The sequence below is a fragment of the Phytohabitans kaempferiae genome, from assembly GCF_042433955.1.
Taxonomy (GTDB): domain Bacteria; phylum Actinomycetota; class Actinomycetes; order Mycobacteriales; family Micromonosporaceae; genus Phytohabitans; species Phytohabitans kaempferiae.
Genome location: NZ_JBHLUH010000042.1, coordinates 1 through 115343 on the forward strand (window position 1 = coordinate 1; position 115343 = coordinate 115343).

Here is a 115343-nt window from a genome sequence, read left to right on the forward strand (position 1 = left end):
ACCCCGAGACGACGATCACCTCAAACCATGACGCGGATCATGACCAAGCACTACTAGCCGGCGACGGCGCGGGTGCTCTGGTGGCTGGCTTGTGGCCATGTTCCTCCACTGTGGATAGACGCGGGTCTCCCGCTGTTTCTGGGCATGGCGGTTCGCCTCCCTTCTGGGGTCGACACTCTCAGCGGTAGCCCGTGCACCGAGGGGTGCGGACTGCCGCCGAGCGGGCGGGATTTCGGTTTGGGGTGGTTGCCCGGCGTGGTTCAGGTGCCGGGCGGTTGGAGGTGGGCGAGCCGGACGCTGCCGGACGCCCCGAGGGGCGCCCAAACCGGTCCGGCGGGATGTTGGATATCGCCGCCGGCTGTGGCGACGGCGAGTGCGCCGGAGGTGACCGCCGGGTGCGCGGCTAGCCGCGCCCGCAGCGATGCCTCACGCCCGGGTGTGTCGAGCCAGAACAGGACCGTGTGGTTCAGGCCGGTGGCCCGGTGCAGCGCGGCGTACCCGTCGAGCTTGGCCGCCACCTGGTGTGCCTTCTCGGTGGAGCGGTCGTATTCCAGCCAGAACGAGCACGTGTGCCCGTCCTCGGTCCATACGCCGTGCCCATCGGGCCGGACGAGTTCGCCGGTGACGGTGCGGCAGGTGCGCTCGGACCACCACACGCCGAGCCGTGCGCCCGCGCTGTGGCGGGCGTGCGCGGCGAGGTCCACGAAGAATCCGTTGGTGCCGAGCCGGTGGGCGAGGTCGGGCCAGGAGGCAAGGCGGTTGATCCGTCTGCGGATCACCGCCGGTTTCGGTTCCGGTTCGCCTGCGCGGGCGGCGATCCAGGCCGCGCCGATCAGGTCGAGGGTCCAGCGCCACTGTTGGGAGCCGGGCCGGACGCCGTCGCGGAAGCGGGCCAGGATGCCGCGCCTGTTGAGCAGGACGAGCCGGTTGCGTGCGGTGTGCACGTGGTCGAAGCCGAGGGCTGCGACCTGTTCGGTGGTGAACACCTGATGCTCGTTGAGTAGTTCCAGGAGCCACCGGTCGCGGGGCATGAGTCGGCGCAGCTCGGTGGCTACGTCGATGCCGCCCCGGGGTTGGCGTGGTAGCGCCGAGATACGCGGCTGTGCCGCCTGTGGTGTTGGTCCCATAGGATCAGTCCCCCCTGTCCCGGGTCGGCCGCACATGGGCGTTGACGTGCGCTGTTGGGTGGCCGGCGCATGGAGGTTCACTCGGCGTTTCCCGCACGGGGGAGGCTCCGGGTAACCCTCCGAGGGAGCCTCCGGGTCGATCCGACTCGTGTTTGTCCACATCGGACAGGTTGGTTGGGTGGGACAGGTCGGCCGCGCCGAGGTCTGTCAGGGCTGACAGGTTGGCCCAGCCGGGGCCTGACAGACCTGACCGGTGTGTCAGGTCCGTCAGGGGCAGGCCGGTTGGGTCTGCCGGGCCGGTGAGGTTCAGAGCAGTCATGATCGTCTCCGTATTGGATTGACCGGCGGTATGGCCGGCAGGGTTGGTGGTGGGATCTCGGTTCGGGTCGGTTCGGTGGGTGGGCGGGGGTCGACGTGGACGGCGATGCCGACCGCTGCGCCGCGGGCGATGGCGGCGTGTAGGTCGTCCAGGTGGTGCCGGTCGGGGTCGAGCAGGTCCAGGCCGCGGACCACGACGACGCCGAGGAGTCCGGTGTACTGGATCAGTTCGCTCCAGCCGTCCGGCAGTGGAAGGGCGCCGTCGTAGAGGATGGTGCCGTCGGAGGTGGCGACGGTGATGCGTTGCCCGGTGGCGAAGGTGACGTGCAGCCTGCCGGGCACCACCGGCAGCGGGGTGTCCGGTTCGGTCAGCGGGGTGAACCCCGAGCCGAGCAGCCCGGACAGGATCACGTCGGTCAGATCCTCTCCGCCACCCGCGACGTTGCGGGCGGACACGCGGGGGGCGACGACCACCACCGATGGTGGGTCGCCTTCCCGCAGCCAGGCCATCGCCGGAACGATGAGCTGACCAATCGGTGTGGGCGTGGTGAGCACGAGCACCATCCCGGACGCGGAGCAGCCGGGGTGGGCCAGGCGCGGCACCACCGGTCCCATGCCTTGGTCGTAGATGGCGACCAGCACGGTGGCCGGGGTGTCGGTGTCGAGTTGGCCGCTCTGGCGGCACACGGCACAGCGGTACTGGCGGCCGTACTTCTCGGCCAGCAGGCTAACGGTGCCGCCTTCGCCGCCGAACAGGTCGACGACTTCCGGCGCGACGATGAAGTGCGATAGGCGAAGCATGGCTAAATTCCTTTACGGGATGCGGGGTTGCGGTGGGTTGGTGCCGGTGGCACCGGTACCGGCGTCGCCGGTGACGCGGCGGGGATGTCCTGGCCGCCAGTTGGGTTCTGCATGGCTTTCTCCGTTGGGTCATCAGTTGGTCCAGTGGGGTGCTCGGTTGGGTCCGTTGGGTGGCCGGTTGGGTTGACGTGCTCATTGCTGGCCTCCGTTCGGTCGCTCCTCGGGTTGCTGGTTGGGTGGGTTGGCCGGGCGGGTTGGCCGGCCGTGTGGTGTGGGGCGTTCGGGCCGACCTGCCGGGCCTGCGCTATGGCGTGGCGCTCGTCGGCGGGTAGGCCCCGGTCGCGGGCCGCCGCGCGCAGTTGTTCGGCGCGGCCGGGCCACGGTGGTGGGGCGGGGCGGGTGTTGAGGCTGAACGGTTCGCCGTCGCGTCCGTTGATGACGAGGCGGCAGACGATGCCGTACGCGTCGCGGCGGGTCAGGTCTTCCGGCTCGAAGTACGGCGCCACGTGGTGGGCCAGGTCCCGCGCGTCGCGCGGGGAGAGGGAGAAGAACACCTTGTTGCGGGCGTTGGCGTCGATCGCCGCCGCCATCTTCGGACTGAGCTGCCCGAGGTGCTGATGCGCGAGGACGAGCGACAGCCGTAGTGCCCGCGCTTGCGCCAGGGCGTCATCGACGCCGACGGGCAGGTGCAGGAACGTTTGGGCTTCGTCCAGGATCAGGCTGGCGTCGAGGCGGTCCGCCGGGTGCTGGTCGGCCCGCCCGGACGCGGCGTGCAGCAATGCCGCCAGCAGCATCGAGCCGGTCAGCCGGACCGTGTCGTCCCCGAGCGTCGGCGGCAGGCGGACGAGCAGTACCCCACCGTCGAGGATGTCGGAGAGCCGGAAGGTGGACACGCCGGTGCCGAACAGCTGCGCGGCGAACCGCCGCGATAGCACGGCCCGCAGCTTGGACAGCAGCGGGCCGATCTGCACGGACGCTTGCGCCGGCGTGAGCGTGTCGTACCAGGCCCAGAACGCGACCAGCCCGGCCGAGGCGACCGGGCCGAGCGTGCGCCGGATGGTACCGACCAGCCGCCGCCGGTGGCCGGCGTCCGCGAGCAGGGTGGGCAGATCCGCGAGGGTTGCCCCGGGCTGGTGGGCGAGGGTGAGTACGGCGTGGCGGGCCAGATCGTCGGTGCGTGGCCCCCAGTACTGCGCCCACACCTTAGCCATCACCCCGACGAGCTGATCGGCCACGGACTCCGGATCGGTGCCGAGGTCAAATAGGTCCAGCGCGGCCGGCGCCGCCTTCTCGTCCGGGTCGATCAGGACGAGCCGGCTACCCACCGAGGCGGGAAGCCGGTCGAGGAGGTCGCGGGTCAGGTCGCCTTTCGGGTCGAACACTGCCACCCCGCGCCCGGCCCGCACGTCGGCGATGGCGAGGTTGATCAGCAGGGTGGACTTGCCGGTGCCGGTCGGCCCCGGCACATGCAGGTGGTGGCGGGCGTCTTCGGGGGACAGTCCGATCAGTACCGGCTCACCCAGGGGCGCTACACCGAGCGCCTTGACCGCCTGCCGGCGTGGCGAGCCGGGCGGCACCAGCCGCAATCTAGCCGACTGGCGCCGCAACGACTCGGGGGGCGCCGCAACGCCCCCCGATTTCTTCGTCCTTTTGCTCGGTTGTCGATTGGTCATGCTGCCTCCAGTGGCGGTTCGTCGTCTTCGTCTTGGTCGTCGTCTCGGTCGTCGTCGCGCTCTCGGTTGCCGTCGTCGCCGACGGCGGCCGGGTCGGCTGGCGTGGTCCAGCCGGTGCGGGTCCAACCTGTCCCGCGCCGGGTCGGTGGTTCCGGGTCGGCCCGGCTGACGCCACCCGGCCACGGCCGGTGCAACGCGGTGACCTCGAACCCGTACCGGGCCGGGTCGGCGGGCAGATGCGCGAACACCGCCAACTCGGCCGTGCTCAACAGCAGCCACTCGCCCTGATGGGCGCGCCGCTGGTCGAGCAGCGTTGCGGCGAACGGCATGCGGACCGAGAACAGGTGACGGGCCGCCGTGCGGAACCCGTACCCGATGGAGCGGGCCGCCGCGCGGGCGAACCCGCCACCGGGGCGGGCCGCGCCGACCCGAACCGTGGCGATCACGTGCGGGCCGTTCGCCAGCTTCTCGGCCGCCTCCCGCATCGCCTTGGACTCCACCGGGTCCGCCCGCCGCGACTGGTCGCCGCCGTGGCGCAAGCCGTTGGCACGGCTGTGGGTGCGGGACGGGCGGCCGGTGCTGACCAGTTCAGTGATCATGTCGAGCAGCAGCCGCACCGCACCGAGCAGGACGGCCGTCACCCCGTCCAGGACGACCACGGTGGGCCTCGTGCGCCGCTTGGCCGGGTAGCGGGAGGCGCGGTCCAGCGCGGTCATCCGCGCGCCTGGCGCGGGGCGGACCAGGACTTGCAGCAGCGCCGGGCCGTCCGGCTTGCCGAGCGCGTCAAACACCGCCTGGAGCCGGTCACCGCCGAACGCACCCCGGGCCGACGTGCCGGTCAACCTGACCTCGTCCACCAGATACCCGGTGTCCGAGCGGTCGGCGTGCAGCCTTACCCCGGCCACCGGCCAGCCGCCGTCACCGTCGCGGTTGTCGTGGTTGGGTGTGGTGAGGGTGGGCGGGTCGGTGCGGTCCAGGACCGCGCCGGGCCACACCCGCACCACCTCGTCCGTGACCGCCGCGAGCGGCACCCAGGCGGGCAGCCACAACCCGGCCGTCAACCGGCCCTCGTGCTGGTAGACCTCGAACGCCAGGGGTGGCTTGGCCGGACGCCACCACCCTTTGCGGGTCAACCTGGCCAGCCCGGCCAGCAGCCGCCAGCCGTCCTCGGCGTGCCCCGGGTCGACCAGCCGGGGCGGGAGGACCCGCACCCAGTAGCCACCCGCGACGGCGCGCCGCCACGCCGCCCGGTGCGCCACCCGCATGGCGAGCGCGAGCGCCAAGACCAGGACGGCAGCCGCGAGCAGCCACGGCCAGCCGGTCACCGCCTGATGCCACAGCCGGGCCGGCAGCCCGGTGGCCCAGGAGCCGACGTCGCCGACCCCGCACACTGCGCGGGCAGCCGGGGACGGCTCCGTGTCGCCCGGCTGCTGCGGGCAGCCGGGGTCTTGCAGGACCGGCAGCCATCCTGCCGGCACGATCGGAAACGAGATGGGGATGTTCATAGACCTCCAGGAACAGACGCGGCCCGCCCACGGTGGGCGGGCCGCACGCGGTCGCGTATGGACGCAGTCGAGCTGAGCAGGGAAAACCTCCGAGTGAACGTGGACGGACAGCAAAACGGCACCGCCGCACCGCTACCGGGCGAACAGGTGCCTCTAATTACTAGAAGGGGAACCCTCCCCCCGGAAACTTTCCAAGATCAACAAGTTTGATCGAGAAAATCTTGGGCCGGTTCATCGAGGCTGGTCAGCCGGGTGCGGGCGGCAGGCTTGGCGCTGTTCGGCGTAGTCTCGGTGACCAGGTCGGCCGGCGCAGGGAGTTGTGCGGGCCGCCGGCATGGGTGGCGAGCGATGTTCAGGGCTCGCGGCTGGGGCGCCCGCCGGAAACCCGGTAGCCCCGAAGCCGCGTATCTCGTACGCTTGTTCGGTTCCGGCGTAGTCCGCAGCATGCCGGAACCGAACCCCGGGTCAGCGTCGACCCGACCTTCGTCCACCGCCCACTCCGGCGGTCCGGCGTGTCCCGCAACAGCCCACCAGGTGTGCCGCTGGGAAGGACACGACCCCCGTGCCCAACACGCCCAAACCCTCAGGCTTGCCGGACACGTGGTCCAGCAAGGACAAACACCCACGCGACAAAACGCCGCTGGGCATCATCAACCGGGCGGCGATGGCCCAGCTCACGCTGACCGTGCCCAGCACCCTCGTAGACCCGAGTACACCGGCCGTCGCGCTACCGATGATCGACCTGCGCGCCCGCCTGCTACGCGGCAACGTCGACCGGGAAACCAAGGACCGGGTGTGGCGACACATCGGCGCACTGGCCCGCGAGCACAAGAAAGACTGGAACCTGTTCGCGCTCGGCATGGCCTACCCCGGCATGCGGCGCCGCGCGTGGAAATGGACCGAGGGCCTGACGTTCAAGCAGACCGAACAGTTCCACTACACCTTCGCGATCGAGTTCATCGCCGCCATGCACCGGCTCAAGCTCGACCACCCCAACGTGGTCCGCCGGTTCATCGGCGCCGCCTACGACCACGCCACCGGCCGCAAACGCCAGCCCGAACCAGAGCCGGACATAGTCGATGTCGCCACGCTGTCCGAAAAGGACTGGCAGGACGCAGACCGCCGCCGCCAGAAGGATCCCGTCAGCGTGCTGGACCGGCTGGTCGAGCAGACCCGCGCCGCTCGCGACGGGCACCGGCTCACCGACCTGCACGCGACGCTGATCGACCGCACCTACCTACGCCACGAGAAGCTACGCGATGTCGCTGAGCACCTGGACATGAACGAGTCCAACGCGTCCAAACACCGCCGCCGCGCCGAAATCCTCATCGCCCGTCTACTGCACCGGGAAGACCTCATCACCGCCGCCACCGAGCAGACCCCGGCCGACCTCGACCCGGACTCAGGTTCGTGAGCCGGGCACGGATGGGTCAGCGTCGGCGATCTCGCCCGGTATCCGCAGCGGCTCCGGGTCCAGCGCCACCATGTTCCTGCCCTGCCAATGCCGGCGCATGCGCAACCCGAGCACCGCGGCGTCGTAGAAGCCCTCGATCGCCTGCCGGGTTTCCGGGCCGTCGTCGTAGATCTCCATACAGTGATCGTGCATGTCGTCCGGGCACACCAAGATCAGACCGGTGAACGGCTCGAACGGGAACACCACGCTGTAAATGTCCGCGTGCACCCACATGACCATCCCGCCCCGGCCGGTCACCTGCCCCAAAAACGACGGCGGGCTGAGCATCACATGGGTCCGGATATCCTGCACAGCCTGCTGCGCCTCGAACGCCTCCACCGCCGACGACAACCGCACCTGAACCGCCACACTGGCCACGAAGTCATTGCCGGCACCATGCCGGCCCAGCGGGTTGTGCGCGAGCTCCCGCGCCAGACGCTCAGCCAACGCCACCCGCCGCCGCTCGTCCGGATGCCTCCAGTCCTGCTCACGCGCCACCCCCACAGCGTGGCACCAAACACCCCGAAGACGCGACCCACCCCGAGCAATGCGGCTCCCGGTGTCGGGGGTCGCCGAGCGGCGAGGTGCGGGAACGTCGCGAGCGAGCTGCGCGACCTGCCGCGTGCCCGAGGTGCCGCTGCGCCCTGAAGGACGGAAACGACGCGACCGCCTGGCTCTGTTCTGGTTCAGGGCAAAGCTAGGAACGCCCCGCAGCCGACCGTTCGCCCGTCATCGCTAGCACCCACCGAGATTAGGACGCATCGCCTACGACACGCTCGTATTTGAGTTCGCGGTTTGCGAACGCCGCTCTCGTACCCTCAAGGACATCAATTGAATGAGACCCGATGATTTGGCGCTCAAGCGAGCCCGAGTCATAGCCGAATCGCCGGCCGTCGAAGGCCGCCAGGATGAGCTGGTCCGCATCTCCAACGACAGCAAGATTTGGGTTGTGAGTGACGACGATGACCTGACGCCGACCTATCGCATCGCGGAGGGCAGGTATGAGCAGCTCGCGAACAGTCTGATTGTCAAGATTCTCCTCCGGTTGATCGAGCAGGAGTGGTCGATCGCTTTTGTCCACTAACAGATAGAACATGAGGAGAACGAGGCCCCGCTGGCCCGGTGACAATTCCGAGAGTTCCTTCCCTGCCGACCGAATTACGTACGTACTTTCCAGCCAGCTGAGTCCAAAGATGGCCAACAGGAGTTGGGACGCTGAGTGCCCGCCTTTAAGCACCGTGGACAGTTGCCGCGGATCACCTTTTTCGCTTCCTCGCTCCCGGGCAAGTCGGTTTCGCACATGCTGAAGGGCGTCGAACAGGTCACTGGCCGAATCAAGGGGCACGTCAGCAAGAAGGACGTCCCCCTTACTGTCGTCCAACACCTCGGACAGATCAGTCAGTTTTCTCCGGTTCACCAGATTACGCCAAGTGGAGGCAAATGGTCGGGCGTTCAGTTCGACGTCAAATTCAAGATCGACCCTCCTAGTCAACTCGCTTGAGGCTACGAAGTCCGTTGCACTTGCGTAGGCGCTCCTCTTGATGTCGAGAATTTCCATAGCTGCGGTGTGAGCGCTAAGAAAGCCTTGGTGCAGGTCGTTCTCCGCCTGACTCTGCTCGGTCGGGATAGCATCGCGCTCGCGCAGCAGGGCCTTTACCCCTTGGATTGTCGCCGGGTTCGCTGGGTCGCCATCCAGGTGCTCCAGCTGGGCCTCTAGATCTTGGATTTGGCGAAGGATCGCCTCCGCGCCTTGAAGCTCAACAGCCAACGTGGCCTTGAGCTCCTCCACCACTTCCTCGGCTTGCGCAATCCGGTGAATGATCCCATGCTCAGGATTCTCTAACGATTCACGAAGGAGCAATAAGTCAGTCGTGTTTTGTGTACGCCAGTCCGTCAACGCGGACTGTGCAAGTTCGATCTTCAGAATCGGGGAGCTAACTCCAAGCAGCGAGGCTAGGCTCTTTCCTGCGGCTTCAGCCTTCGATATTGCGGACTGGACGTCGGTATCGGCTCGGTTAACTCGCCCAGCAGCCTCAGTCAGTTGCTTGATTGACTCGTACTTCTGTCGACGCTCCGTTTTCAGGTCGGCGAGCCGCTGTTCGGCTTCCCTAAGCTTCGCTTGCGTGCCAGTCCCGTCATCGCGCTCACGAGCCTCTAGTTCCTGGCGCTGTTGATCGACTTGTCCTGTCAGCTGGCCGCGCTCCCGCTCAAGGTCCTTCAATCGGCCGTCGAGCGCCAACCTCCCGAGTTCAACCTGCCGGTCCTCTAGATGCGTGATGCGCCGTGCTGCATCACCAATCTGGGTCCTGGCTTCCTGGAGTCGCTGGTTTACTCCCCGTGAGCGGGCTTCGACCATCTGGCGAAGGGACGTCGAGTTGGCGCGCTCGCCGAGTGGAACGTGTCCAAACACCACTCGTTCGATCTCAGTCTCGAATTCCTCCTTCTTCTTGCTTTGCGGATCCGCTAGGCATACCCGCTCTATTAGAGACTGGGGCAGATAGTCCACGCGAATCGGAAGCTCGATATCGAAGGGTGCATCGAGGACGACCGTCCTCTCGGATTTGTCGGCCCATACAAGCCGGGCCTCATAGCTCCCGGCTTCGCCGTTCTTCCTGCGGAATCGATCGACGGTCAGGAAGGAATAGTCGTCATATCTGTCGCTGTTCGCCGTCGCTCCGATTATGTCAAGCAGAGCAGATTTCCCCTGTCCCTTGTTTCCAAGGATCACGACATATCCCGGATTAATGTCAACAGAGCAGGAGAACAGTGGCTCCGAAAGCTTCGCTGTTGACACTGGGTGAATCTCGACGCGATCGATGATTGCCGAAGGCTGCGTGGCTCTGCGGACGAGCACGCGAGGCCGCACTTCCGTGCTAACACGGTAGTCGTACTCCTGAATGGCATGCTGAAGTCCGCGAAAGGTTGGATCTGCATTTATCCACGTGAGGACATTTCCAAGCCTGTCTTTCTCCTGTGACTCCATCCACGTATGTGCGTCGCTGCAATCCAACAACCTCGGATTGACCCCAGCATCAACCAGAGCCTTTCGCGATTTCTCAAAGTCTTCTCGGTCCAAGGCTGCGGTGAATACCATGTGAGCCGAGTTCAGCAGTGACTTCTTAGTGGCGATCGACTGGTCGTTCCATTTAAGTGCAGCCCACTCAGTCTTGCCAACCGCTAGTAACACGTGATCCCGCAGTATGCTGTTCTCGTAGACAGCCTTTCGCGCTTCGTCGTACGGGACACAGGCGTTGTTGAACCCCTCGCGGAGGTCGGAGCCGTAGCGATGCTGTTGGTCCTTTGGGACTTGAGCCTTGATCTCTGCGCCGAGCGCGGTCAGCGATTCACGGCTTATTACCTGCGCCCAGCTTTTGTAGGGATCGTCGCTGAGTAGTTGATAGCGTGGCCTCAGCGTGGACAGCAGTTGACGATCGATTACTTCCGGCTTTAGTAGGGGATCACAGATAAAGTGCAAGTTGATGCGTCGAAGCTTGCCGTCCGTACCACCAAAGTTCTCGGTGCGTACCTCAATCACAGGGAATATTTCGAGAAGATTTGGAAACGAGCCGCGTTCGAACTCGTGCCGAACCTTCTGATAGCCGTCCAGAAACCAGTAGTCGTTTATTCCGATCACGGCGATCTCTGGCGGCAGCGACCGCAGCTCGCTCAGGAATCGATCCCAGGGATCGCTGCCGGTATAGTTCTGGTGTACCGATTCCGGCGTATGAACATGGAGATCCCATTTACGCCACTCGGCACCCCTCGTGTACTCCATTGGATCTCCCTTGCGCTCATCGCCAGACCCACCGCGCCTCGCATAGCGGCCGGGTAAAGTAGCTGCCTCCGGTAGTCCGATGCCGCACACTACTACGCCATCGGGTAACCACAAGCCTCCTACCGGGACAGTGTCATGGACTCGATTGATTGCGACGACGACTGGTCCTACTTCGATCGTTGACCAAACGGCCCAGGCTCAACGTCAGTTAGGCAACGAGCGCTACCGCATCCGTCACGCGATTCTGTGATCTTGGCCAGCGGGCGCTTGCCCATTGCCCGCTTCCAGGCCTGTTGCGCAACAGTGACAGTGCCAAGGTCAAGCGGCGTGGAGGAAGGAATCGGTTTTGCGGCGATGAGGAGGCAAGAGCCAGCCGTCGATTGGTCAGCGGTTACCCCCAGCCGCTCAACGCGAACGGCTGGGCGTCGCAGAACGCCCGCACGCACGCGACCGTGTACCGGTAGGTGTTCGACGGCAGTAGATTGACGGGCGTCCAGGCGATCTTGGCACACCTGTGTGGTTCGGCGTCGACCGGCTCACCATGCCGGGTCGGCTCGTACGCGACGGTGAAGACCAGCCCGACGCGGGCGAGCCCGGCTATGTTGCGATTGTGCACGGTGGCGACCAAACGCGGGCTCGCCGGGACTCAGGTGCACGCCGCCCTCTTCGCCGGCGCGCCTCACTGTCGAGGTACCAGCCGCGCGCTACGGTCAGCCGGTCGTCCGTCTGATCGGGAGTACACGCGTGGCGGGTCAGCCCAGGGAGATCGAGGTCAAGTACCGCGTCTTTGACTTGGCGGCGTTGGAGGCCGCGCTGCGCGTGCGCGGAGCGGTGCTGTCACGACCGGTGCATCAGGATGATCAGGCGTACGCCCAACAGGGCTGGCGGTACGGCATGAGCAAACTTGGTGTGGCCTTCGCGCGACTGCGCACCCAGGACAGCCGTCATCTGTTCACGCTTAAGCGGCCGGTCGACAACGAGATGGCGTGCCTGGAGTTCGAGACCGAGGTAGCCGACCGGGAGCAGATGCACGAGGCGATCCAGCAGATGGGGTTTTACCCGACCGTCCGGATCGTGAAGACGCGCCGCACCGCTCACCTCGGAGATCTGGCGCTGTGCGTCGATGAGGTGGAACACGCCGGCACGTTCTTCGAGGTCGAGAAGGTCATCGGGCCAGGGCAGCCGGGCCGTGCGGTCCAAGCCGACCTGCACACCTTCGCGGGCTCGCTCGGCGTCGAGTTGGAGCGGACGACCGACACCTACGACTCGTTGGTGCGGGCGGCACTCAGCACGGCTTAGAACAGCGTCAGAACGTCGTCGGCCAAGTCGCAGGTCGGCAGTCGCTTGACAGCGTCGAGGCCGAGCCCGAGCGTCACCGCGGCGTGGTCGGTCAGGCGTTGCTCGCGTGTCTCGTGCAGGTAGGCGCAGCCGTTGATCCGCCCGGCCAGGGCCGCGCCGACGTGGAAGTAGTCGTAGCGGTAGCCGTCGCCGGTCCGGCCGATCCAGCTGTACGCCTGCTCGCCGGGCGAGCATCTTTCGTACGCGTCGACCAACCCGTGCCGTTCGAACGCTTCCAGTAGCCCGAACTCGAACGGCAGGAAGCCCGGATGTAGTGGCTGGTGTGTGCGGGCGATGACGTTGTAGTCCCCGCCGACCACGAGACGGTCGCGCAGTTCGACAGGTAGCTCGCCCAATGCGCTGAGCAGCGACTGGACGAACGCCTGCTTCTTTTCGGTCTTGTCCGTGCTGCGATCGCGGGAGGGCACGTAGACACCGAGCATCGCGATGGCCGGCGTGGTGTCGAGCACGGCTGCCGCCACGCGGCCCGGGATCGAGACGCCCGCGAACGCCGACAGGTCCGCCACGAGCGGCACACGGCTCACCAGGGCAGTGCCGCGGTCGCCGTTGCCGTCCGGCGTGTGCACCACGACGAACCCGGCCTGCCTGAAACGGTCAAGGAGATAGGCGGTGCCTGCGCCGGCGCTGGTTTCGGTCAGAACGAAGACGTCCTCGTTCCGGGTTGAAAGCCAGCCCAGGAGTTCCCCAGCGCGCTCGCGTGCGGCGGCCCCGATGTTCACCGTCAAGATCGATAACATGCGCGCCTTCCCAAGCGATCTACGTTGCGTCTGTGTCAAGGCGATCGAGGATAGCGGCCACGACCTGTTCCGGGGTCATTCCCGTGCAGTCGATGACCTCCTGTGTCCAACCGCGACCGCGTAGGAAGTCACGTGCCTCGCCGTAGAGCATCAATTCGCGCTCGGGTGACCCGGCCCGTTCCAGGCGTGACAGCTTCCGCCGTGTCTCAAGACGGCCGCGAATCACCCGCGGATCGTCTTCGAGGTAGAACGTGATGGTGGGTGCCAGCACATAGGCGTTGTAGCCCCAAATCTCATCGAGCGCCAGCCCGTCGATCCGTTGCAGCACGAGGGAGGACTGCACGTACCGGTCGCTGATGACGTGACATCCCGCGTCAAGTCGCGGCTTGATCTCGTTTTCGATGTGGGCATAGCGGTCAGCGGCGATGGCCAAGGCCAAGGCGCGACCGGTCAGCACCGCTTCGGACGAGCGCAGCAGCCGACCCAGCGGGGTGTCGGACGGCTCCGTGGTCTGGTGCACCGGCGTGTCGTGCCGTTCCCGGAGCCGGGCGGCCAGGAGTGTCGTGGCGGTGGTCTTGCCGACCCCGTTCGGCCCCTCGATCGCCACGAATGTGCCACTCATGCCATCCGCTGACCGATCTGAAGAAGTGGCAGCTCGCCGGGCACCGGACACTGCTCGTCGTCCACCTCCCCGATGCGTCCACCGCGTGAGATGACCGCGGCCGGACAGCCCTTGCCGCACTGGCTGTTCATGCCACACCCACTGCATTTGGTGTTCGCGCCAACGGTGTAGCGGCCATGGAAGTCGTAGGCGTCCAGCGCTGGCCCCACCTCGTCTTCCAAGATGTTGCCCACGAGGAACTCCGCATCGTTGTACTGCGACTGCGGCGTGCGGGATGCGAACACGATGTACGGGCAGACCGCCAACGCGCCGTCTGCGAAGACGTAGATGAGCTTTCCGATATCGCAGCCCGCCAGGGGCTTGTCGTCGTTCGGGAAACGGATATGTACCAGATCCAGGCCGCGCTCGCGGAACCGCTCGGTGACGGCGTGGACGGCACGCATCTTCTCGTTGTCTGCCGCGAGCCGCCCTTGACTCTTCACGCCGCGTCCGAACGCACTGAGCGGATTCATCAGCACGTACTCGGCACCGACCTCGACGGCGAACTCGCATAGCGCTCCGAACTCCTCGACCCGCGTGAGCGTGTTCGGCGTGGACAGCAGCCCTTGCAGCAGGCCAGCGTCCGCGAACTTGCGGGTCGTGGCGACGGTCGTGGCGAACGAGGACTGGCTACCCCGGAACCTGCCGTGGCTTTCCGGACGGAAGCCATCGAAGCTGACGTTGATGTGGACGTCGCCGAGCTGCTTGAGCTGGGCGATCTGCTCGTCGGTGGTCTGGGTAGCGTTCGTGCAGATGCCCAGAGGCATGCCCATGCCGGCGATCACCGTGCAGATCTCCATGATCGCTGGATGTACGAACGGCTCACCGCCCGTCAGCGTCAGCCGCTCCACCCGGGCTCGACGAAGCCGGGGCAGGACGCGCTCCACAATGTCGTCGAGGCGCATGTGCTCGCCCCAGTCGCCGGATGATACAAAGCAGTGGGCGCAGTGCAGGTTGCACCGCTCGGTGATCTGGATCAGTGCCTTGCGACCGTCGCCGCCGACCGATGTGCGGAAGTAGCAGGAGCTGGCGTGGGTGTCGATGATGAGTGACCGCTTCATGGTGATCTCCCTGGTGCCTTGTGAGCCCGGTCCTGACGGCATGGCTCGCTGGCCAAATTCCTGCGACTCACACGACGGCTGCCCCCATGGTGTCCGGCCACCGCCCTACGCGGTGTCGCTATTTGGACTGTTCCGGTAGCGCTCCTCGGCGCCGCTTTGACCACCGAGACGTCGCCCTCCTGTGCCATCGGCCGAAAGGGCGGGAGGCTGGCCGTGCCTGCCGGTCGCCCCGCAGCACGTCGGGCTCGACCTGGCGATGCGGTGCACGCTCGTCAGGCATGTCACGGCGACCCACGTGCCTGTGGAGCCAGGCGGGCGCGGCGCAGGTCGGGTGAGTGAAAGCCGGGTCGGCACCGCCTGCGACGCGCCCGCCGGATCACCCGGCGGCACGGAGCCCTCATCGCGTGCGACCGAGGAATCTGCGGATGATCGAAGGTCCGCCGCCGCCCGTGGGGTGGCTCCTGCCAGGGAGTGCGGGCACGGGCGGCGGCAGACCGGCTTCGTGCGTCAGCCGGTCGGCTGGGGGCCAGGTGACGGGCTGCGGTGGGTCAGGCCGGCGAAGAAGGCCTGATACACGTGGACCAGATCGTCGGCGAGTTCCTCGCACCGCATCTGGTCGATTGGGATTTGGTTCCGGTCGGCGTAGGCGGCGATCCGCTGCGCCGCCACGGTGACGACCGCCTTGGCGGCGTCGGAGTTGATCGGGAGCATCACGCGGTCGCCTCCTGCCTCGCCGTGCCGACGGTCCGGCTGCCGCCGGACAGGTCGTCGGCCGCCTCCTGCATGAGCTCGACGGACCGGACCGGCTCCAGGGCGGTTTCCTTGAGCTTGTCGAAGATTTCCACGTAACGGTCGGCGTCGGTGGCCTCTACTGCCAGGCGGCCGGTGAGGTGGTCGACCAGGGCGACCGGCGGGTACGGCCGTGGCGGCTTGCAGATGGTGAATGGTCCGTCGAGGCCGGGGTGCCAGCCGGTGCGGTCGGGCAGGACCCGGATGTCCACGTGCGGCCGTTCCACGGTGCGGGTCAGGAACTCCAGCTGCTGCTGCAACACGGCCCGACCACCAACCGACCGGTGCAGCACCTGCTCCTCCAGCAGGATGGTCAACCGGGTGCGGGGCTGGTCGTCCAGCTGCTGCTGCCGGCCGATCAGCCGGGCGACGATCTGGTCGGCCCGCCGGCCATCCGCCACGGTGTGGCGGACGATGGCCTCGGCGTAGTCGCGGGTCTGCACCACGTCCGGGATGAGGAGTGGGGCGTAGATGCACAGTTCCTCGGCCTTGGCCTGCAGCCACCATGGATCGATCGGCAGCAACCCCTTCCCGTTCGTGGGCAGGAGGCTGTCGTAGCGGCTGGCGGTCGGCTGCCAATGATTGATCTGCCACGCCGAGTGGGACAGCTCGATCAGCTGCGACCGCTTGAGTTCGTCGTAGACGCCGTACACGTCGAGCAGGGCGATGACGTGGTCGCGGCGGAACGGCCACTCCGCCCGCTCATACCTCGCCAGCGTGGAGAACTCGACGCCCAGGTGGGCGGCGATGTACTTCAGCGTCAGCCCACGATCCTCCCGCAGGCGACGCATCTGCTCGCCCAGGTACTGGGCGCGGATGGTCTGGATGAACTGTTCCCGTTTGGCCGGCACGATCGTGCCCCTCCCTTTGTCAACTCTTCGAATCGATGGATAGGTCGTTGGCAAGACGGCCGGTCAACGCCGCCGACTCGCTCCGCGTGGTGGCGGCTTCCCAGAGCTGGTCGAACATGCCCGCGTACGCCTCGGCCGCCAGACCTTCGTGGATGGCCACCCCGCGAAACTGCCCGGTGCAGGCCACCTGCGGCGGATACGGCTTGGGCAGCTCAAACACGGCGAACCAACCGTCGGTCCAGGGCACATAGCCCGCCTCGGCCGGCAGCACTCGAACCTGGATGCGACTGCTACATTCCAGCTTGGCCAAGTGTTCAAGCTGCCCCGGGAGCGTGCTGGTAGGGCCGCCGACCGGCCGGTGGAGCACCGACTCGGCGAGTACCGCGCGGACGCTGGTCACTCGGCCGTTGTCCAGGGCCTGCTGCCGGTCCCGATAGACGCGTATCCACCAGCCCACCTGCTCATCGGAGATCGGCGCGCGTTCGCGGCGGACAACCGCCTCCGCGTACGCCGACGTCCGAAGTAGAGGCGGCACGACCGTAGGTCCGTAGCACCGGATCTGCTTCGCCGTCGATTCCAGCCACAGAAAGTCCAACATGGACACATCGAGGTCCGGGCCGGCGAAGTCGTCCTGCCACCGCGGCAGCCGGAACACCTGACGTGCCAACCCCAGCAGGTGATCACGCTCAACCCGGTCGTAGACCCCGTACACGTCAAGTAGCGCGGCCACCTTGTCGAACGCGAACACCTGCCGCCCATGCTCATGACTGGCGAGCTCGGCGAACCCCACACCGAGGACGTTGGCGACATACTTCAGCGTCAGCCCACGATCCTCCCGCAGCTCACGCAACCGGCCACCGAGCCACCGCGACCGCAACGATGGGGCGGACGTTTCGGTTCTGGCTCGCACCGCACTCCTCCTCCGACCGCCATCCGGTTGGCTGCCTACGGCAACCACAGGGATCAGCGTGCCGGCGATGCGGTTGCCCCTGCCAGGACGATTGCTCGCCCGTTCCTCGCCGTTGTCTCGACGCAGAAACGGCTATTCACGGTCTGTCTGGCAAGATTCGCGGCATGCGGATTCTGGTACTCGGCGGCACGTGGTTCGTCGGTCGGACGCTCGTGGAAGCCATCACCGACGCAGGTCACCGGGTCACCTTGTTCAACCGTGGCCGTACCGCCGCACGCCTCCCCGACGAGGCCGAGGCCGTCCATGGTGACCGGGAAAGCGTCGAGGATCTGCGGCGACTGGCCAACCTCGGGCCATGGGATGCCGTCATCGACGTCGCGGGCGTCGTCCCAGCTGCCGTCCGGGACGCGGCGAAGGTCCTTGCGCCGGTCACCGGCCGCTATGTGTTCGTCTCGACCGTCAGCGTCTATCGAGACTGGCCACGCGAAGCGGTAGCAGAGGAATCACCGCTGCATCAAGGCGATCCGGACACCCGGCCGCCCGCCTGGAAGTGGGGCACAGGCGTCTACGGTCCGCTGAAGGCCGGCGCCGAGATCGCCGTCCACCGCGAGCTCGGTGATGAGCGCACCACGATCCTCCGGCCCGGCGTGATCCTCGGCCCCTACGAGTACAGCGGGCGGCTGACATGGTGGCTAACCAGGGCCGCCCGTGGCGGCCGCATCCTCGCACCCGGCGAACCCGACCGCTTCATCCGGCCCATCGACGCGCGGGACCTGGCCGCCTTCACCCTGCATCTGATCGTCAGCGGTGTCTCCGGCGCGTTCAACGTCGCGGGCCCCGCCGGCCGGGACACCTTCGGCGCCATGCTCGACGCCTGCCTCGCCGCGACCGGCGCCACCGGCGCAGCGGTCTGGGTCGACGACGACTGGCTGACGGCGAACGGCGTCAAGCAGTGGACCGAGCTTCCGCTGTGGCGCACCGCGACCGGGACGTGGGCGATAGACACGACCAGAGCCGAGGCCGAGGGCTTGATCTGCCGACCGATCCGGGCGACCGTGCGGGACACGTGGGCCTGGATGCACTCCGGCGACATACCGGTGGAGCATGAGCGCCAAGCCACCCACGGCATCGCACCCGACCGCGAGGCGGCGTTGCTGACTGCCTGGGACCTGGCGGGTCACGAACCGGCCGGCAACGCCTGACGAACCGACCAGGCCAGCGAACACGCGTTGAAGTCATCGATCGCCGAGCTGACCTCATGAGCAACCGCAGACCCGCGATACCGCGACCGGTCCACCGTCGCGCGCAACATCACCAACCGCTGGGCCAGCCGGGCAGTACGCCGCTCCTTATCCAGCCGCAGCGCCGGCGCCAACGCCTCTGCGGCACCGTCAAGATTGTCCTGAAGGGCATGCGCCGTGGCCAGATCCATCCACGCCCCATAGTGGACAGCCCAACGCTTCTGCTCAGCCGAAGTCTGCCCGTACAACCGCAACGCCTCTCCCGCAGCATGCGCGGCGCTCCGGCCATCGCCAAGGGTGATATTGACCGCGCCGGCGCACAACGCGAACCGCGGCCGACCGAACGCGAACTCCCCACCAACCTCATCAGTCATCTCGTCGCCACGCTCACCCCGGTCCGCCGTCTCCATCGCCAACCGAAGCGCCTGCCGAGCGTCCCCCGCGGCACCGAGCATCGCGTACGCCCTCGCACCAATCGCGTGCAGCCGCACGGCGGCAGGCCCGTGGGCGAACGTCAGGCCGGAGTTGACGTACCGCAGCCCTTCGCCCGGACGGCCAGACCAGAACGCGATTGTGGCCTGCACACCGCGGGCATAGGCCCGCAAGGCTGGGTGATCGATCAGATCACCGTACGTCCATGCCGCCCGCCCATGATCCTCGGCAGCGTCCCGGTGCCCCAGGTCGAACGCGGTCGTAGCCGCCAGGCCACACACTTGCCCAGCCACCAGATACAGCTCAGAGAGCTGGCTTGGGCGACGGGTGTGGCTGAGCAACTCGTACGCCAGGTCCCGCGTGCGCATCAGCTGAGACAGCAACCCCAGCGGCGGAGTCGAAGCATAGGCGTGCGCCAACCGCCGCACCTCGGCGTGCAACTGCTCCAGCGTCGCAGGCGCGACCGCCCCGGCCGCCGCCATCGCCGCGTGGTCGCGGGACGCCTCTCCACTTCGGACGACGAACTCGCCGACCGTCGCCGGCGCGACTGGCGCTTCCGACTCCGGATCGGCCGACACGGGACGGACAGGGCCGAGCAGCACCTCGATCGGACGGCCAAAGACATGCTCCGCGACGCGGCAGGCAACGCCCCGTGGGATGCGGACCTCGCCCGACAGCCAGCGGTCGAGTTGCCGCAGTGAGAGGCTCCAGCCGCCCACGATGCCGAGGTCGCGAGCGGCGCGAGTCAGCTCGCGGGCGGCGTCCTCCCGACTCCACCGCCGCCGACGCAACTCCGCCTCCAACACCGTCGGCACACGATCCACCCGCACAGTCATGATCCACCTCGTGACCTACGTCTATGGATCTACACGATAGGGCGCTTCCGCTGGCGTGGCAGCCGGCCGACGCGGAAACGTCAGCCGAACGTCAAGTCCCTAGCTGCCTGGGGGGACAATTCCGCGGCACGGACCGCGTCCACCGTTGCCGCCGCTGTTGTATCGCCTACGTCAGGCGGCCCGCCGGGATGGCCGCGTGGACCGCACGGACACGACCAGAGCCGCAACCGCCACAGCGGCTGTGACACACCCACGGTGGTCTTAACAACCGCCTCGCCGGCGTGTCGTGTCGGCATGCGGCCCCTGGATCGTGAGAGGCTCATAGTTCTGCCGTCGCTCTCCGAAGCCGCTCGCTTGGATTCGCGAGGTCGCCCTCGCAGCCCCGTCCGCAGGGCAGGCATGGTCTGCATCGGCAGAGTCCAAGACCAAGTACGGTGGCGGCCGATGTCGCGCGGCCGACACGCTGCTGTGCCCCTCACATGACCACGCGCATCGCACGGACGGCCACGGCCGTCACGGAGCGGAGTCCAATGATTATCAACGAGGTTACCCTCCAAGGGTTCCGGTGCTTCGGGCCGACCACCACGACGGTTGGGCTTGACGGCGGACTGACGGTCTTCATCGGGGACAACGGTTCAGGCAAGACAGCCCTGATGCTGGCCCTACTGCGGGTTCTTGGACCCGGGCGACAGTCCATCGTCCGACAGGACTTCCACGTGTCCCCGAACGAAGTGGACGCGCCGAGCAAGCGCACCCTAAGCATCGAGTTGAGGTTGGTGTTCCCCGAGTTGACGGAGGAGGGCACCGACCTCACAGCCGTGCCTGAGTTCTTCAACCAGATGACGGTCGATGACGACGGCGCACCGGTCTGCCGGCTGCGGCTTGAGGCGACCTGGGTGAACGATGGTACCGATGAGGGAGTGATCGATCAGCAGCACTATGTGGTGCTACCGCCAGATCCCGGGTCCGGCGAGGCCGAGAAGCTGCTGCGGTTCGGCGCCGAGGACCGTGCCCATCTGCGCATGGTCTACGTACCCGCGGTGCGGGACGGTACCTCACACATGACGGACTTTCTGCGCGGCCGGCTCTGGCGGGCGATGAGGTGGAGCGACAACCTCCGCGAGACCCTGAAAACAACCGGCGCAAAGCTGAACGACGTCTTCCTGGCCGAACCGGGCGTGGCCCGCGTCTCGGCCCGGACCGCCGAGCGATGGAGCGGCCTGTACGGCGGCGGCACCGACAGCACGCCGGTGCTCGCTCCGGTAGACGTCCGTATCGGCGAATTCGTCCGCGGAGTGCAGATGAAGTTCCGCCCCGACGAGTCCGGCGGCGACCGGCCTCTTAGCGAGCTGAGCGACGGGCAGCGATCGCTATTCCACATCTCCATGACCGCAGCTGCACTGGACGTCGAATCGGGCATCACCGACTTGGACGAAACCTGGGACACCGACAAGCTGATGAGGCCTGTGCTGACGGTGGTGGCGGTCGAGGAGCCGGAGAACAATCTCTCCCCGTTCTACCTGTCGCGAATCATCCGCCAGCTTCAGGACATCGCGGGCCGGAACGGCGTCCAGGCTATCATCTCCAGCCACTCGCCGAGCATTCTCGCCAGGATCGACCCGAGCCAGGTCCGGCACTTCCGCGTAGACGGCGGCCGCGAGGCCCAGGTTCGAAACATAGAGCTGCCGGCAGACCCCGACGACGCCGCCAAGTATGTGCGCGAAGCGGTGCGGACCTACCCCGAGCTCTACTTCGCCAGCTTCGTGATCCTCGGCGAAGGAAGCTCCGAGGAGGTCGTCATCCCCCGGATCGCGGAGGCCATGGGAGTCGAGATCGACCGGTCGTTCTTGGCGGTCGTCCCGCTCGGAGGTCGACACGTCAACCACCTCTGGCGCCTCCTGACCGGGCTGGGCATCCCACACGCCACCCTTCTGGACCTCGACAGGGGCCGTGACGGCGGAGGATGGGGTCGCATCCGAAACGCCTGCCGCCAACTGCTTGCGACCGGAACCACAGCCAAGGACCTATTCGGAGACGACGCCCTCGGGCACGACGCCCAGGCCCTCGTGGCGGGCCTGGGCGTGGACCCAGCCGACGCCGAGAGCCACCTACGCGAGTGGCTCGACCGACTCCGCCGGCATGGGGTCTACTTCTGCGAACCACTCGACCTCGACATGGCCATGCTGCGAGCCCTGCGGGAGCACTACACCCACCTCCCATCCGGGAGGATCGGCCCGCAGAACCGCGGGGACGCCGCCGCGGCAGTCCTCGGCAGCGAAGGCGACGCCAGCTCGTACCCCGACGCCGAGTGGGCCGCCGACTTCACCTGGTACCGGTACCTTTTCCTCGGCCGGGGCAAGCCGAACACACATGTCCACGCGCTGGCCCGCGCGACCGATGGCCAGCTCGCCACGAACGCGCCCGAGGTCCTGCAATCTCTTGTCCGCCACGTCGCCGAGCGGGTACTTCCACCAGCACCAAAATCAGCGAAGGCTGGAACCGCCGAGTCCACGGGCGCAGACGCGGGTGCCTGATGCGAAGAACCCCAATGCACGAGTGGCTCCCGTCGGGAGTGGACGAACTCGAGCAGGCGGCCTGGGCCGCCGTGCGTGCCAGCCATAGCGCGTGCGTCATCGCCGGTCCGGGCGCCGGCAAGACCGAACTGCTTGCGCAACGGGCCACCTTCTTGCTTGAGACCGGCCAGTGCCCTTCCCCCTCCAGAATCCTGGCGATCTCCTTCAAACGCGACGCCGCCGAGAACCTACAAGCTCGGGTCGAGAAGCGATGCCCGCCGCACCTGAGCCGCAGGTTCACCTCCGTCACCTTCGACGCATTCACCAAGAGCATCGTCGACCGGTTCGCGCCCACGCTGCCTGCACGGTGGCGGCTACCGAACGGATACGGCGATATCGCCGTCATCACCAAGGCGGACGTCAAAGGGTTCCTCAGCCGTCACACCAACTCGGCAAAATGGGGCCGAGCAATCGCCACGATAGACCCGGCGACCTTCGAGAGCACGGTGCTCGGCCAATGGCGCCTGCCGGTTGAGAAGTCCATCAGCCAGAGCGTCGATGAGTTCGCCGCCGATTGGTGGTGGTTTGATCAACTCCGCAACCGCGCCCCGGAGCCGGCCAACCTGTCCTTCACCATGCTCAACCGACTCGCCGAGCTGATCCTGCGCCACAACCCGCTCCTCCTTCGAGCGCTCAGGCACACCTACCCCTACGTCTTCATCGACGAATGCCAGGACACGAGCTTCGCTCAGTATGACTTCCTGCTTTCCGTCTTCGGCACCGACGGTGTCTGTGTCACGGCCGTCGGCGACGACAAGCAGCGGATCATGGGGTGGGCCGGGGCCGTGCCCGACGTCTTCGCGATGCTGGGGAAGGACTTCGGCGCCGGGCGCACCCAGCTTTTGTGCAACTACAGATCGAGCCCCGAACTCGTTCGGATCCAGCACGTGCTGGCTCAAGCGCTCGACTCCTCGGTCGAGGCCGTTCAATCCCACCAGATCGCCGCCATCGACGTTCGAGACGCGGCCCGTATCTGGTACATCGACTCGATGCAGAACGAGGCCCAGTACATTGCCGAACACGTGAGCGAGGACATGATCCGACGGACACTACGCCCCAGGGACTACGGACTGCTTGTCCGGCAGAGGGCCGAGGACTTCGAGCCGTTGCTTGCGAACGAGTTCGCCAAAGTGGGTCTTCGGGTCCGCAACGAGGCCCAACGCATCGGACGCACGACCCTACAGGACCTCGTCGTCGAACCACTGGTGGGGCTCTATCTCGGCCTGCTTCGGCTGGCAACCCGGAAGCGCGATCGCGACACGTGGGTCGCCGTCGCCGAGACCATGCGGCACCTACGGGGTGACTACCCCGACGCGGACACCCCGAGCCCGGCCCTTGGCAGGCAGGTGGCTGCGTTCGTAAGGGATCTGCGCACGCACCTGTCCAGCACGCCGGTCGGCGCGAGGGCTTGCGAGATCTTGCTAACGAAGATAGATGAGTTCGTCGACCTCCGGTCTGTCGCCAGAGCGTTTCCGATGTACCGCAGCGGTGACGCGCTGGCGATCGCACGAGAGGCGATGCGGCTCCACCTGGCAAAGTCTGCGAATTCGTGTCAGGCGTGGGCCGAAGCGCTCGACGCGTTCGAGGGGACCCATTGCGTCCCCCTCATGACGGTCCACAAGAGCAAGGGCCTTGAGTTCGACACCATGGTAATGATCGGCCTCGACGACAAGACGTGGTGGAGCTACACCCCCGACAACCCTGAAGGGCTGGCCACATTCTTCGTAGCGGTATCCCGAGCCAAGCAACGCATCGTGATCACCCACTGCTCGCAGCGAGGCACCCGCGCACAAGTTGCTCCTCTCTTCGACCTCCTACGGACGGCGGGCGTAACCGAGACGGACCTCGCGGTTCCCGCCCTGAGCCGGACATAGGAAACGATGGCTCGGCTCGCGACCGCCAGCACATGGTGTGAGCCGTCGAGCTCAAGCGTCACAACACCCCAGTCGATGAGAAGATGACCTCGCGGCGGGGCTGTCCGACGGTTGGCCGGCGAGCTGATCACCCTGTATCAACAGGGCGCCATCGATCTGGATAACAACGCCGGAGTGTCGTACTACTTCCGAGGTTTGATGCTCAGCAGCTTCGGCTTACCGCCATCGAACGTAAAGGACGCGTCATACTTTCCGCTGATGGGGTCGACCACGTCTTTCTTGCTGAGGAAAGTCGAGATGGCGTACTTGCGAGTCATCGCATAGTTGCCGAGAATGTGGACTATGCCGGTATTCTGGTCAAATGTGCGCTCTACGTTAAGCGACGGGTCGCCATCTACGGTCCAAGTTACCTCATCTGAATTGACCTTGTAGTCCTGGACGGGGCAATTATCCGGCATTGGCGACCTCCGGGTGTTCGCACATTGCTGAAACCCGGCCCGTATAGAATCAGAGGCACCTGCAGCGGTGAGTCCTGGATCCTGCTTACGTATCTTGGGTTCGTCGCCCGGAGGGATGCGTTCAAATCGAACCCATACGGTCTTCCCTTCGGTCAACTGAACCTTGCCCCAGAAGGGAACGATGTCCTCCGTATACTCCGCTTTGCCATCAAGCTCGTAGGAGACCGTCATGACTACCAGTCCGAGAACGTGGAAGTATCGGTCTTCCTCGCTGTAGTGAATCTGTGCCCCGTCACGTGGATTGCCATGAATATACCAGTGCACCTTCGTTGCTCGGTCTTTCCCTGAGAGGTCGATCCCCTGGGGACAGTAGCTCGGACTAAGCACCACTTCTCTGGCACACTGTTCAAGCTTTGCGACAGTCTCGTCAAGAATTGCTCCCGATTCTGCGCCTTCCGGGAATTTGTCGCTCTTCGTGGGATACGGCGACTGGTGTGGATTGCACGCATTGAATGTGCAGACAATGGCTAAAAATAGAATCAACGCGCCAAGAGCAACGACCGGGATGGGAAGAGATCCAGAAGCTTGAGGCGGTCGAGCCACCTCATCTTGCGGCGGAGATGTATCCGATGACTTCGGGGGGTTGTTTTGGATGTAGACCGTTGAGTCTGTGATGTTGTAGCCATCGCGCCCGGGCTGGTTGTGCTGGTCGGCCATCTAGTCGAGTCCTATGCGTCCCGGTTGTTGACCCTAATGGTGCTGTTCGAGATGTTGTAGCCGTCACGTCCGGCGACACTCCATTGTCGGGTCTGATGAGCAGGCTTCGGTCGCGATCTCGGGTCGTGGGGCTCGATGATGTTGGTCTCTTCCTGCGTCGAGCGTCTGCCGTGGCGGTATGCGAGACCTGCCAATGACCCGAAGACCGTAATAATTGAGACGTAAACGGACATAATTTCAGCCCAGCTTGCACCTCGACCTAGACCTTGCTTCGACAGAAACAAGGTCAATCCGAACAGGGCAATGATGCCCGCTCCACCTACGGAAATCATGATCCACCGCGTGCGTCCCGACATGCTTGCCATCATCTCGCACTCGGGCAACCGGAATCAAAATTCGCGTTCTGAGTCGACCATGCAAATTCCCCTCCACCTGAGCCGGATGGTGGCGGGGGTCCGCCAACGACGACTTGACGGCCGAATGACTTGCCAGCCATTTCACGGCGGTGGTGGGGGTGGATGTCGAGGATTCGGCCAGCAGCGCGGGTGGGATCTCGGCGGCGAGTCGGAGGCGTGCGGCCTAGCGCATCGCGCGGGTGTTGATGCCGCTGCGGCGCACTCGGGTGGAGATCGCTATGGGGTGGGATGCATGCCGGCATGGAGGGCTGGCGATCAGCCGCTGGTTGGGTAGGTGAGGGGCCGGTGCCGCCGTGGCGGCGGTGTGACAGCTTGGTGATCAGGTGGCGAGTCGGCACCTGTTGAGTCGGCACCGACAACGAGCCACTCTGCCACGACCGGCCCGGCGGCGCCCCAAGCTGGGTTGGCGGGACGCCGTCTCATGCTGCTGCAACGGGTAGCGATTCTGGATCGCTTTGGGTGGGTGTCGGGACAATCGAGGTCACATCGTGCTCAGCTCTGAGGATCTTCAAGAGTAGCGACGCTCGCTCGTTGGACACACCGTTCCCGTCCTCGCGCATCGCGTTGGCCAGCGCGTCCCGGGAAAGGGATCGGCCCTCGCGGTGCAGCACCGCGAGGGCCGCCCGCGCCGCGGGCACTAGGTGGGCCACTGACCGGATGTCAACCGGCGCCACCCGGCCCGAGTCGCCGGCACGCCCCGCCGCGCCCCGGCCGGCGTCGCCCGGGGTGTCCAGCGTCGCCTGTGCGGGTGCGTCGGTCAGGCTGGTCGCGGACAGGTTGGTGGCCTCTGTCCGCTCGGCGCGGACGGTCCCGGACGGCGTCGGGTCGTCTCGTCTGGTCTGCTGGACGGTCCCGGGGACGTCCGGGACGGTGGGGGACGTCCGCTGATCGTCCCGGACGGTCATTCGCTGATCGACTCGGGTGTGGTCGATCATGGAGAACAGCAGCTTCACCGAGACCAACATGGACACCGCCGGCCACCCCGCGAGGGCCTTGCCGATCGGGTCGGCGCCGCCCACCGCGACGTTCGCGGCGAGGCTGGCCAGGGTGCCGACGATGAGCGCGATCCACGGGATCCAGCCGGTTGGGCGCCCCGCGCGGCGCTGCGCCACCAGGTAGAGGCTGGCGACGATCTCCAGCCCGTCAACGCTGATCGGGAACGCATACGACTTCCAGCCGAGCTGACCGTGATGGAGGGCCAGCTCCCGCATGTGTGCGAAGCTGACGGCGCCCGCGACGAAGGCGAGGCCGCCAACGAACAGGGCGGTCAGGATCAACAACAGCTTGTCGGTATTGAGCTTCATCGTGTCACCTCCTCTGCGGTCGTGGCCGACGCGAGCAGCGTCGACAGGTCCTCAAGGACTCGCTGAGCCTCATCGGCGGGCATGAACAGGTGCAGGTCACCCACCTGCACCCGCAGGTACGGCGCACACTCCCACGGCGCGCATGCCTCGGTAAGCCAGGCGGTACCGTCGCGTGCGGGCAGCCAGGATGCCGCCCGGAGGCGGAGTGGTATCGGAGCTGACTGGTGCTCGCCAGCGGCGCCTGCGCGGTACCCGTCGCGGGTCGTCGCGGCCGGGTCAGCGGTACACAGGTCGGGATGGCACCAGGCTGGATGCCTTACGGCACAACGGTTTTCGGCAGAATCGGCGGCAGATCGAAATATCTGGCTTTTTTCGGTCATTGACTACCGTCCGAAACCACACCTGGCCGCCAGGGCGCACGACGATGCGCCCGCGCTGGATGCTGCTCCGATGTGGACAGCCTGACCAGGCTCAGTGGGTGCGGCGCGTTCAGAGGCTTTGAGCATCGGTATCGGGCGGTTGGGGCACGAGTCGGACTTACCCAGTCCAGACACTCGGTCCGCACGGAGCGGACCCAGCGTTCCGCGAACGCGTTCGTTTCGGCGCCAGCGGCGGTGTCTTGAGCGCCTGGATACCGGCCGGGGCGAACATCGCGTCGAACGCGGCCGTGAACCTGTTGTCGCGGTCGCGGATGAGGAACCGGAACCGCCTGGCGTGTTCGTCGAAGTCTATGAGCAGGTTGCGGGCCGCCTGGGTGACCCAGGCGGCGGTGGGGGGTCGGGTACCGGTGCGGACAGCCGCAGTAGACCAGCCTGGCGCAGCAGCCGCCGTGCCCGGTCGGGGCCGGTACCGAGCGCTTTAGCGGCGCGGCGTACCGGTACGGTCCCATCCGGGTTCTTTCTCATGCGTTTCACCGCTTCGATGAGTTCGGCGTCGGTACGCTGTGTTGACCTCGCCCCCTGATGCTGGGCAGCAGCCAGCAGACCGCAGAGACCACACTGCCCGGAAGCGGACGCCACCCGGGGGGAGCGTTGGGTGGGGGATGAAGGAGGCGGCCACGTTCGCGGTCACCGACACCACCGCCCCCAACGCCACACCGGCGTAGGCCCAGCCACGCCCGGACCGCTCCGGCCCGGGGACCGGTCCGTTCACCACGGTGGTTCCTCGTCCCGCAGTACGGCTATCGCGTCAACCGGTTCAAGGCAGTGCAGTCGTACCCGCGCGTCCCTCCACCGCCCGTACACGTTCGTAAGTTGACAGAGGCTGCCGTTACTGACGTAGGGCTGGCTGGACCACGGCCGCCGGATCAGACCCAACACCCGCGACCAGGCCGACAACTGCACGTGCGTGGCTACCTCCACGTCCAGAGCGGACCCACGGGTACCGGCGGATACGTCCACCCGTACCGGCTCCGGCAACCGCTGCCCGATGATCACGTCCGCCGTCGCGGCCAGCAGCACCGCCACGGACGGCCCCACCGGCACACCATCCCGACCGCGTTCTCACCGTTGTCGCTGTTGTTGTGCTCTCACTGTTGAAGAGACCTGCACCCCGGCCGACCATACCGAACCGGCCTACACCGTCTCGATCACGAACGCGACCAGAGGCGAACGCCGAACCAGCCGAAAACGCCCCGGATAGGGGCGCAGCCCGGATAATCGGCATGAGTGCTGGGACGCCGAAGTGCCACATCGGGCGGGCGCCCGATCGCTGCCAAACGACTAGGCGCCCGTGCGTTCCGGGCACCCGCCTGGCCCGTACCAGCCCGGCAGTCGGTGCCGGGATCGATGGTGCGGGCCGGGACCACATCCGGCGCCTTGCGCTCACCAGGACGATCCGCAGACCCGAGCCGCCGCGTCAGGGCAGGCGGGCATGCGCGGGCGGGCCGACCGTCGTCGTCTGGCTTCGGTGGGCAGCACGCAGGTCCGTCAAGATCGGAATGTGTTTCTATACGATGGGCTCGCGGTGGTGCCCTGGCGTGATCGGGCATTGCCAGACCGCGATGTCATCAACGACAGTTGCGGTGAGCATATGTGCGTGTCCAGGACACCGGGGCAACGGCTGTCCCCACGCAGCTTCTACTGCATGATCTTGGATCTGCGATGCCATCGCCGCAATGGCTTCCGCTTCAGGTACATCCAAGGAGTAGTAGACCGTCACCGTTTCCGTTTCGGATTCTCCGTCAATATCAAGAACAACGGAAAGATTCGACGGCTCTGGGTATTGTGGTGGAACCGGCGCGCCCGGCGGATATATTGACTCGAACGTTAGCGTCAATCCGTCTTCTGGCGCAATTCTTGCAGCACCCTGGGGCTCTATCCCGTGAATACGCCAAGCGGGACCGTCGTGGCCCAGGCGATCGAGAATCGCCTGAGCCACGACGCGCACGCGATCAACCAATGCGTTGATTTTTTTCCTCGCTACTGGGTGAGTGCCAGGCTTCCTGCGAAAGTCAGTGTACCAGTGCCACCCGATCCGACGTTGTGTCGGAAGGTCATGTAGTCCTGGTAATCAACGTAGCTGTACGAAATTACCGGAGTCATCGTGCCATGGATGGTGTAGGAAGGGGGAACGTTGTGCGGGGCGTTCTGCGGCTTTGCGGCTCCGTTGAGCCACCAGCGTAGGCCAGTTTCGTTGACGTTACCCACCACGATGGCCTGCACTGCTGCCGAGATTCGGTATCCCCATGGCAGGGTTCGAGTGCTGGCACAGTTGTACTGGACACTGAAGGTGCCGTTGCTGTCCTGGAAGTTGGCCCCTTCCCCGCAGTTCAACGGCCATGGAGCCATGGCAACCATGCCAGCGTTCCGGACCTGCTTCGATGACACCGCGAAAACGTTTTGCAGTTTGTCTGCCTCCGCCTTCGAGATGCCCTTGTCGAAGGTCAGCGAAAGCGTTGTGTACTGCCCTTCGATGATCAGACTCTTGACGGTAGACCCAGCAGCATCTTGGGCGTGGGCCGGTGCAGCGCTTGCGCTGAGCGCGAGCGCTAGCGTGATGGCCGCTGCGCCGACGAACCGGAGCCCTCGATGGACTACGCCTGTCTGTGTCCGCACGCGGTTTCCCTCCTTCGCAATGGACGGGACTGACGGCATGCCAAGGCAACCATTGGGCTGCCAGTCCCGATGATCGCCATTCCAGCCGCATTGACATCGTAACCAATCGATGATGAATGCGCTTTCCTGCCCTGTTTATAACTGTCAATAGCTGGACATAAAATCTGATCGCAGGGTGACATCCGGATTAGGCCATCTGCACCGAAAGGCGGACAAGCTGACATGAATTCCATCACGGAAGCGACAATGTCACGATTGGATAACGCGAAATTGCTTAGTGGAGTGGCGCGGAGCCGCGCTTCGGGCTGGGTGGCTCACGTGTAGCGAATGGCGGTGGTGACCGGTGACCGGGAAACCTGATCGATGACCTTCTATTCCGCCCCTTCGGCGCGATTACCTACGCTGCCCGGGACACATCTGCGGAAGGCTCGACAGCGACCGTACGCGCCTGTGCCAACAGCCCGGCCAGCAGCCGCGCTACAGAGGTTGAATGGTCAGGGTTACGGTAGTTCGGGGTCGAGGCTCAGACCGGTGTGAGTGAGGAAGCTGTTCAGCAGGTCGGGCCGGTACTGAATTCGTTTGAGCCGGTTGTTCACCACAGCGGCGAGGTGGTCCACGCCGGTCACGGCGAGGTTGCGCAGGCTGCGTTTGACGTGGGACCAGACGCCCTCGGTCGAGTTGAGCTCCGGCGCGTAGGCCGGTAACTGGATCACGTGGAGCCACGGCCGCGCCGCGGCTAGGTCCTGCATCGCGGAGCTGATGTGGGTGTGAAAGTCGGCCCGAAGCGCGGTGCTGGTCTTTCGACCGGTCCGTTTCTGCGGGCCGCTTCCCGCACCCGGCGTGCCGCTTTCACGGAACCGGGCGCTCCGCAAGTCCGGTATGGACGGTGTTGTTCGTCATCTGCCTGGCCAGGGGCTGGGGATGACTGATCCCCGGTAGTGGTATCGGGTGATCGACACCGTGGCCGGGTTGAACAGTTCCCTGTCCCCGGTGGTGGGCCACCAGCCGCCGGAGCAGTAGCGGCGGCGGAGGTCCTTCCAGTTTTATCCGGCGGTGTTTGCGGCGCAGCCATCTGATCACCCGGTCCCAGGTGTAGGAGCTCAGGTACTGGAAGGTGGCCTTGGACACGCCGGGCCGGAAGTAGGCGCACCAGCCCCGCAGCATCCGGTTGAGCTGGATGAGCAGGACGTCAAGCGACAGGCTCGTGCTCGTCCGCCGGGTCCACGTCTTGACCTTGCCCATCACGGCCGTAACGGCCTTGCGGGACGGGTAGGTGTAGACGTATCGCCGGTTGGTGTTCTCCCGGCCGAGACGATCAAGGACGAGCTGATCACAGCGATGTCGCAGTCGAAGGGGTCGCTGACCGCACCACCGCTGGCCGCGGCGGCGACGCAGGTAGCCGGTACGGCCGCCATACCCGCGAATGATCGACTACCTCGAATTCATCATGGCGCCCGCGCATGGGCGACCTACAACGCGCACGGATGCTCTTCGACCGGGCGCGGGCGGCCAGGAACGCCATCGACCGGGACGAGTGACGCTGCGGCGCGAGCGGACTCGGGCGCTCACTCCGTGTCGAAACCGGTCCCCCGGGAGACCTTCTCCCACTCGGCGAGTTCGGCGCGGACTGAGTCCAGGTGCGCGGTCAGGATGTCCACCGCATCGCCGCCGAGGGCCAGCCGGAGCGGGGTCTTCGGAGCGGCCAGGGCCAGCCGGATCGCAGCCGCGGCCTTCGCCGGGTCGCCGGGCTGGCTGCCGTCGCTGCCCTGCACCATCTTCCGGGTCGCACCGACCGTCGCCGCGTACGCAGGGTTCTCCTTCGAGAAGTAGGCCGCGTCCCTGCCGAACAGGTTGGTGCGGAACGCGCCGGGCTCCACTATCAGCACCTTGATGCCGAACGACGTCACCTCGTCGGCCAGGCCCTCTGACAGCTGCTCCAGGGCGGCCTTGGTCGCGCTGTAGGCGGAAAACCCGGCGAAGGACAGCTGCCCGCCGATGCTGCTGATGTTCACGATCGACCCGCTGCCCCGCTGCCTCATCTGCGGCAGCAGCGCCCGGGTCAGCCGCGCCGGGCCGAAGACGTGCAGCTCGAACAAGGCGCGCAGCTCCTGGTCGGTGGTCTCCTCGAACGCCCCGACCTGCGTACGGCCAGCGTTGTTCACCAGTACGTCCACCCTGCCGTAGCGGGCCAGGATGTCGGCCGCCGCCGCGTCGATCCGCTGGCTGTCGGTGATGTCCAGGCTGATCGCCTCCACCTGGTCGGGGTGCGCAGCGACCAGGTCGTCCAGCGCCTCGGTCCGCCGTGCCGTGCCGATCACAATGTCGCCGGCGGCGGCCGCAGCCTCCGCGATGGCCCGGCCGAAGCCGCTGCTCGCGCCGGTGACCAGCCAGACCTTGGCGTTCGCGGTCATGTACCTCTCCCTCGTCAACTGCCGTTCCCTCGTCAACTGCCGTCCGGGCCTCACCGTCGACAGGTCCCATCTTTCGCCGGGCGCGGCGACACGTCCAAGATCGGCCGTGATAACCATGGGTTATGGACGTCCATGGGCGCGATCTGCGCTACTTCGCCGCGGTCGCCGAGGAGTTGAGCTTCACGCGGGCCGCTGAGCGGCTGTTCGTCTCTCAGCCCGCACTGAGCAAGCAGATACGGATGCTGGAGAAGCAGCTCGGTGCGGTCCTGTTCCAACGGGACCGGCGGACGGTGCGGCTGACCGCTGTGGGGGAGTCCCTGCTGCCGCACGCTCGCACAATGCTGTCCGGCTGGGAGGCCGCACGGGCGGCGGTGGCGGCCGCGAAGGCCGCCGAGAGGTGTGCCCTGGTGATCGGCATGTCCACCAGCCCGGGCCGTGGGCTGCTGCCCGCCCTGCGGGCCCGGCTGGTCTCCCGGTATCCGGGCTTCCGGCCTGTCCTGCGCCAAGTCAACTGGGCCGATCCCAGCGCTGGGTTGGCGGACGGGTCGAGCGATGTCGCCTTCGTCTGGATGCCTCTGCCGGACGGCGACCACTACCGGTACGCGGTGGTGGCCCGCGAGCGGCGGCTGGTCGCCCTCCCGAAAGGACACTCCCTGGCGGCGCGGGCTGCTTCCGACCGCGACGGGGCAGTGGACTTCGCCGACCTGCTCGACGAGCCCTTCCTGGCCCTCCCGCCGGAGGCTGGACCGTTGCGGGACTACTGGCTGGCCCTGGATGCCCGAAACGGCCGCGAGCCCAGGATCGGCGGGGTCATAGGCAGCGCCGAGGAGACCTACGAGGCGGTCGCCAACGGTGCGCGGGTGGTGCTGCTGGCTACCGGCAACGCCCCGCTGGTCGTCCGGGACGAGGTGATCGCCGTGCCGGTCCGCGGCCTCTCTCCGTCCGCGCTGGCGGTGGCTGCTCGCCGGGACGACGAGCGGCCCGTGGTGCTCGCCTACCTCGCCGCGGCGGGTGAGGTTGGCCCCAGGACGTCTTAGCCTTGATCCACCGATGAATGTGGTGCGGGATCGGCGTGCCGGACGCGATGGTGCCCTCCGAGCTGGGGAAGATCGAAGTTCTTCACGCTTTGATCGTCCAGTTGAGAGGGCATCTCGCGGGTGAGGTTACTACATGACACTGGCATGGTCCGCGCATCGTTTGACGATCCGAATCTGGTGTCGTGTGCCGGGCTGGAGCCGGTGATGCCGGCGCAGTCGTGTGGTCTGTGCACGTAGATCGCCTCGGGAACACCGCGGGCGGCCAGTGCCGGGCGCAGCGCACCGACTCGCTGTACAAGCTGAGCCAGCCCGACCACAGCGAGACAGCCCGGCGCAACACCAACCTGTTCACAGCAGGGATCCGCACCGACGGATCTTGGTAGCGAAGCCTCCGTTCATGCTGCATCCGCCGGGTGGTATGTTCGGTGGCGGTCAAGAGTGTCAGCGTCAAGCCCCGGCTCGCTGACCGGCAACCCTCGTGTTCACGGTGGGGTGCCCCGGGTGACGACCAGGCCCGCGGCCGAGCCGCGTCGCGGGTAAGCGTGAGCTTGGAGGGCTTTCCGTGTTGCTCGATGTTGTCGGTGCTGATCTGCCGGTCCGGTTGCGTTCGGGGGAGAAGGCGCGCTTCGTGCATCTTGACTACGCGGCGTCCGCGCCGTGCGTTCGGGCCGCGGCCGATGCGGTGGAGGGGATGCTTCCGTGGTACGGCAGTGTGCATCGCGGCGCTGGTGTGCGTTCCGGTAAGTCCACTTTGGAGTATGAGGTGGCCCGGCAGGCGGTTGGTGATTTTGTCGGTGCCCGGGCTGGTGACGCGGTCGTGTTCACTCGTAACACGACGGACGCGTTCAACCTGCTGGCCCGGGTTTTGCCGGCGGGCGTGACGGTGGTGGTGTTCGAGGGCGAGCACCATGCCAACCTGCTGCCGTGGTCCGCTGTGGTGCGCCTGCCCGTGCCGTGGGGGCCGGACGCGGCCGTCGAGTCGCTGGAGCGGGCGTTGGCGGGGATCGCGGGGCAGGTGGTGTTCGCGGTGACCGGGGCCAGTAACGTGACCGGGGAGGTCTGGCCGGTCCGTCGTCTGGCCGATGTCGCCCACGCGTACGGCGCCCGGGTGGTGGTTGACGCGGCGCAGTTGGTCCCGCACCGGGTCGTCGACATGGAGGCTTTGGGCGCGGACTATCTGGCGTTTTCGGGGCACAAGCTGTATGCGCCGTTCGGTGCTGGTGTGCTGGTGGGTCGTTCCGATTGGCTGGACGCGGCTGAGCCGTACTTACGTGGGGGTGGCGCGAGCGTGGCGGTGGGCGATGGTGTTGGCGAGGTGACCTGGGCGACGGGGCCGGCGCGGCACGAGGGTGGTACGCCGAACCTGCTGGGCGCGGTGTCGCTCGCGGCGGTGTGTACCGCACTGGTGGGCGCCGACCGGGCCGCGTTGGAGAGGGGTGAGCGGGATCTGCTGGCCCGGTTGTGGGAGGGGCTGGCAGAGGTGCCGGCCGCGGTGCCGGTGAGTCTTTTCGGCGCGGAGCATGAGCGGGTGGGTATCGTCTCGGTTGCCCTGCCCGGCCATGATGTCGGCGAGGTCGCGCAGCGGCTCGCGCTCGACCATGGTGTCGGGGTGCGGGCGGGGCAGTTCTGCGCGCATCCGCTGGCTCGCCGCCTTGCCGGTTCCGTGGCGTCGGGTGCTGACGACTGCGGTGCCGGGCCGGCGGCGTTGCTGCGGATCAGCTTCGGTCTGGGCACCGTCGCCGAGGACATCGACCGGGTCGTGGCCGCCCTCGCCCAGGAGACTGGCGGGCTGGACCGTCGGGTGGTATGACCGGCGTCAGCCGGTCAGTGTGAGTCCGGCGAGTGACAGGCCGGCCAGCAGTGTCGTACCGAGTGCTCCGGCCATCAGGGCGCGCCCACCGCTGCGGGTGAGGGCGCGCATGTCGACCGCGGTGCCGAGTGCGAACATGGCCATTGCCAGCAGGAGGCTGGAGGATGCCGCGGCGGCGTGCAGGACCGGATCCGGCACCAGTTCGGTGGCCCTCAGCGCGGCCATGGCCACGAAGCCGGCGACGAACCAGGGCAGGATCGGCGGGCGGGGGCCGCTCTCGCCACCTGCGCGTCGGCGGGCGACCGCGACGAGCGTGACCAGCGGCGCGAGCAGGGCGACGCGGCCCAGCTTCACGACCACCGCGGCGGACAGAGCCACCGTGCCGGCCATGCCGCCGATCGCGACGACCTGGCCGACCTCGTGCACGCTCGCACCGGTCCACAGGCCGAGCGTGGTCTCATCCAGCCCGAGCAGCAGGCCGAGGAGAGGTACCACCGCCAGGCAGAGCGTGCCCAGCACGGTCACCACCGCGACGGCGGTCACCGTGTCCTCCTCGTCGCCGTCGGCGACCTGGTTCATCGCGGCTACCGCGGACGCGCCGCAGATCGACACACCGGTGGCGACCAGCAGGGCGCGGGCCGGGCTCAGCCCAAGGCGGCGCCCGCACCACCGGGTTGCCAGAAAGCCGGCGGCCACGCTGAACAGCACGACGGCGGTAGGGCCGAGGCCGAGCCGGCGGATGTCCGTGAGGGCGAGTTGCAGCCCGAGGAGGACCACACCGGCACGCAGCAGGGTGCGGGACGCGATGCCGAGCCCGGTGCGCAGCCGGTCGTGGTAGCCGCCTACGGCACGCAGGAGTACGCCGAGGACGATGGCCACGATCATCGGGCTGGCCGGGCTGGCGAGGCGGTTGACGCCGTACCCGGCCAGCGCCGCGCCCGCCGCGAGGAGCAGCCCGGGTGCGGCGGCCCGGAGCCGGTTCGTGGCGGCCGCCGGGCCGGTCCGCTCGCGCAGGGGCATGTCTTCAGGCTGGGTGGATCACAGTCCGGGGAGTAGTGCCTGGTCGCGGGCCACCCCATAGCCTGTGGCTATGAGTCAGCTACCGGATCTTGAGTCCCTGCGGTTGTTGGTACGCGTGGCGGAGCTCGGCAGTCTCGGCCAGGCTGCCCGGGCCGTGGGTATGGCCCAGCCCTCGGCTACCAAGCGTCTTGGCGCACTGGAACGCCGAGTGGGGCTGCCGCTGGTGGTACGCACGCCGCGCGGCTCGACACTGACAAACGACGGCCGGGTCATGGTCGGCTGGTCGGTGCGGTTGCTGGAAGCGGCCGACGAGTTCCAGGCGAGCCTGGCGGCGTTGCGCGAGGCGCGGGTGGCACAGCTGCGCATCGCGGCGAGTATGACCGTCGCCGAGACGCTGCTGCCCGGCTGGCTGCACCAGTTGCGTCTGCGCGAGCCGGACGTGCGGGTGGGCCTGACCGTGGTCAACTCCGCAGAGGTGGCCCGGCTGCTGCTGGTCGACGAGAGCGTCGACATCGGGTTTGTCGAGGGCCCGAGTGTGCCGGCCGGGCTCGAGCACCGGACGGTCGGGCACGACGAGCTCATGGTGGTGGTGTCGCCGCGTCACCCGTGGGCCCGCCGCCGTCGGCCGCTGCGGGCGAGCGAGCTGGCCGCGACGCGGCTGGTGGTCCGGGAGGTCGGTTCTGGCACTCGGGACACTTTGGAGGCGGCCCTGCGCGACTTCGACCCGGTGCCGGCCCATCTGGCCCTGGGGTCGAACGCCGCTGTGAAGGGGGCGGCCGTGGCGGGCAGCGCGCCGGCGGTGCTCAGCCGGTACGCCGTCCAGGCGGAACTGGCCACGCGGCACCTCGTCGCCGTACCCGTGGAGGGCCTGTCCCTGGCGCGCACCCTGCGTGCGGTCTGGCCGCGCGGGCGGCGGCTGACCGGCGCGGCGACCGCGTTGCTACAGGCGATCGACCCGGCGGCCGCGCCGCGCCGGGTCCGTCACGATCGTCCGGACTAGACCGGACGGTCGGTCCAATGTCTGTTAGTGTGCCTCGCACGGCCGCACCCGTCCTCGCGCGGCCGATCGGGATGCTGCTGACGGGACGGAGGGGCCGATGGACCCACAGGAATACGAGAAGTTCCGGCGGGACGTGTTCGCCGCGATCTGGCGCGACCTCGACCCGCTGGAAGCCGAGATCGAAGACAACGAGTCGATGCCGATGGACCGGCTGATGCCGATGCTGCGCGACATGGGCGCGCTCGGTCTGCTGGTGCCGGCCCGGTACGGCGGCAGTGGGCTGACCATCGAGCAGTACCTGCCGATCATCGCCGAGTTCGCGAAGGTCCAGGGCGGGATCCGGGTGCTGGTGCACGTGCACAACTCGTTCGCCCACGCGCTGTCGGAGATCGGCTCGCCGGAGCAGTGCGCGGCGATCCTGCCGGGGACGGTGACGGGGCAGACGTCGGTGGCGTTCGCGCTGACCGAGCCGGACCACGGGACGGGCGCCGACCTGGGCACGACCGCGACCCGGGACGGCGGCGTCTACGTGCTGGCCGGGAAGAAGTGGCTGATCACCAACTCGGACATCGCGTCGCACTTCATCGTGTTCGCGCGAACCTCGCCGACCGAGGTGTCCGCTCTGGTCGTGGAGCGGGACCGGCCGGGCCTGTCCATCGAGCCGCTGCCGGAGACGATGGGCTGCAAGGGCGGCGAGCACGGCGTGCTCACCTTCGACGGGGTACGGGTGCCGGCCGCCAACCTGATCGGCGCCGAGGGGGAGGGGCAGGCCCACCTGGAGCGGGCGCTGGAGATCAGCCGTGTGTTCATCGCGGCCAGTTCGTTGGGTACCGCGCAGCGGGCCCTCGATCTGAGCCTCGAACACGCGCGCCGGCGGGTGACGTTCGGCAAGCCGATCGCCGCCCGGCAGGCGGTGCAGCGCTACCTGGCCGAGATGGCGACCGACGTGTACGCGCTGCGGCACATGCTGCTCGACGCCGCCCGCAAGTGGGACGCCGGCCAGCGCATCCCGTTGGAGGCGTCGCTGGTGAAGCTCTTCGGGCTGGAGGCGGTCGGCCGGGTCACCGACCGAGCGCTGCTCGTACACGGCGGCATCGGCTACACCCGACGCACGCCGATCGAGCGGCTCTACCGGGACGCGCGGCTCAACTGGCTGGAGGAGGGACCGCCCACCATCCAGTACCTGGTCGCCGCCCGCGAACTCGTCGGCGGGTACGAGTGGGCGGACGCCTTCGCCGGGGGCCGGCATGGCTGAGGCGCTGATCGTCGACGTGGTACGCACGCCCTCTGGCAAGGGCAAGCCGGGCGGGGCGCTGTCCGGTGTGCACCCGGTCGACCTGCTCGCCGGCGCGCTCATCGCGCTGGTGGCCCGGGCCGGCCTCGATCCGTCCGATGTGGACGATGTGATCGGCGGCTGCGTCACCCAGGCGGGGGAGCAGGCGATGAACATCACCCGGCAGGCGGTGCTCGCCGCGGGCTTCCCGCAGAGCGTGCCGGCCACGACGATCGACCGGCAGTGCGGCTCGAGCCAGCAGGCGGTCCACTTCGCCGCGCACGCGGTTGCCAGCGGCGCCCAGGACGTGGTGATCGCCTGTGGTGTGGAGTCGATGAGCCGCGCGCCGATGTGGTCCAACTGGCTCGACCGCGACCCGTACGGCCCGGGCGTCGCGCGCCGTTACCCAGAAGGGCTGGTCCTTCAGGGAGTGTCGGCCGAGCTGGTCGCCGCGCGGTTCGGGCTGGACCGGGAGGCGATGGACGCGTACGCGGCCCGCTCACAGGCCCGTGCGGCGACCGCGCAGGCAGAGGGCTGGTTCGACGGTGAGCTGGTGCCGGTCGTGACCGGGGAGGCCACGGTCGCCCGGGACGAGACGATCCGGGCGGGCGTGACCACCGAGGCGCTCGCCGGGCTGAAGCCGGCCTTCCACGACGACGCGGCCAGCGTCCGCTTCCCGGAGATCGGCTGGCAGGTCACCGCGGGGAACTCCTCGCCGCTGACCGACGGCGCGTCGGTGGCGCTGGTGGTCAGCGAACGGGCGGCCGAGCGCCTGGGACTGCGCCCGCGAGCCCGGGTGCACGCCACCGCGGTCGCCGGCGACGACCCGCTGCTGATGCTGACCGCGGTCCTGCCGGCTACCCGCAAGGTGCTGGCCAAGGCCGGGCTGGACGCGACCGACATCGACGTGTGCGAGGTGAACGAGGCGTTCGCGTGCGTGCCGCTGGCGTGGCAGCGGGAGTTCGGCGTGCCGGACGACCGGCTCAACCCGTCCGGCGGGGCGATCGCGTTGGGCCATCCGCTGGGAGCCTCGGGCACGCGGCTGCTGGCCACCCTGCTCGGCGGGCTGGAGCGCGGTGGCGGGCGATACGGCCTGCAGACCATGTGCGAAGCCGGTGGCCTGGCCAACGCGCTCGTCGTGGAGCGGCTGTGAGTGCCGGCGACGCCTCCGTGGGCGGTGCGCTTGCCGGCGTACGGGTGCTCGACCTGTCCCGCCAGGCTCCCGGGCCGTACTGCTCGATGCTGATGGCGGACTTCGGCGCCGACGTGATCCTGGTCGAGCCGCCGGGCGGGTCGACCCGCGGCGCCGAGACCAACGTGTACTGGGAGCTGGAGCGCGACCCGTCCGTGAGCCGGCTGGCCGGCCTACGGCGCAACAAGCGCAGCATCATGCTGGACCTCAAGTCCGGCGAGGACCGGGCGGTGATGCACCGGCTGATCGCCGGCGCCGACGTGCTGCTGGAAGGGTTCCGGCCCGGGGTCGCGGCTCGCCTCGGCGTCGACTGGCCGGCCTGCCACGCCCTCAACCCTCGGTTGGTGTACTGCTCGCTGACCGGTGCCGGGCAGGACGGGCCGGGGGCCCAGGCGGCCGGCCACGACATCAACTACCTGGCACAGACCGGTGTGCTGGAGCTGATCGCCGATCGGGAGGGGCGGCCGGTCATCCCGATCAACCTGGTGGCCGACTTCGCCGGCGGTGGGCTGATGGCCGCGTACGCCGTCATGGTCGCGCTGTTGCACCGGGAGCGGTCCGGCGTCGGGCAGCGCGTCGACCTGGCCATGGTCGACGGCACGCTGTCGCTGCTGACCCATGCCGCCAGTCTGTACTTCGCCCGGGATGCCGACCTTCGCGCCGGCAGCTTCTTCCTTTCCGGTCAGTTGCCGCAGTACAACGTGTACCGGTGTGCCGATGGGCGCTGGGTTGCCGTCGGTGCGCTGGAGCCGTGGTTCTACGACGAGCTGATGCGGCGGACCGGTCGGGCGGACCTCACCGGCGCGCATCGCGATCCGGCCCGCGCGGAGGTGGTCGCCGACCACCTCGCCGGGTGGTTCGCGGCGCGCGGCGGCGCGGAGGCGGTCGCGCTGCTGGAAGGGGAGGACGTCTGCGTCACGCTGGTCGCCACGTTCGACGAGGCGATGCGGCTGGCCGAGGAGCGCGGGATGATCGCCCGCCTCGCCCCGGAGGCACCGATGGTAGGCGCGGCGGCGAAGCTCTCCGCGACCCCGGGCCGGGTCTGGCGCCAGCCGCCGGAAGTCGGCGAGCACAGCGACGAGATCCGCGCCGAGGTTTCCGGGGGACGCGCCGAGGTTTCCGGGGGATAGGCGACGGCACCGGCCGGTGTCCCTAGCGGGGCGCCGGCCGGTGCCTTGACCTCACGGTCAGCTCTTCGGCTTGACCCAGGAGGGGTTGATCATGCCGGCGGGGTGTCCGATGAGGCCGGTGAGGTCCGCGGACATGGCCACCGGCACCTGTAGGGCGTAGAGGAACGCGGCCGGAGCGTCCTGCATCAGCTTCTTCTGCGCGTCGCAGATCAGGCCGGCGCGGACGGTCTCGTCGCCCTCCTGGTTGAGGGTGTTGACCATCTGGTCGAACTCTGGGCTGTCGTAGTAGCCGCCGTTGTAGCCGGTCGGCGGGAAGTTCGCCTTCAGGTAGTTGCGCAGCGCGTGCCCACCGTCCAGGAACACCGAGCCCAGGCCCATGATGTAGATGTCGAGGGCCGCGTCCTGTGGCGGCGTGTAGACGGTCGCCAGGTAGGTCGGGAAGTCGGTTGGGTTGGCCAGGTCGACCTGGACGCCGGCGGCGCGCAGGTCACCGGCGACCGCTTCGCCGATCTTGTAGTCGTTGAGGTAGCGGCCGTTGGGTGCGCCCATCCTCAGCCTGAGGTTGGTGGCGCCGGCATCGGCGAGCATTTGCTTGGCCTTGGCGGGGTCGTACGCGTAGTTGTTGGCGTCGCATGCCCCGAACGTCCACGGCACCACCGCGGACTTGAGCGGCTCGGCGGCGCCGTACGCGAGCACCTTGACGATCTGGTCGCGGTTGATGGCGTGGCTGAGCGCCTGTCGCACCGTCGGGTCGGCCAGCTGGGGCGCCTGCTTGCTCTGGGTCTTCATCACCAGTTGCACGGCGTTGGTGGCGTTTACCAGGGTCAGCTCGACCGAGTCGTCCTCGCGCAGGCTGGCCAGGTCGGTCCCGGGCGGGTCGAGGATGATGTCGGCGCCGTTCGACTTCAGCAGTGCGAGCCGGCTGGTCGCCTCCGGCACCACCTTCCAGATCTGTGTGGCGAAGGTGGGCTTGTCGCCCCAGTAGTTCTGGTTGGCGGTGAGCGTGAGGCGGTCGCCCTTCACGTTCTCCTGGAACACGTACGGCCCGGTGCCGACCGGGGCGACGACCTGCTGGACGCTGTTCGGCGCCTTTCGCGTGCCGTCGGGGGAGACGATCCCGCCGACCGGCAGGGACAGCGCCCGCGGCAGGGCCGGGTACTTGGACTTCAGGTTGATCCGTACGTGCGTGTCGTCGATGACCTCGGTGCTCTTGATGACGACCAGCGCGTCCGGCCGTGCCTTGACCGTGTCTGGGCTGTTCACCCGGTCCAGACTGAACTTCACGGCGGCGGCGTTCAGTGGTGTGCCGTCCGAGAAGGTCACGCCCTCTCGCAGGGTGAACTCCCAGCTCATGCCGTCCGGCGCGGACTCCCACTCGGTGGCCAGCAACGGCGTGAGCGTGCCGTCCACGTCGAGCTTGGTGAGGGACTCGACGACCTGCTGGAGGCGCTGGATGACGCTCGCCGAGACCTGCGCCTGCGGGTCGAACGTGTCGATGTCGGCGCCTACGGCGATGGTGAGGGTGTCGGTGTTTCCGGAGCCGCCCGACTCCGCGCCGGTGGTGCATCCGGCGGTGGCCAGGGCTACGGCCAACGCGGCTCCCCATAGTCGACGCATATGAATTGCCCTTCTTGTGCAGACCAGGGATATCGCAAATGACGCATATTGGCACCGGGCGAGCGCCGGGCGCCGGGCGTGTGCGGCGAGTCGCCGACCACGCCCCGTGCGGGCGTGGAGGGGACGTTACACTGGACCGGACGTTCGGTACAGCGTTGCGAGATGGTTTTACCGGGCCGTCACGCAGGTCCGCGAGCTGTCCGGCTGACTCGCCGTGCGAGGTAATCCGGTGCGTCGATGTCTGCGCTATGATGCCGCGCCATCGGCACCCCGCTCGGGGACGACATCTGGGCCAAGGAGGACGCGTTGGCAGCGAGCCGACCGACGAAGGAGGCAGCACGGGGCCCTGTCGGCCCGCCGGAGGGCGGTGGCGCGGCGGAGGGTGTGGTGCTGTCGGCTCGGGAGCGCATCCTGCGCACGTCCGCCGAGCTGTTCGCGCGCAACGGATACCACGCGACCGGCATGGCGGAGTTGTCGGCGGCCACGAAGCTGAGCCGCGGGTCGCTCTACCACCACATGGATGGTAAGGAGTCGATCCTGTACGAGATCTGCCGGGTGCAGATCGACAACATGAACGCCCAGGCGGCCGAGATCGTCAGCCGTGGGTTGCCGGCGGCCGACACCCTGCGTCTGCTCGGCCGTGCCCTGTTGCGCAACATCAGTGACCACCTCAACGAGTGGTCGGTGTTCTTCAAGGAGTTCCAGGCGCTCTCCGGTGACCGGCGGTCCGAGGTCGTGGCGGCCCGCGACCGGTTCGAGCAGTACTGGCTGAGTACCGTCCGCAACGTGGTGCCGGAGGGCTCGGACGTCGACGTCTCGCCGGTGTTGGTCAAGGGGATCCTCGGCATGTTCAACTACGCCTACCTGTGGTTCCGGCCGGACGGCAGGCTGAGCCCCGAGCAGACCGCCGATGTCTTCCTCGACGTGCTGATCAGGGGCCTGCACCCGGCCGAGTAGCTCCCGATCCATAAGCGGAGCTTTGACACCGCCAACCAAGTCGTGGCTGGCGGCACCAGATCGGCCTGCCCAGACTGGGCTTGCGGTCCCGTACCGACGGGGCCGGGAGTTCCGGGAGGGTGGGCATGACGGCTGCACAGCGGTTGACGACGCTGGTCGAGCATGTGCGGGCGGCAGCCGGTCGGGTCTGCCCCCCGGAGCGGACCGCGTCGCTGGTCGGTGAGGCGCTGCGGGCGTACCTGCCGACCCGTGACGTGCTGACGCCGGCGCAACTGGCCGGCGACCCGGACAGCTACACGCAGCACATCCTGCACGTCGAGCCGGACGGGCTCTTCTCGATCGTCGCGCTGGTCTGGCTCCCCGGGCAGGCCACGCCGATCCACGACCACCTCTGCTGGTGCGTGGTCGGCGTGGTGGAGGGCGTCGAGTCCGAGGTGCGGTACCGGCTGACCGAGCGGGACGGCCGGGCGTGCCTGGTGGAGGACGGCGTGGTCGAGAACCCGTCCGGGAGCGTCTGCGGGTTCGCTCCACCCGGCGACATCCACCGCGTACGCAACGTGGGGACCGGCACCGCCGTCTCCATCCACGTGTACGGCGCGGACATCTCCCGCGTCGGCACGAGCATCCGCCGCCGCTACGACCTGCCGGCCGTGCCGGCTTTGCGGTGACCGCACTGTACCGACCGTCCGGTCCAAGATACCCTCGGGACACCTGTAACGGAGAATGGGAGCCAGCGTGAGCACACCTCCGCGCAGCGTCGACACGCTCGTCATCGGCGGCGGCCTGAACGGCGTCGGCGTGGCCTACTACCTGGCCCGCGAGGGCGTCACCGACGTGCTGGTCGTCGAGGCCGAGGATCACGGCTCCGGCGCGACCGGCGGATCCATGGGCAACATTCGCCAGCAGGGCTTCGGGCATCCGCTGGAGATCGAGTGCTCGCGCCGCGGCCTGGCGTTCTGGAAGAACGTCGAGGAACTGCTCGGCTACCCCTGCCTCTTCCACGAGGACGGCTACCTGCTGCTCACCGGCGACGAGAGCACCGCGAGCATCCTTCGCCAGCAGGCCGACCTACAGATTTCCATGGGCATGCCGGACGTTCAGTTGCTCGAACCGGACGAGATCGCCGAACTGGTGCCGTTCATCGACCCCGAGGGCCTGATCTGCGGCTCGTGGACGCCCAAGGACGGGCACGTGATGCCGATGGACGGGCTGAGCGCGTTCATCGGCGCCGGACGCGAACTCGGCGTCAAGATCCAGAAGCGGTGGCCGGTGACCCGGCTGGAACGCAAGGCCGACGGCTGGCACGCGTACGGGCCGGACGAGATCGTCGCCCAGCGGGTCGTCGCCGTGGCCGGGTGGGGCAACCGCGAACTGCTTCAACCGTTCGGCGTGGATCTGGACATCTACAAGGCGACCCACCGTGCGGTGCTGACCGAGCCGGCTTTCGTCGGCACCCGGATCCCGACCGTCATCGACGTCGACACCGGGATGGCGGTGGAACGCGAGGGCGAGACGCTCATGCTGGCCATGCTTGGCCGCAACCCCGCCGCCCGAAACCACAACCATCTCGTCGAGCTCTTCGTCGAGGCGGCCGCCGAGCGCGCGCCCGGGCTGGCCGACCTGAAGATCGTCCACGAGCTGACCGCGTACCCGGCGCTGGGCGGCGACGGGCACCCGTACGTGGGCCAGGTGGAGGAGGGGCTGTGGGCGCTGGCCTTCGCCGGACACGGCGCGATGCACGGCCCGCCGGTCGCCGAGGCGCTGGCTAAGTCCATCGTGGACCGTCCAGACCCGACACTCGACCTCTCGCCATGGGACGTGCGGCGCACACCTGGCGAGCGGACCGTGCTGTGGCGCCGCAACGCGACGTCCTGACCCAGGAGGAACCATGGCCCGCCGCATTCTTTTGATCAACCCCATCGGGGTGGACATCTTCGACCAGCTCACCGTCGACCTGGTGCGGCCGGACCTGCGCGAGGACACCGAGGTCGTCTGCCGCAGCCTCGACGGCGTGCCGCGCAGCCCGTCCCTGGCCAGCCCGGCCCAGTTCCACAACCAGCTGATCACGATGGTCGCCGGCGCGGCCGGCGAGGGCTTCGACGCGGTCGGTATCTCCTGCTGCGGCGACCCGGCGCTGTCGGCCTGCAAGTCGGTCTCGACGATCCCGGTCACCGCGCCTTTCGAGGCGGTGTGCGCGGCGGCTCGCTCGCTCGGGCCGTTCACGGTGCTGCGGCGCACCCTGCCGCCGGCCTTCGCGGCGACCATGCCGACCCAGCGCAACGGCCACTGGATGCGCCACCTGGTGCGCTCGTACGGAATCGCGCCGGACGACGTGAGCTTCCGGACCGTACCGGTGGCCAGCCACCCGAGCCCGGAGGAGGTGGCCGAACTGGCCGACCGGGATCCGGGGCTGCTGCGGGAGAAGGTGCTCGCCGCGATGGCGGAGGCGGCCGCCGGCGCGGGACTCAAGCAGACCCTCGCCGCCGCGGAGGATGACGGCGCCACGGCGGTCTTCTTCGCCTGCACGTTCTGGGGCGGGCTGCTCGGCCCGGTGCGCGAGCAGTCACCGATCGCGGTGCTGGACCCGCTGACCGTGGTGGCCAAGTACACCGAGTACCTCGCGACGATCGTCTGATCCGGCCGGCCAGTATGCCGGCCCGTACCACCTGAGCGAAGGGAAGCGCCGTAGTGGCATCGGGTTTGACCCTGGGAGTGGACGTCGGTGGGACGTTCACCGACTTCATCGTCGTCGACGAGGCCGGCGCCGTGCACTGCTTCAAGGTGCCCAGCACGCCGAAGCGGCCGGCGCAGAGCACCGTCACCGGCTTCGGTGAGATCGTCCGCGAGCTGGGCCTGTCCGGGGAGCGGCTGGCCGCGATGCAGCACACCCACAGCAGCACCATCGCCACCAACGCCGTCATCGAGCGGCGCGGCCCGGCGATCGGGGTACTGGTGACCGACGGCTTCCGGGACCTGTTCGAGCTTCAGCGGCTGGCCGTACCGGACCCGCTGCGCTACGACTCGCAGCGGCCGGTCCCGCTGGTGGCCCGGTCGCTGGTGGCCGAGGTGACCGAGCGGATGGGCTTCGACGGGGGTACCGTCACGCCGCTGGACGAGGAGCGGCTCGTCGCCGAGGCCCGCCGGCTGCTGGGCCGCGGCGCCGAGAGCTTCGTGGTCTGCTTCCTGCACGCGTACGTCAACGGTGCGCACGAGGTGGCCGCGCGGGAGGTGCTGCGCCGCGAGTTCCCGGACGTGCCGGTGGAGGTCTCCTCGGAGGTGTGGCCGCAGGCACGCGAGTACGAGCGGGCGACCCTGACCGTCATCAACGCCTCGATCCGGCCGATCATGCAGGCGTACCTGGACGAGATCGCCGAGGGGATGCGCGGGCACGGGCTGGTCAACGAGGCCACGATCGCCCGATCCAACGGCGGGATGCAGCGGGCGCACACGATCCGGGCCTGGCCGGTGGCGGCCCTGCTGTCCGGGCCGGCCGCCGGGGTCGCCGGGGCGGCCCGCGCGGCGGCCGAGTCCGGCTGGGACCGGGCCGACCTGATCACCATCGACGTCGGCGGGACCAGCGCCGACATCGGTGTGGTACGGGCCGGTTCCCCGTTGCTCAGCGCCGAGGAGACGATCGCGCAGATGCCGGTGCTGGTGCCGACCATCGCGGTCTCCGCGATCGGTGCCGGCGGCGGCTCGATCATCTGGGTCGACGAGCTGGGCACGCTCAAGGTGGGGCCGCAGAGCCTCGGCGCTGACCCGGCACCGGCCTGCTACGGCAAGCAGGACCACACGCCGGGCTTGTCAGACGCGTTCCTGCTGGCTGGCTGGCTCAGCGACGAGCAGCGGCTGGGCGGCCGGATCGGGCTCTCGGTCGACGGCGCCCGCACCGCGCTGTCCCGGGTCGCGGACCGGATGGGCGCCTCGGTGGAGGACGTGGCCGACGGCGCGGTGCGGATCGCGATCGCGATGATGGCGGCCGAGGCCAGCAAGGTGCTCGCCCGGCGCGGCGTGGACGCGCCGGCGTTCCGGCTGGTCGCCTTCGGCGGTGCCGGCCCCCTGATCGGTGCTCTGCTGGCCGAGGAGATCTACGTGGACTCGGTGCTGATCCCGCCGACCCCGGGGGCGCTGAGCGCCTTCGGCGCGGCGCGCAGCGACCTGGAGGGTGACCTCGTCGCGCCGGTCTACCGCAAGCTGTCGGTGGTCGAGCCCGGCGACATCGCCGCAGCCTGGAAGTCTACAAAGGACCGGGCTGCCGAGTGGCTGACGAACGAGCAGGCATCGCTCCCGGTCACCGGGACCGTCGTCTCCTGGTCGCTGGAGATGCGGTACGAGGGGCAGGGCTTCGACGTCAACGTGCCGGTGGAGGAGCGGTGGCTCGTCGACGGTGACGCCGCCGCGCTCGGCGAGGCGTTCCACCGGGCGCACGAGGCGACCTTCGGGCACGCCAGCCGCGGCAGCGACATCTGGGTCAAGGAGATGCGCGCGCACATCGTCAGCGTCGTGGCGAAGCCGGAGAGCGTGCACATGGCCGGGACCGGCCGGACCGGCGACCCGGTGCTGGGCCGGCGGGAGATCCGGCTGGCCGGCGGGACGGTCACCGCGACCGTCTACGACCGGGCTCTGCTTTCGGTGGGGCAGGAGCTTGCCGGTCCGGCGATCGTCGAGCAGATGGACACGACGGTGCTGGTCCCGTCCGGCTGGCGGGCCGAGGTCGACCCGTCCGGTTCGCTGCAGCTGCACCGGGTCAAGTGAGGAGACAAATGAACGCCCAGCCGCGTACGGACATCGAGGCGACCGTCGTGGACGAGGTGCTGGCGAACCTCTTCCAGGCCATCGTGGACGACATGGCCGCGATGACGCTGCGCTCCGCGTACACCACCTTCGTCAAGGAGACCGAGGACTTCGGCACCGGTCTGATCACTGTGGACGGTGACCTGGTCGCCTACCCCGGCTCGCTGGGCGCGAAGACGGCGATGGGCGTACCGCTGCGGGCCGGCGTCGACCCGGCGTACGAGTGGGAGGAGGGCGACATCCTCATCACCAACGACCCGTACTTCACCGAGGGGATGGTCACCCACCTCAACGACATGTACGTGTTCAAGCCGGTCTTCGCCGGCGGCGAGCTGGTCTGCTTCTCCTGGGGCTTCATCCACTGCACCGACGTGGGCGGCGCCGTGCCGGGCAGCATCACCTTCCACAGCCACGAGATCTACCAGGAAGGGCTGCGACTGCGGCCGGTCAAGCTCTACAAGCGCGGCGTGCTCAACGAGGACGTACGGCACATCTTCGAGGACAACTGCCGCATCCCGGTGGACAACTGGGGCGACATCTCGGCGCTGATCGCGGCGGTGAACTCCGGCGAGAAGCGGGTCCGCGGGCTGGTCGACAAGTACGGCCGGGAGGCGGTCACCCGGGCCATGTCCGCCACCATCGACACCACCGAGCGGCTGGCCCGCGGCGCGCTGCGGCGCATCCCCGCCGGGGAGTACCGGTTCACCGAGTTCTTCGAGGACGACTACGTCTCCGGCGTACCCGTGAAGATCGAGGTGTGCCTGCGAACCAGCGGCGACGGGCAGGTGACGCTGGACTTCACCGGCTCGGACCCGAAGGTGCGCTCCGCGCTCAACCTCGCCGCCGGCGGGCAGCCGCACCACCCGTTCCTGTGCCGGGCGATCATCAACTTCGTCGGCACGTTCGCACCTGGGATCCGGCTCAACGTCGGCATCCTGCGCTGCGTCGACCTCGTACTGCCGCCAGGGTCCGTTGTGGACGCTCCCGAGCCGAGCGCGTGCGGGCTGCGGATCGGCACCGTGCTGAAGGTGCACGACGCGGTGCTGGGCTGCCTGGCCCAGGCACTGCCGGACTCGGTGCCGGCGGCCGGCGCCGGGCAGGTCGTCATCACCTACGTGTCCACATCGGAGCTGGGACGAGCCGGCCGGGTCGTGGTGGCCAACCCCGTGCAGGGCGGCTCGGGTGGCGGCCCGGCAATGGACGGGGTCTCCGGCGCCGACCGGCCGGTGGCGTTCCTGAAGAACGTGCCGGTCGAGGTACTCGAGGCGGAGGCACCGGTACGGGTCCGGCGGTTCGGCCTGCGCCCAGACTCGGAAGGGCCGGGACAGTTCCGCGGCGGCTTCGGCATCCGCTTCGACGTCGAGCTGACCGCGCCGAACGCCACGCTCGTCATGCGCGGCCAGGACCGGCACGTGTTCAATCCGTGGGGCGTGCACGGCGGGCAGGCGGGCAGCAACGCCGGCTGCTTCTCCACCACCGACACCGACCCGGTCTACCTGGGCAAGATCAATCTGCACCGGCCCGCGCTCGGCGAGACGATCAGCATCTTCGGCGCCGGCGGCGGCGGGTACGGCGACCCGCTCGACCGGGAGCCGGGCCGGGTCCTCGCCGACCACGTCAACGGCTTCGTCTCGGCGGAACGGTCCCGTGACTGCTACGGCGTGGTCCTCGCCGGCGATGCGGTCGACGAGGACGCGACCGCTCGGCTGCGCGATCGGATGCGGGCCGAGCGCGGCGCGCGGGAGTGGGTCGACCTCGGCACCGCCCGCCGGGACTGGCAGGAGCGCAACGGTCTGGCCAGCCGGCTGATCACCGAGTGGGTGTGGAGCCTGCCGCCGGCGGTCCGCACCGACGCCAAGGTGTACGCCTTCCAGAGCCTGGCCAAGCTCGGCGACGGCCCGTACACCGAGCAGGACGTCCGGTCGGTGATCGCCTCGGCGGGCGGGCTCGGTGCCAAGCGCTGACCCGCACCTGCTGCCGGCGTGGCAGCTGGTCCGGCTGCTCCGCGAAGGCGAACTCTCCCCGGTCGAGGTGACCAACCACTTCCTCGACCGGATCGAGCGGCTCGACGGCGCGCTGCACTGCTTCGTCACCGTCGACCGGGAGGGGGCCATCGCCGCCGCGCGGGCCCTGGAGCGGCACCGCGCCGGCGCCCTCTACGGCCTGCCCGTCGCGGTCAAGGACCAGTACCTGACCCGCGGGCTGCGCACCACCGGCGGCTCGGCGCTCTACCGCGACCACACGCCCGACGAGGACGCGGCCTGCGTCGAGCGGATCCGGGCCGCCGGTGGGATCGTGCTCGGCAAGACGAACACCCCGGAGTTCGGGCTGCACTGGCGGACCCGCAACCGGGTCGCGCCGGAAACCCGGAACCCGTGGGACACCGGCCGCTCGCCGGGCGGCTCCAGCGGCGGCTCGGCCGTGGCGGTGGCGGCCGGCCTGGCACCGCTCGCGCTGGGCAGCGACTGCGCCGGCTCGATCCGGCTGCCGGCCGCGTTCTGCGGTGTCACCGGGATCCTGCCCGGCAACGGCCTCGTGCCCCGGCACGGCGGTCTCGGCGGGTCGCTTCAGTTCACCGGCATCGGCCCGATCGCGGGCGGGGTGCGGGACGCGGCGCTGCTACTGCAGGTCCTGGCCGGCTACGACCCGCGTGACCCGACCGGCCGGCGGGACGCCGCGTTCCGCTGGCCTGGCCGGCGCGGCGTGCGCGGCCTGCGGGTGGGCTGGTGGTCGCCGCAGGTCGTGGCGGGCGGGAACGAGCGGGTGGTCGGCGCGGTGCGGGCCGCGGTCGCCCAGATCGCCGAGGCGGGGGTGTTCTTCGACGACGCGGGACTGGCCCTCGGAGACGAGGAGTGCCAGGTCGCGTTCACCCGCATGACGTACGCCGACCGCTACGCGTCGCAGGGCCGCGAGCTGCTCGCCGACCCCGGTACGGCGGCGCAGCTGACGCCACTGGTACGGCAGCGGTTCGAGGCCGGCGGGCGGGTCACCGGCGCCGAGTACGCCGAGGCGCTGGCGGTGCGCTTCCGGGCCGCGCAGCAGGTGGCCGACGCGTTCGACCGGTACGACGTGCTGGTCAGCCCGACGGTCGCGTTCGTCGCCGTGCCGCCGCCGGAAGACGACTGGACGTGGCGCCCGGCCGGCATCACCGACTACACGTACCTGGCCAACTTCGTCGGCGTCCCCGCGGTGAGCGTGCCGTGCGGGCTCGTTGATGGGCTGCCGGTCGCCGTCCAGCTCATGGCCCGCACCGAGGCGGCGGCCGTGCGGGCCGCCGCCACGCTGGAGGATGTGCTCGTCACGCGTGTTTCGCGACCATCTGTCGCAGGCGGTCCAGCCCTTCGGTGAGGGCGTCGTACCCGGGGCCGAAGGAGAAGCGCATCCACGACGTGTACGGGCTCGCGCCACGGCGCCGGCGCCCCGGATTGACGTCGAACAACTGCCCGGGAACCGTGATCACCTTGAACTCCAGCGCCCGCCGGAAGAACTCCATACCGTCGTTGAGCGGCGCGGGCAGCCCGTCCAGGCAGCCCCACACGTAGAAGGTGCCGGCTGGTTCGGCGTCGACCACCACGCCCATGTCGCGCAGGGCGGCCACCGCGTGGTTGCGCTTGCGGGCGAACTCGGCGCGCACCGCGGCCGTCTCCTGCCGGGCGTACCCGGGCTCGAGCGCGGCCAGCGCGGCCCGCTGGACGAGCCGCGACGGCCCGCCGTCCATGCCGCTGCCGACCCGGTCGATGACGGCGATGGTGCCGGGCGGCCCGAGCACCCAGCCCAGCCGCCAGCCGGGGTACCGGAAGTTCTTGGTCAGCCCGTCGAAGATCAGTACGTCGTCGGTGTCCGGGTCGGTCACGTGGGCCGCGGCGCTGACCGGTCCCTCGGCGGGCAGCCACTGTCCGGCCTGCCCGGGAACGTAGTGGTAGTGGCTGTAGAACTCGTCGACGAGCAGGGCGCAGCCGGACGCCCCGGCGTAGCGCACCAGGTCGTCGAGCCGTTCGCCGCTGATCACCGCGCCGGTCGGGTTGCAGGGGTTGGACAGCAGGAAGGCCCCGACGCCGGAGCGCTCGACCAGCCCGCCGAGGTCGGCCGCGCCGAGCCGGAAGCCGTCCTCGGGCCGGGTACGCACCGGCACCGGGGTGACCCGGGACAGGTGCAGGCTCAGCATGTCCTCGTACGCGGAGTAGTCGGGCAGCATGTAGCCGACATTGGTCTCGCCGAGGGCGGCCAACGCGCGGCTGAGCGCCAACCGTCCACCTTGGACGATTGCGACGTGGTCGGCGGTGTACCGGCCGGCCCGCCCGCGCCGGAAGGTGTCGTTGTAGTAGGCGGCCACCGCCTCGCGCAGTTCGCGGGTGCCGCTGACCGGACCGTATGCGTGATCGGACGGCTCGAGGTCGACACGGGCGATCCGCTCGGGCGCGTCCGGTAGCGGGCCGACCTCCGGCTGGCCCTGGCCCAGGTTGATCCAGTCCGGGTCGCCCAGTGCGAACCCGACCTTCGTCGCCTCGTCCAAGACGAAGATCACGCCCATGAACGGGACGTCTCGCAGATGTGCGGGCTGCGACGCGGCGATGGTCACGGTGGCCCCCCTTCTCCTCGTTTCCTCTCGCATGCTCGGTGCCTGCAACTGGTGCCACAAGACGCCAGAATCTTTCGGATCGGTAAGTTCTGGTTATGATTCGCCGATGATCGACATGCGTCAGCTGGTCATGTTCCGGCAGGTCGTGGAGGCGGGTTCGTTCTCGGCGGCGGCTCGGGCCATGCGCTGCACGCAACCGGCGGTGAGCCAGCAGATGAAGGCGCTGGAGCGTGCCGTGGGCGGGCCGCTGTTCGCCCGGGTCGGCCGCGGCCTCCAGTTGACCGAGGCGGGGCATGCCCTGTCTCGGTACGCGACCGACATCCTCAACGGGGTGGCCGTGGCGCAGCAGCAGGTCCGGGCGATCGCGACGGAGATGGGCACGGTACGGCTGTGCGCCTTCCCCAGCGCCAACGCCACATTGGTGCCAAAGGCGGCGGCGACTCTCAAGAAGCGGCATCCGCACCTGCGCCTGGAGTTGCTGGAGGACGAGCCGCCGCAGTCCTACCAGACGCTGCGGCGGGCGCGGTGTGACGTGGTGGTCGCGTTCACCTACGAGCCCGGCAAGATCCGCCCGGCCGACGTCGGGATGCTGGAGGTGCCGCTGTTGGCCGACCCGCTGGTGTTGCTGGTCCCGGCCGGTGACCCGCTGGGCGAGCGGGAGTCGGTTGCGCTGGCCGAGCTCGCCGACGCGACCTGGATCGCCGGGTGCCCACGGTGCCGCCAGCAGTTCCTCAAGGTCTGCCAGAGCGGCGGGTTCAATCCCTCGATCGCCTGCGCCACCGACGACAACATGGCGTTGCAAGGCCTGGTCGCGGCCGGGTTGGGCCTGGCCCTCGTGCCGGCGCTGGTGCTGGCGTTCATGCGCCATCCGGACCTGGTGGCGGTGCCGGTGGAGCCGGTGAGCCGTCGGCGGGTCTCCGCGTACACGTGGCCGGACCTGGCCCGCACCAGCGCGGTCGCGGCGACGCTGGCGGCGCTGCGGGAGGCGGCCCGCCGGTTGGATGCCCCCGCCGGCACACTCGCGCTGGCCTGACCGGGCGAACGGCACCGCGACGCGGGCGCGGCGGGCAACGGCCCGGGTCGCCGCCCAGGCAGGCGACTCAGTCAATCCAGGATCTTAAATGTTAAGAGTGCGTTCCGATCTCTGTACCGACCGTCCGGTCTAGTGTAACGTCGCCCTGGCCGGGGAGCGTGACGGGCGTCTCCCCGGCTCTGTGGCAACGGCAGGTCGACCGGCACGAGAGGTGACCGAGCGGAACATGACGAATCAGAACGCCGTACGTGACGCCGAGACCGCCACCGCGACCGCCAGCGGCGCCGATCTGGCCGGGAAGGTCGCGTGGATCACTGGGGCGGGCCGGGGACTGGGCCGGGCCATCGCCGTCGGACTCGCCGCGGCCGGTGCCCGGGTCGCGCTCACCGCGCGCAGCGCGGACCAGCTCAAGGATGTCGCCGACGAGATCGACAGCCGTACCGGCGGGCCGACCCTCGTGTTGCCCGGCTCGGTCTCCGACCCGGCGGTGGTAGCCGACCACGCCGCCCGTGTGGTCGGCGAGCTGGGACGGCTGGACGTACTGGTCAACTCGGCCGGGATCAGCCCCTCGGTGGTGCGCAGCGAGCACCTGACCGACGCCGACTGGCAGCAGATCCTCGACATCAACCTGACCGGTACCTTCTACTGCTGCCGGGAAGCCGGCCGGTACATGCTGGCTGCCGGCTCGGGCAGCATCGTCAACGTCTCGTCCGTGCACGGCCACACCGCGGTGGAACGGATGTGCGCCTACGCGGCCAGCAAGGGCGGCGTGGAGTTGCTGACCCGGACGCTGTCGGTGGAGTGGGCCGACCGGGGCGTACGGGTCAACAGCCTGGCGCCCGGATACTTCCGCACCCAGCTCACCGAGGCGTACGTGGCCAGCCGGCACGGTGCCCGGGTGATGTCCCGGATCCCGATGGCCCGGATCGGAGAGACCAGCGAGTTGGTCGGCGCGGCGGTCTTCCTCGCCGGCGACGCATCCTCGTACGTGACCGGCGCCAGCCTGGTGGTCGACGGCGGATGGACCGCGCAGTGAGCCCGCCGTGGGACTGGGACGCGCAGGCGCGGGCGGTCGGCGCGCGGGCGGACGGCACGTTCAACGCGGCCACGATGCGCCTGCCGCAGGAGCGGGCGGTGGTCTGGCGCCGCGCGGATGGCACCGCCACCGCGTACTCGGCCCAGCAACTGCGCCGCCGCGCAGGGGAGATGGCGGCCGTCCTGGCGGAACTGGGAGTCGGGCGCGGTGACCGGGTCGCCGGGCTGATCGGCCGGCGCCCGGCCTCGTTCTGCGCGGCGCTGGCGACGTGGTGGCTCGGGGCGGTCTACGTGCCGCTGTTCACCGGCTTCGGCGGCGACGGCCTGCGAGTACGGCTGGCCGACAGCGCGCCCAAGGTGGTGTTCACCGACCCGGCCAGCCGGGACGGGCTCGGCGCGGTGCAGGACGGCTTACCCAGCTTCGAGGTCCTCGTCGTCGGCGGGCCCGCCGGGTCAGGTGACATCGGACTCGACGCGATGCTGGCCCGGCCACGCACCGCCCCGGCTGTGGTGGAGACCGGCCTGCACGACCCGTCCACCATCATGTACACCTCGGGCACGACCGGGCGCCCCAAAGGCTGTGTGATCCCGCACGCGGCGATCGTGAGCCTGCTGCCGTACGTGCGGCACTGCCTGGCGGTCGGCCCGGGCGACGTGCTCTTCTCCGGCGCCGACGCGGGCTGGTCGTTCGGCCTGTTCACCACCGGCCTGGCGCCGATGTCGCAGGGCGTGAGCCGGGTGATGTACGAGGGTCCGTTCAGCACGCCGGGCTGGTGGGCGTGCGTACGGGAACAGAGCGCGACGCACGTGGCCGCCGCCCCGACGGCGTTCCGGCAGCTCGCCACCGGCGGCGCCGAGCTGGTGCCGGCCGAGTTCACCGCGGCGACCAGCGCCGGCGAGCCGCTGGACGAGCCGACCGTCCGCTGGTTCCAGGAGCACGCCGGCGTTGTCGTGCACGACAGCTACGGCCTCTCCGAGCTGGGCATGGTTACCGGCAACCTGCGCAACCCGCCGCATCCGTCGGTGGCACCCGGCTCGATGGGGGTCGCGCTGCCCGGGTTCGAGGTGGCCCTGCTGGACGAGGGCGGTAACCTGGCCAGCGGCGAGGCGACCGGCCGGGTCGCCGTACGGGACAACGGCTTCTTCCTCAGCCGCGGGTACTGGGGGCGGCAGCAGGAGTGGGACGACCGCCTGGTGGACGGCTGGTTTCTGACCGAGGACCTGGCCCGCCGCGACGAGCAAGGCCGGTTCTGGTACGTGGGCCGCGCCGACGACGTCATCGTCACCGCCGGCTACAACGTGGGCCCGAACGAGGTGGAGACCGCGCTGCTGTCCCATCCCGCGGTCGTCGATGCGGCCTGCGTCGGTGAGGCCGACCCGGTCAAGGGCCAGGTCGTCGCCGCGCACGTGGTGCTCGGCGTACCCGCCCCGGACGACCTGCTCGGCGAGCTGCGCCGCTGGGTGGGGGAGCGGGTCGGCTGGCACGCGGCCCCGCGCCGGGTGCACGTGTGCCCCGAACTACCACGGACCGCGAGCGGGAAGGTGCAACGGCACCTGTTGCGGGCCGCCGGCGCGGGACCGGTGAGCCGATGACGAGCCAGCGGCCACACAGCTCGCACTGGGGGGCCTTCACCGCCGAGGTCCACGATGGACGGTTGGTCGGCGTGCTGCCGCCGCCCGGCGACCCGGCGCCGTCCGCACTACTGCCGGCCATCGCGGATGCCCTGCACTCCGACGTGCGGGTCGCCGCCCCCGCGGTGCGGCGCGGCTGGCTGGAGCACGGCCCCGGCGCGACCTCGCAGCGGCGCGGCGCCGACGACTTCGTCGAGGTGAGCTGGGACCGCGCCCTCGACCTGGTCGCCGGTGAGCTGGACCGGGTACGGCGCGAGCACGGCAACCCGGCCATCTTCGGCGGCTCGTACGGATGGGCGAGCGCGGGCCGCTTCCACCACGCCAAGACCCAGCTCGCCCGGTTCCTCAACCTCTTCGGCGGCTGCACCGACCAGAAGTTCAACTACAGCTACGCGGCCGCGTCGGCGATCCTGCCGCACGTGGTCGGCACCGGCGGCCCCACCGCTGGCGAGGTGACCTCCTGGGACGTGATCGCAGAGCACACCCGGCTGTGGGTGATGTTCGGCGGCGCCCCGCTGAAGAACACGCAGGTCGAGTCCGGCGGCATCACCCGCCACTCGGCCGAACACTGGCTGCGGACCGCACGGCGCAACGGCACCGGGTTCGTGGCGGTCACCCCGATCCGCGATGACGCCGCCGCCTTCCTCGACGCGCAGTGGCTGCCGGTACGCCCCAACACCGACACCGCCGTCATGCTCGGCCTGGCGCACACGCTGCTGGTCGAGGAACTCTACGACCGGGACTTCGTCGCGCGGTACTGCGTCGGGTTCGACCGCTTCCGCCGGTACCTGGAGGGCGCCGACGACGGCCGGCCCAAGACGGCCGAATGGGCGGCGCAGATCGCCGGTCTGGACGCCGGCGCGCTGCGCGAGCTGGCCCGGCGCATGGTCGCCGAGCGGACGATGATCACCTCCACCTGGTCGCTTCAGCGCGCGGACCACGGCGAGCAGCCGTTCTGGATGACGGTGGTGCTCGCCGCCATGGTCGGACAGATCGGCCTGCCCGGCGGCGGGTTCGGCTTCGCCTACGGCGACACCGCGGGCATCGGCAACCGGCGCTACCCGTTTCCGGCCCCCGCCCTGCCGGCCGGCACCAACCCCACCGGCAGCACGATCCCGGTCGCCCGGATCGCGGACATGCTGCTGCACCCCGGCGAGCCGTACGACTTCGACGGCGAGCGCCGCCGGTACCCGGACATCCGGTTGGTCTACTGGGCCGGCGGCAACCCGTTTCACCACCACCAGGACATCAACCGGCTGCTGCGCGGCTGGCGCCGCCCGGAGACCATCGTGGTGCACGAGCCGTGGTGGACGGCAACCGCCCGGCACGCCGACATCGTGCTGCCGGCCACCACGACGCTGGAGCGCAACGACATCGGCGCCTCCTCCCGCGACGACGTGATCGTGGCGATGCACCAGGCGGTCGACCCGGTCGGCCAGGCTCGCCACGACTTCGAGATCCTGGCCGGGCTCGCCGACCGGTTGGGCTTTCGCGAGGTGTTCACCGAGGGGCGCGACGAGGCGGCCTGGCTGCGCCACCTGTACGAGCGGACCCGCCGCGCGGCCGCCCGCAACGGCACCGACCTGCCCGAGTTCGACGAGTTCTGGCGGCGCGGGCGTGCGGAGGTGCCCGGTACCCGCAGCTTCGTGCTGTTCGAAGCGTTCCGCGCCGACCCGGACGCACATCCGCTGCGTACCCCCTCGGGCCGGATCGAGATCTTCTCCGAGACGATCGAGAGCTTCGGCTACGAGGACTGCCCGCCACACCCCACCTGGCTGGAACCGGCGGAGTGGCTCGGCGCGGCAGAGGCGACCCGACATCCGTTGCACCTGATCTCGAACCAGCCACGCACCCGGCTGCACGGGCAGCTGGACATGGGCCGGGTCAGCCGGGACAGCAAGGTGAACGGACGCGAGCCCTGCCGGCTCAACCCGGCCGACGCCACCGCCCGCGGCATCCGCGACGGCGACCTGGTACGGCTGTTCAACGACCGCGGCGCGTGCCTGGCCGGCGCGGTGCTCACCGACGCCGTCCGGCCCGGTGTGGTCGAGCTCGCCACCGGAGCCTGGTACGACCCGCGCGAGCCCGGCGTGATCGGCGCGCTCGACCTGCACGGCAACCCCAACATGCTCACCGCGGACCACGGCACCTCGCGCCTGGGCCAGGGCCCGAGGGCGCACAGCGCCCTGGTGCAGGCCGAGCGGTTCGACGGTCCCGCGCCGCCGGTCGCCGTGCTCTCCGCGACACCCGTTTGTGTTTCCGAGGAAGGAAAGACCGATGGCGCAGATGACTCTTGAGCAGATCCCCGCGGACAAGCTAGACCGCGTCGACCAGATCAGTGTGAGCACCCGGTACCTGGGGCGCTACCAGTCGGTCAGCTCCATCCGGGACGTCCCGGAGGTCTACATCGACGAGCCGCAGTCGATGGGCGGGGTCAACTCCGGCCCGACCGCGCTGGAGTCGACGCTCGCCGCGCTCAACGCCTGTTCGGCGATGATCATGTTCCTGGTCCGCAAGGAGATGAAGTTCGACCTCGGCGCCGTGCGCTTCCAGACCGACGGCTGGGTCGACAAGCGCAGCGTCGAGATGCGCCGGACCAAGCAGCCGTACTCGGCCATCGCGCCGCTCACCGAGCACTACTTCAAGGTGGAGCAGAAGGTGTACATCACCACCTCGGAGTCGGGCGAGCGGCTGGACCACTTCCGCGGCGAGGTGCTGCGGTTGTGTCCGATGCACGCCCTGCTGCGCGACGCGGGCGTACCAGTCGAGTCACAGTGGACGATCGAGAGCTGAGGCGGCCCGCCCGCCCGGAGGCACGCCATGATGGGATATATGACGCGGCGGCTCGTGATCGCCGTACCGACGCTGCTGGGCGTCGCGGTCGTCAGCTTCCTGCTGATGCGCCTCATCCCCGGCGACCCCGCCCGAGTGCTGGCAGGCCCCGACGCCACCGCGGACGACATCGAGCTGATCCGCCGCCAGTTCGGCTTCGACAAGCCGGTGCTCACCCAGTTCCTGGAATACATGGGCCGGCTGGCCACCGGTGACCTGGGCCGCTCGGCGCGCACCGGCGACTCTGTGCTCACCGAGATCGTGGCGCGGTTGCCGTACACGGTCATGCTGGCGGTGCTCGCGACGGCGCTGGCCGTCGTGGTGGGCTGCACCCTCGGGGTGCTCGCGGCGGTCCGCCGCGAGGGCCTGGCCGACCTGATCCTGTCCGGGCTGTCGGTGTTCGGCGTCTCCATGCCGGTCTACTGGGTCGGGCTGCTGCTGGTCATCCTGTTCTCGGTCAACCTCGGCTGGCTGCCGGCCGCCGGCGCCGAGTCCTGGCAGGGCTACATCCTGCCGACGGTGACGCTGTCGTTCTTCACGATCGGCTTCATCTCCCGGCAGATGCGCTCGGCGATGGTCGAGACCCTGGAGATGGACTTCATCCGGACGGTGCGGGCCAAGGGCGTCGGGCGGTGGGCGGTCATCCTGCGGCACGCGGTACGCAACGCGGCCCTGCCGGTGGTGACCGTGATCGGACTCCAGTTCGGACAGTTGCTCGGCGGTGCCGTGATCACCGAGACGATCTTCGCCTGGCCGGGCATCGGGCGACTGCTGGTCGAGTCGATCGGCGCCCGCGACTTCACCACCGTGCAGGGCGCCATCCTGATCTTCGCGGTCGCGCTCATCCTGGTGAACCTGCTGACCGACATCCTCTACGCCTACATCGACCCCAGGATCCGCTATGACTGAGTCGACCGCGCCTTTGACCCCGCTGCCGATCGCCGCGCCCCGCCGCGACCATCTGCTGCGCCGGCTGCTGCGGCATCGCAGCTCGCGCATCGGGCTGATCATGCTCAGTGGCTTTTTCGCGGTGATCGTCTTCGGGCCGCTGCTGGTCGCGGGGAGCCCGACCAGCGACCCGCACTACCAGAACCTCGGCGAGAGCCTCCAGCCACCCTCGGCCAGCCACTGGCTCGGCACCGACCTGCTCGGCCGCGACGAACTGGTCCGGCTCGTCATCGGCGCCCGCTACACCATCCTCATCGGAATCGGCGCGGTCGTGGTCGGCATCCTGATCGGGGTACCCCTCGGCGCGCTGTCCGGCTTCTACCGCGGCTGGGTCGACCTGCTCGTCCAGCGGCTCATCGACATCGTCCTGGCCTTCCCACACTTCCTGCTCGCGCTCGCCCTGGTCGCCGTCCTCGGCCCCGGACTGCGCAACCTGATCATCGCGGTCGCGCTGGCCTCGTTCCCACGCTTCGTCCGGCTGGTCCGCGCATCGGTGCTCAGCGTTCGCGAGCAACCGTTCACCGAGGCCGCGCGGGCACTGGGCGTCAGCGAACGGCGCGTGCTGTGGCGGCACGTGCTGCCCAACTCCCTCACCCCGGTCATCGTCCAGGCGCCCCTCGAACTGGGCAGCGCCATCCTGACCGCCTCCGGGCTCGGCTTCCTCGGCCTCGGCGTACGCCAGCCCACTCCGGAGTGGGGCACGATGCTCGGCGAGTCACGAGACCTGATCTTCAGCAACCCGCGGATGCTGACCTATCCCGGGCTCTGCATCCTCGCCGCGATCCTCGCCTTCAACCTGCTCGGCGACGGAATGCGCGACGTACTCGACCCGCGGCTGCGCTCGCGCAAGCGGCTGCCGCGGCGCCTGCGCCGGCGACTGCCCCGAAAGGCTGGGCGATGACCGCACTGCTCGACGTCAAGAACCTGCGGACGCATTTCCACACCACCAGCGGCGTCTACCGGGCGGTGGACGGCGTCGACCTGACCGTCCACGCCGGACGGACGCTCTGCGTCGTCGGCGAGTCCGGCAGCGGCAAGAGCGTCACCGCCCTGTCCGTCATGGGCCTGATCGACGCACCCGGGCAGATCCAGCCCGACAGCGAGATCCTCTTCGAAGGTCGCGACCTGCTGCGGCTGCCGGAGCGGCAGATGCGTTCCATCCGGGGCCGCGACATCACCATGATCTTCCAGGAGCCGATGACCTCACTCGACCCGGTCTACACCGTCGGCTACCAGATCGCCGAAGCGGTGCGCGCCCACAACGACGTCGACCGCAAGACGGCGACCGAACGCACCATCGAACTCATGCGCCTGGTCGGCATCCCCTCGCCGGAGCGGCGCATCCACGACTACCCCCACCAGATGTCGGGCGGCATGCGCCAGCGCGTGATGATCGCCGCGGCGCTCAGCTGCAACCCCAAGCTGCTCATCGCCGACGAGCCGACCACAGCCCTCGATGTCACCATCCAGGCACAGATCCTCGAGCTCATGAAAGACCTGCGCGACCGCCTCGGCACCGCCATCCTCATGATCACCCACGACCTCGGGGTCGTCGCGGAGATGGCCGACGACGTCGCCGTCATGTACGCCGGCAAGGTCGTCGAGACCGGCGCCGTGGCGGACATCTTCCACCGCCCGCAGCACCCCTACACGGAGGCGCTCCTTCAGTCGGTACCGGTACTGGGCATGAGCAAGGAGCAACCACTGCGGGTCATCCAGGGCACTGTGCCCAGCCCGCTGAACTGGCCCGCCGGCTGCCGCTTCGCCCCTCGCTGCACCGAGGCGTTCGACCGCTGCCGGCAGGAGTTGCCGCCACTGTTCCCTGTGGACAGTCAACAGTCCGCCTGCTGGCTGTGCGAGACCGGAGCCCGCGACTCGGTGGGCGTCGAGGAGATCTACCGATGACCACCGTCGACAAGAGCGCTCCAGACACCCAGGCCGAGGCGAGCGGCGCCGGCCCGCTGCTTTCGCTACGCGATGTGCACACCCACTTCCCGGTACGTGGCGGCGTTTTGCGCCGTACGGTCGGCCACGTCCGGGCCGTGGACGGCGTCGACCTGGAGGTCAGGCGCGGCGAGACACTCGGCCTGGTCGGCGAGTCCGGCTGCGGCAAGTCCACGCTCGGGCGGACCATCCTGCGGCTCATCCCGCCCACCAGCGGGCAGATCCACTTCGACGGCACCGACCTCACCCGGCTGCGACCGGACCGGATGAAGGCGATGCGTCGCCACATGCAACTGATCTTCCAGGACCCGGTGGGCTCGCTCAACCCACGGATGACGGTCCGGAACATCATCGGTGAGGCCCTTCTGGCCCACGGGGTACGCAGCCGCCAGGAACGCCACGAGCAGGTGCGGGACATCATGCAGAGCGTCGGCCTGGACCCCGACGCCGGTGGCCGGTACCCGCACGAGTTCTCCGGTGGCCAGCGCCAGCGCGTCGGCATCGCCCGCGCCCTCGTCCTGCGGCCCCGGTTCATCGTCGCGGACGAACCGGTCTCCGCGCTCGACGTCTCCATCCAGTCCCAGGTGCTCAACCTCCTTGTCGACCTCAAACGCCGGTTCGCGTTGACCTACCTGTTCGTCGCCCACGACCTCGCGGTGGTCGACTACGTGTCCGACCGGGTCGCGGTCATGTACCTGGGCAAGGTGGTGGAGATCGCCGACTCGGTGTCCATCCGGGAACGGCCGCTGCACCCGTACACGGTGGCGCTGCTGTCCGCGATACCACAACCCAGGCCCGGCGAGGCGCGCCAGCGCATCGTCCTGGCCGGCGACGTACCCAGCCCGCTCACACCGCCGTCCGGATGCCGGTTCCGGACCCGATGCCCGATCGCCCGGCAGATCTGCACCGACCTGGAACCGCCGCTGGAGAGTAAGGCCCCGGGACACAGCGTGGCCTGCCACTTCAGCGGTGAGATGGGAGCGACCGCATGACGGGCGACCTGAGCGGCGCGGCGGCGCTGGTGACCGGCGGCGCCTCCGGTCTCGGCCGCGCCACCGCCGCCTCCCTCGTCGAGGCTGGCGCGTCAGTGGTCCTGGTCGACCTGCCCGGCTCGCCCGGAGCCGAAGCCGCTGCCAAGCTGGGCCCACACGCCACCTTCTGCCCGGCCGACGTCTGCGCCGAGGACGACGTGGCGCGGGCAGTCGCCACCGCCACCGAGGCCGGCCCCCTGCGGGTCGTGGTCAACTGCGCCGGCGTCGCGACGCCGGGACGCGTGCTGGGCAGGCGGGGCCCGCTGCCGCTGGACGCGTTCCGCGCGGTCGTCGAAGTCAACTTGGTCGGCACGTTCAACGTACTGCGCCTGTCCGCGGCGGCGATGCGTGCCAACGAACCCGTCGACGGCGAGCGTGGTGTCGCCGTCCTCACCGCCTCCGTCGCCGCCTTCGAAGGGCAGGTCGGGCAGGCCGCGTACGCCGCGTCCAAAGGCGGCGTCGCGGCGCTCACCATCAGCGCCGCCCGAGACCTCGCCGACGCCGGCATCCGCGTGGTCACCATCGCACCCGGCATCTTCGAGACACCCATGCTGCGCGGCCTGCCCGAACCGGTCCAGCAGTCGCTGGCCGCACAGGTGCCACACCCCAGCCGGCTCGGCCATCCCGACGAGTACGCCCAGTTGGTCCGGCACATCATCGACAACCGCTATCTCAACGGCGCCGTCATCCGCTTGGACGGCGCGGTACGCATGGCCCCGCGCTAGCTTCGCGGCGGCCCGAACCGCCGCGGCGTCGGTGACGACCGCTCGGTTGGCGTGAAGCTGGTCAGCTCATTGCTTCTGGCGATCGGGCGTGTGTCGCGTTGCCGCCGCCGGTGTCCTCTCGGCTGCGGAGGCTAGCCGCATGCCCGCGCTGGTACCGCAGCAGACGTCCAGCCCATCGCTGAACGGCCCGAACTCCGGCAGCACGTCGGCGGTCGCGCCGAAGATGATCTCCGAGGTGCGGAACGGCGTGTGGTCGAACCTCGGAGCCAGAGGTCGTGGCCGCGCTCGACCGCGGACAGCGTCTGGGCGGACAGCGTTTGGGCGGACAGTTCGCGCAGAGACGGGGCCTTGAGCCGAGAACACTGGCCGAGGGCAATCTGCGGCCTTCGAATCAGGCGCTCGGCTTTGCGATCGCCGCGGCGTACGCGTTGGCGGCCGTGTCGAACAAAGGCGGGTCGCTGTCCACCGGCATGAGGGTGCGACGTACAGGTTTTGACCAAACGGCGCCGGCTCGCTTGGACCAGCCCGCCTGTTAGGCCGATTGCCGATCATCCTCATTCATGATCCATTGCGTGTGACGCAATGGCTGAAATGCAATACGCAACATGGTCTTGACAGCGTTGCATATCTTCCTACGATCGTTGCAGGCACGTTAACGACCAGATCTATTAGTCCGATCTGGACGGTTTGTTCCATCGAGGGAGAGGCACATGCCCGTGGCACATCCCAAACGCACCCCAACGCCCCGACCAAGTAGACGGTCCACCATCTCGGTCCTGTCAGCCCTATCGATCCTCAGCGCCTTGGCGGCCGGCACGCTCGCCGCACCGGCGGCGACGGCGGCACCGGCGGCGCCCCTTGGGCCGAAGGTGATCCAGACCGACGCACCGCCGACCGGCAACCTGGTGACCTTCCGGTACAAGGCGCCAGAGGGCGTCAATGCCGTGCACATCTACGGCGACTGGTTCTACTCCCAGCCTGAGAACGTCAACTGCAACGACTGCGGCGACGGCCGTCCCCCGTCGCAGTGGCAGCCCGGTGACATCCCTGCCACCCCGTGGCACCTGCTGCCCTTGAAGCGTGGCGCCGACGGCGTGTGGGCGACCAGCGTCCCGCTGCCCGCCGGCACCTTCCGGTACGCCTTTACCCACGACTGCACGAACGATCTGGCGACCGGCTGCACGCTGCACCACGACCCCGCCAACCCGTGGCAGATTCAGCCGCAGTACCCGGGCGCGCCCGGCGCGGTCCGCAGCACGATCTACGTGCCGAACAACCCCTCGTTCCCGACCTACGACAACGCCTTCCAGGCACCAGTCAAGCCGAACAAGACCGGCAAGCTGGAGTCGCGCCGGTACACCTCGCCGCTGTCGACCAACCCGGCCGGCGTGCACGACGTCGTCGTCTACACCCCCTGGGGCTACGACCCCAACCGCGCCACCCCCTACCCAACCCTCTACCTGAGCCACGGCTCAGGCGACAACTCGATCGCCTGGACGATGCAGGGTGTCGCGCACCACATCCTTGAGAACGCGATCGCGGACAAGGCGGCGCAGCCGATGATCGTCGTGTCCACGGACTTCAACGGCCTGCCTGGTGGCAACCAGGGCTACGCGAACGAACTGCGGAACAACGTGATCCCGTTCGTGGAGCAGAACTACAACGTCTCCAAGCGTTCGCAGGACCGCGCGTTCGGTGGCTTCTCGGCCGGCGGCAGTCGAGCCTTCACCGTCATGTACGACAACACCGACCTGTTCGGCTACCACGCCGCATGGAGCTGGGGCGGGCCCGCCGCGAACCAGGCCCAGATCGACCGACTGAAGGCCGTACCCGGCGGCATCCACATCGGCACAGGACTCCAGGACCGCCTGGGCAACATCGCCCAGAACTCACTGGCGCGGGTCGCCGCCCTCAAGGCGGCGGGCGTCGACATCAAGGAGTTCAACGTCAACGGCGTCCACACCTGGGACGTCTGGCGCCAGATGCTCAACAACTACCTGCGCAACGTGGCCTTCCGCACCACGACCACCAGCCTCGAAATCACCACCGCGCCGGCGGGCAACTCGCAGAACCTCAAGCTCACCGCCACCGCCCGGGTCGGCACCGTCACCAACGGCGTCGCCTTCCCGTCCGGCAAGGTCGAGTTCTACGCCGGGGACAACCTCCTCGGCTCCGCCAAGGTGCAGAACGGCATCGCCACCATCAGCAAGAACTTCCACCGCGGCCTGCTCGACGACGGTCCCATCGTCGCCAGGTACCAAGGCGACAAGTTCCTGAACAATTCACAGAGCGCGCCGGTGAACGCCGTGTGAGCTGAGACGCCATCGTCCACATAGAAGACCTCGTCGGGTCTGATCGAGTGTCCACACCCGATCACCCGGCGAGGTCTTCTCGTGCGGCGGCCACATCCACTTCACCGCGCGTCGCGGCGACGCCCAGACGAGCTTTCCCGGGATTGAGCCGGGCCTGGTCGCCGCCGTTGTCCTGTGGGGGCCCAACAAGCCCCGAAGCGCCAGCATGGATCTACCGGTAGTTCCTCGACGTCCAGGTCGGTTGACTCTGCTGGACCACTACGAGCTGCGTGATCCCGGTGAGCGGGCCGTGCTGCTACGAATCGTCAGGTGGGTCGCGAGTTGGATGCGGCATGGAACGGTTCGTTCGGCGTCTGTGACGAGCGCGTGGAGCATCGCCATGCAATGCGTTCCGAGGGTCTCGAAGTCCTGTCCCACTGTCGTCAGCGGGGGAGTGGTGTACGCGGCCTCGGGGATGTCGTCGAACCCGACGACGCTCACCTCCTCCGGCACCTGACGGCCCATCTCGGTCAGCGCCCGAAGCACCCCTATGGCCATGTGGTCGTTGGCGCAGAAGACAGCCGTGACGTCGAGGTCGGAAGCCAGTCGTAGCCCGATTTCGTATCCAGAGCGGGCGGTCCAGTCGCCGGCCATGAAGCGTGGCTGGCGGCCGCTGGCGGCCCGCAGCGTGCGGTGCCAAACGGCCCGCCGCAGCCGGGCCTCGGGGCAGCTCGGAGGGCCGGAGACGTGGTGCACGGTGGTGTGGCCGAGTCCGAGCAGGTGGGCGGTCGCCATGGCCACACCCGCGGAACTGCCGACGTCCACGACGCCAAGGGCTCGGCGTCGACGCGCTCCGATGGTGACGATCGGGAAGGGCTCCGAGGTGAACGTGGTCGGGTCCAGTGGTACGAGCGCCAGCACACCCTCGACGCCCTGGTCGCGCAGGCGGTTCACCGCCGCGCGGAGAGTGCCCTGGGTTGGCGTGTCGGCGCTGGTGATCGTGACGAAGTACCCGGCCGACCGGGCTGCCCGTTCGAAGCCGCCCAGGATCGAGGTGGTTCTAAACGAGACACGGTCCGCGGTGATGACGCCCAAGGTGTTGGAGCGCCGGGTGACCAGCGTGCGGGCCGCCGGGTTGAGCCGGTAGCCGAGCTGGCGTATCGCGTGGTGCACCCGCTCGCGGGTCTCGTCCCGGACGCCCCGGTGGTTGTTGAACACTCGCCAGACGGTGGTGTGTGACACGCCGGCGAGCTGGGCGACGTCCGTCATCGCCGTAGGCCGCGAGGACAGCTGTGAGATCTGGTAAGCAACACCTGTCAATGCGGTTCCTCTCGTCGTGCGCCGCCGGCACCGGCGAGGACAGCGACGGCGGGGCGGTCAGGCGCGGCTCGGCTGCAGGTGCCCGTCGACCCGTCTCGGGATCTCGTGGTAGGCGTCGCGAAGCTCCTCGGGCAGGACCCACTCCGGGGCGTCCTGCCACGCCAGCGGGCGCAGGAACCGGCGGATCGAGGTCGCGCCGACGGACGTGTGCGGTGAGTTCGTCGATGGCCAGGGGCCGCCGTGGTGCTGTGCCCACGCGACGCGTACTCCAGTGGGGTAGCCGTTGAAGACGATCCGGCCCGCGCGGGCGGCCAGCGCGGTGGCCAGGCGCCGTACCGTCGCGCGGTCGTCCCGGTCGGTGGCGTGGATGGAGCCGGTCAGGGACGGCGGGACCGTCGCGATCGCCGCTTGGAGGTCGGACGCGTCCGCGTACCGGACGATGATCATGAGCGGGCCGAAGCACTCCTCGGCCAGGTCGCTGGTCAGGCCGGTCAGGTCGATTTCCAGAAGGGTCGGTGACACGGTGAAACCAGCGGTGTCGGCGGGCGCGGACCGGGCCAGCGGTCTGGCACCGGCCCGTTCGAGCGCCGCCTGCCGTTCCGTGAAAGCGTCGCGGATGCGCTCGTTGAGCAGGACGACCTCGCCGGCCGCGGCGACCCGTTGCCGGAGCGCCTCGACGAGCGTGTCGCCGGTCGGGCCGGACGGGACGAACGCCAGTCCGGGCTTGGTGCACAGTTGCCCACCGGAGCCGGTGAAGGACGCGAACAGGCCGTCGGCGAGATCATCCGTCGCCGCAGCGGCCGGCAGGATGACGATGGGGTTGGTGCTGCTGAGTTCGGCGTAGAACGGGATGGGGTCGTCGCGCTCGTCGATGGCGTTCTGGATGGCGCGGGCCGCACCGATGGAACCGGTCAGCGCGGCGGCCCGTACGAGCCGGTGGCGCACCAGAGCGAGGCCGGCCTGCTGCCCGTACACGAGGGCCACCACGTCGTCGGGTCCACCCGCGCCACGGACGGCGGTCGCGATCGCGATGGCCGAGGCCCGCGACGTCAGGGGGTGGGACGGATGGGCCTTGACGATCACGGGGCAGCCGGCGGCGAGCGCGGAGGCGGTGTCGCCACCTGGTACCGAGAAGGCGAACGGGAAGTTGCTCGCGCCGAACACCGCCACTGGGCCGCTGGGGACGAGCATCCGCCGTACGTCTGGAGCCGGGCCGATCGCTGTCTGGGCGGCGTGGTCGATCGCGGCCTCCAGGTATCCGCCGTCGCGAACCACGTCGCCGAACATCCGGAACTGCGAGGCCGTTCGGGTCAACTCCATGTCGAGGCGCGCGCGGCTGAGGCCGGTCTCCGATTCGGCCACCGCGATGAGATCGGCGCGGTCGGCTTCCAGGGAGGTGGCGATCGCGTCGAGCAGGCGGGCCCGACCGGGTCGGCCGAGTTCGTCCAGCCACGCCGCGGACCTGGCGGCGCGGGCCACGACCGCTTCCAGCCGCTCGTCGTCGGTTTCCAGCAGGCCGGTCTCACGCCGGCGACCGTTGCGTGGATCGACCGTGGTCACCACGTTCACAGCAGTCCCCTTTTGACGAGATTGCCCATGAGGGCTCGGACGCCGAAGTCCCAGGGTTCGCAGTCCTCGGCATGGCGGACCCGGTTGACCAGCGTGCCCAGCGCGGGGGAGCTGATCCGGACGACATCGTCGACCTTGTGGGTGAAACCCTCACCCGGCCGGTCCCGGTCCTGGATCGGGGCGAACATGGTGCCGAGCATCAGGACCGCGCCGTCGGGGTAGTTGTGGTGGGCTCCGATCAGTTGGCGGACAAGGGCGTCCGGGTCGCGCGAGATGCGGGTCATCTCCGAAACCGCGTGCAGCCGGAAACCGTCGCCGCCTTCGATGTCCAGTCCCACCTCCAGCCCTCGTACGCGTTCAAGGTCGAACCTGCCGTCGAAGAGCCGGATGAGCGGGCCGAGCGCACAGGAGGCGTTGTTGTCCTTGGCTTTGGGCAGGAGCAGGGCGGATCGCCCCTCGACGTCGCGGAGGTTGACGTCGTTGCCGAGGGTGGCTCCGACGACCCGGCCGCTGGACTGGACGATGAGCGCCACCTCGGGCTCGGGATTGTTCCAGGTCGAGGCGGCCAGCACCCCGACGGGCACGGCGGTGCCGACGGCGGAGAGGATCTGTCCCTTGGTGAAGATCTCGGCGTCCGGCCCGATGCCCACCTCCAGGTACTGGCTCCAGATGCCTTCCTTGACGAGCAGGGCCTTCAGCCGCTCGGCTTCCTCGGAGCCCGGTGACAGGTCGTGCAGGTCCGCCCCGACTCCGGCGAGCATCCGGCCTCGGATCTCCGCCGCCAGCGCGAGGTCGCCCCGGGCCCGTTCCTCGATGACCCGTTCGATCATCGAGACGGCGAACGTCACGCCGGCGGCCTTGAGCGCCTGGAGGTCCACCGGGGCCAGCAGCCATGGGCGGGTGCGGTCGCGGACCGGCGCCCCCGTATTGGCCAGCACCTCCTCGAAGCCGCCCACGTAACGGCCCTCCAGGTCGGCGACCGTCGTCGCGGGGTCTGGAAGCTCGCACAGGTCACGGACGGTGGGGAAGCGCGCGCTGACGTCGAAGACATCTCCGTCACGGACGAGTACCGGAGACGGCCCGTCCACCGCGGGATCCCAGATCCGTCCGATGAGGACACTATCCGCGGCGTCGTCGGGCAACGCCTCGGCGGCCGTACCGAACCAGTCCGCCTCGCCGGCGAGCGTTTCGGGCGACGCCAGGGTCATGAACTGGCTCCCAGGTTGAAGAAGGAACGCTCGTCAGGGGGGCGGATGTCGTAGACGGCGTCGTGGAACATCCGCAGGGGATGCGGAGTGAAGGGATGCCGCGCGATCGCTTCGAGGTCGAGTTCGATGCCGAGGCCGACGCCGGTGGGGACGAGGACGTCGCCGTCCTCGGTGAGGACGAGCCGCTCGTTCGTGATCTCCGGTCGCCACGGGACGTCGGTCGCCATGATCTCCAGGTAGCGGAAGTTGGGCAGTGTCGCGCCGAGTTGGAGCGTCGCGGCGGTACTCAGCGGTCCGCTCGGGTTGTGCGGTGCGAAGCCGACGTAGCTGGTCGCCGCGAGTGTCGAGATGAAGGCTAGTTCGGCGATGCCGCCGGCGTGGGTCACGTCCGGCTGCACGAAGTCGACCGCCGCACGGTTCAGCGCAGGTGCGAATCCCTGGCGCCCGAACCATCTCTCCCCGGCGGCGATGGGCACCGGGGAGGCACGACGGATGTCGACGAGGGCGTCGAGATTGTCCGGCGGGCACGGTTCCTCGAACCACACCGGGTCGAACTGCGCGATCTCCTTCGCGATTCTGGTCGCGTGGCGGACGTCGAACCGGCCGTGGCCTTCGATGAACAGTTCGACGTCGCGGCCGACGGCGCCGCGGACGGCGTCGATCTGGGCGAGTACGCGGTCCAGTTGGCGGGACGTGATCGCGAGGTCGTAGTTTTCGAAGGGGTCCCACTTCAGGCCGCGGAAGCCGCTTTCGACCGTCTTGCGCGCGGCGGCCGCGTAGTCCTCAGGGGTGACGGCACCGGAGAACCAGCCGTTGGCGTAGGCGCGGACCCGGTCGCGCGTGGCGCCGCCGAGCAGCCGGGAGACCGGTACCCCGAGTTCCCGCGCCGAGATATCCCACAGTGCCATCTCCAGTGCGCTCAACGCGGTCATGATGACCGGGCCACCCCGCCAGTACCAGTCGCGCGCCAGTTCGTAGAGGGTGCCGGCGATGCGGGTCGGGTCGACTCCCACGACGGCCTCGGCGAGTTCCGCTATCGCCCCTTGTACGGCTCTTTCCTTGCCTTCCAAGGTGGCCTCACCGAGCCCGGTGATGCCTTCGTCGGTTTCGACCCGAAGGATCACGAGGTTCGTGCGGTAGAAGTCGACGACGAGCGTGTCGACGGAGGTGATTTTCATGGCGCGACTCACCCCTTTACAGCGCCGGCGGTCATTCCGGCTACGACGTATTTCTGCGCGAACAGGTAGAAGGCGACAGCTGGCAGTGTGAACATGAACGCGACCGCCATGATCGTCTGGATCGGAGTGCCAAGTTCGCCGATGAAGTTGGCGATGCCGACGGAGGCGGGCTGCTTGTCCGGCGTGAAGATGAACGTCACCGCGAACACGTACTCGTTCCAGGCGTGGAAGAACGAGATGACCGCGGTGGCCGCGATCGACGGCGCGATGAGCGGCACGTTGACCCTGGTCAGCACCTTGAACGGCCGTGCCCCGTCAACCCGGGCGGCCTCCTCCAGTTCGCGGGGGATGCCGTCGATCGCGCCTTTGAGGATGAGCGCGACGATCGGCAGGACGAAGGCCGAGTTCACCAGTACCAGGCCGGTCAGCGAGTCGAGCAGTTCGAACCGCCGGAACAGCGAGAACAGCGGCACGACCATGAGCGCCTCGGGCAGCATCTGGGTGAACAGCAGCACGAGCGTCATGACAGCCTTGCCGCGGAACGAGAAACGCGACAGCGCGTAGCCGAGCGGGATGCCCAGGCCGACCGAGAGGATTGTCGTGCCGAGCGCGATCAACAGGCTGTTGAGCAGCCAACCGGTAGCCTTGCCCTCGGCCAGAGCGTCGATGAACACGCCAAACTCCGAGAAGTCCGGCAGGAGCTGGGCTTCCGCGCCGAACAGGTCGGCGTTGCTGGTCAGTGCCGTGACGATCATCCAGTACAGCGGGAAGACAGCGACCCCGAGCACGACCAGGACGGCCAGGACACGCGCGGTGAGGCCGATCCGGAACCGCCGCATCACACGTCCCCCTTCTCGGCGGCGCGGGCGACGAGCCGGCTGCCCATGATGACGATGAACGAGATGATGACGCCGACCATGCCGATCGCCGCGGCGGAGCCGAGTTCCTTGGAGTCGAAGGCCTGGCTGTAGAGGTCGATCACCAGGGTTTCGGTAGCGCCGACCGGCCCCCCTTTGGTCATCAGCCAGATCAGCTCGAACCGCCGCAGCGACCAGATCGTCATGAGCAGGGCGAGCAGCCCGACGGCCGGCTTGATGACCTGCCAGGTGACGGCCCGAAAGGTCCACCACCGGCCGGCGCCGTCCACGGTCGCGGCCTCGGTCAGATCCTGCGGAACCGCCTGAAGGGCGGACAGCAGCACGACCGAGGTGAAGGGGAACAGCTGCCAGATGGTCGTCACCAGGATGGCGGGCAGGGCGTACCGCGGACTGTCCAGAATGGAACCGCCCGGGACGCCCAGGCCGATCGCGTTCAGGAACCGGTTCACGATGCCGTACTGCGAGTTGAACATCCACGTCGCGATCAACGCGACCGCGATTCCGGGGGCCGCCCACGGCACCGTGATCAGCGCGCGAACTACGCCTCGGCCGCGGAAGGCGGTGTTGAGCAGGAGCGCGACGACGAGACCCGAACCCACGGCGCCGACGACGCAGGCGACGACGTAGATGAAGGTGGTCAACAGCGTCTGGTGGAAGCTCTCATCGCTGAAGATCCGTACGTAGTTGTCGAGTCCCACCCACGTGCTGCGCGTGGGATTCAGCAGTGTGGTCCGCGTGAAGCTCAGGTAGATCTCCTGCGCCAGCGGGACCGCTTGGAAGACGAGGACGAAGAGGGCGGCGGGTGCGAGAAAGAGGTAGGGGGTCCACTTGCTTCCCAGAGGGCTGGGCCGGCGCCGGTTCGTGGGTCGCCTCGCAGGCGCTTTGGTCTGTTCCAGCACGGTCATCGGGTCGATCCTTCGTCAGGTAGGACGTCGCCGGCGCGGGGGTGTCCTCGCGCCGGCGACGTCGCCAGGTCAGCGGACCAGTTCGGTGGCCTGCTGCTGGGCCTGGTCCAGCGCGGTCTTGAGGTCGACCTTGCCTTGCAGGGCCGCGATCACGTTCTGCACCACGACCTTGCGGATGTCCGGGGTCTTGGCTTCGAAGCCCAAAACGATCTGCGGCAGGCTGGAGTCGGTGAGGTCGTCGAAGACGGTGAGGAAGGGGGTCTCCTTGAGCTTCTCGGGGCTCCGCTCGGTGACGGTGGCGACGCTGCTGGCGCCGAGGATCTCCTGAAGCTTGACCTGGTTCGCGGGTTCCAGCGCCCACTTGATGAAGGTCGCGGCCGCTTCCTTGTTGGGGCTGTTCTCATTGATCACGATCGGCGCGAGGATGGCGCCCTGGCTGCGGACCGGGAACGGGATGGGCGCGACGCTGAAGTTGAGGTTGGGGTTCTGGCCGCGGGTGGCGGAGACGTAGCCACCGTTGTTGAGTTCCATCCCGACCTTGCCCTCGGCGAACATGCGGCGGAACGTCGCCGCGTCGGCGCCGCGGGGGATGACGTTGGCGTCGTAGAGGTCCTTGTACTTTTGCAGGCCCTCAAGGTTCTTGGCGGAGTTGATGGTCAGGGTCTGGCCGTCGGACCAGGCGCCGCCGAAGCCGTAGACGTAGTTGAAGATGTCCTGCCACACGCCCGCTTCCTCAGCTTCGGTCTGGCGGAAGGCCAAGCCGAAGACGTCGCCCTTGGTCAGCGACTTCGCGGTGTTGAGGAAGTCGTCGTACGTCTTCGGCGGGGTCTTGATCAGGTCAGCGTTGTAGAACATGGCGTAGTTGGACGCCTCGAAGATGAGGCCGTGCCGCACGCCGTCGTGGACCATGAACTGGTCTGGCTGCTTGAGCAGGTCGTACTTGCTGACGTCGACGAGGTCGTCGAGGGGCGCGACCAGGCCCGCGTCCGAGGCGGACTCGAACTCCGGCATGTCGAAGCGGATCAGGTCGGGCCCCTGGCCGCTGCCCATCTGGGTCAGGACGGTCTGGCCGAAGGTCGGGTAGGGCACCGCCGCGGAGGTGACCTTCACCTCGCTCTGGCTTGAGTTGAAGGTTTCGAGCCACTGCGTCAGCAGCGGGCCGCGTCCCGGGTCGCCAAAGGTGGAGGCGGCGAACGTCAGGTTCTTCACACCGCCCTCGGACTCGCTGTCGTCGCCGCCGGAGCAGCCATTCAGAAGTAGTGCCGCAATGCCGATGATGCTGGTTGCCATGACCGTGCCGCGGCGAACGCGTTGCTGTCTCATCGTTGCTCCCATGCAAGAGTTCGCAGGTCGGGGGCGCTCGTTTACGTGCTTGCAACGATCGTAGGAAGATATGCAACGGTGTCAAGTAGCGATTGCGCATCGCATGCACTACATTGCACATAGCGCAACCTTTCGGGGAGGCATCCAGTGGCGCAATCGATCCAACGGGCGATCAACCTCATCCGCCGATCGGCGGAGCACCCGCTCTCGCTCACCGAGGCCGCCGAGGTGCTTGGAGTCCACAAATCGACGGCGCTGAGGATCCTACAGACCCTCGAGGCCGCACGGTTCGTGCGTAAAACCGGCGCGGGCACGTACGTGCTGGGCAGCGGGATCATCGAGCTGGCCGACCTCGCGATCGGCTCGATGGACCTGCGCCAGTTCGCCGCGACCGAGCTGCGCCAGCTCCAACGCCAGACCGGACACACGGTGCACCTGGCCCAGCTCACCGGCGACGAGATCATCTACATCGACAAAGTGGACAGTCCCGCGTTCGACGCGGTGAAGCTGCCTTCCCGGATCGGGCGAGCCGTCTCGCTCTACGCCAGCGCGGTCGGCAAGGTGATCCTCGCCCACCTGCCGCGGGAGGAGCGGGACCGGCTGCTGGCGCACGTCGCCTTCGAGCGGTACACCGCCACGACGCTGGCCGATCGTGAGGCCTTTGAGGCGGCGCTCGTCCAGGTCAAGGAGCAGGGCTGGGCGGCCGACAACGGTGAGCACGACGCCTACGTCATGTGCGTCGGTGCTCCGGTCAGAGATTCGCGGGGGCAGGTCGTCGCCGCCCTGTCCATCACCGCGATCGAGGTCATCGCGACCCTCGACCAGCTGATGGAGAGCCTTCCGCTCGTGTTGGAGACCGCGGCCCGGATCTCGCAGGAGCTCGGTTACACGCCGCCGGACCCGCCCCAGCAGCCGGTCGCCTGAGCTGGCGGGCAGAGTCGCGTTGACGGCCTCGGCGTACGCCGAGGCCGTCCTTTCGTCGATGCCGCGACGCGAGTGCCTCTCCCGGATGGGCTATGCCGCCGACATGGCCCGTACGCAGGGCGAGATCGTGGCCGACGGCCGGTTCGGGATCCCGGCCGTCGTCCATCAGATTGCGTAATACGCAATGGCTTTCATGTGATGTGCAATTGGGTCTTGACAACGTTGCGCATTGCGACACTATCGTTGCAGCCATGTGAACGATCGGGCCTTGATGTCGGGTCTGGTCGTGTTCGTCCGATGTAGGGAGAGGCATATGCCCGTGGCACATCCCCATCGCTCACTCACAACCCCGCCGCGAAGAAGGCTGACGGCGTCAGTCCTCGCCAGCCTCGTGGTCGCTGCCGGGACGCTCGCGGCCGGTGCGGTCGCGGCGCCCGCGGCGGCGGCCCCGCTGGCCCCGCTGGGGCCGAAAGTCATCAAGACCGACGCGCCGCCCACCGGCTACGTGGTGACCTTCCGGTACCAGGCGCCGGAAGGCGTCAACCAGGTGCACATCTACGGCGACTGGTTCTTCGCGAACCCCAGCAGTGTCGCCGACAACCACCCGCCGTCAGAGTGGCAGCCGGGCGACACGGCGGCGACTCCGTGGCGCATCATGCCCATGCGGCGTGGTGCCGACGGGGTCTGGGCGGTCACGGTCCCGTTGCCCGGCGGCACTTTCCGGTACGCCTTCACCCACGACTGCGTCAACGTCGAGGCGACCGGCTGCACACTCCACGACGACCCGGCCAACCGCTGGCAGATCCAGCCGCAGTACCCGGGCGCTCCCGGCGCCGTCCGCAGCACGATCTACGTGCCCGGCAGCGCCACCTTCCCCACCTACGACAACAGCTACCAGGCCCCGCCGAAGGCCAACAAGGCCGGGAAGCTGGAGTCGCGCCGGTACACCTCGCCGCTGTCGACCAACCCGGCCGGCGTGCACGACATCGTGGTCTACACCCCCTGGGGCTACGATCCCAACCGAGTCACGCCCTACCCGACGCTTTACATCAGCCACGGCGGCGGCGACCACTCGACGGCCTGGACGATGCAGGGCGTCGCGCACCACATCCTTGAGAACGCGATCGCGGACAAGGCGGCGCAGCCGATGGTGTTGGTCTCCACGGACTTCAACGGCCTGCCTGGTGGCAACCAGGGCTACGCGAACGAACTGCGAAACAACGTGATCCCGTTCGTGGAGCAGAACTACAACGTCTCCAAGCGTTCGCAGGACCGCGCGTTCGGTGGCTTCTCGGCCGGCGCGAGCCGAGCCTTCACGATCATGTACGACAACACGAACCTGTTCGGCTACCACGCCGCCTGGAGTTCAGGTGCGCCGGCGCCGAGCCAGGTCCAGATCGACAGCCTGAAGACGGCGCCGGGTGGCGTCCTGTTCGGCACCGGGCGGCAGGACGGCAGCACCGCCACGAGCATGCAGACCCGGGCCGAAGCCCTGCGGACGGCCGGTGTCGACATCGACGAGTACTACGTCGATGGCATGCACACGTGGCACGTGTGGCGTCCCATGCTCAACAACTACGTGCGTACGCTCGCCTTCCGCACCACCACGACATCGCTGGAGTTCCAGACCGCGCCGGTCGGGCAGTCGCAGAACGTCAAGCTCACCGCCACCGCCCGGGTCGGCACCGTGACCAACGGCACGGCGTTCCCGTCCGGCAAGGTCGAGTTCTACGCCGGGGACAACCTCCTCGGCTCCGCCAAGGTCCAGAACGGCCTCGCCACCATCAGCAAGACCTTCCACCGCGGCTTGCTCGACGACGGCCCGCTGGTCGCTCGCTACCTGGGCGACAAGACGCTCAACCCGTCGGCCAGCGCCGGGAGCGACGTCTTCTGACCCGTCCCAATCCTGGTTACCCGCGTGCGGTGGCACCTTATATACGGATATACGGTGCCACCGCACCGCCGCGATGCGGCGCGCGCGAGAGCAGGCAGAGACCGGCTGAATTCATGGATCGCCGTCGCGGTGAAACCAACCGCGACGGCGAGGCAACGGATGAATACGTGCACCGTCAACCGACAGCGAGATGATTCGCGACGACTGCTGGAAACCACCCGCGGTCGTGGGGCCGGTTCTGTCATTCGGTCATCGCGTCGAGGACCTTGTCGGTGATCGTGGAGATCCTATGCTTCGACACCTCGGTGCCGTACCTCGGCCAGATGGGCGGCGATCTCACCGCGGGTCAGGCCCTTGGCCGACAAACGACAGGACCAGGTCGTCGACCGGTCAGGCGCCGCTGCCGCTTGCGTACGATCTGCGGCTCGAACGTCCCCGCGGCGTCGCGGGACACGGACCTCGACCGGGCCGACGTTCTGGCTCCGCGGCACCGGCGTCCGCGCCTGCGCAACCCCGGCCGTCGTACGGCGAAGGTGCGCATCCTCACCCCCCAGGGCCAGTACGTCACATGCCAGTCAACCCGCCCCCGTACCCCAGTTACGAATGTTCATGGACCAGGCGCGATCGCAGGTGCAATGGAGGAACGACATGAGCAGCATGAATGACACCGGGGCACGTCCCCGTCGTACATCCCCGTCAGGTAGCCGGTTGGCCCGGTCGGTCCTGGCGGGTCTGACGGTCGCCGGAACGCTGGCGGCCGTGGCAGTCATGGCTCCCGCGGCCGCAGCGGCGCCGTCTGCCCCCCTGGGGCCCGAGGTAACCAAGACCGACCAGGCGCCGGGCGGATACGCGGTGAAGTTCCGCTACCAGGCGCCCGAGGGCGTCACCGCCGTCCACGTCTACGGCGACTGGACCTACACCAAGCCCGACAGCGTCGTCTGCAACGACTGTGGCGACGGCCGTCTGCCGTGGGACTGGCAGCCGGGCGACATCGCGGGCACCCCGTGGCGCACGATCGCTATGGAGCAGGGCTCCGACGGCGTGTGGGAGACCACTGTCCCGCTGCCGGCTGGCACGTTCCGCTACGCCTTCACCCACAACTGCGCCAGCCCGACCGCGAGCGGCTGCGCCCTGCACTACGACCCGGCCAACCCGTGGGAGATCTTCCCGCAGTACACGGGCGCGCCCGGCGCGGTGCGCAGCACCATCTGGGTGCCCAGCAGCGCAGAGTTCCCGACCTACGACACCGATTACCAGAAGCCGACGGCCGCCCACAAGACCGGCACCCTCGAGTCTCGCCGCTACGCCTCACCCGGCTCGACCAACCCGCCCGGCGTGCACGACATGGTCGTCTACACACCGCACGGCTACGACCCCAACCGGGCAACCCCGTACCCGACCCTGTACCTCAGCCACGGCGGCGGTGACCACTCGACCGCCTGGACTATGCAGGGGGTCGCCCACTACATCCTGGAGAACGCGATCCGGGAGGGCGTGGTGCAGCAGATGGTGGTCGTCTCCACCGACTTCAACGGCCTGCCCGGCGGCAACCAGGGTTACGCCAACCACCTTCGCGACATCGTCTTCCCGTACGTGGAGCAGAACTACAACGTGTCGACCCTTTCCGTGGACCGCGCGTTCGGCGGCCTCTCGATGGGCGGAAACCGGGCCACCACGATCCTGTACGACAACACCGACCTATTCGGTTACCACGCCATCTGGAGCTGGCCGGCGGCGGCCGCCAACGCGGCCCAGGTCGAGCGCATGAAGACAGTGCCCGGTGGTATACACATCGGCACCGGCCTGCAGGACCGCCTGGGCAACACCGCACAGCTATCGATCGCGCGGGTCGCCGCCCTCAAGACGCAGGGCGTCGACATCACCGAGTACAACGTCGACGGCGTGCACACCTGGCACGTCTGGCGTCCGCTGTTGAATTACTACCTGCGCAACATGGCGTTCCGCACCACTACTACCGGCCTCAAGGTCGAGACCGCGCCGGCCGGCAAGTCCGGCAATGTGCGGGTGGCCGCGACCGCGACGGTGGGCGCGGTGACCACCAACGCCGCCTCGCCGACGGGCAAGGTCGATTTTTACGCTGGCGACACCTACCTCGGGTCCGCCCCGGTCCGGCACGGCGTCGCCCACTTCCGCAAGGCGGTCAACGGTGCGCTGCTCGACGCCCCGGTGGTCGCGCAGTACCGCGGCGACAAGCTGTTCAACGAGTCCCGGAGCACCGCGCTGGACGCCGGTTGACCTGGCCTGTTCCGCCCGCCCCGACCGGTCCGGAAAGCACCTAAGCCGGCACGGGAACTGCGGTGGCACCTGCTTCTGGCAGGCGCGACCGCAGTTCCCGTGCCCGCTCCCTGGCCCTGTGCCGTCGTGTTACGCCGGTCTGGCCGACAACGACGACGCGGTCAATTGACCGAGAGCTCCGGCGTGTAGCCGAGTTCCTGGGAGATCCGCGTCGAGGTCAGACGCGACTTCACCGCTGACGGCCCGAACCGGTTGTGGCTGGCCGACATCACCGAACACCGCACGGGCGAAGGCAAGCTCTACCTGTGTGCGGTCAAGGACGTGTGGTCGAACCGGATCGCGGCGGACCTCATCCGTATCGGCGGCGAGAGCCTCCGGGCACTTGGCCATGCCGTGCGGCCACCTCGACGCCGACGACGCCACGCTGCGGGCCGCAGCGACCGCGACGTGTCTGGACGAGGTGAGCGATGGACTGCTGTGATTCAGCGCGCGCGGCGGTAGTGCATGGCCACCGCGCCGTTGCGGAGCGGCTGCGCCGAGAGCAGCTCGAGCTGGCGCGTGCCGGGCAGCCCGCCCTGGTACAGCGTCGGGCCGTGGCCGGCGATCCTGGGATGGACGAGCAGCTTGTACTCGTCGATCAGGTCCAGCCGGTCGAGCTCGGTCGCGAGCTTGCCGCTTCCGAGGAGGACCCCGGCCGGGGTCGCGTCCTTGAGCTTCTGCACGCCCTCGCGCAGATCGCCGGCGATGTGGTGGCTGTTGGTCCACGGGAAGTTGTTGCGCGTCGACGACACCACGTACTTGGGTTTGGCCTCCAGCTTGACCGCCCACTCGCGCATGGCCGGCGGCGCCTCCTCGTCGCCGCGGGCGACGGCCGGCCAGTAGCTCTCCATCATCTCGTAGGTGACGCGACCCCACAGCATTGCCCCGCTCTCGTCCATGAGACGGGTGAAGAGGGCGTGCGTCTCGTCGTCAGCGATCCCTTCTTCGTGGTCGACGCAACCGTCCAAGGTGAGGTTGAGGCTGAAGGTGAGGAGTCCCATGGCCGGCGAGTCTAACGCCACTACGGCGGCGAGCGGCGCGTCCGCCGTTCGCCACACCGCCTCGGTAAAGGCCAAGTAGCCCCAGGCCGCGGCAAGCCGGCGCACATGGCACCCGTGTCGGTGGGCACATGGACCTTCGTACGTCTCACCGCGCGTTTGGCGGCCGGGCCGACGGTCGACTCGACGCAGGTGGTCGCGCAGATGCCGCCGAGGACGACGATCGTGTCCACCTGAAGGCGGGTGAGGAGCCGACCGAGACCTGCGCCGAGGAGGGCGCCGAACCGGTTCTTACGGACGACGTGCTCCCGGCCGGGGACGCAGCCGGCGCGAAGAAGTCGGTTTCCCACGTCCCAACCCTTGCCATCAGCGGACAACACCTGGGTATTCTAAAACGCATGTTTCGGCTAGTGGCACCGATGCTGCCATGGATCTGATGGGCACCCGGACGGTGAACGACGTCCTGATCGATCGAGCCGGCCTGTATCCGCAGGCGCCGTTCCTGGTCGCCGAGGACCGGGACGGACGCGTGGTCGAGTTCTCGTACGCCGACTTCCTTGAGCGTGTACGGTGCACGGCTGGAGGTCTTTCCCAGGCCGGTGTCCGGGCCGGGGACTCCGTCGTTCTTCACCTTGAGAACAGTGCCGAGTTCGTGCTCACTTGGTTCGCCGTCCTGTGGGCGGGCGCCGTCGCCGTTCCCTCCAACACCGCGAACACCGCGAGCGAGCTTGACCACGTGATCGAGCTGTCCGAGGCGAGGACCGTCATCACGTCGGAACGGCACGGCGACGTTGTCGTGCGAGCTGCTGCCCCTCACCACGGTCGTCTCCGGGTGCTCGTCGCGCGTGGCCGGTCGGCGCACCTGGGCGCCGCGCACCTCGACGAGTTCGACGCCACGCCGGTCGCCCCCGCCGCGGTCGGCTCCGAGGACCTCGCCGAGCTGATCTTCACCTCCGGCACGACCTCCAAGCCCAAGGCGGTCATGCTCACCCACGCCAACTGCCTGCACGCCGGCGAGGAGATGTCCAAGGGACTCGCCCTTGACGCCTCGGACCGGCTTCTGACCACCTTGCCGCTGTTCCACGTGAACGCCCAAGCGGCGACGGTACTGCCCGCACTCACCGTGGGCGGGACCTGCGTGGTGCTTGAGGAGTACAGCGCGAGCCGCTTCCTGAGCCAGGTCCGCGGGCATCGTGCGACCTCGGTCAGCCTCGTCGCGATGCAGGTCAGGACGCTGCTGGCCCAGCCGCCACGACTCGATGACGCGGTGCATCCGGTGCGGCGTTGCTTCTTTGTACTCCCGGTGACCGCGGAGGAGCGCGCGGCGTTCGAACGGCGTTTCGGCATCCGTCTGACGTACGGCTACGGGCTGAGCGAGGCGATGATGCTACTCAGCCTGGCCCCGCTCGCCGGCGACCCGCACTGGCCGTCGATCGGGCTGCCCACCATCAACCGCGACGTGCGTTTGGTCGACGAAACAGGCTCGGAGGTGCCCGTGGGTTCGCCAGGCGAAATCGTCGTCGCCGGGACGCCCGGCCGCACCCTCATGAAGGGGTACTTCCGAAACGAGGGGGCGACAGCGGAGGCGCTGCGGGACGGCTGGCTTCACACCGGTGACGTCGGACGCTTCGACGAAGACGGTTTTCTTTTCTTCGTCGACCGGCGCAAGGACGTCATCAAGCGGTCGGGGGAGAACATCTCTGCCGCCGAGGTCGAGACGACCCTTGCCGCTCACCCCGGGGTCGTCGAGGCGGCGGTCATCGGCGTGCCCGATCCGATCCGCGACGAGGCGGTCTGGGCCTACGTCGTTCCCGACGGCCCGCTCGAGGAAGCGGAACTGCTGGAGTACTGCCGCGAACGGCTCTCGGCGTTCAAGGTGCCGTCCGAGGTCGTTTTCGTCACGTCGCTACCGAAGACCTCGATCGGCAAGATCAACAAGAGTCTTCTGCGCGCCGAAGCCGCAGGCGGCGCGACGGAGCCCGGCGAATGAGCGTCCCGGAAGGGCTCGGCGACCTCGTCGAGATGTATCGGCGGATGGAGCGGATCCGCTGTTTCGAGACCCGTGCCAGCCAGCTGTACCGCGACGGCAAGGTCCCCGGCTTCGTTCATCTCGCGATCGGGCAGGAGGCCACCGCGGTGGGCGCCTGCTTCGACCTCCGCCCGCAGGACACGATCACGTCGACGCACCGGGGACACGGGCACGCCCTCGCGCGAGGTCTCACCTCCGGTGAGATGTTCGCCGAGCTGATGGGCCGCGAGACCGGCGTGTGCCGGGGCCGTGGCGGTTCGATGCACATCGCCGATCCCGCCCGCGGCATCTTCGGGGCGAACGGCATCGTGGGCGCCGGGATCCCCATCGCGGCCGGCGCCGCGTTCGCCGCCCGATACCGCGGGACCGACGGGATCGTCGTCGCCTTCCTCGGCGACGGCGCGATCGCCACCGGCGCCTTCCACGAGGCGGCGAACCTCGCCGCGCTCTGGAAGCTGCCGCTGGTGCTGTTCTGCGAGAACAACGGCTTCTCCGAGTTTTCCCGCTTCGAGGACCAGCACCCGGTCGGCCTCGCCGAGCGGGCGACCGGCTACGGGCTACGGTTTCGCCAAGTCGACGGCAACGACGTCGCGGCAGTGCGCACGGCGATGACGGAGGTCGTAGCCGATGTGCGCGCCGGCAACGGCCCGTACCTCGTCGAGGCGGTCACACTGCGCCACCGCGGACACTACGAGGGTGACCCGCAGCTCTACCGCGCGGAGAACGACCCGGCCCTCCTCGACGCCGCGGACCCCCTGGGCATCGCCCAGCGCACCCTCCGCGACCTCGGCGTCGAGGAGCACGTACTCGACGAAGTGCGCGCTCAGGTTGACGCCGAGATCGAGGACGCGGTGCGCATCGCCGAGGCAGCGCCGCTCCCCTCCCCTTCAGCTCTGCACGACGGCGTGATCGTCGTGCGGGAGCCCTCGCCCCCGGCTGTGCTTGAACCGCTCGCGCAAGTCGGAGCGGAGACGTGGAAGCTCTTCCAGGCCGTCGGCGAAGCGCTCCGCGTCGAGCTGGATGAGGACCCGTCCGTGTTCCTCGCCGGTATCGACGTCGGTCGGGGCGGCAACGTCTTCGGGATCACACGCGGTTTGGCGGAGCAGTTCCCTGGTCGGCTGTGGGACACCCCCATCTCCGAAACCGCGATCATGGGCCTCGGCACCGGTGCCGCCATGGCCGGGCTCCGGCCGGTCGTCGAGCTCATGTACTTCGACTTCCTCGGCGTCTGCCTCGACCAGCTCATGAACCAGGCCGCGAAGCTGCGCTACATGACCGGCGGCCGTGTGCCGATGGCTCTGACGGTGCGCACCCAGTTCGGCGCGGGACGATCGTCCGGCGCCCAGCACTCCCAAAGCCTCGAGGCCCTCCTGGCCCACATCCCGGGCCTCACCGTGCTCATGCCCTCCACCCCGGAGGACGCCTACGGCCTGCTGCGCTCGGCCATCCGAGACCCGAACCCGGTCGTGTTCGTGGAGAACCGCCTGCAGTACGGGATGAAAGGCCCCCGGGTGCCGCGCGAGCACCTCGTCCCGATCGGGCGAGCGGCGATCCGGCGGGAGGGGAGCGACGTCACGATCGTGTCCTACTCGCGGCTGTCGATCGTTTGCGTCGAGGCGGCCCAGGAGTTGGCGGCGGAGGGGATCTCCTGCGAGGTCATCGACCTACGCACGATCGCGCCCCTTGACGTCTCCACGGTGCTCGCCTCGGTCGCCAAGACCAGCCGGCTGCTCATCGTGCACGAGGCCGCCCGCGACTTCGGCGTCGGTGCCGAGATCGCGGCACGGGTGGCCGCAGAGGGCCTCTGGTACCTCGACGCCCCGATCACCCGCGTGGGCGCGGCGTCGACCCCGGCGCCCTACAGCCCGCCCCTGGAGGGCGAGTGGCTGCCTGGCAAAGAGGACGTGCTGCGCGCGGCACGGGAGTTGGCGCGGTTCTAGTGCATTTCTTGACGTCCCGTACGTCGGTCGCCGCAAGCAGTCCCCAGAGCCAGGGGTTGGCCCTGGCGTTGAGTTGATCGGTGGCCACCGTGGTCGCGGCACGGTGTCGCAGGTGCTGGCCGCCGCGTCGCCGCGTGCGGCGGGGCAGTGCCGCACGACCGCACCGCTCACGCACTGGTCATCGCGGTGGCGACGGCGCTGCGGAACGTACGCCGCTTGGACATCGCCGTCCTGATGTAATTCTCGGCAGAGGACGTCGATCACCGCAGGAGCGGACGTATCGCGCCTTCGAGACGTTGATGTGTGGAGTAGACCCCAGCGATCATCGCGATTAGCCACGATGGCGCTTGCCATCCGCCACGAGGGCGCGCAGCACGTCGAGGATGACGGCTACGTCGATGCCTTCCGGGAGGAACGCACCGGCCACCAGAGGTAGCAGCCCGAGCGCGGCAGCGACCATCGCCATTCGCATCACATGCCGGATGCCGCCAACCCCCGCGACTTCTCGCCAGCCGCGCCTGGAGCGTCAGCGACCGAGAGGTTTCACGCGGCGGACTGCCGTCCCTTGTCCTTAGCTTTGAAACTGTGGTTTCATTTCTCCGATGACTGCGGATCATGGTACGACAGTTGCCCGCGTCCCGCTGGCTGGCGGCGCCGTGCTGACCACCGTGCGAGGGGCTCGGCCGGGGCCGACGCTGGCGTTGCTGGGTGGTGTACACGGCGACGAGGACGAGGGCGTGCTGGCTGTGCACGAGGTGGTGCGGGAGGCGTCCCGGGCGCCGCTGGCCGGCACTGTCCGGGCGGTCGCTCCCGCGCACCCGGCCGCGTGGGCGGCGTACAGCCGCACCGGCCCGCTGGACGGCGAAAACCTGGCGCGGTGCTTCCCCGGCGACCCGGTAGGCGGCCCGACCGCCCAACTGGCGGCGGCGATCACCGCGGACGTGATCGACGGTGCGGACCTGCTGATCGACCTGCACTCGGCCGGCGTCGCGTACCGGATGCCGCTGTTTTGTGGTTTCAGCCGTGCTGGGGCGGTGGCTGAACGGTCGCGGCGTGCGGCGATCGCGTTCGGGGCGCCGTTGATCTGGGCGCACCGGGAAACGGCGCCCGGGCGTTCGCTGTCCGCCGCCGCCGACCTGGGCGTCCCCTCCATCTACGCGGAGTGTTCCGGTGGTGGTGGCATACGCGCCCATGAGCTGGCCGCCTACGTACGCGGCGTGCGGAGCGTCATGGCCCATCTCGGGATGCAGCCCTCCACGAAGGTGGAGACCGCCGCGCCGCGGTGGGTCTACGGCGGCGGAGACCTGGACGCGGGTGCCGTCTCCGGCCGTCCCGGGTTTTTCGTCAGCGTGGCGGGCGCCGGCGAGGCAGTGGCCGAGGGGAGCGAGATCGGGCGGCTCTACGGCTTTGAGGGGGGCCTGCTCGACGTGGTGCAGGCGCCGGCGCCCGGTGTGGTGATGTTCCTGCGCCGGCAGTCCCGCGTGCGGACTGGCGACGTGCTGTACGTGCTGGCGCGACTCGAGGACGAAAAGGAGTGAGGCCGGTGGGGGCTAGAGGCGCAGGGCTTGGCCGGTTCGCGGCGGACCTGCCGGCGGTCGACGAGTTCGTGAGCCTGGGTGAGGGGGACACTCCGCTGATCCCGCTTGACGTGCTGGCCCGGCGGCTCGGGCTACGGCACCTGTCGGCGAAGATGGAGTCGTTGAACCCGACCGGGTCCTACAAGGACCGGGTGGCGGCGATGTCGCTGTCGTTGGCCCGGCAGCGCGGTGACACGGGCTGGATCGCGACCTCGTCGGGCAACGCGGGACTGGCCATGGCCGCCTACGGCACCCGCGCCGGGCTGCCGGGTTTCCTGTGCCTGGTGGCGTCGGCGCCGCTGGAGAAGCGGCTGCCGCTCATGCCGTACCCGATCGGGCTTGTCGCGGTCGATGGTGTCGGGCGGCAGTCAACCGGAACGAGCGAGAGCGTCCTGTTCGACCATGTGTGCGCGGCGGCCGAGCGGCACCGGCTGTTCCTGGGTGTCACCGCGCACGCCTTCAACCCGGACGGGATGCGCGGCATCGACACGATCGGCTACGAGCTGGCCGAACAGGCTCCGGACGCGACGCACGTCTACGTGCCGACCGGTGGCGGCGGCCTGCTCGTCGCGGTCGCCCGCGGGCTGCGCCACCGGAATCACCCGGCGCGGGTCGTCGTCGCCCAGCCGGAGGGCTGCGCCCCGATCGTGCGCTTCCTGGACGGCGAGGTGCCGCGCCCCGCGGTCGACCGCTGCGACACCGACATTTCCGCGCTGCAACTGCCGCATCCGCCCGATGGCCAGCTCGCCGCGGACGCCGTCCTGCACTCGCGGGGATGGGGGACAGCCGCCGACGACAAGGCGATCCTGTCGGCCCAGCGGCTGCTCGCCGCCACCGAGGGAGTGTTCGTAGAGCCGGCCTCGGCGGCGACGGTCGCCTGCCTGCTCGCCGATGTCGAGCGCGGCCGGATCACGGCGGACGACCATCCGGTGCTGCTGATGTCAGGCGCGGGCTGGAAGGACCTGGGCCGGTTCGCAGAGGACGTCGACCGGCTGCCGATGGTCGACCTGGCCGGCGTACCCGACCGCGTCGATGCGTGGGCGGCGACCGCCACCACCCGGACCTGAGGAGGCTCACGTCTTGTTGCGACTGGCAGCGCTCGGCATCTCCCACGAGGCGAACACGTTCTCCGCCATCCCGGTCGACCTGGCGACGATCCAGCAGAGCGGCCTGCTGGTCGGCGAGCGGATCCGGGCCGAGCACGCCGACGCCGGCACCACCATGGCGGGGTACCTGGCGGCGGGGCAGGCGCCGGATGTCGAGGTGGTGCCGCTGGTGATGACGACCCTGGTCCCGTCCGGACGGATCACCGCAGAGGCACTACGCACCGTCGCGGACACGCTCACCGCGGCGCTGTCCGAACACGGTCCCTTCGACGGCGTGCTGGCGGCTCTGCACGGCGCGGCGGTCGCGGACGGATGCCACGACGTCGACGGCTACCTGCTACGCCGGTTTCGCGAAGTGGTCGGCCCGGGCGTGCCGATCGGCGTGGCGCTCGACCTGCACGCGAACATCAGCGACGAAATGATCGGCCAGTCCGACGTCCTGAACACCTACCGCACCAACCCGCATGTGGACGCCAAGGAGCGGGCGCGGGAGATAGCCGAGATCGTCATCCGCACCGCACGCGGACAGGTCCGACCGACGACGGCGTTCCAGCCGCTGCCGGCGGTCATCAACATCCTCTGCCAGAACACCGGTACGGCACCGATGGCCGACGTGCTGGCCGACCTGCGCACGGTCCTGGCGGAGCCGGGCGTGCTGACCGCCACCGTCGCCGAGGGCTACCCGTACGCCGACGTGCCCGAGATGGGGATGAGCGTCGTGGTGGTGACCGACGGCGACCCGGTCGCCGCGGACCGGCACGCGCGCTGGCTCGCGAGCCGGGTGTGGGCGCGCCGTGAGCTGTTCGACACCACGCGGCTCTCGCCGGTCGACGCGCTGCGCCGGGCGAGCGAGGCGGCGCGCGGACCGGTGCTGCTGCTCGACGTCGGCGACAACATCGGCGGCGGCTCTCCCGGTGACTCGGTCGTGCTCCTGGCCGCCGCGCGGCAGCTCGGCGTCGCCAGCCTGCTGACGATCATCGCCGACCCGGACGCGGTACGCGCGTGCGTCTCGGCCGGGGTCGGCGGCCACGCCGCGCTCCGTATCGGGGCCAAGACCGACCCGCGCACCGGACCGCCGGTGGAGGCGACCGCGACCGTGCTGGCGCTGCACGACGGCCGGTACGAGGACGCCGGGCCCACCCACTCCGGGGCGCGGTACTTCGACGCCGGCCCGAGTGCCGCGGTGCGGCTCGACAGCGGCCAGACGGTCGTGCTGACCTCCCGGGTGACCCTGCCGCTGACGCCGGTGCAGGTGACCTCGCTTGGGCTGGACCTCGCTTCGTTCCAGGCGGTGGTGGCCAAGGGGGTCCACTCGCCGCTGGCCGGGTACGGCCCACACGTCGCCGAGGTGCTCCAGGTGGACACTCCCGGCGTGACCGGCGCGGACCTCGGCCAGTTCACCTACCACCATCGTCGCCGCCCGCTGTTTCCCTTCGAGCCCGATGCCGCATATCCCGAGGGAGTGTCATGAGAGTCCTTGTCACCGGCGCGGCCGGCCGGGTCGGCGCGAACGTCGTGCGCCGGCTCGTCGAGGCCGATGTCGCCGTCACCGCGATGGTTCTGCCTGGTGACCGGCAGGCGGCCAAGCTGGCGCCGCTGACCGGCGTACGGGTCATCGAGGCGGACCTCGGTGACCAGGCCGCGGTGGACGCCGCCTGCGCGGGCGCGACCCACATCGTGCACCTGGCCGCGCAGCTGGTGCGCGGCGACACCCCGGTGGACCGGTTCTACGACATCAACGCGTTCGGCACGCTGCGGCTGCTGGAGGGCGCGTTGCGGACCAACGGCGGCATCGAACGGTTCGTCCTGGCCAGCACCGACGGGACGTACCGGCCGGGCGATCCGCCCGCGGTGCCGCTCCGCGAGGACGCGCCGCAGGAGCCGGCCGACTACTACGGCACCAGCAAGCTGCTCGGCGAGGTCATCCTGCGAAACCACGCGGCGCAGTTCGACATCCCGTACAGCATGGTCCGCTTCGCCACCGTGGTCAGCCCCGAGGAGGCAGCCGGCTACTTCCGGCTGGACTCCGCGCGGGCCATGCTGCGCCGCGCTGACCTCGGCCGTGACTCCAACATCTGGCAGCTGTTCCGCGGCCGGCCGGACCTGCTGCCGATCCTGGACACCGCCGCCGGCGACGCACCACCGGACGCGGCGGTCGGCCTGGTCGGCCCGGACGGGCACTCGTGGAGCCTGCACATGGTCGACGTACGCGACGCGGTGCAGGGCGTCCACCTGGCGCTCACCGAGCCGGACGCGTTGGGCGGGGTGTTCAACATCGCCGCCGCCGAGCCGACCACCTGGGAGCACGGGGCCGCTGTGCTCGCCGAGCTCTTCGACGTGCCGAAGCTGAGCGTGGCCATGCCATTCGACTGGCGCCTCGAGGTCACCGTCGACGCCGCCCGGGAACGCCTGGGCTACCAGCCCCGGTACGACTTCCGGGCGACAGTCCAGGAGGCCCGCGCCACCGCGTCCGGGGTGGCCGCCGACTTCATCCCCGCTCGGGTGTGACGTGGACGCTTCGCCCCGGGTGCTGATCGTGGGCGCCGGTTTCATGGGCACCCTGCACGCCCGCACCGTACAAGCGTCGCCGCTGGCCACCCTCTGCGGCGTCGTCGACCGCGACGCGGCCGCGGGTGCGGCCGCGGCCGCGCGGTTCGAGGTGCCCGCGTACACCGACCTGTGGCGCGCGGTCGAGCAGACCCGGCCGTACGCCGCCGTGGTGGCCACCCCTGACCCGGTGCACCGCGAGGCCGTCGAGGTCCTTGCCCTGGCCGGCGTTCACCTGCTGGTGGAGAAGCCGCTCGCCACCAGCGTCGAGGACGCTCAGGCCATCGTCGCGCTCGCCGAGCGCCACGGAGTCCGGCTCATGCCCGGTCACATCCTGCGCTTCGAGCCCCGATGCGTGCAGGCGAGCACCGCTGTACACAGTGGACAGACCGGCCGGCCGGTGCTGGTCGGCGCCGCACGATGGGGCCGTACGTCACTCGGTGCCCGGGTCGGTGCCACCACCAGCCCGCTGTGGCACTTCCTGATCCACGACATCGACCTGGTGCAGTGGGTGAGCGGCGGCGTGATCGCACACGTCGAAGGCGCCGTTCGGGTCGACTCGCCGGCCGGCCTGAGCACCCTCACCGCGACCGGCCTGCTCAGCACCGGCGCGGCATTCCATCTCGCCACGGGCTGGACGCTGCCGGACGGCACCCCGGAGGCGTACCGGGCGAGCCTCGAGGTGCACGGCGAGCGCGGCCACCTGCACCTCGCCGCCGAGCAGCACGGCCTGACCGTATCCGGCCAGGACGGCGCGGCCGGTTTCGCCGACGCCGGCTGGCCCACCGTCCACGGCGAGGTCGACGGGCCACTGCGCCGCCAGTTCGAGCACTTCGTGTCCGCCATCATCGACGGCGGCGCGTTCGCCGTCACTGCCGAGGACGGGTTGCGGGCGGTACGCGGCGCCGCCGCCATCGAAGCGGCCTGCGTCATCAGGCGGCTCACGTGAACCCGGGACTGGCCGTCGTGACCGGCGCCGGCACCGGCATCGGCCGCGCCATCGCGCAGCGCCTGGCCGTCGCCGGCTACACCCTTCTACTGGTGGGCCGCCGGCCGCAGCCACTTGCCGAGACCGCGAGCCTGCTCGCCGAGCCGGGCGGCCGGCCGGTGGTCGCCGACGTGACCACCCCCGAGGGCCGCGAAACGATCCTGGCGGCCGTCGATGGCGCGGGCCTGCCGCTGCGCGCCCTCGTCAACAACGCCGGCGGCTCCACCGCCGCACCCCTGTTCGACCAGGACCTGGGCGCCTGGCGGGGGGAGTTCGCGCTCAACGTGGAGGCGGCGGCGTTCCTGTCATTCGAGGCCATACGCCGGATGTCCACGGCCGGTGGCGGTGGCATCGTCAACATCGCCTCGGTGTACGGCATCGTCGCGCTGAACAACAGGTACTACGCCGAGCAGTACCCGCTCGACACGCCGGACGGGCCTGTCCGGGCGGTGGCGTACGCGGCGTCCAAGGGTGCCCTGCGGCTGCTCTCCCGCGAACTGGCGGTAGCCGGAGCCGGGCTTGGCGTGCGGGTCAACACCGTCTCACCCGGGATGATCCAGCTCGACGAGCGGCCGCTGGAGGAAGAGCGAGTCCGGCTGTTCGCGCAGGCCACGCCGATGGGCCGGCTGGGTCGTCCGGCGGAGGTGGCCGGCGCGGTGGAGTTTCTGCTGTCGCCGGCCGCGAGCTTCGTGACCGGCGCCGAACTGGTCGTCGACGGCGGCTGGTCGGTCTGGTAGCGCCACCGACGGACGCCCCGGGAGCAGTCGCTTCTCCCGGAGTTGACCCGTCAGGACGGCGGCGGCGCGGTGATGTGTTCGGCCGCCTCGGTCAGGGCGGCGGCCACCTTGTCGACGTCCTGCATGGGGAAGCGGCTCGCGGGCGCACTCAGGCTCAGCGCGGCGGCCAGCCGGGTGCCGCGGATCGCCACCGCCACGCACCGGCCATCGACCTCGTTTTCGCCGTTGTCGATCGCGTAGCCGGCCCGCCGGACCCGTGCCAGCTCGGTCATGTAGTCGTCGATGCCGGTGATGGTGTACGGCGTGAGTCTGGGCATCTGGCTGCGCTGGAGGATCTCCCGCACCTGCGTATCAGGCATCTCGGCCGCCACCGCCTTGCCCAGAGCCGTGCTGTGCAACGGATCGCGGTCGCCGCGCCGGGCCGCCAGGCGCACCCCGCGCCGGCTTTCCGTGATGTCCAGGTAGATCACCGAGTCGCTGTCGAGCACGCCGAGATTGATGGTCTCGTCGAACTCGTCGCGTAGCTTCTGAAGCCACGGGCTGGCCCGCTGACGCAGCACTTCAAGCTGGCGGGACTGCATGCCGACGAAGCCGAGGCCCAGCCGGTACGTGCTGGTCTCCGGGTCGCGCTCGACGTAGCGGTGCGTCTCAAGGGTCCACAGGTAGCGAAACGCGGAGGACTTCGGCAGGTCGGTGGCTTCGGCAACATCGATCAACGAGACGCCGTCGATGGATTCCTGGAGTAGGTTGAGTATCGAGCACACGCGGTCGACCGCCCGCACCGAGTAGTCACGGTCGTTGCGGTCGGACCCCTGCTCTGCCCCGTTGTCGCTGGCCACACGCCTCACGTCTCGCTTACCGAAGGTTCTGTTTCAAACATGATTGCAACCCGTCGTCCTGGCCGTCAACCTGACCTTGACACGTGTGGTAAACGGCTCATAGCCTGATCCGTAATGGATTGGTCATCTCGGGTAGCGAAACGGTAATGGCTTCAGGGTTGCCCCGCTTGCTGGTCGACTGCCGCGCGGAGGTGGGTGAAGGTCCGCTCTACGACGCGGCCCGGCACCTGCTGTACTGGGTGGATATCCCGCGTGGCCGGCTTTGGCGCAGCGACCTGGCCACCGGCGAGGTGACCAGCCGGGACATTGGCGAGCCGCTGGGCAGCGTCGCGCTTGTCGAGGGCGGAGCGTTGCTGCTGGCCACCCGGTCCGGCATCCGTGTACTACCCCGTTGGCCGGACGGCACGACGGGTGAGCCCGCGCTTTGGCGCGCGGTGGAGCCGGATCTGCCAACCCAGTTCAACGACGGGAAGTGTGACGCCCAGGGTCGCTTCGTGGCCGGCACCGCCGCGTCTTCGCCGGACCGTCCGCACCAGGGCACGCTCTACCGCGTGGACCAGGACGGTGCGGTGGTTCCACTGTTTGGCGGCATCGGTATGTCCAACGGACTGGACTGGAGCCCCGACGACCGGTACTTCTACCACGTCGACACGCTCGCCGGCCTGGTGACGCGTCATCGCTGGGATCCCGAGGTGGGCGTGCCGTCCCACCCGGAGCCGTTTGTCCAGGTGCCGCGCTCGGAAGGGCTGCCGGACGGCCTCTCGGTCGACGCCGAGGGCTTCCTGTGGCTGGCGTTGTGGGGCGGGGGACAGGTCCGCCGGTACGACCCGGCTGGGCGGCTCGACCGGGTCGTCGGCCTGCCCACACCGAACGTGACCAGCTGCGTGTTCGGTGGACCTGATCTGACCGACCTGTACGTCACCACCGCCGCGCACGGCCAGGACGCGAGCGACCGGCTCGCCGGCGCGGTCTTCGTCGCCGACGTGGGCGTGCCCGGCCAACCGCGCCCCGCCTTCCTGAACGGCGCCGTTTCGCGTGTTACGGCTTTGTCAACTGGACTGTTAACCGTTGACGAACCCAACCACCACCCATAGCCTCGATTGAACTACCCATACCGCTGAGTGAAACAGCCCGAGGAGTGCATGATGGGCAACGATATGAGTCAACCGGGTCTGCTCGGCCGACGGCGGCTTCTGACCGGCGGCGGCGCGGCGCTCCTCGGCCTCCTGGCCGCCCCGGGCCTGCTCACCGCCTGCCAGTCCGACGACTCCGGCGACACCGCCGGCGCGGCCGGCGCCCTGGTCGGAAACGCCAACTCGATCCAGGGCCTCGACCCGCACACCGCCGGCGCCATCGGCTCGATCGCGATCTGCCACTACGTCTTCGAGGGCCTGTACGGGCTGCAACAGGGCGACCGCACCAAGGTCGTGCCGCAGTTGGCGACCGGCGAGCCCGAGCCGGCCGGGCCGAACGCGTACCGCGTGAAGATCCGCTCCGGCGCCACCTTCCACGACGGCACACCGCTGACCGCGCAGGACGTCGCGTACAGCATCAACCGGGTGCTCGATCCGAAGACGGCGTCGCTACTGGCCGTCTTCTTCAGCACGTTCGCCGAAGCCAAGGCAATTGACGACACTACCGTCGAGATCGCCCTCAAAGGCCCGCTCGGTCTGCTCACCCAGCGGCTCGCCCTGATCAAGGTGATGTCGCAGGCGCGCACCACCGCGGCCAGCGCAGACGACCTGGCCAAGCGTCCGATCGGCAGCGGGCCGTACACGCTGAGCTCCTTCTCCACCGACGCCACACAGGTGCGCCTGGGCCGGTTCGCCGGCTACCAGGGGCCGGCGCAGGCGACCCTGCCGGAGATCGGCTTCGACGTGATCGCCGAAGACGCCGCCCGGCTCGCCGCACTGCAAAGCGGGCAGCTCGCCGCGATGACCGACATCGCGTACCAGGACGTCGACCGGGTCAACGGCTCGGGCGGGCTCAGCACCGGCGCGGTGCCCAGCTTCAACCAGTCCATCGTCCTTTTCAACACAGGGCGAGCGCCGTTCGCGGACAAGCGGGTCCGGCAGGCGTTCCTGTACGCGATCGACCGCGAGACGATCACGAATACGGTCTTCTTCGGCAAGGCCCGGCCGGCGACCTCCTACCTGCCCGCCGACCACCCGATGTACCACCAGCCGACGATCCGCTACGGGTACGACGTGGCCCGGGCGAAGACGCTGCTGGCCGAAGCGGGAACGGCAGCGCCACAGATCACACTGCTGGTGTCCAACCTCGGCTGGCTCAGCGCGCAGGTGCCGCTGTTGCAGTCGTCGCTTCAGCAGGCCGGGTTCGCTGTCAAGATCGAGCAGGGCGAGACCGAGTCGCTGGTGCCTCGCATCACGGCCGGCGACTTCGACGCCTGGCTCACGCTCACCGATCCGTCGATCTTCGGCGGGTACGACGCGGACATGCTCATTCGCTGGGTCTACACGGGCACGCTGCCGAAGAGCTTCGCTCGCTGGGACAACGCGGACTCGCGGCGGCTGGGTCAGCTACTCGACCAGGCGCTCGCGGCTAGCGACGCGGCCACCCAGAAGAACGTGTACGCCCAGATCCAGGAAATCATCGCGGACCAGGCACCGGCGTTCACCGTGCACCACCGCGACCTGACCGCGGCCTGGTCGGACCGGCTCAACGGTCCGAACGTCGATCCGGCGATGGGCATCGACCTCATCGGCGCGCGGACCGCCTGAGGATCATCGTGAAGCGAATGACAGCCCGGCGCCACCCGGTGGTTCGGCTGGTACTGATGCGGGTACTGGCCTCCGCCGTGGTGCTGGTGGGCGTCACGTTCGTGGTGTTCTGGGGGATCGATCGGGCACCCGGCGATCCGGCCACCGCGGTGCTGGGACCGTTCGCGACCGAGCAGCAGCGTGCCGCCTACATCGAGGCGAACGGGCTCGACGACCCGATGCCCGTCCGTTTCGTCCGCTTTATCGGTGACTTGTCCCAAGGTCAACTTGGCCGGTCGGCGACCCGACCCACCGATGCCAGTGCCCTGGTGGCTGAGGCCGCGCCGGTGACCATTCAGCTCACCGCCACCGCGCTGTTGCTGGCCGCCGTCCTCGGTGTCGCGGTCGGCATCATCGCCGCCGCGCGCCAGGGCGGCGGCGCGGACCGGGTGATTCGGCTCGGGACGTCGGTCACGCTCGCCGCTCCCGACTTCTGGGTGGGCCTGGTCGCCATCCAGGTATTCGCGGTGGTGCTCGGGTGGCTGCCCAGTGGTGGCTACCGGCCCTGGTCGGCCGGCCCGCTGGACTGGCTCACGCACATGGCCATGCCGGCCACCGTGCTGGCCCTGCCGCTGGCCGCCGCCCTGGCCAACCAGGTGCGGTCCGCGATGACCCAGGAGCTGGACCGCGACTACGTCCGCTCGGCCCGAGGCGCCGGCATCGCACCGGCCAGGGTGTTCGGCAGCGCCTTCCGCAACGCCGCGACCGGCCCGCTGACCGTCCTTGGTCTGCGCGCCAGCTACCTGCTGTCCGGCGCGATCGTGGTTGAGCAGATCTTCAACCTGCCGGGCCTGGGCACCTTGTTGATCCAAGGCGTACGGCAGGGCGACCTCGCGGTCACCCGGGCGGTCGCACTGCTCGGCACGATCGGCATCCTTGTCGTGTCGCTGGTACTGGACCTGCTGTACCTGGCGCTCAACCCGAAGGCCCGGACATGAGCGCCCCAAAGGCGTCGCAGACCAGGCCGGCCCGGCGGCAGCGCCGGTGGTGGCTACACGGCGCCGTGTTCGGCGCGGCCGCGCTGTTGCTCGTCACGGTCCTCGCGCCGCTGCTCACCCCGTACGATCCGCTCCAGACCGGCGCCGGCACGCCGCTGACGGGGCCGTCCGCGGACCATTGGCTGGGCACCGACCAGTCCGGCCGGGACGTCTTCTCGCGGGTGATCGCCGGTTCCCGGATCTCGTTCGTGGTCGGCATCGCCGCCACCGCGGTCGCGCTTGTCGCCGGGGCCGTCCTCGGCGGGCTCGCCGCTTGGGCCAGACGCTGGGTCGGCGAGCTGATCATGCGGGTGCTCGACGTGCTGATGGCGTTCCCGGGCATCCTGCTCGCCGTCGTATTGGCCGCCGCGTTCGGCTCGGGCACCACCACCAGCGTGGTCATCTTCGCGATCATCTACACCCCGCCGTTCGCGCGGTTCGTACGTGCCGCGGCCACCCGCGAGCTGAGCGAGGAGTACGTGACGTTCGCTCGGATCATCGGCAGCCGGGCGCACCGGGTGCTCGGATACCACGTCGGCGCCAACCTGCTGGTCCCGGTGGCGGTGTTCGCGACCACGGTGCTCGCCGAGGTGGTCGTCGCCGAGGCCGCGCTGTCGTTCATCGGGGTGGGCACCCAGCCGCCGACACCCTCCTGGGGCAACGTGATCAGCGATGGACGCGCCTTCATCGGCAGCGGGCAGTGGTGGATCAGCGTGTCCGGGGGCGCCGCGGTGTTCCTGACCGTCCTGGTCTTCAACTCGCTGGCCGCGCACCTTGGGCGGCGTCTGGAGGGTGACTCGTGACCGCCGTGAGCACCGCCGCAGGCGTGGACCTGATGACGGTTCGCGATTTGACCGTTCGGTTTCCCCGCCTTTACGGGAACACACCGGTCGTCGACCGGGTGAGCTTCGCGATCCGGCCCGGCGAGGTGGTGGGCCTGGTCGGCGAGTCCGGCTCCGGCAAGACGCTGGTGTCGCTGGCGCTGCTCGGCCTGTTTCCGCGCGGGAGTGCGGTGACCGGGTCGGTGCGGTTGCGCGATCGCGACCTGGTGGCCGCCTCGGAGCGGGAGCGGCGGGCGCTGCGCGGGCGATCCGTGGCCATGGTGTACCAGGACGCGCTGACCTCGCTGAACCCGTCGCTGACCATCCGGCGGCAGTTCGCGCAGATCGCCAGGCTCGGCGGCTCCCGCCCCGCGACGGAGCTGCTCGACCTGGTGCGGCTGCCGGACGCCGCCCGGCTGCTCGCCTCCTACCCGCACCAGCTCTCCGGTGGGCAGCGCCAGCGTGTGCTGATCGCGATGGCGCTCGCCCGCGACCCCGACCTGGTGGTCGCCGACGAGCCCACCACGGCGCTGGACGTCACCGTGCAGGCGCAGATCCTCGACCTGCTGCTGCGCCTCACCGCGGAGGTCAACTTCAGCCTGCTGCTCGTCTCCCACGACCTCGGGGTGATCCGGCACGCCGCGTCCCGCGCGATGGTGATGTACGCCGGCCAGCTCGTCGAGGCCGGCCCGACCCAGGATCTGCTGGACCGCCCCCGGCACCGCTACACCGCCGGGCTGGTCGCCGCCGGACGATCGCTGGAGGCGGGTGGCCCGGTGACGGTGATCGGTGGTGCGGTGCCGTCGCCGGATGGATTCACGCCCGGATGCCGGTTCGCCGGCCGCTGCGACGCGGCACTGTCCGACTGCGTCGAGCCGCTGGTGGCGGTCTCCGAAGGGGACCGGTGGCACGCCTGCCGCCACCCGCAAGGGAGGGCATCATGACCGGCTCGATCCTCGCCGAGCTGGCGGATGTGGTCGTGCGCTTCGGCGACAGCCGGGCCGGACGGGAGGTCACCGCCCTCGACGGCGTGTCGCTGGCGGTGCACGCCGGCGAGAGCATCGGGATCGTGGGGGAGTCGGGCAGCGGCAAGTCGACGCTGGCCCGGGTGCTGCTCGGCATCCAGCACCCCACCTCCGGTACCTGCCAGATCGCGCCGTCCGACCCGCCGCGGCCGCGGTCCCGCCGGATCGCGGCGGTCTTCCAGGACCCGAAGAACTCGCTGAACCCGCGCCTGTCGATCGGCTCGATCGTGCGCGACCCGCTCGTGGTGCACCGGATCGGCGACAGGGGTACGCGCCGCGCGAAGGTCGACGAGCTGCTGGCCACCGTCGGCCTGCCCGCCGAGACGAGGCGGCGTCGCCCTCGCCAGCTCTCCGGCGGCCAGCTCCAGCGGGTGGCGATCGCCCGCGCGCTGGCCCTCGATCCGGAGCTCATCGTGGCCGACGAACCCACCTCGGCCCTGGACGTGTCCGTACAGGGTCAGGTCATCAACGCGCTGCGCGAGATTCGCCAGGCCCGCGGCCTTGGACTTGTCATGATCAGCCATGACATCCGTGTGGTCCGCGCGCTGTGCGACCGGATCGCCGTCATGTACCAAGGGGCCATCGTGGAGGACGGGCCGGCGCAGCGGGTGCTGGCAAAACCCGACCATCCGTACACCGCACGCCTGCTGGCCGCCGTGCCGAGCATCGACGCACAGGCACTTGTCCGATGACAGGTCGCGTAGCGCTCGTCACCGGCGGAGCCACTGGCATCGGCGCGGCGATCACCGGTCGGCTACTGGCCGACGGGTACCACGTCCTCGCGGTGCAGCGGACCGAGCGGGAGGCGAGCGAGGGCCGGCGGGCGCTGGCCAGCGACAGGGCGTACGTCGCCGCCCATGACCTGGCCGGTGCGGACGGGCCGCGTGCCGCCGTGGCCGAGTGCGTGGCCCGGTTCGGAGGGCTCGACGTGCTGGTCAACAACGCGGCCGTGACCGGCCGGCCGGCGGTCGCCCCGCTCGATGCCCTGGACGACGCGCGCATTGACCGGATCATCGACACCAACCTCAAGGCACCACTGCGACTGGCCCGCGAGGCGCTGCCCCACCTCGCCGAGCGCGGCGGCGTCATCGTCAACGTGGGCTCCATCGCGGCGTTCCAGGCGCAGCCGGACGCGGCGGCCTACGTCGCCAGCAAGGCCGGACTGGCCGGGCTCACCCGGGCGCTGGCCTACGACCTGGCACCCCGCGGGATCCGCGTGGTGCACCTCGCGCCAGGCGCCGTCGACACGGAAGCGAGCCTCGATCCCGCGTACACACGAGAGCGGCGCGACGCGGGGTGGAGCAAACCGACGCCGCTGGGCCGGGCCGCCGCGCCACACCAGGTGGCGGAGGCGGTGGCCTGGCTCGTCTCGGACGGGGCCGGCCCGGTGACCGGGTCCACCCTCTTCGTCGACGGCGGCTTGAGCGCCTTCTGAGCTGACGGACGACACCAACACCCAGTTTCCAACATAGAGAGTCCATCTAGTGAAATGGGAGTCTTGATGAGCTTCCCGCCGGACCACCACTCGGCTGGCCTGAGCCGCCGGCACCTGCTACGGACCCTCGGCCTCAGCGGAGCCGCACTGCTCGGCGGGCCGACCCTGCTGTCCGCGTGCGCGACAAGCGTCGACGACGGCGCCCCGCAGGGCGGCACCTCCTCCGGCGACCCCAACGCCACACTCGCCATCCACCACGACGCCGGGGTCGGCCCGCTGCTTCAGCCATACGTGGACGACTTCAACGCGCGATACAAGCCGCTGAGCCTCAACACCGCCTACGTCACCACCGACTACCCCGGGACCACCAACACCCAGCTGGCCGGCGGCGCGGTCGACTATGACGTGCTCTTCACCGACGGCAACGCCCAGCTCTGGTACACCAACAACTGGATCAGCGCGCTGGACGACTTTCCCGGCGCGAAGGAACTCACCCAGACCTGGCTTCCTGGGGTGCTCGAAGAGTGCCTGGGCAAGGACGGTGAGCTGATCGCCTTGCCCTACTACCGCGGCATCGAGATATTCGTCTACAACGCCGACCTGCTCGGCCGGATCAACGCCGCGCCGCCGACCACCTGGGACGAGATGGTCGAGCAGTGCCGGGAGCTGAAGGCCAAGCGGATCGCGGCCACCCCGTACTCTCCATTTTGGACGGCCGAGGTCAGCATGTTCTTCTACGAGCTGGTCGCCGAGTCGTTCTCGGACGGTGCCGGGCCGTTCTTCGCCGACGACTTCCAGCCCTTGTTCCAGGACGACCCGGTGGTCGCCGCCACGCTGGAGCGGTGGGCCCGGATGTACGCCGAAGGACTGGTGCCACGGGACATCTTCACCACCTCGTATGGCGACATCGTCAACATCTACGCCGGTGGTAAGAGCGCCTTCACTGTCCGGTACGGGCCGCAGGCCAAGGGTTTCCGCGACCCGCGGCAGAGTCAGGTGGCCGACGTCTCGCGCAACGCGCTGATGCCCGGCCGCACCCGGGAGACGGTCGCGTCCGGTGCCTTCTGGTGCATGACCGCCAGCCGTCCGTACAAGCCGCAGGCGTGGACGCTGCTGGAGTACCTGGCCGCCAAGGACAAGGACGGCAAGTACCACACGCCGCTCAACCTGATCTCGCTCGACCTGGGCCTGCTGACCCCGTACGAGGCGGTCAACAGCGACCCGTCCGTGCGGGAGTCGTGGAGCCAGTGGGCCGACGTCGACCTGATGGCCCAGCAGCTGACCAAGTCCCGCTCGCTGGGCCGGGTCCGGCAGCAGGCGTGGTTCGGCGAGTTCCTCGTGCAGGCCACCGCCGCGCTCCAGGACGTGGTGCGGGCCCGGCGCAGCGCCCGGGACGGCCTCACCGCCGCCGCCGACTTCGTCAAGAGCAAGCTGTGACCACACCAGCCAGGGCGCTTCGTGGCCACCGCCGCGGAGACCGCTGGTTCGGCATGGCGCTGGCCGCGCCGGCACTGCTGGTCACGCTGGCACTGCTGGTGTACCCGCTGCTGTCCTCGTTCTGGGTGAGCCTGCACGACCTGCGGCTCTCCGGCGGGGAGCCGGCGCGGTTCGTGGGCCTGCGCAACTACGTGGAGGTGGTGCAGGCACCGCTGTTCTGGCCGAGCCTGTGGCGCACCGTGCTGTTCGCCCTCGGCGTGACGGTGCTGACCACGGCGTTCGGCATCGGCTTCGCGCTGGTCCTGGACGGGGACTTCTGGGGCCGTGGCCTGCTGCGGGGGCTGATGATCCTGCCCTGGTCGCTGTCGCAGACCACCCTCGCCCTCACCATCGGCTGGATCTTCAACTCGACCTTCGGGCCGCTGAACGGGGCGCTGTTCGACCTTGGCCTGATCGACGAGTACATATCGTGGTTCGCCGACGGAGGCACCGTGCTGGCCGTCGTCGGGCTGGGCATCGTCTGGAGCCTGACCCCGTTCGCCACGCTGCTGTTTCTCGGGGCGTTGCAGACCGTACCGCAGGAGCAGCTCAAGGCGGCCCGGGTGGACGGCGCCGGAGCCGTACGCCGGTTCCTGCTCGTGGTGGTGCCGCACATCCGGGAGACGGCGCTCATCGTCGTCGTCCTGGCCGCCCTCAACGGCTTTCTGGTCTTCGCGCCCATCTACATCCTGACCGGCGGCGGGCCCGGCACGGACACCACGATGCTCGCCTGGTGGGGCTACCGCACCGGGTTCCGCGACCTCAATCTGGGGCAGAGCGCCGCGATCTTCTACATCATGACGCTGCTGGTGATGGCGACCGCCGTGATCACCGTGTTCGCACTTGGCCGCAGGAGGGCCACGTGAACCGCCGACCAGCCCGCCGTGTCTGGCGCTACGTGTTCGCGCTCCTCATGGCGATCTGGGTGCTCGGACCGTTCTACTTCCTGCTGCTGGTCGCGGTGCAGAGCGAGGCCGACGCGCTGCGCACGCCGCCAGTCTGGCTACCCAAGCCGGACTTCAGCAACTTCACCACGATCCTGTCCCGCGCCTTCGACAGCGGCCCAGCCGCCAACCCCAGCGACCTGATCATGCCGGGCCTGCGCAACAGCGCGATCGTCGCCGTGTGCGTGGCACTGGCCAACGTGGTACTCGGCTCGGCGGCCGGCTACGCGTTCGCCCGGTACCGCTTCCCGGGCTCGCGCACGTTGCCGCTGGCCCTGCTCGGCTCCCAGATGGTGCCGGCGTTCGCGCTCCTCATCCCGTTCTACACGGTGCTGCGCAACCTCGCCCTCACCAACACCCTGACCGGCGTCATCATCGCCGACATCAGCATCACGCTGCCGTTCACCGTGTACCTACTGCGGGCGTACTTCGCCGGCGTGCCGCCAGAGGTGGAGCGGGCCGCGCGGATCGACGGCGCCAGCCGGTGGCGGGTCTTCTCCCGGGTGGCGTTGCCGCTGGCCACCCCCGGGCTGATCAGCGCGGGGCTGTTCGCGTTCATGGTGGCCTGGAACGACTTCGTCTTCGCTGTCGTGCTCAACAATCAGCAGTCGGGCATCCTCCTCCAGCCGGCGATCGCCGGTCTGTACAACGTCCGCGAGCAGAGCTTCGGGCTCATGGCCGCCGGCTCCCTGATCAGCGCGCTGCCGACCGTGGTCATCGCCGTGGTCACCCAGCGGTACCTGGTGCGGGGCCTGCTGTCAGGTGCGGGAAAGGGTTGACGCGCAAATGGCAACAGTGGTTCTCGAAGACCTGCGGTGCGAGTTCGGGCCGGTGGTCGCGGTCGACTCCATCAACCTGGAGGTGCCCGACGGGTCGTTCACCGTACTGCTCGGGCCGTCCGGGTGTGGCAAGACCACCACGCTCAACATGATCGCTGGGCTGGAGGAGGCGACCGGCGGCCGGATCCTCTTCGACGGCGGGCAGGTGCAGCACCTGTCCCCAGACAAGCGGGACATCGCGATGGTCTTCCAGTCCTACGCCCTCTATCCAAACCGGACGGTACTGGAGAACATCGCCTTTCCGCTGCGAATGCGGGGCATGGACAAGAAGCGGGCCGGCGCGCTGGCCGCGGAGGCGGCCGGGCGGCTCCAGCTGAGCGAGGTGCTGGGCCGCAAGCCGAGACAGCTCTCCGGCGGCCAGCAGCAACGGGTGGCGCTCGCCCGGGCCATCGTCCGCCAGCCGAAGGTCTTCCTGCTCGACGAGCCGTTGAGCAACCTGGACGCCAAGCTGCGCAACGACACCCGGGTCCGCCTCAAGCAGACGCAGCGCGACGTCGGCGGCACGTTCATCCTGGTCACCCACGATCAGATGGAGGCGATGAGCCTGGCCGACCTGCTCGTCGTCATGAACGCCGGGCGCATCCAGCAGGCCGGCCCGCCGCTGGAGCTGTACCGGCGCCCGGCCAACCGGTTCGTGGGCTCCTTCGTCGGTGTGCCGTCGATGAACCAGGTCGAAGGTGAGATCGCCGAGGGTGCCTTCACCGCCTCCGGGTGGCGGGTGCCCCTGCCCGGGGCGGTCCGAACGGGGCCGGCGGTGCTCGGCGTACGGGCCGAGGACCTGGTGCTCACCCCGACCGAGCAAGGCGGTGACGGCCGGGTGCGCATCGTCGAGCGCCTCGGCACGGAAACCCACGTGATCGTCGCGATGGCGCACGGCGAGCTCACCGCCCGGATGGCGGGCGACGCGGAGATCGAGGCCGGGCAGGGCGTCCAGGTCGGCACCACGACGAACGTGCACATCTTCGAGGCCGACGAGGACGGATCGCGCGTTGACACCGAACATCACCCCCTCATAGTCTGAGGTTACAAAATGAATCGAGTGTTTCACTGATCGAAACATACGGGCTGTCGCTCGAAGAGCAAGGAGACCCCTCCATGACCCACCAGTCCCGCCGTGCCCTGCGGTCGAACGCACTGCGCGAACGCGCGCTGCGCCACGCTCCCGGCGGCGTGCAGTCCAACGTGCGCTTCGGCGGCCCCCGCGCGTACATCGAGCGGGCCAAAGGCGCCTGGATGTGGGACGTGGACGGCAAGGACTACATCGACTACCTGCTCGGCCAGGGGCCGAACTTCCTCGGACACGCACCTGACCCGGTGCTGGAGGCCGTCGAGCGGGCGTGCCGGGGCGGCCTGCTCTACGGCGGCCAGCACCTGCTGGAGGTCGAAGCCGCCGAGGCGATCTGCGCCGCGATCGGCTGGGCCGACATGGTCCGGTTCGGCGTCTCCGGCACCGAGTCGGTCCAGGCGGCGTTGCGGCTCGCCCGCGGCGCCACCGGCCGCACCAAGGTGATCCGGTTCGAGGGGCACTACCACGGCTGGCTGGACAACGTCCTGCTCGCGTACAAGGGCGGTCGCTGGGGCCCGGCCAGCGACGGCCAGGTCGCCTCCCACCTCGACGACTTCATCCTGCTGCCGTGGAACGACGCGGACGCGGTCGCCGAAGCGCTGGCACAACACAGCGACGAGGTCGCCGCGATCATCATGGAGCCGATGATGATCAACGCCGGGACCATCGAGCCATTGCCCGGGTACCTGGAGCGCGTGCGGGAGCTGTGCACCGACAACGGTGTGGTGCTCATCTTCGACGAGGTGATCTCCGGCTTCCGGCTCGCCCTCGGCGGCGCCGCCGAGCGGTTCGGCGTAACCCCCGACCTGGCCACCTACGGCAAGGCGATGGCCGGCGGGTGGCCGGTCTCGGCGCTGGCCGGCCGCGCCGACCTCATGGAGCGCTTCGGCACCGGACAGGTCAACCACTCCGGCACCTTCAACGGCTCAGTCATGGCGATGGCCGCCACCACCGCCACGATCGGGCTGCTGCGCTCGGAGCCGCCGTACCAAGCGATCGACGAGCACGGCACCGCGCTCATGGCCGGCATCCGCGACCTCGGCGCCAAGCACGGGCTCGACCTGCACGTGCAAGGTCTGCCGATGGCCTTCCACGTCTCCTTCGGCACCGAGGACGCGACCGACTACCGCACCATCCGGCGACTCGACCTGGCCCGCTACGAAAAGCTCGCCGCCGCCCTGATCCAGCACGGCATCTGGGTCGCGAGCCGAGGCGTCTGGTACGTCTCGGCCGCCCACGGACCCAAGGAACTGGACCAGACCCTCACCCGTATCGACCGCGCCCTCAAAGATTGGCGGTAGCCAGCATGGCCCTGTTCAGCAACGCCGTCCGCGCCGGCGACTTCGTGTTCGTATCCGGCCAGGCTTCGGTCGACGCGGACGGCACGATCATCCCCGGCACCTTCGCCGAGGAGATGCGCCGCTCCGTCGAAAACGTACGCCGGGCACTGGCCACCCAGGGCCTGACGCTCGCCGACGTGGTCAAGGTCAACTCGTTTGTGCACGATCCGGCACACATCGACGAATACAACCAGATCTACCCCGAGTACTTCTCCTCACCCAAGCCAGCCCGGACTACGATCACCGGCTGCCTCACCGACCGAATCAAGTTCGAGATCGACGTCGTCGCGTACGGACCGGCCGCGGAAGCCTAAGCGCGCAGGAACCTAAGCGTGCCGGCCGGAGCCGGTGCGGTCGCGGTTGCTGTACCTGCTTAGCCATCACCCAAAACGACATTGCCGGAAGACATTGGATCGAGCCCGATGCCGGGTTTCGCACCGCGAAACCCGACATCGGGAAAGTCTCATGCCATGTCCACGAACCTGTAGATCCCGAAGGGAGGCCGCGTCCTCGGCACCAGCTATGCGGTGAACCAACTGCTGCATCTGGCCGGGGAGTAGCGCCAGCTACAGACTCGGAACTCGCGTACGTTCACCGAATAGATCTTCGAGTTGCAGCCTTGCTGGGTGCGAATCAACACCACCATCGTCCCGTTGCTCAGGCGCAGTTCGCCTTGCACCTGCCAGTTTCCGTAGGTGCAGATCGTGGCAGTGCGATGGCTGCTGGTCACCTTCATGCTCGTGCCGCGATACGCAACGTTCACCTCGTGTGCGCTGGCTGGCATGGGGGCAACGGTCACAGCCAGGACGATGCCCACGGCGATGACCAATGCTCGTCTCAGAACCTTGCGAATCGATGTCACGTGCTTCACCTCGTGGGTTAGTCGCGTGCAGCGGACGCCAAATGCCATTCGCTGCGAAAATGTGAGCGCCGCACCAGTACCGCCGACAGACGTTTTATAGACGCTGTTGAGCCGGCACGGTGATCGCCTGGCTCGCACGATACGAAGGACCACAGGCGGCTGGTGTCCGGTGAACGCCCGACGCTGCGCCAGAGCGCCTCGCCGAGCTTCCGATGGCGAACCTCGATCCATCCGCCAACGTCGAAGCTCGGCCCCGAACCGAGGCCGCACGGCCTCAGCGTGTGAGGCGACCGGCACATCGACACGCCTGACGCTGGCGGCGGTCTTTCGACGGCGAGGTTCCAGGCGTGCCTGCGGACGGGCGGAGTGGCAGGGGCGTTCGCATGTCTGCGGAGAAGTGAATAAAATACAGCCCAGCGGGCTCCAAAGCCCCAGGTCAACAAGGTGCTCCCCGCGCACGCGGGGATGGTCCGCGGTTCAACCACGCGGTGTTGCGTGGCCTGAAGTGCTCCCCGCGCACGCGGGGATGGTCCCCAGACGCGCAGGAATCCCATCGCCCCCCGGATGTGCTCCCCGCGCACGCGGGGATGGTCCTGGGCATGACTACACCAAGCAGGAGGTTTGGCGGGTGCTCCCATCGGAATGCCGGGATTCCCTGGGACGAAGCAGCCGGAGGTGGTGGCCGATTCGCTTGTGAATCGTGGTTGCGCCCAGTGGCTTCGGAGATGCTGCAGCCCAACCATCGGGCGGTGCGGTGACGGCGCGTGTAGGCGGCATTGGCGCGTTTGCTCGTCGCCTTACGGTTCGTGTCGCCTCGATCATCGCGTGATGCGGTGGTGTGGGTCGGCGAGGAGGATCCGCCCGTGGGATCAGGATGGGAGGCCGAATGCTCCGGCCGTCAAGCCGTCGCCGATTTCACGGGCCAGGATGGCTCCGGTCGCTGCCGCTTCGTCGAGGGTCGTGCGAAATTCGGCGAGTTGGCGGAATGCCTGTCCGTAGATCTGCTGCTGCTGTAACGGCACCACTGGGATGGTAAGTCGCTTGACGTCGATGCGTAGGACTCCGTTGGCGGTGCTCGAGGCTCGACCGGCTATCCGCATGTTCTCGGTGCGGGAGATGACACCGGCGACGAACCACGGGTCGAAGCGGGTGGTGTCGACGCGTATCAGTTGAGCGCCGGGTCCGAGTTCGGCGCCGATTTGTTGCGGGGTGGCGACCCGAGCGCTGATCTTGCGGCCGATGGCGGGGACGAGGATGTCGCCTGGCTGTACTTGTGGGCCCGGCTCGTCGCCCGCTCGGGTCGTCGAGCCGGTGGCCGGGCCGCCGGACAGGATGTCGGCGGCGGTTAGTACGGCGGCGTCGATGGTGGCGGTGGCGGATCGGCTACGCGAGAGGGCGCGCTGCACGGAGATGCTGCCGGACCGGACGAGGTCGGCGACGTCCGCTTGTGGGGCTTCGCTTAGCGGTGTCCCCCGAACCTTTCGTATCGCGGGCAGAAGGCGTCGCATGCGGTCGAGCAGTCGCTCGAATTCGTTGATCTTGGCGATGACCTGGGCCGGGTCGGCGGCGAGGTCGCCGGCCTGGGGAAGGTGGCGTTGCGGTGTCAGGTCGACTTGGTCGTCGAGCACTTCGATGGCGGGCACGGTGCGGTGGACGCCGGGCAGTTCCGTGTACTGGTCCGACAGGTAGGCGCTCCACGCGGTGCCGACGATCTCGGCGAGGGGGCGACCGGTGGAGGCGGCAGCGGCGTCGACCACGAGCAGGTCTCCGGCGCGTGGCTGCTGGAGGTCGGGCTGGGTGAGTACCCAGACGTGCAGTCCGATGCCGGTCGGCGGCATCAGGCCAGGCGGGAGGGCGATGACCGCGCGTAGCGCTCCGCGGCGGACCAGTTCCGCGCGGACGCGGCGGCCTGCCGGGCGGGATGCGGCGGCCGGAGGCATGAGTACGACGGCGGTGCCGCCGGGGGAGAGGTGGGCCAGGGCGTGTTGCACCCATGCGAGTTCGGGCTCGGTGCGCGGGGGCAGGCCGTAGATCCAGCGGGGGTCGTAGGCGAGGCGGTCGTGCCCCCAGTCGTGTACGGCGAAGGGGAAGTTTGCCACGACGACGTCGGCGCGAAGGTCGGGCAGGGCGTCGGCGAGGAGGCTGTCGCCGACGTGTACCACGGGCGGCTCCGCGTCGGGCGCGGCACGACGGGCGCGTAGGTGCACGAACCACAGCCGCAGCAGGGTGATCAGGGCGTACTGCGGGTTGATCTCCTGTGCGTAGCAGCGGGTGATGGCGCCGCCTCGCAGGGCCTGGTCGGCGGCCATTCGCAGGATCGATCCGGTGCCGCTGGTGAAGTCGAAGGTGCGGGCTCCGGAGCCGGCGAGGGCGAGCATCACCTCGGCGACGGTGTCCGGTGTGCCGGCGAGGCCGGACAGTGATTGGGCTGAGGAGACGTACCGGCCGTGCAGGTACTCGAAGGCGGGCTCCGCGCCCTGCTCCGCCCTGAGTTGGTCGAGCGTGTGCAGCAGGGTGGTGAGCTGTGATGTCCACTGTTTCGGCAGCAAGGCGGCGACCATCGCGGCCAGGCCCGGGTCGAGCGCGCGCAGGCGGGTGGCGAGCTGTTTCGGCGTCGGTAGGCCGGCGTTGGCGGACGTGGTCTGATCGGCGCGGACGAGCAGGAACGCGCCGGCGATGCCGAGCACGTCGCTGATCTGCGCTGCTGGCTGGTAGCTCTCGATGTGTCGCCACGCCCATTGTTCGGTGCCGGCCCGGTGTAGCCGGCCGTGGCGGCGCAGCCAGTGCTCCACCTCCTGTGCGTCGAACGACGGGCTCGTCGGGGTGCCGCCGACGGGGGTGGGAAAGTCGGCGTACCGGCGCCGCCAGTTGCTGACCGCTGCCCTGCCGACGTTGGCCAGCCGTGCGATGCCGCTGGCGGTCAGGGTGGTTTCGCTCGGGGCGAGGCCCGACTCTCTCGTCACGCGTGAACAGTAGCACAGGCATCTGATTTGTATACGCGATTCACAGTGTCTATGGTGGTTCTTGCTCTAGTTCACGTTCCTTGGAGGTCGCCATGCCGCGTCGTGGGCGCAGCACCACCGTCGGAAAGATCGCAAAGCTTTGTCAGGACCGTCGGGCCTCCGAGATCCGGGTGCTCGGCGAGTTGTTGCGTCGCGAGCAGCACGCCGACTCCGGCGAGGCGGCGCTGCCACAGGGTGGGCGGGAGAGTCCGGCTCACCGGTGACCGGACCAGATTCATCCCAACGATCGAAGGAGGACCATGAACACTCTTGCTCGAACCAGCTCTGTCAACCGCTTCGTCGTGCTTTCCGCCGGTCGCGTACGTATGTCATGGTGCGCAGCGGTACCGTTCCGGTCCCACGGGCATCGCATCCCAGGTGTACGCGCGAGTGCGCCTTGACCCCGTCGTCGGTGTGGCCATAGCGGACGCCTACGTGGCGGCGCCGGTCCGGGATGAGCGGGCCTACTCCGCGTACGCCGCGTTCTGTCGGGAGACTGTCCAGCAGTACCACCTGCTGGTGGGCCGGCCGGAGTTCGGTGGCTTGGGCGTGGCGGTGCGAATCGTCGACGAGGATCCGTATCCGGACGTCGAGTCGATGGTCCACGACGTGCGGCGGCGTCGCCTCAAGGTCTGGGCCAGCGCGGCCAGCGGTAACCCGCATCCGTACCTCAGCGACGGCGAGAACGACATGTTCCGGGCGGTCCACGACGTGTTCGGGCACGCCGCGAGTGGCCGCGGCTTCGACCGGCACGGCGAGGAGGCGGCCTGGTTGAAGCACAGCACCATGTACTCACCGCTGGCGGTGCGCGCCCTGACAACTGAGACGCGCGGGCAGAACTGTGCTCAGATCTTCCGCTACGAAGGTGACCGGTTTCCCGAGCAGAAGGCCGTGTTGCTGCCTCGGTCGTTCAGCGATCCGCGCTCGGTGGGCGTCGCTGAGGCGGAGGTGAGGTCGCCCGCTCCTGGCGGAGCCGGGCGATCTCCTGCCGCAGGTCCAGCACCGCCGCATGCTCCGGTCCGTCTGCCCGTATCCGGCTCTGTAGCAGCATGTTGAGCTGCCGCAGCGCCCAGCCGGGTTCGCCGAGATCCACGTGGGCACGCGCGGCACGCCGCAGCAGATCGAACACCAGAGGGTCGTCGTCGCCGTGCTGCCGGGCGTGGGCCTCGGCGAGCCGCCGCCACTCACGCACTGCGGCTCGGATCTCGCCGGCGGCCTGCAACTGCTCCGCCTGCCTTATGGCCTGCTCCAGGTCGGGCTCGGCCTGCACGGCGGTGATCGGTGGCTTGGCGCGAGCCTGATGCGGCACCCGCCCGACGATCGCGGCGTACGCCTGCACCGCTTCGGCGGTGTCGTCGAGTACGCCAGGAATTGGCGGCAGATCCTGGGAGAGCGGGGCCAGCACGGTGTAGACGTCGGCGGCGCTGGCAGGCCGATCCCCGGGGTGGAGCGCCAGCAGCGCGTGCACCAGGTCGTCGAGCGCCTCTGGGATCTCCGGCCGCAGCTCGCCAGGGCGTGGCGGGGGAGTGTCCAACTGGTGCCGCAGCGTCGTCATGGTGGTCACGGCGTCGAAAGGCGGGCGGCCGGTGAGCAGGTCGAAGAGGGTGGCCCCCAGCCCGTACAGGTCGGTGCGGTGGTCGGGGCGCTCGCCGAGGACCTGTTCGGGCGCCATGTAGCCCACTGTGCCAAGGCTCTGGCCGGTCTGGGTGATCCGCGAGAAACGCTCGTCGTCGGGCGTGACGGCCAGCCCGAAGTCGAGCACCTTCACCGCGCCGCTGGTATCCAGCATGACGTTGCTTGGCTTGATGTCCCGGTGCACAAGACCGAGCCGCCGCGCGGCGATCAAAACGCTGCTGATCTGCGCGCCGATGGCGGCTACCCATCCGATCGGGAGCGGACCCTGCTCCGCGACCAGGTCTGAGAGGGCGATGCCGTTGATCTTCTGAAGGACGACGTAGGGTCGGCCAGAGTGCTCGCCGATGTCGTAGATGGCGGGTACGCCGGGGTGATCGAGGCGAGCGGTGAGTAACGCTTCGCGGCGAAACCGGCGCACCAGCTCCATGTCCATCATGGCGGCGTTGATGAACTTCACGATGACGGGGCGTTCGAGCAGGGTGTCCTGTGCGGGCCAGACCTCACCCATTCCCTTGTGGGCCAACGGGAAGCGGCCCAGGGCGTACCGCTCCTTGATGTTCGCGCCTGGCGCCATGGCCCCAGCATAGTGCCCGAATCGGCGGCACCCGAGCACGTCCGTCCGGCCGGATGTAGCCGATCGGTGAACGCCGGTCACACAAAGTCGCTTGCAAAGATGGTTCACAGCGTGGCAGCATGTGTCCCGACCGGCCCGGCTTCGGCTGTGCCGTCGTCCATGCTGCGCGATCGAGCCGGCTGACCGTGTCCGGCGCACGACAGTTTCGACACCCAATGCCTGGCCGCGTCCAGGCGTCCGTCAACGGGGGATGGTATGGCTGAGTTGGCGATCGGCCGGGGGTTCCTGCCCGCCTACGCCCGGCTGCAACGCCGGGTGCAGCGCGCGGTCGACGCCGCCATCAGCAAGTTCGCCGAGCACACCCATGCCGGCCTGCACCTGGAGAGGCTGGCCGGCGCGCGGGATCCCCACATCCGCACCATTCGCATCGACCAGTTCTATCGCGGCGTGGTACTCGCCCTCGGCGAAGAGAAGTACGCACTGCTCGACGTCCTGCCGCACGACGACGCCATCGCCTTCGCGGTGAGCCGCCGCTTCACCGTCAACCAGGTACTCGGTGTGCTGGAGATGCGTGACCAGGCTGGCATCGAGGAATTCGCCGGTACCGAACTGCCGGAGCGGCCGGGCCTCGCGTTGTTCGATCACGTCTCGGCCGCCGACTTCGCGCGGCTCGGTGTGGACGAGGACCTGGTGCCACTGCTGCGCGTCATCGCTACCGACCAGCAGCTGGAGAGCCTGGCCGGCCGCCTGCCAGAGGCACAGCTCGACGTCCTGAAAGGACTAGCCAGCGGGTTGCCCGTAGCGGAGGTCTTCGCAGAGTTGGCCGACCGGATCGTGTCCGGTGTGGACACCGACGACCTGCTGACCGCCGCCCATCGCACCCCCGAGCGGATCAAGTTCATCTCCGGCCCGATGGAGCTCGCGGCCATCCTCGCCCACCCGTTCGACGTGTGGCGTACCTTCCTGCACCCGACCCAACGCGACGTGGCCTACCGCGAGACCTACAGCGGCCCCGCGCTCGTGAACGGTAGCGCCGGGACCGGCAAGACGGTAACCGGCCTGCATCGGGCGGTGTTCCTCGCCGAGCGGCTGCCGGACGGGGAGAAGGTTCTCCTGACCACGTTCACCCGTGCGCTCGCCGACGCCCTCACCAAACAGCTGTACCGGCTCACCGACGACCCGGCAGTCCGGGCACGCATCGATGTGATCAGCATCGACAAGCTGGCGTACGAGATCGTCGCCCGGGACAGCAGAAGAGTCCTGGTCGCGGAGAGCGAGATCGTCGACCAGCTGTGGGAAGCCGCCGCGAAGGCCGGGCCCACCTACCTGAACCGCGCCGGCCAGGTCACCACGTTCAGCGCGGCCTTCCTGCGGCACGAGTGGGAGCAGGTGGTGCTCGCTCAGCAGCTGACCACTGTGGAGGCGTACCGCGACGCCCCACGGCGAGGCCGCGGCGCTGGTCTGCGGGCCGCGCAGCGCGAGCAGGTGTGGACCGCGATCGATTCGGTGGTGCGGGAGCTGGCGAAGCGACGCCTGCGCACCCACACCCAGCTCGCCGACGAGGCCGCCGCGATCCTGCGCCGCAGCAGCGCCCCGTACCGGCACGTGGTCGTGGACGAGGGGCAGGATCTGCACCCGGCGCAGTGGCGGCTGCTGCGCGCGCTCGTCGCACCCGGGCCCAACGACATGTTCCTGCTCGCCGATCCATACCAGCGCATCTACGACAGCCACGTGTCCCTGGCCCAGCTCGGCATCGAGGTGCGCGGCCGGACCCGCAGGCTCACCGTCAACTACCGGACCACCCACGAAATCCTGGACCTGTCGGTCAAAGTCCTCAACGGCGACGCCGCCGTCGGCTTGGACGGGCAGGACGACACATTGCGGGGATACCGCTCGATCACCCGTGGTGGCGTACCCGAGTTTGCCGCTCACAGCAGCCGCGACGGTGAGTTCGAAGCGTTGATCGAGCGGGTCGGGACCTGGCTGGAGCAGGGCGTGGAGCCGCACGCCGTCGGCGTGGCCGTGCGCACCGGAAAGCTCGTCAAGACCATCAGCAGAATCCTGAGCGACGCCCACATTCCCGTCTCCGACGACAAGCGGGGCGTCGACGGGGTGCGCGTGGACACCATGCACCGCATGAAAGGGCTGGAGTTCCAGTGCCTTGCGGTCGTCGGGCTGGAGGCGGGCGTGCTGCCGGCGCCACACGCACTCACCTCGGCGACGGAGGATCCGCACGCCCACCGACAGGATCTACAGCGTGAACGCTGCCTTCTGTTCGTCGCCCTGACCCGCGCCCGTGACGTGCTCTATCTGTCGCACAGCGGCATGCCCAGCCCGCTGCTGCCGGTGGGCCGATGAGCGCCCGCGCCGTCGTCGACGGTCCCAAACTCGGTGACGGGGCACGCTCGGTCTGGGGCAAGACCGACCGCAGGGGCACCTCACCGGTGGGCTGGCTGCCGCTGTGGCGGCACCTGGCCGACACCGCCGACGTGGCCGGCCAACTGTGGGACCACTGGCTGGGTCAGACAGTGCGTCGCCGCGTCGCCGACGAGCTGCCTGGTGGGGAGGCCGACGCCCGTACCCTGGCCGTCTGGATCGCCGGGGTGCACGACATCGGCAAGGCCACGCCCGCCTTCGCCTACCAGGCGTTCGCCTTGGCAGAGCGGATGCGCGACCATGGTCTCGGATTCCAGCGGGACCTGATCCGCGCCGACCGCAAGTACGCCCCCCACGCCACCGCCGGGCACCTCCTGCTGGCGAACTGGTTGCACCAGCAGGACTGGAGCGACGCGCACCCGTTCGCCGTCATCGTCGGGGGCCACCACGGTGTCCCACCGACCGACGAGGGACTTCGCGATGCCCAGGTGCGTCCCCATCTGCTCGGTGACCCGACCTGGCAGCAGGTGCAGGAGGAGCTGCTGACCTGGATGACCGAGCGGTCGGGTGCGGGGGAGCGGCTGACCGAGTGGAGCACTGTGCCGCTCTCGCAGCCCGTGCAGGCCGCCCTCACCGGTCTCGTCATCGTCGCTGACTGGATAGCCAGCAACGAGGACTTCTTCCCGTACATCCTCGACAGCACCGACGAGGACCGGCTGCGGTCCGGCTGGGACGAGCTGGACCTGCCCGTCCCATGGCGGCCCGCCACCCCGCCGCTGAGCGTGGACGACCTGTTCGGGGCGCGGTTCGCGTTACCCGCTGGCGCGGCACCACGGCCCGTGCAGCGCACGGTCGCCGAGTTGGCCGCGACCATGCCCGTGCCCGGCATGATGATCGTCGAAGCGGCCATGGGGGAGGGCAAGACCGAAGCGGCCCTGGCGGCGGTGGAGATCGTGGCCCGCCGCACCGGAGCATCCGGCTGCTACCTGGCACTGCCTACCCGGGCCACCAGCGATGCCATGTTCAATCGCATGCTGTCCTGGCTGCGCCGGCTGCCCGACCTGGACGTCGGCCGAGGCGCCCGGGACGTGCGGCTGGCCCACGGCAAGGCGGCGCTCAACCCCGACTACGACCGGCTGCGAGGAAAGCTCCTGCCCAGCGGTATCGCCGAGGACGCCGGCGGCGCCGACATCGGAGTGCACAAATGGCTCGCCGGACCCAAACGGACACTCCTGTCCAGCTTCGTCGTGGGCACCATCGACCAACTGCTGTTCGCCGCCCTGCGCAGCAAGCACCTGGTGCTGCGCCACCTCGGCCTCGCCGGCAAGGTCGTCGTCATCGACGAGGCACACGCCTACGACGTCTACATGGGACGGTTCCTCGACCGGGCACTGGAATGGCTCGGCGCGTACGGCGTACCGGTGATCGTGCTCTCCGCGACGCTGCCGGCACACCGGCGGGCCGAGCTGATGAAGGCGTACGACGATGGCCGGCTCGGACCGCCGCCCCCGCTCACCTGGCGCGACCGCGGCAAGCCGCGGATCGACCCGTACGCCGCGCTGCGCACCGATCTGCGATACCCGCTGGTCACGGTCTCCACCGCTGACCGTGGCGCCACCGCCACCACCTGCGCCGACTCGGGACGGGGCATCGAGGTGACGCTGCGCCGACTGGCCGACGATCTGCCGGCGCTGGCGGAGGTGCTGCGAGAGCAGTTG

94 protein-coding genes, 2 pseudogenes and 1 riboswitch (1 of these 97 running past the window's edge) are annotated in these 115343 nt (G+C 69.1%); of the genes and pseudogenes, 56 read left to right on the forward strand and 40 right to left on the reverse strand.

Annotation, left to right across the window (positions count from 1 at the left end; translation table 11 throughout):
* Positions 1-260 precede the first annotated feature (260 nt).
* From ACFFIA_RS21480 to ACFFIA_RS21495, 4 genes are all read right to left on the reverse strand, one after another.
* Positions 261-1127: a replication-relaxation family protein gene (locus ACFFIA_RS21480; protein ID WP_377253400.1), complete on the reverse strand. Its 867-nt coding sequence runs from the start codon at positions 1125-1127 to the stop codon at positions 261-263.
* Between the two features lie 315 nt (positions 1128-1442).
* Positions 1443-2246 carry a hypothetical protein gene (locus ACFFIA_RS21485; protein ID WP_377253401.1) on the reverse strand — a complete coding sequence of 268 codons (804 nt, stop codon included), beginning with the start codon at positions 2244-2246 and terminating at the stop codon, positions 1443-1445.
* Positions 2247-2248: 2 nt separating this feature from the next.
* A complete protein-coding gene (locus tag ACFFIA_RS21490; protein ID WP_377253402.1) occupies positions 2249-3823 on the reverse strand; it encodes a type IV secretory system conjugative DNA transfer family protein in 1575 nt (524 codons plus the stop codon).
* Between the two features lie 92 nt (positions 3824-3915).
* The gene (locus ACFFIA_RS21495; RefSeq protein WP_377253403.1) at positions 3916-5424 is read right to left on the reverse strand and encodes a hypothetical protein; all 1509 of its coding nucleotides are present in this window, start codon (positions 5422-5424) and stop codon (positions 3916-3918) included.
* Between the two features lie 589 nt (positions 5425-6013).
* Here ACFFIA_RS21495 and ACFFIA_RS21500 point away from each other — a divergent pair.
* A complete protein-coding gene (locus ACFFIA_RS21500; RefSeq protein ID WP_377253404.1) occupies positions 6014-6838 on the forward strand; it encodes a hypothetical protein in 825 nt (274 codons plus the stop codon).
* Here ACFFIA_RS21500 and ACFFIA_RS21505 read toward each other — a convergent pair.
* The 3 genes from ACFFIA_RS21505 to ACFFIA_RS21515 form a co-directional block, all read right to left on the reverse strand.
* On the reverse strand, positions 6827-7375 hold the full coding sequence (locus ACFFIA_RS21505; protein ID WP_377253405.1) for a hypothetical protein: 549 nt from the start codon (positions 7373-7375) through the stop codon (positions 6827-6829). The two genes, ACFFIA_RS21500 and ACFFIA_RS21505, sit on opposite strands and share 12 nt — an antisense overlap.
* Positions 7376-7628: 253 nt before the next feature.
* Positions 7629-10652 carry a TrlF family AAA-like ATPase gene (locus tag ACFFIA_RS21510; protein ID WP_377253406.1) on the reverse strand — a complete coding sequence of 1008 codons (3024 nt, stop codon included), beginning with the start codon at positions 10650-10652 and terminating at the stop codon, positions 7629-7631.
* Positions 10653-11043: 391 nt separating this feature from the next.
* Positions 11044-11268, reverse strand: coding sequence for an NUDIX hydrolase (locus ACFFIA_RS21515; RefSeq protein ID WP_377253407.1), 225 nt, complete (start codon positions 11266-11268; stop codon positions 11044-11046).
* Positions 11269-11396: 128 nt separating this feature from the next.
* Between ACFFIA_RS21515 and ACFFIA_RS21520 the strand changes: the two genes are divergently transcribed.
* A complete protein-coding gene (locus tag ACFFIA_RS21520) occupies positions 11397-11951 on the forward strand; it encodes a class IV adenylate cyclase (protein ID WP_377253408.1) in 555 nt (184 codons plus the stop codon).
* On the opposite strand, the gene ACFFIA_RS21525 is transcribed toward ACFFIA_RS21520, so the two are convergent.
* The 6 genes from ACFFIA_RS21525 to ACFFIA_RS21550 all read right to left on the reverse strand — a co-directional run bounded on the left by ACFFIA_RS21525 (position 11948) and on the right by ACFFIA_RS21550 (position 17068).
* On the reverse strand, positions 11948-12730 hold the full coding sequence (locus ACFFIA_RS21525) for an endonuclease/exonuclease/phosphatase family protein (RefSeq protein WP_377253497.1): 783 nt from the start codon (positions 12728-12730) through the stop codon (positions 11948-11950). The two genes, ACFFIA_RS21520 and ACFFIA_RS21525, sit on opposite strands and share 4 nt — an antisense overlap.
* 37 nt (positions 12731-12767) lie before the next feature.
* A complete protein-coding gene (gene tmk / locus ACFFIA_RS21530; RefSeq protein WP_377253409.1) occupies positions 12768-13355 on the reverse strand; it encodes a dTMP kinase in 588 nt (195 codons plus the stop codon).
* 11 nt (positions 13356-13366) lie between these two features.
* Positions 13367-14470, reverse strand: coding sequence for a radical SAM protein (locus ACFFIA_RS21535; RefSeq protein ID WP_377253410.1), 1104 nt, complete (start codon positions 14468-14470; stop codon positions 13367-13369).
* A gap of 507 nt (positions 14471-14977) precedes the next feature.
* Positions 14978-15184 (reverse strand): hypothetical protein, encoded by a 207-nt coding sequence (locus ACFFIA_RS21540; RefSeq protein ID WP_377253411.1) that lies wholly within the window; start codon positions 15182-15184, stop codon positions 14978-14980.
* Positions 15181-16110, reverse strand: a complete 930-nt coding sequence (locus ACFFIA_RS21545; protein WP_377253412.1) for a helix-turn-helix domain-containing protein — start codon at positions 16108-16110, stop codon at positions 15181-15183. Before ACFFIA_RS21545 ends, ACFFIA_RS21540 begins: the two co-directional genes overlap by 4 nt.
* A 19-nt stretch (positions 16111-16129) precedes the next feature.
* Positions 16130-17068: a helix-turn-helix domain-containing protein gene (locus tag ACFFIA_RS21550; protein ID WP_377253413.1), complete on the reverse strand. Its 939-nt coding sequence runs from the start codon at positions 17066-17068 to the stop codon at positions 16130-16132.
* Positions 17069-17184: 116 nt separating this feature from the next.
* Here ACFFIA_RS21550 and ACFFIA_RS21555 point away from each other — a divergent pair, with 116 nt between their 5' ends.
* Positions 17185-18222 carry an NAD-dependent epimerase/dehydratase family protein gene (locus tag ACFFIA_RS21555; protein ID WP_377253414.1) on the forward strand — a complete coding sequence of 346 codons (1038 nt, stop codon included), beginning with the start codon at positions 17185-17187 and terminating at the stop codon, positions 18220-18222.
* Here the strand turns inward: ACFFIA_RS21555 and ACFFIA_RS21560 are convergent.
* Positions 18198-19529: an NsdA family TPR-like regulatory protein gene (locus ACFFIA_RS21560; protein ID WP_377253415.1), complete on the reverse strand. Its 1332-nt coding sequence runs from the start codon at positions 19527-19529 to the stop codon at positions 18198-18200. The two genes, ACFFIA_RS21555 and ACFFIA_RS21560, sit on opposite strands and share 25 nt — an antisense overlap.
* Positions 19530-20059: 530 nt before the next feature.
* On the opposite strand from ACFFIA_RS21560, the gene ACFFIA_RS21565 reads away from it, so the two are divergent.
* Both ACFFIA_RS21565 and ACFFIA_RS21570 read left to right on the forward strand, forming a co-directional pair.
* A complete protein-coding gene (locus tag ACFFIA_RS21565; protein WP_377253416.1) occupies positions 20060-22063 on the forward strand; it encodes an ATP-dependent nuclease in 2004 nt (667 codons plus the stop codon).
* Positions 22064-22101: 38 nt separating this feature from the next.
* On the forward strand, positions 22102-23976 hold the full coding sequence (locus tag ACFFIA_RS21570; RefSeq protein ID WP_377253417.1) for a UvrD-helicase domain-containing protein: 1875 nt from the start codon (positions 22102-22104) through the stop codon (positions 23974-23976).
* A 182-nt stretch (positions 23977-24158) separates the two neighbouring features.
* Here ACFFIA_RS21570 and ACFFIA_RS21575 read toward each other — a convergent pair whose 3' ends face one another.
* The 8 genes from ACFFIA_RS21575 to ACFFIA_RS21610 form a co-directional block, all read right to left on the reverse strand.
* Complete coding sequence (locus ACFFIA_RS21575; protein ID WP_377253418.1) at positions 24159-25151, reverse strand: hypothetical protein; 993 nt, start codon at positions 25149-25151, stop codon at positions 24159-24161.
* Between the two features lie 835 nt (positions 25152-25986).
* Complete coding sequence (locus tag ACFFIA_RS21580) at positions 25987-26871, reverse strand: DUF2637 domain-containing protein (protein ID WP_377253419.1); 885 nt, start codon at positions 26869-26871, stop codon at positions 25987-25989.
* A gap of 1148 nt (positions 26872-28019) precedes the next feature.
* The gene (locus ACFFIA_RS21585; RefSeq protein ID WP_377253420.1) at positions 28020-28349 is read right to left on the reverse strand and encodes a hypothetical protein; all 330 of its coding nucleotides are present in this window, start codon (positions 28347-28349) and stop codon (positions 28020-28022) included.
* A gap of 469 nt (positions 28350-28818) precedes the next feature.
* On the reverse strand, positions 28819-29271 hold the full coding sequence (locus ACFFIA_RS21590; RefSeq protein WP_377253421.1) for a hypothetical protein: 453 nt from the start codon (positions 29269-29271) through the stop codon (positions 28819-28821).
* 20 nt (positions 29272-29291) lie between these two features.
* The gene (locus ACFFIA_RS21595) at positions 29292-29927 is read right to left on the reverse strand and encodes a hypothetical protein (protein ID WP_377253422.1); all 636 of its coding nucleotides are present in this window, start codon (positions 29925-29927) and stop codon (positions 29292-29294) included.
* 500 nt (positions 29928-30427) lie between these two features.
* Positions 30428-30799 (reverse strand): transposase, encoded by a 372-nt coding sequence (locus ACFFIA_RS21600; protein WP_377253423.1) that lies wholly within the window; start codon positions 30797-30799, stop codon positions 30428-30430.
* Positions 30777-31169 (reverse strand): group II intron maturase-specific domain-containing protein, encoded by a 393-nt coding sequence (locus ACFFIA_RS21605; RefSeq protein WP_377253498.1) that lies wholly within the window; start codon positions 31167-31169, stop codon positions 30777-30779. Before ACFFIA_RS21605 ends, ACFFIA_RS21600 begins: the two co-directional genes overlap by 23 nt.
* 323 nt (positions 31170-31492) lie before the next feature.
* Positions 31493-32338 (reverse strand): oxidoreductase, encoded by an 846-nt coding sequence (locus ACFFIA_RS21610; protein WP_377253424.1) that lies wholly within the window; start codon positions 32336-32338, stop codon positions 31493-31495.
* A 122-nt stretch (positions 32339-32460) separates the two neighbouring features.
* Here ACFFIA_RS21610 and ACFFIA_RS21615 point away from each other — a divergent pair, with 122 nt between their 5' ends.
* A complete protein-coding gene (locus tag ACFFIA_RS21615; RefSeq protein WP_377253425.1) occupies positions 32461-33375 on the forward strand; it encodes a LysR family transcriptional regulator in 915 nt (304 codons plus the stop codon).
* Positions 33376-33805: 430 nt separating this feature from the next.
* Positions 33806-33924, forward strand: a riboswitch (SAM riboswitch).
* 40 nt (positions 33925-33964) lie between these two features.
* Positions 33965-35185, forward strand: a complete 1221-nt coding sequence (locus ACFFIA_RS21620) for an aminotransferase class V-fold PLP-dependent enzyme (RefSeq protein WP_377253499.1) — start codon at positions 33965-33967, stop codon at positions 35183-35185.
* Between the two features lie 6 nt (positions 35186-35191).
* On the opposite strand, the gene ACFFIA_RS21625 is transcribed toward ACFFIA_RS21620, so the two are convergent.
* The gene (locus ACFFIA_RS21625; protein ID WP_377253426.1) at positions 35192-36205 is read right to left on the reverse strand and encodes a YeiH family protein; all 1014 of its coding nucleotides are present in this window, start codon (positions 36203-36205) and stop codon (positions 35192-35194) included.
* 70 nt (positions 36206-36275) lie between these two features.
* Between ACFFIA_RS21625 and ACFFIA_RS21630 the strand changes: the two genes are divergently transcribed.
* The 4 genes from ACFFIA_RS21630 (at position 36276) to ACFFIA_RS21645 (ending at position 40800) form a co-directional block, all read left to right on the forward strand.
* Positions 36276-37205: a LysR substrate-binding domain-containing protein gene (locus tag ACFFIA_RS21630; RefSeq protein ID WP_377253427.1), complete on the forward strand. Its 930-nt coding sequence runs from the start codon at positions 36276-36278 to the stop codon at positions 37203-37205.
* A gap of 97 nt (positions 37206-37302) precedes the next feature.
* Positions 37303-38460 (forward strand): acyl-CoA dehydrogenase family protein, encoded by a 1158-nt coding sequence (locus ACFFIA_RS21635; RefSeq protein WP_377253428.1) that lies wholly within the window; start codon positions 37303-37305, stop codon positions 38458-38460.
* On the forward strand, positions 38453-39631 hold the full coding sequence (locus tag ACFFIA_RS21640; RefSeq protein ID WP_377253429.1) for a thiolase family protein: 1179 nt from the start codon (positions 38453-38455) through the stop codon (positions 39629-39631). The genes ACFFIA_RS21635 and ACFFIA_RS21640 overlap by 8 nt, the downstream gene beginning before the upstream one ends.
* On the forward strand, positions 39628-40800 hold the full coding sequence (locus tag ACFFIA_RS21645; protein ID WP_377253430.1) for a CaiB/BaiF CoA transferase family protein: 1173 nt from the start codon (positions 39628-39630) through the stop codon (positions 40798-40800). The genes ACFFIA_RS21640 and ACFFIA_RS21645 overlap by 4 nt, the downstream gene beginning before the upstream one ends.
* A gap of 57 nt (positions 40801-40857) precedes the next feature.
* Here ACFFIA_RS21645 and ACFFIA_RS21650 read toward each other — a convergent pair whose 3' ends face one another.
* Positions 40858-42393, reverse strand: coding sequence for an ABC transporter substrate-binding protein (locus ACFFIA_RS21650; protein ID WP_377253431.1), 1536 nt, complete (start codon positions 42391-42393; stop codon positions 40858-40860).
* Positions 42394-42723: 330 nt separating this feature from the next.
* On the opposite strand from ACFFIA_RS21650, the gene ACFFIA_RS21655 reads away from it, so the two are divergent.
* The 7 genes from ACFFIA_RS21655 (at position 42724) to ACFFIA_RS21685 (ending at position 51516) form a co-directional block, all read left to right on the forward strand.
* Positions 42724-43374, forward strand: coding sequence for a TetR/AcrR family transcriptional regulator (locus ACFFIA_RS21655; protein ID WP_377253432.1), 651 nt, complete (start codon positions 42724-42726; stop codon positions 43372-43374).
* A 125-nt stretch (positions 43375-43499) separates the two neighbouring features.
* Positions 43500-44042 carry a cysteine dioxygenase family protein gene (locus tag ACFFIA_RS21660; RefSeq protein WP_377253433.1) on the forward strand — a complete coding sequence of 181 codons (543 nt, stop codon included), beginning with the start codon at positions 43500-43502 and terminating at the stop codon, positions 44040-44042.
* A gap of 67 nt (positions 44043-44109) precedes the next feature.
* On the forward strand, positions 44110-45249 hold the full coding sequence (locus tag ACFFIA_RS21665) for an NAD(P)/FAD-dependent oxidoreductase (protein ID WP_377253434.1): 1140 nt from the start codon (positions 44110-44112) through the stop codon (positions 45247-45249).
* Between the two features lie 13 nt (positions 45250-45262).
* The gene (locus ACFFIA_RS21670) at positions 45263-46009 is read left to right on the forward strand and encodes an aspartate/glutamate racemase family protein (protein WP_377253435.1); all 747 of its coding nucleotides are present in this window, start codon (positions 45263-45265) and stop codon (positions 46007-46009) included.
* A 53-nt stretch (positions 46010-46062) separates the two neighbouring features.
* A complete protein-coding gene (locus tag ACFFIA_RS21675) occupies positions 46063-48129 on the forward strand; it encodes a hydantoinase/oxoprolinase family protein (RefSeq protein WP_377253436.1) in 2067 nt (688 codons plus the stop codon).
* A gap of 8 nt (positions 48130-48137) precedes the next feature.
* Complete coding sequence (locus ACFFIA_RS21680) at positions 48138-50132, forward strand: hydantoinase B/oxoprolinase family protein (protein ID WP_377253437.1); 1995 nt, start codon at positions 48138-48140, stop codon at positions 50130-50132.
* Positions 50119-51516, forward strand: a complete 1398-nt coding sequence (locus ACFFIA_RS21685) for an amidase (RefSeq protein ID WP_377253438.1) — start codon at positions 50119-50121, stop codon at positions 51514-51516. The genes ACFFIA_RS21680 and ACFFIA_RS21685 overlap by 14 nt, the downstream gene beginning before the upstream one ends.
* Here the strand turns inward: ACFFIA_RS21685 and ACFFIA_RS21690 are convergent.
* A complete protein-coding gene (locus ACFFIA_RS21690; RefSeq protein ID WP_377253439.1) occupies positions 51467-52747 on the reverse strand; it encodes a pyridoxal phosphate-dependent aminotransferase in 1281 nt (426 codons plus the stop codon). The genes ACFFIA_RS21685 and ACFFIA_RS21690 overlap by 50 nt on opposite strands.
* A gap of 106 nt (positions 52748-52853) precedes the next feature.
* On the opposite strand from ACFFIA_RS21690, the gene ACFFIA_RS21695 reads away from it, so the two are divergent.
* The 11 genes from ACFFIA_RS21695 to ACFFIA_RS21745 all read left to right on the forward strand — a co-directional run bounded on the left by ACFFIA_RS21695 (position 52854) and on the right by ACFFIA_RS21745 (position 66239).
* Positions 52854-53780, forward strand: coding sequence for a LysR family transcriptional regulator (locus ACFFIA_RS21695; protein ID WP_377253440.1), 927 nt, complete (start codon positions 52854-52856; stop codon positions 53778-53780).
* A 226-nt stretch (positions 53781-54006) separates the two neighbouring features.
* Positions 54007-54816, forward strand: coding sequence for an SDR family NAD(P)-dependent oxidoreductase (locus ACFFIA_RS21700; RefSeq protein WP_377253441.1), 810 nt, complete (start codon positions 54007-54009; stop codon positions 54814-54816).
* Complete coding sequence (locus tag ACFFIA_RS21705) at positions 54801-56408, forward strand: acetate--CoA ligase (RefSeq protein WP_377253442.1); 1608 nt, start codon at positions 54801-54803, stop codon at positions 56406-56408. The genes ACFFIA_RS21700 and ACFFIA_RS21705 overlap by 16 nt, the downstream gene beginning before the upstream one ends.
* Positions 56405-58744, forward strand: coding sequence for a molybdopterin guanine dinucleotide-containing S/N-oxide reductase (locus ACFFIA_RS21710; RefSeq protein ID WP_377253443.1), 2340 nt, complete (start codon positions 56405-56407; stop codon positions 58742-58744). The genes ACFFIA_RS21705 and ACFFIA_RS21710 overlap by 4 nt, the downstream gene beginning before the upstream one ends.
* Positions 58725-59240, forward strand: coding sequence for an OsmC family protein (locus ACFFIA_RS21715; RefSeq protein WP_377253444.1), 516 nt, complete (start codon positions 58725-58727; stop codon positions 59238-59240). Before ACFFIA_RS21710 ends, ACFFIA_RS21715 begins: the two co-directional genes overlap by 20 nt.
* A gap of 39 nt (positions 59241-59279) precedes the next feature.
* The gene (locus ACFFIA_RS21720) at positions 59280-60188 is read left to right on the forward strand and encodes an ABC transporter permease (protein WP_377253445.1); all 909 of its coding nucleotides are present in this window, start codon (positions 59280-59282) and stop codon (positions 60186-60188) included.
* Positions 60181-61128, forward strand: a complete 948-nt coding sequence (locus tag ACFFIA_RS21725; RefSeq protein WP_377253446.1) for an ABC transporter permease — start codon at positions 60181-60183, stop codon at positions 61126-61128. The genes ACFFIA_RS21720 and ACFFIA_RS21725 overlap by 8 nt, the downstream gene beginning before the upstream one ends.
* Positions 61125-62132 carry an ABC transporter ATP-binding protein gene (locus tag ACFFIA_RS21730; RefSeq protein WP_377253447.1) on the forward strand — a complete coding sequence of 336 codons (1008 nt, stop codon included), beginning with the start codon at positions 61125-61127 and terminating at the stop codon, positions 62130-62132. The genes ACFFIA_RS21725 and ACFFIA_RS21730 overlap by 4 nt, the downstream gene beginning before the upstream one ends.
* The gene (locus tag ACFFIA_RS21735) at positions 62129-63163 is read left to right on the forward strand and encodes an ABC transporter ATP-binding protein (RefSeq protein ID WP_377253448.1); all 1035 of its coding nucleotides are present in this window, start codon (positions 62129-62131) and stop codon (positions 63161-63163) included. Before ACFFIA_RS21730 ends, ACFFIA_RS21735 begins: the two co-directional genes overlap by 4 nt.
* Entirely contained in the window at positions 63160-63927 is a 768-nt protein-coding gene (locus ACFFIA_RS21740; protein WP_377253449.1) for an SDR family NAD(P)-dependent oxidoreductase, read from the forward strand. Before ACFFIA_RS21735 ends, ACFFIA_RS21740 begins: the two co-directional genes overlap by 4 nt.
* Before the next feature lie 803 nt (positions 63928-64730).
* Positions 64731-66239: an alpha/beta hydrolase-fold protein gene (locus ACFFIA_RS21745; RefSeq protein ID WP_377253450.1), complete on the forward strand. Its 1509-nt coding sequence runs from the start codon at positions 64731-64733 to the stop codon at positions 66237-66239.
* A 258-nt stretch (positions 66240-66497) separates the two neighbouring features.
* Here ACFFIA_RS21745 and ACFFIA_RS21750 read toward each other — a convergent pair whose 3' ends face one another.
* From ACFFIA_RS21750 to ACFFIA_RS21780, 7 genes are all read right to left on the reverse strand, one after another.
* On the reverse strand, positions 66498-67487 hold the full coding sequence (locus ACFFIA_RS21750) for a LacI family DNA-binding transcriptional regulator (RefSeq protein ID WP_377253451.1): 990 nt from the start codon (positions 67485-67487) through the stop codon (positions 66498-66500).
* Positions 67488-67595: 108 nt separating this feature from the next.
* Positions 67596-69107 (reverse strand): aldehyde dehydrogenase family protein, encoded by a 1512-nt coding sequence (locus ACFFIA_RS21755; RefSeq protein WP_377253452.1) that lies wholly within the window; start codon positions 69105-69107, stop codon positions 67596-67598.
* Positions 69104-70315, reverse strand: coding sequence for a fumarylacetoacetate hydrolase family protein (locus tag ACFFIA_RS21760; RefSeq protein ID WP_377253453.1), 1212 nt, complete (start codon positions 70313-70315; stop codon positions 69104-69106). Before ACFFIA_RS21760 ends, ACFFIA_RS21755 begins: the two co-directional genes overlap by 4 nt.
* A complete protein-coding gene (locus ACFFIA_RS21765) occupies positions 70312-71493 on the reverse strand; it encodes a mandelate racemase/muconate lactonizing enzyme family protein (RefSeq protein WP_377253454.1) in 1182 nt (393 codons plus the stop codon). The genes ACFFIA_RS21760 and ACFFIA_RS21765 overlap by 4 nt, the downstream gene beginning before the upstream one ends.
* A gap of 8 nt (positions 71494-71501) precedes the next feature.
* Positions 71502-72332 carry a carbohydrate ABC transporter permease gene (locus ACFFIA_RS21770; protein ID WP_377253455.1) on the reverse strand — a complete coding sequence of 277 codons (831 nt, stop codon included), beginning with the start codon at positions 72330-72332 and terminating at the stop codon, positions 71502-71504.
* On the reverse strand, positions 72332-73276 hold the full coding sequence (locus ACFFIA_RS21775) for a carbohydrate ABC transporter permease (RefSeq protein ID WP_377253456.1): 945 nt from the start codon (positions 73274-73276) through the stop codon (positions 72332-72334). Before ACFFIA_RS21775 ends, ACFFIA_RS21770 begins: the two co-directional genes overlap by 1 nt.
* A gap of 69 nt (positions 73277-73345) precedes the next feature.
* Positions 73346-74599, reverse strand: a complete 1254-nt coding sequence (locus ACFFIA_RS21780) for an ABC transporter substrate-binding protein (protein WP_377253457.1) — start codon at positions 74597-74599, stop codon at positions 73346-73348.
* 147 nt (positions 74600-74746) lie between these two features.
* Here ACFFIA_RS21780 and ACFFIA_RS21785 point away from each other — a divergent pair, with 147 nt between their 5' ends.
* Both ACFFIA_RS21785 and ACFFIA_RS21790 read left to right on the forward strand, forming a co-directional pair.
* Positions 74747-75523 (forward strand): IclR family transcriptional regulator, encoded by a 777-nt coding sequence (locus tag ACFFIA_RS21785; protein ID WP_377253458.1) that lies wholly within the window; start codon positions 74747-74749, stop codon positions 75521-75523.
* 391 nt (positions 75524-75914) lie between these two features.
* Complete coding sequence (locus ACFFIA_RS21790; protein WP_377253459.1) at positions 75915-77417, forward strand: alpha/beta hydrolase-fold protein; 1503 nt, start codon at positions 75915-75917, stop codon at positions 77415-77417.
* Between the two features lie 244 nt (positions 77418-77661).
* Here the strand turns inward: ACFFIA_RS21790 and ACFFIA_RS21795 are convergent.
* Positions 77662-77899, reverse strand: a pseudogene (locus ACFFIA_RS21795) (transposase); the annotation flags it as partial.
* 286 nt (positions 77900-78185) lie between these two features.
* Here ACFFIA_RS21795 and ACFFIA_RS21800 point away from each other — a divergent pair.
* Together ACFFIA_RS21800 and ACFFIA_RS21805 are read left to right on the forward strand one after the other, a co-directional pair.
* Complete coding sequence (locus ACFFIA_RS21800) at positions 78186-79673, forward strand: alpha/beta hydrolase-fold protein (protein ID WP_377253500.1); 1488 nt, start codon at positions 78186-78188, stop codon at positions 79671-79673.
* Between the two features lie 216 nt (positions 79674-79889).
* Positions 79890-80012 (forward strand): annotated as a pseudogene (locus tag ACFFIA_RS21805) (IS3-like element ISAar45 family transposase); the annotation flags it as partial.
* A 143-nt stretch (positions 80013-80155) separates the two neighbouring features.
* On the opposite strand, the gene ACFFIA_RS21810 reads toward ACFFIA_RS21805, so the two are convergent.
* Both ACFFIA_RS21810 and ACFFIA_RS21815 read right to left on the reverse strand, forming a co-directional pair.
* Positions 80156-80713, reverse strand: coding sequence for a dihydrofolate reductase family protein (locus ACFFIA_RS21810; RefSeq protein WP_377253460.1), 558 nt, complete (start codon positions 80711-80713; stop codon positions 80156-80158).
* Positions 80714-80733: 20 nt separating this feature from the next.
* A complete protein-coding gene (locus ACFFIA_RS21815; RefSeq protein ID WP_377253461.1) occupies positions 80734-81090 on the reverse strand; it encodes an isochorismatase family protein in 357 nt (118 codons plus the stop codon).
* A gap of 47 nt (positions 81091-81137) precedes the next feature.
* On the opposite strand from ACFFIA_RS21815, the gene ACFFIA_RS21820 reads away from it, so the two are divergent.
* A complete protein-coding gene (locus ACFFIA_RS21820) occupies positions 81138-82700 on the forward strand; it encodes an AMP-binding protein (RefSeq protein ID WP_377253462.1) in 1563 nt (520 codons plus the stop codon).
* Positions 82697-84679: an alpha-ketoacid dehydrogenase subunit alpha/beta gene (locus tag ACFFIA_RS21825; RefSeq protein ID WP_377253463.1), complete on the forward strand. Its 1983-nt coding sequence runs from the start codon at positions 82697-82699 to the stop codon at positions 84677-84679. Before ACFFIA_RS21820 ends, ACFFIA_RS21825 begins: the two co-directional genes overlap by 4 nt.
* A gap of 331 nt (positions 84680-85010) precedes the next feature.
* On the opposite strand, the gene ACFFIA_RS21830 is transcribed toward ACFFIA_RS21825, so the two are convergent.
* The gene (locus ACFFIA_RS21830) at positions 85011-85145 is read right to left on the reverse strand and encodes a hypothetical protein (protein ID WP_377253464.1); all 135 of its coding nucleotides are present in this window, start codon (positions 85143-85145) and stop codon (positions 85011-85013) included.
* Positions 85146-85281: 136 nt separating this feature from the next.
* Here ACFFIA_RS21830 and ACFFIA_RS21835 point away from each other — a divergent pair, with 136 nt between their 5' ends.
* The 6 genes from ACFFIA_RS21835 to ACFFIA_RS21860 are packed head-to-tail and all read left to right on the forward strand — an operon-like array spanning position 85282 to position 91634.
* Positions 85282-86217, forward strand: a complete 936-nt coding sequence (locus tag ACFFIA_RS21835; RefSeq protein WP_377253465.1) for a succinylglutamate desuccinylase/aspartoacylase family protein — start codon at positions 85282-85284, stop codon at positions 86215-86217.
* Between the two features lie 5 nt (positions 86218-86222).
* Entirely contained in the window at positions 86223-87323 is a 1101-nt protein-coding gene (locus ACFFIA_RS21840) for a pyridoxal-phosphate dependent enzyme (protein WP_377253466.1), read from the forward strand.
* A 13-nt stretch (positions 87324-87336) separates the two neighbouring features.
* The gene (locus tag ACFFIA_RS21845; protein WP_377253467.1) at positions 87337-88833 is read left to right on the forward strand and encodes a M81 family metallopeptidase; all 1497 of its coding nucleotides are present in this window, start codon (positions 87337-87339) and stop codon (positions 88831-88833) included.
* Complete coding sequence (locus ACFFIA_RS21850) at positions 88830-89870, forward strand: NAD-dependent epimerase/dehydratase family protein (RefSeq protein WP_377253468.1); 1041 nt, start codon at positions 88830-88832, stop codon at positions 89868-89870. Before ACFFIA_RS21845 ends, ACFFIA_RS21850 begins: the two co-directional genes overlap by 4 nt.
* A 1-nt stretch (position 89871) precedes the next feature.
* Positions 89872-90858, forward strand: coding sequence for a Gfo/Idh/MocA family protein (locus tag ACFFIA_RS21855; RefSeq protein WP_377253469.1), 987 nt, complete (start codon positions 89872-89874; stop codon positions 90856-90858).
* Positions 90855-91634: an SDR family NAD(P)-dependent oxidoreductase gene (locus ACFFIA_RS21860; RefSeq protein ID WP_377253470.1), complete on the forward strand. Its 780-nt coding sequence runs from the start codon at positions 90855-90857 to the stop codon at positions 91632-91634. The genes ACFFIA_RS21855 and ACFFIA_RS21860 overlap by 4 nt, the downstream gene beginning before the upstream one ends.
* Positions 91635-91684: 50 nt before the next feature.
* On the opposite strand, the gene ACFFIA_RS21865 is transcribed toward ACFFIA_RS21860, so the two are convergent.
* Positions 91685-92473 carry an IclR family transcriptional regulator gene (locus ACFFIA_RS21865; protein ID WP_377253471.1) on the reverse strand — a complete coding sequence of 263 codons (789 nt, stop codon included), beginning with the start codon at positions 92471-92473 and terminating at the stop codon, positions 91685-91687.
* A gap of 167 nt (positions 92474-92640) precedes the next feature.
* Between ACFFIA_RS21865 and ACFFIA_RS21870 the strand changes: the two genes are divergently transcribed.
* The 13 genes from ACFFIA_RS21870 (at position 92641) to ACFFIA_RS21930 (ending at position 105490) form a co-directional block, all read left to right on the forward strand.
* Positions 92641-93567, forward strand: a complete 927-nt coding sequence (locus ACFFIA_RS21870) for an SMP-30/gluconolactonase/LRE family protein (RefSeq protein WP_377253472.1) — start codon at positions 92641-92643, stop codon at positions 93565-93567.
* 63 nt (positions 93568-93630) lie between these two features.
* Positions 93631-95214, forward strand: a complete 1584-nt coding sequence (locus ACFFIA_RS21875) for an ABC transporter substrate-binding protein (protein WP_377253473.1) — start codon at positions 93631-93633, stop codon at positions 95212-95214.
* A gap of 17 nt (positions 95215-95231) precedes the next feature.
* Positions 95232-96191: an ABC transporter permease gene (locus ACFFIA_RS21880; RefSeq protein WP_377253474.1), complete on the forward strand. Its 960-nt coding sequence runs from the start codon at positions 95232-95234 to the stop codon at positions 96189-96191.
* The gene (locus ACFFIA_RS21885; protein WP_377253475.1) at positions 96188-97033 is read left to right on the forward strand and encodes an ABC transporter permease; all 846 of its coding nucleotides are present in this window, start codon (positions 96188-96190) and stop codon (positions 97031-97033) included. The genes ACFFIA_RS21880 and ACFFIA_RS21885 overlap by 4 nt, the downstream gene beginning before the upstream one ends.
* Positions 97030-97995 carry an ABC transporter ATP-binding protein gene (locus ACFFIA_RS21890; protein ID WP_377253476.1) on the forward strand — a complete coding sequence of 322 codons (966 nt, stop codon included), beginning with the start codon at positions 97030-97032 and terminating at the stop codon, positions 97993-97995. Before ACFFIA_RS21885 ends, ACFFIA_RS21890 begins: the two co-directional genes overlap by 4 nt.
* Complete coding sequence (locus ACFFIA_RS21895; protein ID WP_377253477.1) at positions 97992-98768, forward strand: ABC transporter ATP-binding protein; 777 nt, start codon at positions 97992-97994, stop codon at positions 98766-98768. Before ACFFIA_RS21890 ends, ACFFIA_RS21895 begins: the two co-directional genes overlap by 4 nt.
* The gene (locus ACFFIA_RS21900) at positions 98765-99511 is read left to right on the forward strand and encodes an SDR family NAD(P)-dependent oxidoreductase (protein ID WP_377253478.1); all 747 of its coding nucleotides are present in this window, start codon (positions 98765-98767) and stop codon (positions 99509-99511) included. The genes ACFFIA_RS21895 and ACFFIA_RS21900 overlap by 4 nt, the downstream gene beginning before the upstream one ends.
* Before the next feature lie 66 nt (positions 99512-99577).
* Positions 99578-100948 (forward strand): ABC transporter substrate-binding protein, encoded by a 1371-nt coding sequence (locus ACFFIA_RS21905; protein ID WP_377253479.1) that lies wholly within the window; start codon positions 99578-99580, stop codon positions 100946-100948.
* The gene (locus tag ACFFIA_RS21910) at positions 100945-101853 is read left to right on the forward strand and encodes a carbohydrate ABC transporter permease (protein WP_377253480.1); all 909 of its coding nucleotides are present in this window, start codon (positions 100945-100947) and stop codon (positions 101851-101853) included. Before ACFFIA_RS21905 ends, ACFFIA_RS21910 begins: the two co-directional genes overlap by 4 nt.
* Positions 101850-102710 (forward strand): carbohydrate ABC transporter permease, encoded by an 861-nt coding sequence (locus ACFFIA_RS21915; protein ID WP_377253481.1) that lies wholly within the window; start codon positions 101850-101852, stop codon positions 102708-102710. The genes ACFFIA_RS21910 and ACFFIA_RS21915 overlap by 4 nt, the downstream gene beginning before the upstream one ends.
* Before the next feature lie 7 nt (positions 102711-102717).
* Positions 102718-103791 carry an ABC transporter ATP-binding protein gene (locus ACFFIA_RS21920; RefSeq protein ID WP_377253482.1) on the forward strand — a complete coding sequence of 358 codons (1074 nt, stop codon included), beginning with the start codon at positions 102718-102720 and terminating at the stop codon, positions 103789-103791.
* A 74-nt stretch (positions 103792-103865) separates the two neighbouring features.
* Positions 103866-105137, forward strand: coding sequence for an aspartate aminotransferase family protein (locus ACFFIA_RS21925; RefSeq protein WP_377253483.1), 1272 nt, complete (start codon positions 103866-103868; stop codon positions 105135-105137).
* 5 nt (positions 105138-105142) lie between these two features.
* Positions 105143-105490, forward strand: coding sequence for a RidA family protein (locus ACFFIA_RS21930; protein WP_377253484.1), 348 nt, complete (start codon positions 105143-105145; stop codon positions 105488-105490).
* Positions 105491-105696: 206 nt separating this feature from the next.
* Here the strand turns inward: ACFFIA_RS21930 and ACFFIA_RS21935 are convergent, their stop codons facing one another.
* The 3 genes from ACFFIA_RS21935 to ACFFIA_RS21945 form a co-directional block, all read right to left on the reverse strand.
* Positions 105697-106038: a hypothetical protein gene (locus ACFFIA_RS21935; protein WP_377253485.1), complete on the reverse strand. Its 342-nt coding sequence runs from the start codon at positions 106036-106038 to the stop codon at positions 105697-105699.
* Between the two features lie 869 nt (positions 106039-106907).
* The gene (locus ACFFIA_RS21940; RefSeq protein ID WP_377253486.1) at positions 106908-109001 is read right to left on the reverse strand and encodes an HsdM family class I SAM-dependent methyltransferase; all 2094 of its coding nucleotides are present in this window, start codon (positions 108999-109001) and stop codon (positions 106908-106910) included.
* A gap of 949 nt (positions 109002-109950) precedes the next feature.
* On the reverse strand, positions 109951-111249 hold the full coding sequence (locus ACFFIA_RS21945) for a serine/threonine-protein kinase (protein ID WP_377253487.1): 1299 nt from the start codon (positions 111247-111249) through the stop codon (positions 109951-109953).
* A 255-nt stretch (positions 111250-111504) separates the two neighbouring features.
* Here ACFFIA_RS21945 and ACFFIA_RS21950 point away from each other — a divergent pair, with 255 nt between their 5' ends.
* Both ACFFIA_RS21950 and cas3 read left to right on the forward strand, forming a co-directional pair.
* Positions 111505-113607: a UvrD-helicase domain-containing protein gene (locus tag ACFFIA_RS21950; protein WP_377253488.1), complete on the forward strand. Its 2103-nt coding sequence runs from the start codon at positions 111505-111507 to the stop codon at positions 113605-113607.
* Positions 113604-115343, forward strand: partial view of a CRISPR-associated helicase Cas3' gene (gene cas3, locus ACFFIA_RS21955; RefSeq protein ID WP_377253489.1) — the 5' portion only. 1104 nt of this gene lie beyond the right edge of the window; the window shows 1740 of its 2844 coding nt (coding positions 1-1740); the start codon lies at positions 113604-113606; the stop codon falls past the right edge of the window. The genes ACFFIA_RS21950 and cas3 overlap by 4 nt, the downstream gene beginning before the upstream one ends.

Excerpts from the sequence above, each read along its gene's own strand:
- ACFFIA_RS21615 (WP_377253425.1), top strand. The coding sequence starts at position 32,461 with ATGGACGTCCATGGGCGCGATCTGCGCTACTTCGCCGCGGTCGCCGAG.
- ACFFIA_RS21950 (WP_377253488.1), top strand. The coding sequence starts at position 111,505 with ATGGCTGAGTTGGCGATCGGCCGGGGGTTCCTGCCCGCCTACGCCCGG.
- ACFFIA_RS21800 (WP_377253500.1), top strand. The coding sequence starts at position 78,186 with ATGGCTCCCGCGGCCGCAGCGGCGCCGTCTGCCCCCCTGGGGCCCGAG.
- ACFFIA_RS21680 (WP_377253437.1), top strand. The coding sequence starts at position 48,138 with ATGAACGCCCAGCCGCGTACGGACATCGAGGCGACCGTCGTGGACGAG.
- ACFFIA_RS21635 (WP_377253428.1), top strand. The coding sequence starts at position 37,303 with ATGGACCCACAGGAATACGAGAAGTTCCGGCGGGACGTGTTCGCCGCG.
- ACFFIA_RS21905 (WP_377253479.1), top strand. The coding sequence starts at position 99,578 with ATGAGCTTCCCGCCGGACCACCACTCGGCTGGCCTGAGCCGCCGGCAC.
- ACFFIA_RS21660 (WP_377253433.1), top strand. The coding sequence starts at position 43,500 with ATGACGGCTGCACAGCGGTTGACGACGCTGGTCGAGCATGTGCGGGCG.
- ACFFIA_RS21760 (WP_377253453.1), bottom strand. The coding sequence starts at position 70,315 with ATGACCCTGGCGTCGCCCGAAACGCTCGCCGGCGAGGCGGACTGGTTC.
- ACFFIA_RS21880 (WP_377253474.1), top strand. The coding sequence starts at position 95,232 with ATGACAGCCCGGCGCCACCCGGTGGTTCGGCTGGTACTGATGCGGGTA.
- ACFFIA_RS21835 (WP_377253465.1), top strand. The coding sequence starts at position 85,282 with ATGACTGCGGATCATGGTACGACAGTTGCCCGCGTCCCGCTGGCTGGC.
- ACFFIA_RS21900 (WP_377253478.1), top strand. The coding sequence starts at position 98,765 with ATGACAGGTCGCGTAGCGCTCGTCACCGGCGGAGCCACTGGCATCGGC.
- ACFFIA_RS21885 (WP_377253475.1), top strand. The coding sequence starts at position 96,188 with ATGAGCGCCCCAAAGGCGTCGCAGACCAGGCCGGCCCGGCGGCAGCGC.
- ACFFIA_RS21640 (WP_377253429.1), top strand. The coding sequence starts at position 38,453 with ATGGCTGAGGCGCTGATCGTCGACGTGGTACGCACGCCCTCTGGCAAG.
- ACFFIA_RS21535 (WP_377253410.1), bottom strand. The coding sequence starts at position 14,470 with ATGAAGCGGTCACTCATCATCGACACCCACGCCAGCTCCTGCTACTTC.
- ACFFIA_RS21945 (WP_377253487.1), bottom strand. The coding sequence starts at position 111,249 with ATGGCGCCAGGCGCGAACATCAAGGAGCGGTACGCCCTGGGCCGCTTC.
- ACFFIA_RS21750 (WP_377253451.1), bottom strand. The coding sequence starts at position 67,487 with ATGACGGACGTCGCCCAGCTCGCCGGCGTGTCACACACCACCGTCTGG.
- ACFFIA_RS21580 (WP_377253419.1), bottom strand. The coding sequence starts at position 26,871 with ATGAAGCTCAATACCGACAAGCTGTTGTTGATCCTGACCGCCCTGTTC.
- ACFFIA_RS21630 (WP_377253427.1), top strand. The coding sequence starts at position 36,276 with ATGAGTCAGCTACCGGATCTTGAGTCCCTGCGGTTGTTGGTACGCGTG.
- ACFFIA_RS21720 (WP_377253445.1), top strand. The coding sequence starts at position 59,280 with ATGACGCGGCGGCTCGTGATCGCCGTACCGACGCTGCTGGGCGTCGCG.
- ACFFIA_RS21740 (WP_377253449.1), top strand. The coding sequence starts at position 63,160 with ATGACGGGCGACCTGAGCGGCGCGGCGGCGCTGGTGACCGGCGGCGCC.
- ACFFIA_RS21495 (WP_377253403.1), bottom strand. The coding sequence starts at position 5,424 with ATGAACATCCCCATCTCGTTTCCGATCGTGCCGGCAGGATGGCTGCCG.
- ACFFIA_RS21725 (WP_377253446.1), top strand. The coding sequence starts at position 60,181 with ATGACTGAGTCGACCGCGCCTTTGACCCCGCTGCCGATCGCCGCGCCC.
- ACFFIA_RS21575 (WP_377253418.1), bottom strand. The coding sequence starts at position 25,151 with ATGGCCGACCAGCACAACCAGCCCGGGCGCGATGGCTACAACATCACA.
- ACFFIA_RS21565 (WP_377253416.1), top strand. The coding sequence starts at position 20,060 with ATGATTATCAACGAGGTTACCCTCCAAGGGTTCCGGTGCTTCGGGCCG.
- ACFFIA_RS21560 (WP_377253415.1), bottom strand. The coding sequence starts at position 19,529 with ATGACTGTGCGGGTGGATCGTGTGCCGACGGTGTTGGAGGCGGAGTTG.
- ACFFIA_RS21710 (WP_377253443.1), top strand. The coding sequence starts at position 56,405 with ATGACGAGCCAGCGGCCACACAGCTCGCACTGGGGGGCCTTCACCGCC.
- ACFFIA_RS21715 (WP_377253444.1), top strand. The coding sequence starts at position 58,725 with ATGGCGCAGATGACTCTTGAGCAGATCCCCGCGGACAAGCTAGACCGC.
- ACFFIA_RS21875 (WP_377253473.1), top strand. The coding sequence starts at position 93,631 with ATGAGTCAACCGGGTCTGCTCGGCCGACGGCGGCTTCTGACCGGCGGC.
- ACFFIA_RS21605 (WP_377253498.1), bottom strand. The coding sequence starts at position 31,169 with ATGGGCAAGGTCAAGACGTGGACCCGGCGGACGAGCACGAGCCTGTCG.
- ACFFIA_RS21670 (WP_377253435.1), top strand. The coding sequence starts at position 45,263 with ATGGCCCGCCGCATTCTTTTGATCAACCCCATCGGGGTGGACATCTTC.
- ACFFIA_RS21770 (WP_377253455.1), bottom strand. The coding sequence starts at position 72,332 with ATGCGGCGGTTCCGGATCGGCCTCACCGCGCGTGTCCTGGCCGTCCTG.
- ACFFIA_RS21735 (WP_377253448.1), top strand. The coding sequence starts at position 62,129 with ATGACCACCGTCGACAAGAGCGCTCCAGACACCCAGGCCGAGGCGAGC.
- ACFFIA_RS21765 (WP_377253454.1), bottom strand. The coding sequence starts at position 71,493 with ATGAAAATCACCTCCGTCGACACGCTCGTCGTCGACTTCTACCGCACG.
- ACFFIA_RS21510 (WP_377253406.1), bottom strand. The coding sequence starts at position 10,652 with ATGGAGTACACGAGGGGTGCCGAGTGGCGTAAATGGGATCTCCATGTT.
- ACFFIA_RS21625 (WP_377253426.1), bottom strand. The coding sequence starts at position 36,205 with ATGCCCCTGCGCGAGCGGACCGGCCCGGCGGCCGCCACGAACCGGCTC.
- ACFFIA_RS21930 (WP_377253484.1), top strand. The coding sequence starts at position 105,143 with ATGGCCCTGTTCAGCAACGCCGTCCGCGCCGGCGACTTCGTGTTCGTA.
- ACFFIA_RS21825 (WP_377253463.1), top strand. The coding sequence starts at position 82,697 with ATGAGCGTCCCGGAAGGGCTCGGCGACCTCGTCGAGATGTATCGGCGG.
- ACFFIA_RS21695 (WP_377253440.1), top strand. The coding sequence starts at position 52,854 with ATGATCGACATGCGTCAGCTGGTCATGTTCCGGCAGGTCGTGGAGGCG.
- ACFFIA_RS21850 (WP_377253468.1), top strand. The coding sequence starts at position 88,830 with ATGAGAGTCCTTGTCACCGGCGCGGCCGGCCGGGTCGGCGCGAACGTC.
- ACFFIA_RS21705 (WP_377253442.1), top strand. The coding sequence starts at position 54,801 with ATGGACCGCGCAGTGAGCCCGCCGTGGGACTGGGACGCGCAGGCGCGG.
- ACFFIA_RS21810 (WP_377253460.1), bottom strand. The coding sequence starts at position 80,713 with ATGGGACTCCTCACCTTCAGCCTCAACCTCACCTTGGACGGTTGCGTC.
- ACFFIA_RS21555 (WP_377253414.1), top strand. The coding sequence starts at position 17,185 with ATGCGGATTCTGGTACTCGGCGGCACGTGGTTCGTCGGTCGGACGCTC.
- ACFFIA_RS21610 (WP_377253424.1), bottom strand. The coding sequence starts at position 32,338 with ATGACCGCGAACGCCAAGGTCTGGCTGGTCACCGGCGCGAGCAGCGGC.
- ACFFIA_RS21730 (WP_377253447.1), top strand. The coding sequence starts at position 61,125 with ATGACCGCACTGCTCGACGTCAAGAACCTGCGGACGCATTTCCACACC.
- ACFFIA_RS21920 (WP_377253482.1), top strand. The coding sequence starts at position 102,718 with ATGGCAACAGTGGTTCTCGAAGACCTGCGGTGCGAGTTCGGGCCGGTG.
- ACFFIA_RS21925 (WP_377253483.1), top strand. The coding sequence starts at position 103,866 with ATGACCCACCAGTCCCGCCGTGCCCTGCGGTCGAACGCACTGCGCGAA.
- ACFFIA_RS21775 (WP_377253456.1), bottom strand. The coding sequence starts at position 73,276 with ATGACCGTGCTGGAACAGACCAAAGCGCCTGCGAGGCGACCCACGAAC.
- ACFFIA_RS21830 (WP_377253464.1), bottom strand. The coding sequence starts at position 85,145 with ATGGCGATGGTCGCTGCCGCGCTCGGGCTGCTACCTCTGGTGGCCGGT.
- ACFFIA_RS21485 (WP_377253401.1), bottom strand. The coding sequence starts at position 2,246 with ATGCTTCGCCTATCGCACTTCATCGTCGCGCCGGAAGTCGTCGACCTG.
- ACFFIA_RS21480 (WP_377253400.1), bottom strand. The coding sequence starts at position 1,127 with ATGGGACCAACACCACAGGCGGCACAGCCGCGTATCTCGGCGCTACCA.
- ACFFIA_RS21820 (WP_377253462.1), top strand. The coding sequence starts at position 81,138 with ATGGATCTGATGGGCACCCGGACGGTGAACGACGTCCTGATCGATCGA.
- ACFFIA_RS21700 (WP_377253441.1), top strand. The coding sequence starts at position 54,007 with ATGACGAATCAGAACGCCGTACGTGACGCCGAGACCGCCACCGCGACC.
- ACFFIA_RS21780 (WP_377253457.1), bottom strand. The coding sequence starts at position 74,599 with ATGAGACAGCAACGCGTTCGCCGCGGCACGGTCATGGCAACCAGCATC.
- ACFFIA_RS21895 (WP_377253477.1), top strand. The coding sequence starts at position 97,992 with ATGACCGGCTCGATCCTCGCCGAGCTGGCGGATGTGGTCGTGCGCTTC.